The sequence below is a fragment of the Maridesulfovibrio pacificus (SeqCode) genome (assembly GCF_048612815.1).
Lineage (GTDB): Bacteria > Desulfobacterota > Desulfovibrionia > Desulfovibrionales > Desulfovibrionaceae > Maridesulfovibrio > Maridesulfovibrio pacificus.
Genome location: NZ_JBLZNE010000001.1, coordinates 283,737 through 396,408 on the forward strand (window position 1 = coordinate 283,737; position 112,672 = coordinate 396,408).

Consider the following 112,672-nt stretch of genomic DNA (forward strand, 5'->3'; position numbering starts at 1 on the left):
CTTCCCTGCAATTCTATGAGCACACCTTCCGGGCTGTTCAGCACAGTGCCGGAAAGATCATGCTTGAGGGCGGTCTTGTAAACAAAGGGCCTGAAACCAACGCCCTGCACCTGTCCGGTGACAGTGAGCAGTCTTCGGGAAATTCTGTTGTCGGTCATCGTATGAAAATCACTTTGTTAATAATTTTGCAATCTGTCAGCACAGGTTGTTAACCATAATAAAATTATCTAGGCCCTGTAAGGAGGTCGGCGGTTAAATCAACCGAATCTGCTTAAGAAGGATTTGATACGTCCTTTTACAAAGCGGACGGGTTCAAATTCCATAGGACTCAGTTGCTCAGGGACTTTAAAGTCAGTGGTGTCAAAGTCATCGGGTGGTTCGATTACATATTCAATATGGTCCGGGTCGTAACCGTATATTTTCTGGCGTGTGGTTTCCCGCCAGATCAGAATCTTTTTGGGGCTTAAGCCAAGCAGCATGTATATGGCGGTATCAAGGGCATAGGGATTTGTCGATCCTGCCAGCAAACTCATGGAGTATGGCTTGCCACTGATCGGTCCGGTTTCATGCATGGGATAAATGGCGTCCATTAAATTGAAGGCCAAAGGCATGGATTGGACCACTTCAATGATCATCTTTTCCATCAGTCCGGGGGTTTCACCAAAACGGGTATGAGCATACGCCTTGCGGAAACCTACCACAGTGCCGAAAAGGTTTTTCACTGCCCCGGTTACTACAAATTGACCGTGGGCCTTCAGCTTAGGAACGTTGATGATCATGTCCGATTCAAGGGCATCACGGGATATGCCGATGGTTTCACCGAAGGAAAGTTTGAGCGCGGTAGGGCGGCCGAGGCTTTTGGGCTTCAGCCCCATCTTTTTCAAGCCGTCAGTCATGCCGATGGCCTTGGAAACCTGAGCAGCACTACCGTATCCCGGAGAGTCCGCAACTGTGATCTGTGCTCCGCAATCCTTCAGGTAACGGCACAGGGAAAGAATCACGTTAGGATGAGTACAGGCCAGAGGGTTCTTGGAGGAAACCAGATTGGGTTTAACCAGCACCTTGGTGCCGGGGTGAACCTTAAGCCCGCATTCCTCCACGGTCATGGCGACTGCCGTATCCAGAAATGTGGATTCATATTCAAGGATACGAAAAAAGGCGACGGGGACTTTCGGATTGTTACTGCTCATCGGGTTTTATCTCTTTTTTCGCCACGCGTTTAGCTTTTTCCGGTTTTGCTGCTGACGGTTGGGCAACAGGCTTCTTCATTTGTTTCTGGCCCGGTTCCGGTTTGGGCTTGGTTGTAGCTTTTTTTCTCCCCTGCTGAGTAGTTACTTTTTTGCCTTTGTTTTGTGAAGTGGCCTCTTTTACTTTTTTGGCGGGGGCAGATTTTTTGACAGGGTTGCCGCTGGCGTCCTTTTGGATCGGACGCTTGTTTTGTTCTGCAGATTTTATTGTTTTCTTCTTCCCGGGCTCAGCCGGAGTTGCTTTTGCTGTTGGTTTTTGCCCTGCAGTTTTCTTTTTAATCACTTTCTTGGCCTGTTGCTCTCCTGATGGTACCGCTGCCTTTTTAGGGCGGGGTTTCGTTGCTTGGACCGGGGCGGATTTTTCCTTTACCACAGTTTTTTTCTCGGCTGTGGCGGTGGTCTCTTGTTTGACTTTCGGTTCAGGTTTCTTCTGCAGTGCTTCTTTGTTGGTTCGCGTGCTTTTAATTTTGTGCCCCTGATCTCCTTTTTTCTTCTTTGCGGCCTTAGCCTTTGCTGTTCTTTTTTTCTTTGCGGCAAGGTCTTTCTTCTGAGCATCCGATAATTCACGGCCAAGTTTGATCCGTATGCTTTTCATAAAATCTTCAGAAGCTAGGGTACCAAAAAACAAGAAATTGGACATATCCCAGAGAACTGCAAATAGAAGTATTCCTAATGTTCCTAATGCGAGATATGCAAAGCCTGACGTTTGGCTGACCGGTAGTGCCTCTCGCAGGTTATAGGCAGGAATGAGCAGTTTTTGACGGATTTTATTGATAAGCATTTCCGGCTTCTCTTGCTTTTGGGAAGCCATAGCACCGGACATTTTTTGCAGTATCCGGTTCAGGTAGTACATGGCCTGAATTGCAGGCATGGAATATCTACGTTCCAGGGCATCGAACCTGTTGAAGTAGAGCAGGTGGATATCGTCCATGAAAAATTTGAGGGTGTATCCGAGGTCACCCTGAATGTTGACCTTGCGGCCTTTTGGAGTAACGGTCAGCTTATTGCGCAGGAACATCATTGTCGCAATACGGGCTTCATCGTTGTCCCTGAAGACAAGTGTTGTGTTGAAATTTTTGCCGAGAAATTGTTTGTTTTCAGCTTCAATTATTTTGAAAGGAGGTTTTATGCCTTTGCGTAAAGAGTTGAAGGTGGATTCCATTGCCTCAAATCCGTCAGCACCCTTAAAGAAAGGTAGATGCATAGCTCCGACTATAAGCATGCTGGAAATGAAAAGCATGGCCGCGATAATGAGGGTTTTAATAGAATAGGTCATTTCTTTTCCCCCTCTTCCTCAACCTGTTGTAAATCTTTATATACTCCGCTCAGAAAGGCGAAGAGCATCCAGCCCCCGAAAATCCCGGCTCCGATGAGTAGGATGTATGATCCACTCGAGTTAAAGGTTGAGACCAGTCCCGCATCGATGGATGCTCCTGCTTTGCGCAACAGGGCAGGGATAGCCAGTATGCGGTTGATGATTACTGATACTACCAGCAGGGCAACCAACCCTTTGACCCGGTAGGGCAGGATGTTTTTAAGACTTTTGCTTCCTATATGCAGGCCGGTTATGGTGCCGAATACGAGCCCTGTTATGCAGTATATATTGATGAATCCATTCAGACCATAGGTTGTCATGGATAATCCTCCGGCTGAAAGGGCCAGCCTTGCCAGATCTGTCCCGGCTACAAGTGCGGCTACGCAGGCAAAGCCTTTGGTCATAACGGTAAAGGTCAGGATTACCCCGCCTGATCCGGTCATAGCCATGAAAAAACCGCCGACTACTGTTAGAAAAAAGATCGGCAGAATGGGGATGCTTTCTGCTTTGTCCTCTTCTTCTGCCTTGTCCAGATCAGGTTCTTCTCCTCCGCGGCGCATTTCGGCAGGTTCCAGTAGGTCATCTTCTTTATCTTTTATGGTCGAAGGAAATTTTATGTATGGCGGTAGTTTCATACTCCGCATGCTGCGGGCAATTTCCCAAGGTTCTTCGTCCGGGTATAATTCATCTTCGAATTGAGGTTCTGGTTCGGGGGCAGGTCCCGGCTCCGGCCTTTTTTCCTCTTGTGGTTGGGCTTGCTCGTCCTTTCCTGCTTTGGGTTGCCCTTCCTTATCCTTTCCTTTTTCTTCACTCTTGGTCTGTTCTGCCGGGGCTTCAGCTTGTGTGTTTATTGCCTGTTGTTCTTGATCCTTTTCCTGCTCCTTGCGTAGGAGTTCAAGAGCATATTTTTGTGCAGCTTCACGGAAATCCGGGATAATAATGAAAGAGTATACGATAAGCCAGAGAGCGATCATGGATGAGATGAAGACATCATTGCCGGCAGGGTCGGCAATGAATATTTTTTTGCATACTATGTAACCAGCGAGTCCCCCAAGTACTGTGCCGACAGTCATAATCAAGGCCAGTGTGTACTTGATTCGGCGGTTGATACCCATGCGCAGGCTTTGGATGGTGCTGAAGATAAAAAGTCGGAACATCTCTGATCCGACAGCATATATTCCGCTTACTCCTGCGGTCATCAGTGCCGGAACAACCAGCAGCCCGCCGCCTGCGCCGATCACCGCGCTGAGCATTCCGGTAACAAGGCCGATGGCTGTGCACTGGAAAAATCCCGGACCGTCAGCGTCCGGCAGAATGTATGGGTTGTTGGCTCGTCCAATGTAGGCTGGAATTTTGATGTCTGCTGCGTGCAACAGCAGAGGGCAGAGCAGGAGAAATGCTGCGCTGATGAGTAGGAAAATGTCTCGGCCGGAAGGTTTCTTCATGTGATTCCCTGCCTGATTGATTAATGATTTTATTTACATATAAAAAGAATTGGGAAATATATCAACCATCTGTCTTTTCTTCTCGTCTGTAATCATGAGCACAACTTGCACTTGTTATTTTTAAGTAGTAGAAGTTTAGCCCTGATCATAAATATTGGTTTATATTTTAAAAGCTTAAGTATAAGGCGAAGCGGGGTTGGCATGAGCGGTAAATTGGTTTCCATGAACGATCTTTCACTTACACTGGATCGTGGACCGGTGTTGCAGGGTATCGATTGGGATATCCGTTCCGGTGAGCATTGGGCAGTACTCGGGCCTAACGGTGCAGGTAAAACTACATTGATGATGATTTTGGCCGGTGAAGTCTGGCCGGATGATGATACCAGCCGGGAATTCTGCGTTGAGGGCGAGGTTGTCCACAGCCCGCTGGAACCCCTTGAGCGTTACCGTATGATTTCCCCGGAGCATCAGGATATTTTTGAGAAACTGGCTTGGGACGTGACCGGGGAAGAAGTCGTTTTGGCCGGTAAGGATAATACTCCGTTTTTATATCGTCTTGCAGATGATGAAGAGTACGTGCGGGTCCGTGATTATATGGAATCGCTGGGGATGCTGGACCTTGCCAAGCGCAGCATGGTTAAAATGTCCCGAGGTGAGGGGCGCAAGATTCTCATTGCCCGTGCACTGATGGCTGAACCGGAAATACTTATTCTGGACGAATTTCTTGAGGGCATTGACCAGCAGTCCCGTGAGCAGTTGATTCGGGCAATTGATATTGCCGCTGCCAACGGAACAACTATTATTTGTTCCGCTCACCGTAAGGAAGAATTGCCTTCCTGCGTCAATAAAACTTTGTATATCCGTGACGGTAAGATTGACCACTGTCGGGACGGAGAGGGACGTGAGGTTTCCTGTGCAAGCCCCCGGGAACTGAAGCGGACTCCGCCCGAAGTGAACAGCATTGAGCCGGGACGGACTTTATTCAAACTTTCCGATGCAAGTGTGGTTTTTCTCGGGAAGACAGTGCTGAATAATATTGATTGGGAAATGACCGGCGGTCAAAGCTGGGCTGTTTTGGGTCGTAACGGTGCCGGGAAGTCCACTCTTCTGCGTTTGCTTTACGGAGATGCTGCAGCCTATGCCGCTGAAGATGAAATGAAACGTCTGCCCGAAAGAGGCGATAATTTGCGTTCTGTTCGTGGACGTATGGGCATGGTTTCCGCTTCCATGCAGGCCTCATTCGGTGAAGCTGTGGGTAAGCCGATCCCGATTTTTGATGTAGTTATTTCCGGGTTCTTTGCTTCTGCGGGAATTCTGGACGAAATTTCGGATGAAATGCGTGAGAAGACATGGGAGTGGTTACGCTTCTTCGGTATTGAAGAACTAGCGAATCGGCCCATGGAACAGGTCTCTTACGGGCAACTGCGCAAGGCGTTTATTGCCCGTGCACTGATTTCCGGACCGGATGTTTTGTTGCTTGATGAGCCGCTGGCCGGAGTTGATGAAGAATCTCGCCATGAGATTTATCAATTGTTGGAATTACTGGCCAAGGCCGGTGTCGCCATGGTTTACGTTACACACCATCGTGAAGAACTGATTCCTTCAATCTCACATGTTCTTGAAATTGATGGAGGCAAGGTCGCCTTCCGGGGAACTAAAGAAGATTATTGCAAATTACGCGACTAAGAAAGAAGGGGATGTTTAACATCCCCTTCTTTATTTTTTGACCCAGCCTTTGGCATTCATACAGCGCTGGAAGGCTTTTACTTCCTTAGTGTAAAGATCCTGATCCTGCGTGTAAGTTCTTTGTGGAAGGTCGTTGTCCGGAGCGGAGTTGCTAGCTTTTTGCGATCTTTTCAGACACTCAGCTCGGTCTGCGGTAAAGCGTTCGCTTCTGTTTACGGAAAGATCAAGGGTGGGATTCTGCCACGAGGTGCAGCCTCCTAAGAGCAGTAATCCGGTCAGTACGATATATTTCATGTTTTATCCTTCATCAGGCTTTGACAATGAAGCCTGCATTTCTCAAACTTTCTTTGTTGTAAGGGAATTCCTTTCCATCCAGTCCAAGCATAGAACCGCCCGCAGCCTCAACAATGGCTTGTCCGGCACCTGTATCCCATTCCATGGTAGGATTAAAACGGGGATAGAGGTGAGCTTTGCCTTCCGCAACAAGGCAGAATTTGATGGCACTTCCTGCCGGGGTCATTTTTTTTACGTTGAGTGTTTCCAGATATTCCGCAAGTTCCGGTGCAGGGTGAGACCTGCTTCCGACCACTATGAGTCCTTCGTTTTCAGCTGGAGGACGGGTGGTGATGGTCACAGGCGGTTCTCCGTTTCTGCTGACCTGTGCCCCGGTTTCTGTGCTTCCTGTATAAAGTGCGTCTTGTGTTGGCGCATAGATAACCCCGAGAATAGGGCGGGTTTTGCGCATTAGAGCTATGCATACGCAGAACTCGCCATTATCCTTGATAAATTCTTTAGTTCCGTCCAATGGATCTACGAGAAAAAAATAATCCCATTGTTTTCTTTCTTCATAGGGGATTTTAGCTCCCTCTTCGGATAATATGGGAATTTCGGGATACAAGGCAGCCAGACGCTTGGAAATGACTTCATTGGAGGCAATATCAGCCGCAGTAACCGGGGATTTGTCATCCTTGTTTTTCACGTCAAAACCATTGCTACGGACATCCATGATGGCAGATCCGGCTTCACGTGCAATACAGGACAGATTCTTAATTATTCCTTCCATGGGTAAGCAGTATCAAAGCTTTATCAAAGTGTCATCTATTGTAAGAGCGTGTTTAGTTGATTTTGACTTGTCAGTGTGTGAAGTTTATCTTCGAATGTTACAGGGGGAATTATGAAGATAGATGTCAAAGTTTCAGAAATGCTTGACGGGCAGTTCATGGAAAAGTGTTTTGCCTGCGGAGAAAAGGTTATTATTGCACCGCATGTTCTGCTTAGGAAGATTTCGCGTGATCTCGGGCTGGATATGAATTGTGTTGAGCGGGCCGTTTTTATAAAAGGAGCTGTTCCGGAGCGATACGCTCGCAATCTTATGACTTTTTCTGCGGAAGAACAGCGGCAGCTGTTTTTTTCAAAGGTGGCTATGGTTGGTATAGGCGGTCTTGGGGGGCATTTACTTGAGTCTTTGGCTCGGGCCGGAGTAGGGCACATCACTGCGTGCGATGGTGATAGCTTTGAGCCTTCTAACCTTAACAGGCAAAGATTTGCTGTAGAAAATTCTCTTTATAGCAAGAAAAGCGAGGCTGCTTTTGAGATGATAAGGGAAGTGAACCCTGCTGTATTCCTGGATGTACGGTCAGAGTTTATTGATGAAGATTTTGAGTCTTTTATCAGAGGTGCAGACCTTGTCGCTGATTGTCTGGGAGGACTTGAGTATAGGGGAAAGCTTAAAAAAGCTGCAGCAAAGTTGGGGGTCCCATTGGTGACGGCATCTGTTGCTGGTTGGGCTGGAATTGTTTCTACAGTTTTTCCAGGAGACACTTCTCCAGCAGATTTTTTTGGCTCTAATAACGGTCTTGAGGAAGAGTTGGGGACTCCTGTTCCTGCGATTGCTACTGCTGTAGGGGTTCAATGTGGTGAAATTCTAAAGATACTTAGTGGCAAAAAAGCTTCTCTTTCAGGCAAAGCTTTAATGTTTGATTTAGCAGAATCGTATTTTGAAACGGTCTCTCTTTAAGAAATTTATGTGAACACTAGTTCTTTGGATTTAAATTCTCTCCGGATGTTTTTTTTAGGAAGCCGAGGCATAATATAATGTGCCTCGGCTTTTTTGGGTTATTGTTCCATTCTCAGAATTTCGAATATGTGTATTTGTGTCGTAATATTTTTGTGTCTGACTATATCTTGTCTGGTTATATTAGGTGTATTATGTGAAGATACTTTGGTTTGAAGAATAGATGTTTTGCTGTTATGCACTTGTTGCGTGTTTATATTGTATGATATTTTGATCTTTTTTTTATTAATTATGTCTTTTTTGCATCGTGTTTATGTTGTTTGTGTTTGTTCGTCTGTTTATAACATTACGTAGGTAAAACTTTTTAAAATATTAAAATGAATTCAGCAATGCAAATAGGCGAATCTATTGTAAAAAATACACAATTGTGTGGACAAAATAGCCTTTTGAATATATTTCTTTGCCTATTGTTTTTTTTGACATAAATAATGCAAAGGTAGGAAATGTAGATGAAGAAACATTTAGAAGATGTTGTAATAGAGATGAATAACGTTTCTGCTGCACTTGAGTTTATAAGCGAGTCTATTGAATGCCATGCTGCTGAGGGAAGGGCTATCAATGCATGCGGATTGGCTTACTTGACTAAGATGCTGGGGGTAAGTTCTTCCAATGCGGCTGATATCTGTTGGGGGATATTTTCCGAGGTATCTGCCGGAAGTAGCGAGTCTTGCGATTCGTGATTATGAGCCTGTTTATACTACATAATCGGTTTGATTTGTGCTAAACTCATTCTGAATTTAAAGTATTAAATGGCATTAATTATTTTTGATGCTGCAAAATATATTCTAGGATTGTCATGTTTGCGGAGGTTTTCAGGTGAGCAAAAGTCCCCTTGATTTAAAGGCGAGTGAAGAAATTCCTAAAATACTGGTGGTGGATGATTCTGCAACTATGAGGAATTTTTTGACCCGAGTGCTCGAAGGCGATTATGATGTTGAAACTGCCTCCGATGGGCTTGAGTGTGTTGCCCTGTATATGAAATTAAAGCCTAGTGTAATATTGCTTGATTTGCTTATGCCGGGCATGGATGGCTTTGATGTAATTGATAAAATTAGAAATGTTATCAATGATCAGGAAGTTATAATCATTGTTCTTACCGGTCAGGACGAGCAGGAAATTAAAGCCAGGGCTCTTAATAGCGGGGCTAATGATTATCTGACGAAGCCTTTCCATGTTGTTGAACTCAAGGCAAGGGTTGGAGTCGCCATCAGGCAAGTCATGCTTAACCGTCAGCTGCAGGCGGCAAACACGAGTTTACAGCGTGCTTACGATATCATCGATGATGAAGTTAAACTTGTCGCCCGTTTACAGGACAAACTTCTACCGACGGTTGTCCCCGTTATTGAAGGTCTTGATATCAAGAGTATGTATCGTCCGTCAGGCCGTGCAAGCGGTGACTATTACGATATCTTCGGTCTCAAGGAAGGCGTGGTTCGGGTTATAATGGCCGATGTCTCAGGGCATGGTCCGCAGGCGGCTTTCATTATGGCTATCGTGCGTACACTTTTCAAGGCTGATGGAGCAAACCATAATGATCTTGCAGAGAGTTTGAACCAAATCAATGAACATCTTCTCGATCTCATTGGTAAAGACAGTTATTTTGTGACCTTGTTTGCTGCTGACATCGATTTTAATAAAGGTGTGATGAAATACATGAGTGCCGGGCATTGTCCCGCGCTGGTCATGTTGGATGGCAGAATGAATGATCCTTTAGTGGCCGATGTTCCGCCCTTAGGATTCTTCCCGGTAAACTGCGTTCTTTCGGAGTGTCGATTTACATCTTCCCTGCGGTTGTTTTTGTTTACCGACGGCTGTTATGAATGGCGTATGAATGATGATTTTTTCAGTCTCGAGCCTTTTGTGGAAATAGCAGAGGAATTGATGATAAGTAACTCTCTGCATCTTGAATCCATAGAGGATATATTGGAAGAAAAGACCGGGATTCGCCCTGTCTTTGATGACGATGTGACGGCGCTGTCGATAGATTGGTCCGGATCTGTATCCGGATGATCTTGTTAAACTAATTTGGCTTTGACGAATTTGAAGGCTGTCCGTATTTCGTTACGGTGTATGTATATTATTGCTGTTAATGCTAAAAAAACAATTATTGCAGCTGTTTTGCGATGGTTTTCGCTGTCCGGTGTAAAGTCCAGCCATTTATTTACGATCGTTTTTTTTCTTTCTTGAGGTATGGCTGCCATGTGCAAGTTAATTTCTTTGATTAAATCTGAGTTATGTTTGCCCACAGTGGGGTAAAGATTTCTTGTGTATAAGTCCTTAACACATTTGAATGAATTAGCTATTCTCAGTTCACTAAGCAGATAGATCGCTACAGGGTAATCGGCAACAAAGACTTTAACCCTTCCTTCCGCAGCTGCATTGAACATTTCTGCTGCAGAATTGAAAAGCATTAATTGCGTATAAGGATAGTGTTTTTCCATGAAAATTTTTGAGTAGTCACCCTTGATTACTCCACAGCTTTGTCCATCTTCTATTTGATCATCAACAATGATGTCAGGGGTAGTAAAAAGGCTCCCTTTGATTTGGAAGAGGTAGTCGCCGTAGAGCATTTTTTCTGCGCGACTTTCTGAATAAAACATGCCTCCGTTAATATCAGCTTTACCATTGACCGTATCCTGCACAGCCTCTTTCCATGGTTGAAGCTTGAATTTAATTTCTACTTCTACTTGTTTTGCCCATTCTTTCCAGAAATCAATGAGAACTCCGTCCGGTGCCCCCTCTTTGTTGATGAAAGCCAGAGGAGGCATGCTTGAGGAGTGAGTGATGGTTAGCGGAGTAGATGATGCCGCAGAGATTGCAGGCAGTAACATCAGTATAGCGGCAATGGTGGAGAGTATTATGGATTTGTTCATTTTATGCCAAGGCGGTTTTTAAGGTAGTAGTGCTACTTCAAAAATAGATTATTAGCAGTAAATGACACTTTAATCCACGACAAAGTCAATAGGTCTGGACTGGCATAAATAAGATTTACTTAATGATGTTCTGCGGCTGGTAGAATCTTGTTAACTTGCAGCAGCAAGTTCCATTAGTTTAGCAAAGCTTTCTTCAATAGTCTGCTTGTCTTCAACAAGCTGTTGCAGGAATCCATTGATCGCCGGAACCATTTTGATGGCAGTGTCAATTTCCGGGTTTGCACCTTTTTGATAAGCACCGATATTGACCATGTCTTCCACTTTACGGAAAGTAGCCAGCTGGCCGAGAACTTTGCGTCCGGCGGCAACAATATCACCTTGTACAATATCTCCACGAACACGGCTGACGCTTTTGAGCACATCGATGCAGGGGTAGTGCCCTTGGTCGGCAAGGTCACGGGTAAGCACTATGTGTCCGTCAAGAATTGAACGTACAGCATCGGCAATGGGTTCGGTGAAATCATCGCCGTCAACGAGTACAGTGTAAACGCCGGTGATGGAGCCATTTGGGTTTTTACCGGCGCGTTCCAGAAGTTTAGGCAGCTGTGCGAAAACTGAGGGTGTGTAGCCGCCACGGGTTGGCGGTTCACCTGCTGCAAGACCAACCTCACGACCGGCCATGGCAAAGCGGGTGACTGAATCCATCATCAAGAGCACGTCTTTATTCAAGTCACGGAAATATTCGGCAATGGCGGTGGCGGTATAAGCCGCACGCATTCGGATGAGCGGGCTTTTGTCCGAAGTGGCGATAACCAGCACAGAGCGGGCAAGTCCTTCCGGTCCGAGATCGCGTTCAATGAACTCCAGAACCTCACGCCCACGTTCCCCGATCAGGGCGATGACGTTGATGTCTGCGACTGTGTATCGGGCCATCATGGAGAGCAGTGTCGATTTACCGACACCGGAGCCGGCCATGATACCCATACGCTGCCCCTTACCCAGTGTCAGCAGACCGTTGATGGCTTTAACGCCTACATCAAGCGGTTCATTAATGCGCGGGCGTTCCAGCGGGTTGGGGGGATCGCGATGAAGAGAATTGTACGATTCGGGAATGATCGGCCCTTTGCCGTCAATAGGTTCACCAAAGGCGTCCACAGCTCGTCCAAGCAGGCTCATGCCCACAGGAACTTTGGGTGGTGTCTTGGAGTTCTCAATCAGACTTCCGGGGCTGATACCATGCATTTCCCCGTACGGCATGAATAAGCAGGCTCCGTCCCGGAATCCGACTACTTCGGCAGCGATGGGAGAGTCTGCTTCTTCGGGAATGAGTTGGCAGACTGATCCTAAGGGAGCCTTGATTCCTTTACCTTCTGCAATTAAGCCGACAACCTTGCTGACCCGGCCATAGCTGCGGCAGGGGTCCAGTGCGGAAAGAAGTTGAGTGCAGCCTTTCATATCGGCCATAACTATTCTCCTGTTCCGGGTGTGAGCTGTCCGAGAATGTCCTGAACGCCTTCCCAACGGGATGTGATCGTGTTTTCGATCATAGCGTCGGTAGCTTCAACAATTACACCGCCGTTGTCGATTGCAGGATCTGCTTTAACACGCCACTTGGCGAGGTCAGGATGTTCGGTTCGGGCCTGTTCCAGCAGGGGGCCGATGATTTCACTGTCGGCCGGTGAGACCTTAATTACTAGTTGGGTCATGGAGTCGATGCGGTTCAGGGCATCATCCAGCAGGGATGCAAGAATTTCCTGTCTGCGGGTTTCCATTTCTACTGACAGTGTCTTTTCTATGACCATGAAGACCAGTGATATGGCGTCAGCAGACTGGGCCATCATGACATTGTGTGATTGCTCTTGGATGTTTTGCAGTGTCTGGGCGACATTCTGGCTGAAGCCGATTAAATGCTGTTCAGCTTCCTGCGCTGCCTGTTGCTGGCCTGCTGCATAACCTTCGGCCTGAGCATCGGCACGGATCTGCTCCGCCTCAGCCATGGCCTTGGCAATAATTTCCTTGGCCATGTTCTGGGCTTTGGCTTTGACCCGCTCATAATATTCGCGGTCAGTGTCTTCGTTCCAGGTCGGCTTCTTCTTGCCTTCCATTTCCTGTATAGTCATCTCCTGAGTCTTGTTGTTGGAATCAAGACCCATGATAACTCTACCGGTGTAGAACTTATCGTCTTCAGCTTTAGACAAAGACATCTCCTGAACCTCTGCTGATCATAATCCGGCCTTCGTCTTCGAGGCGGCGGATGTTCTTAACAATATTCTGCTGTGCAGCTTCCACATCGGAGAGCTTTACAGGTCCCATGATTTCGAGGTCTTCGCGAATCATGTTGGAAGCACGCTCGGACATGTTCTTAAAGAAGAGCTCCTGTAAATCGTCGGATGCACCCTTGAGTGCGGTAGTGAGTTCTTCGTTTGAAACTTCCTTGAGCAGTTCGCGGATCGCGCGGTCGTCCAGTCCCTTGATGTCTTCGAAAACGAACATGAGGTTCCTGATTTCTTCGGCCATCTGGGTGGATTCTTCCTCGATTTCTGAAAGAACTTCCTCTTCGGTTGAGCGGTCTACGGCGTTGAGGATTTCCGCTACTGCGGGTACGCCGCCCACTTTCTTGCCTTCCTTGCCGCCCATGGCGATCAGCTGGCTTTGCAGCACCCGATCCACTTCCATGAGCATTTCTTCTGCAACAGCTTCAAGCTTGGCAAGTCTCATAAGCACTTCGGCTCTTACGCCGCCGGGCAGGTTGGATATGAGGTCCGCTGCCTGATCCGGGTGCAGATGCCCGATAATGAGGGCCAGTGTCTGCGGGTGCTCGTTTCTGAGAATCTGAGCCAGAATCTTGGGGCTGACGTTCTGGAGTTCCTGAAACGGAGCTGGTCCGCTTTCAAGGTCAAGTTTATCCAGAATGTACTTTGCGGTTTCCTCGTCAAGGGATTTGCTGAGCAGTCTTTTGACCTGATCGGCTCCACCCATGAGGAGTTCAGCTCCATATGCCAGAGTTTCATTGAACTCTTTGAGCACTTCTAAAACCTGTTCTTTAGGGACTGAATCCATCTCCAGCATGGCTCTTGACACGTCGGCGATTTCCTGACGGTTCATGCGTTTGAAGGTTTCAGCGGTAAACTTGTCCCCAAGGGCAAGAAGTACAATCGCTGTTTTTTGATTACCGGTGAACGGCGTGGACAATTTAAGCTGCCTCCTGCTTCAGCCAGCTCTTCAGCACCTGCACAGCCTGATCCATGTTCTTTTCCGAAAGTTGCAGAGCCTGAGCCTTGGCGTTCTCCAGTCTACGTGCCGTATCAAGAGCCTCTTCGTCAAGGTCACTTTCATCAATTGCGAGTCTTTCGCCTGCTTCCGGCAGACCGGCAACTTCGTCAATTTCTTCTTCAGCCACACGGGGCTTGATCAGGGCCATGATTACCGGGCGTACAACCAGTATCAGGAAGAGGAAGATCAGCAGGCCGTTAAGGAAAGGTTTACCGAGGCGTTGAGCGTATTCGAGCATGGTGCGCATGAGGCCTTCGTCACCGAACATATCCTGTATACCGAAGGACATATTGGAAACCTCAACGATGTCGCCGCGTACTTCGTCATAACCGACAGCTGAGCTGACCAGTTCCCGGATGCGCTGCATTTCTTCTTCAGAGCGGGGTACATAGGTCATTTCACCTGTGTCAGGGTCCTTTGCATAAGTTCCGTCAACGATAACAGCTACGCTAAGGCGCTTGAGTTCGCCCACGGGGACGATGATCTGCTGTTCTTCTTTGTTGATTTCATAGTTGGTTGTACGAGTTTCACGAGCTGAATCCTGAGTGGTAGCAGTTCCGGTGAAACCGTCACCTCTGAAGTTTGCTTCGGGCACGCCGCCGTCAACGTTGGCGGTTCCGCGGGTAGTTTCTTCGCTGGTCTGTTCAGAACGTGCAACCTGACCGTCAGGGTCGTATGCTTCTGTCTTAATGGTGCGCTGTCTGAAGTCGAGATCCGCGTTGACTTTGGCAATTACTTTGTCCGGGCCTACGATGGGCATGAGCAGACGCTGGATGCGCTGTTCAATCTTGGATTCAAGGCCGGATTTGTATTCGAGCTGGCTGTTGGTGATGTTCAGTCCCAGTCCGCCGTCATCTTCAGGCTGGTAGAGGACCTGTCCGCGCATATCAGTAATGGTGACATGCGCAGGCTTCAAGCCTTCAACAGACATTACTACAAGGTTAAGAACGCCTTTGATCTGCTTGTCGGCAAGTTTTTCGCCATCTTTGAGTTTAAGTACTACGGAAGCAGAGGGCTCAACCTGTTCTTCAATAAAAAGGGATTTCGCTGGCAGTACCAGATGGACTCTGGCGCGCTCAACCTGCGGGAACTCGCTGATTGTTCTGGCCAGTTCGCCCTGCAGAGCTCGCTGGTAGTTGATCCGCTGGATGAAGTCTGTCTGCCCGATCTGGACCTCATCGAAAATTTCATAACCGATTCCCTGCCCGTGAAGGGCTCCTTCTCCGGCAATTTTCAGACGCAGGTCATATACCTTGTCTGCAGGAACCAAAATGGTAGAGCCGTTATCCTGAATTTTATATGGCTCTTTGGTGGATTGCAGGATGGAAACAACACGGGAAGCATCTTCAGCGTACAGTTTGGTGTAGAGAACACGGTATTCTGTCTGGTTGAGCCAGAAAACCATGAGGATGAAGACAATTACGACTGTGGCCGCAAGTCCACCGATCATAATTCTCTGCGAAACAGTTCGGTCGGACCAGAAGGTCTGAAATTTACCCAGGTACTCAACGATGAAATTTGGCATACTTAAACTCCTGACGATTTTTCATTTGTTCAAGCAAATAGTGGTCCACTGCTGAAAACATCATTTAAATCAGTAGTTTGAGAGGTGTTTTTTTTGGTGTTTGGCGATGTGGTGAGGGAGGATGACAAAATAATGTCAATGCGAATGATATAGGAAAGCTACCACGAGACCCCTCGTAGCAGGGGCTCGTGGTAGCAATATTTGCAAGACAGATAAAGGAGCGGCTATGTCAGAATTAGAAAGGCATTTTCATGACTTCCTGATACGCAGTCATAACTTTGGTGCGTACAGTACTGGTCATGGTCATGGCAACGCTGGCTTTCTGTAATGAAATCATCAATTCGTGAACGTTCTGGGTTTTGCCGGAAGCAAATTCTTCGATCATCTGCTTTTTCTGGCCTTGAAGATCGTTAACGCTTTTAATTGAGTCAGTCAGGGTTTCGGAAAAAGTGTTCGGCTCGGCCTTGTTAAGGTCCATGGTCTTGTCGAACTTTTTGTCGAACTTCTGCTGGTTCTGGATGGCATTGGTGTATGCCTGCATTGCTACGTTTTTGATAGACATGTCTTGCTCCTTTTTTCGAAAGTCGGAAATCCGTCGTTCTGGGGCAGCCGCTTATTACTGGCCCATTCCAATTCTCAATGCACGGTTGAACATCCGTTTGGCGGAGTCCACTGCTTGCGCATTGGCTTCGTAAGATCTGCTGATGCTGATCATGTTAACCATTTCTTCAACCACGTTGATGTCCGGATATCTGACAATTCCCTTCTTATCCGCATCAGGATGGTTGGGCTCATAAACCTCTTTAAAAGGGCGGGTGTCGGAAACGATGCCTCGGACAGTTACACCCCGGAGCTGCTGGTTGAGCTGCTGGTTCATGGCAGTTTCAAAAGGAGAGAGAACAGGGCTTGACTCCATGGAAACACTTTTGCGGCGATAGGGTCCGCCTTCGGCTGTACGTGTTGTCTTGGCGTTTGCCATGTTCATGGACACAACGTTCAGATACTCCCTTTGGGCTTTGAGCCCTGAAGCTCCGATATCAAGTGCTGTGAAGAAGTTCATTACCTAGCTCCTTCCTGAATGATTTTGGTCATGCCCTGAAAACTTTTCCCTATAACCTGGGAGAGGGCATTGTAGTAAAGAGTGTTTTTCGCCATGGCGACCATCTCTTTATCCATATCGACCCGGTTTTCACCGTGAATAACTCGGGGTTCGAATTTGGAGAGAACGTCTCCCTGAAATTTGTTTGCATCGAAAGTTGTGGGGATGTGCATCTTGCTGGTCTTGGTCATTTTGCCTTTAGCATCAAGGTTCATGGCTTTTTGAAGGTCTTCTTCAAATTCAAGACGCTTCTCCTTGTAGCCCGGGGTGTTGACGTTAGCCAGATTGGAGGAGACAAGGTTTTGACGCTGTAATCTCAGGTCGAGTACTTTACCTGTCAATTGGATGTGGCTTCCGAAAAGTCCTTTCATGTTTATATCCTCCTGCAAAAATTTCCCGGTTCCCTTCTGGGTCGGAAACTATTGATGATTTCATTTGGTTTGTTGTTAGCAAAAGGCGTTCCATTTATATAAGTGTTCGATATTTATGGTTAAAAATATGGCATATGAAAGGGTGGGCAGGTTGGTGTCGGAAATCGGGCACACAGTATTTATTCTCTTTTATAATGTAGTAATGTCGGTTTGTGTTTTGGCACGCTGTGTGCATTAAGTTTGGCAGGCCCCGAGGGGTCGAAAAAAATGCCGCTTTGGATTGTCTTGCGGTAAATAAAATTTCCGGAGGGGAATTATGAGTCATTTAGATTATGAAATTAACAAGGAACTCGGTGAGTGTTATCTGTTCATGGGCGAACTGGATAAGGCTGAAGATTACTACAAGAAGGCAGCCGGCTCCAACGGCGTGCATCCCGATCCTTACATCGGGCTTGCTACCATCGCGGTTCAACGCGGTGAATATGACGCCGCAATGTCCCTGTACGAAAAGGCACATCAGGTAGAAGCTACTGATAAGAGCTTTGCCGGTATGGGCTTGATTCAGATGGAAACCTCCCGTCAGGATGAAGCTTTTGAAAACTTTTCTCAGGCTCTCGACATCAACATCAGCAACATGGTTGCGCTTTTCGGCATCATCAGGATCGGTCACGAGGCTGAAAGAATGGCTGAAGCTATTCCTTTCCTCGAGAGGTTCCTCGAAGTTGATCCCGAGAAGCATGAAGTCCGCTACTCCCTCGCAGGTCTTTATATCTGCATGGAGCAGAAGGATAAGGCAGTCGAGCAGCTTGAAATGATCCTTGAAAAGGATCCCGCAAATGAAGCGGCTAAGGAACTGATGAGCCAGATTTAGCTCACACAGATCCTTTATATATAGCCGACTCCCCTCCCGGTTGGTCCCGTTCCTGTACGTGTGGTTCGGGAGCGGGGACCAACTACCGGCGAGAAAGGTGCGGTCCGGAACTTGCCTTTACGGCGTAAATCCGGCACAACTCCACAAAAACAATAATCTGGAGATGTGTTATGGATATGTTGCCTGTAAAGCGCGGAGTGCTCAGTGTTACTGATAAATCCGGTCTTGCTGAATTTGCGGCTGAGTTGGCTGGCTTCGGTGTGGAACTCATCAGCACCGGCGGCACAAGAAAAATGCTTCTTGATGCCGGACTTGAGGTTAAGTCTGTAAGTGAAGTTACCGGTTTTCCTGAAATCATGGGCGGCCGCGTAAAGACCCTGCACCCCAGCGTGCATGGTGGTATTCTTGCGGACAAGGATAATCCTGAACACCTGTCGACTCTTGATGAACATGGAATCGAGACTATCGATATGGTTTGCGTTAACCTTTACAATTTTGCCAAGGCTGTTAGCGAAGGGCAGGATCTGAAGAACGCTGTCGAGCAGATCGACATCGGCGGTCCTACTATGTTGCGTGCTTCAGCCAAGAATTTCCATTCTGTTCTGGTTGTCCCCAGTCCGGTACATTACCCCCGTATTCTTGAAGACATGAAAAAGAACGACGGCAAGGTTTCTCTCGCCCTGAGAAAAGACCTCGCCGCGGAAACTTTTGCGCTTGTTTCTGAATACGATTCCATGATCGCCAAATATCTGGCAGATCACGACGCTTAGTTTTCAATAGCGGGATGTCATTTATATGGCATCCCGTTTCTCTTTATTATAAGATAAGACAATTCAGCTTCAAAAGTGGCGAAGCCTAATAAAAGGTTTAAGCCGCCGGAGGCAAAATACTTGGAGAACTACCATAGCTCTTAAAGCCAAAGGTAATACTCAGGGGCTTAAGCCCAGTGAGTTGAAACGCATCAACCGTCTTGCGGACCGCCGTTACAATGAACCCAACGGGTTCACCAACGAGCAGGCCCGTGAGCTCTCTTTTCTCAGTCATGAAATCGGACGCCAGATTGGTCTGTTGATTAACAGGCAGGGCAAGCCGGAAATGATTCTGGTCGGTGATCCGGGTTCAATCTATATTCCCGAATTGCCCAGAGCCCGTCAGGCCGAAGGGCGTTTGCGCGGTTTAAGGCTCCTGCATACTCATATTTCCGGAGAAAACCTGTCCGAGGAAGACCTTATGGATATGGTTTTCCTGCGTCTGGATAGCGTCAGTGTTATTGCTTCCGATCCTCATGGCGAGCCTGATTTCGTTCAATATGCATATCTGCTTCCTCCCGGAGCTGGTTCAAAGCCCTATGAACAGTTGCCACCCGTCCGGTGGGACCGTGCGGATATGGACCTACCGGCTCAGATTAAAGCTCTTGAAGATGAATTTCGTCGTGCAGACCGGACCCGCGATACAACGGATAAACGTGAGCGGGCCATCGTGATCAGTGTCTCACAGGATCCCAAGTCCGTGCAGGAACGCTCCCTTGATGAACTGGAAGATCTTGCCGATACTGCGGGACTGAAGGTGGAAGGACGACTGGTCCAGCGTATCCGTAAGCTCAATCCCAAATTCATTATGGGGAAAGGTAAGCTGGCTGAACTTGAAGTTATTGCCTTGCAGGCGGACGCGGAAGTGATCCTTTTTGACCAGGAACTTTCTGCCGCCCAGATGCGTAACCTTGCCAAACTGACTGAGCGGAAGATTCTTGACCGTACGCAGTTGATCCTTGATATTTTTGCTCAGCACGCTACCACCCGCGCGGGTAAACTGCAGGTGGAAATGGCGCAGCTGAAATATACCATGCCCCGTCTTGTAGGTAAGAACCGGGCCATGTCCAGACTCATGGGTGGTATCGGCGGTCGGGGACCCGGTGAAACAAAATTGGAAATCGACCGTCGCCGTATTAAAGACAAGCTGACCAAGTTGGGTAATGAGCTTAAAAAAGTCAGCCGCCAGCGCGGCTTCACCCGTGAACGCCGTGCACGGGCCGGGGTTCCGGTTGTTTCTCTGGTCGGTTATACCAACGCCGGTAAATCCACCTTGCTCAACACTCTGACCAACAGCGGAGTGCTGGCTGAAGACAAGCTCTTCGCGACTCTTGATCCTACCAGCAGACGCATTCGTTTCCCGCGTGAGCAGGAACTGATTCTCACTGATACCGTTGGATTCATCCGTCAATTACCCAAGGAATTGAAGGAAGCTTTCCGGGCGACTCTCGAAGAATTGGAAGCTGCGGACGTACTGCTGCACGTTTGCGATTCTTCACATCCGGAAGTGGATGAGCAGATAGCAGCGGTAAATAATATCGTTGCCGACATGAAACTCGATGATGTGGTGACCATTCTCGTGCTCAACAAGTGGGATAAGCTTGATGATGAACAACGTGAACTGATGCGTAACACTTATCCGCAGGGCATTCCGTCCAGCGCAGTGGAACGCCGTTCGCTGAATGTTCTGGTAGAAGAAATTCTCAACGCCATCGATAGGCTCGGGCATAAATTTTAAGACCGGGCCTACTCGTTAAGTTCTTTCCTTATTGCATTAATACCTGTAAATTAGTAAAAAATGTTTAAACAACAGCAGTACTAATTTTTTTCAGAAGCAGTTGTTGGCGGAGGTTGCCATGGCTAAGGAAGAAGGTATTGAAGTAGAGGGCATAGTTCAGGAAGCATTGCCTAATGCTATGTTTAAGGTTGAGCTTGAAAACGGGCATGTAATTTTAGGACATATTTCCGGCAAAATGCGTAAGCATTATATACGAATCCTGCCGGGAGACAGAGTTAAGGTAGAGCTTTCGCCATATGACCTTACTCGAGGGCGGATTACCTTCCGCATGAAATAATTTATGCGCAGCTTTCAGTCTTGTTCCGACTGATGAGGTTTTTATGAGTGCAAAAGGGGTAGTCAGCTGGTTCAACGATATCAAAGGATTCGGCTTTATTGTGGATGAAGCCGGAAGGGATATCTATGTCCATTATTCAGAAGTGCATCGTGATGGATTCAAGACCTTGAATGTTGGTGAGAAAGTTGTCTTCGAAGTGATAGATGAAGACACGGCCCCCAAAGCAACTGCTGTTCGAATTATTAATTACTAGTAGATTCAATTCATATAAATTTTAAGCCCGTCTGTTGAGAAACAGGCGGGCTTAATTGTTTATAGCAGTTGTTTGTGAGTTCTTTGGAAAGCCAGATGAAAGTTTTTGTAATTTTTAAACACTACTTTCTTATCTCTGGCCGGCTTCGTTTTTCGTGGGTTCTAATACTGCGTCTACGTTGACAACACGCGAGGTCATCTTGTTGTTCTCGATTTCGTAGCGGGTCAGCTTCCATTCTACGTGGTCGATGAAATCTACCTTTGCCCATCCTTTGGAGGGCAAGCGTTTTACCATCTCTTCGAGAAAGTCATCGATATCGATGTAATGTCCTTCGAAATCAACGTTTAACACTTTATCCTTGTAGACAATTTTTTCAAACGGCAACTCCATTTTAATATCTTCGAAGTCTTCTTCGGATAAGCCATGGACATCTCCGTAAACTCTTACGTCTTCCATATAAATCTCCTCTGTGAAGGGGATAGTTTTTTTAGTTGAATACCATTCCGAAATAGGAAGATATTGCTACATTTGGATTCATGCAACAAAAAACGGTTCACATAATTGCGAACCGTTTATGTCTGGGTTTCAAAAAGAGGCTATCCTGCTAATGGGGCTTACGACTTTCAATGAGCTTGATTGCTTTTTCCGGCAGTAAGTGCAAATCCGGTTTTGAAATCTGCTCATCTGCACCTACGGATTCACCTTTGTGGCGCAGTTCTTTAGTGATAATAGAAGAGTAGAGAATGATAGGCAGGTCTTTAAGGTCCTGATCATCCCTGATCCATTTGGTAAGGGTGAATCCATCCATTAGCGGCATTTCAATGTCTGACACTACTATTTCAACGTAATCCTTTATTGGGCGGTTTTGCTGTTTGGCAACATCTTTGATGTTTTGCAGGGTGTTTCTGGCTTCCTCGCCATTATGAACGATAGTGTGGCGGAAGTTTGCCTTTTCAAGGCTTCTTTCAAGCATGGCCCGGATGGTGGGCGAGTCGTCGCAGACCAAAACATTGTATGCCTCGGTTGCAACTGCGGATGGAGCATCGAAATCACCACCGAGAGTAGGATCAAGGTCGGCAAGTATGGATTCGAGGTCCAGTAATTGGATGAATCGATCCTCGCGCTCAACTATTCCTACAATACAACTGTCGTCGTAACTGCTCATGAACTTGTCAGGCGAAAGAACTTGTTGCCATCCGACACGATGGATTTCAGTTACCCCGCTGACCTGAAAACCTGAAACGGTCTGGCTGAATTCAGTCACAATAACGATGTCGTATTTTTGCTTCTTGCGCTCCATTCCCAGCCATACTGCAAGGTCCAGTACAGGGAGAATATGATTACGCAGGGGAATTGTTCCCATAAAGCAAGGATGTTCAGCCGACTCGGGATGTTCGAGATCAGGGCTTTCAATTACCTGCATGACTTTGGCAACGTTGACACCAAAATGGCATCTTTCTTCCGGGCCATCTTCTGATGCGGGTAGGTCAATATAAAATTCAAGAATTTCGAGCTCATTGGTGCCGGTCTCGAGCAGGATTTCTGTCTTTGCCATGATAGTGGCTCCTGAAAAAATTATATTAAAGATGTTTAAGTTCTTATTCTAGTAAGTTACAATATTAGAAAGTTCAGGTCCATAAATTTTGGACGGAATGTATTTCTTTTTGATAATGGATAGTTCTTTACAAATATGGCTTATTTAGCTTAGTCAGTTGAGAATAGGTAAATAAAATGAAGAGGGATCCATGTATAAAATATTGATTGCTGAAGACGATAAGATCTCCCAAAAGCTTGCCGCCAGGTTTGTTGCTGATCTGGGACACGTTTCTTTTGTCAGCCCTCACGGTAAACACGCTTATGAAGCATTGAAAGCTGAGAACCATTTTGATGTGTTGGTTACAGACATAATGATGCCGGAAATGGATGGACGTCAGCTGGTTCAAACCCTGAGAGGTGATTCTCAATTTATGGACCTGCCTATTGTGATTATGTCCGCTGTGGTCGGGGTCTCGGATATTTCCAATTTATTAGCGCTTGGGGCAACATATTTCCTGCCCAAACCTATTGATAAAGAAGAATTTAACGAGGTTATTAACCGCTGTTTGAAATAACATTCAGCTTTCTGTATGTCGATTTTATTAAGGCTCCGTCATTTTTGGCGGGGCCTTTTTTGATAGCTTGAAATATCCGCCCTAACGGACTTGTTAGTAAACGTGATTGGGTATAATGAGAACAAAAGCTTTATGAATAACAAGGTTATATCTGTGCGCTAAAAGTATAACCTGTGTGTGGAAATGTTAACTTTGGGGGTGCTCCTTGTCGCTTGAGATTTTGGATAAATTTAACGACCCTGGACTGTGCAAGGAACTTCTGGCTTGTTTGCGGGACGAGCTGGATGGAGAAATACGGTTCATGGAGGTCTGCGGAACACATACTGTTTCCATTTTTCGCAGCGGGCTGCATTCGGTCCTGCCGAAAGAGGTTGTCCACCTCAGTGGGCCCGGTTGTCCTGTGTGTGTTACCCATGAGTCCGAGGTAAATGCTTTTCTGGACCTCGCAGGGAAGGACGGGGTTATCGTTGCTACCTTCGGCGATTTGATCAAGGTTCCCGGCGACAAAGGGCACTGTTTGAAAAATGCCCAGGCAGACGGGGCACGGGTGGAGATCATTTACTCTCCTTTCGATGCTTTGGAGCTTGCGCGGAACAATCCTGACAGTACGGTTGTCTTTTTAGGGGTGGGCTTTGAAACAACTGCTCCGACCATTGCAGCCACAGTGCTTATGGCGCAGCAGCAGGGACTCGAAAATTTTAAAGTGCTTTCATTTCATAAGTTGGTTCCGCCTGCGCTGGATGTTCTGATTTCCGATCCGGAAACATGTATTGACGGATTTATCCTGCCCGGCCACGTTTCTACTGTTATCGGAGTCCATCCTTATGATTTTATCGGAGAGAAATACGGTAAGCCTTCTGTCGTAACCGGTTTTGATCCTGTTGATATTCTACAGGCATTATTGATGATGGTCCGAGCATCCGGGGAAGATCATCCGGCCATTCAGAACCAGTACGTTCGCGGTGTTTCTGAAAATGGCAACCCCAAAGCAGTCGAAGTTATGTATCAGGTTTTTGAGGAGTCAGATGCTCTGTGGCGCGGTATCGGAATGATTCCCGGCAGCGGACTTGAATTTCGGACAGAGTTTGAAAAATATGATGCCAAGAAAGTTTTCGATCTCAACATTGGTGAATGTCCGCCCCTCAAAGGTTGTAAATGCGGGGAAGTTTTGAAGGGTAAGATGACTCCTGAAAAATGTCCTCTGTTCGGCAAGGCTTGTACTCCGGCCAAACCGGTAGGCCCCTGTATGGTTTCAACTGAAGGCAGCTGTGCCGCTTACTTCAAATACAAAGTAGATTAATATGTCCTCAGATAAAGTTTTACTCGATTACGGTTCCGGTGGAAGGGCTTCCCAGAGGCTGATTTCAGAACTTTTTCTCAAGCATTTTGCCAATGATGAACTGGAAAGGCTCAATGATGCTGCCACGTTGAATTTGAAAGGGCAGATTTCAATGAGTACTGACAGTTTCACTGTTGATCCGATCTTTTTTCCCGGTGGTAATATCGGATCGCTGGCCGTCCACGGGACAGTGAATGATGTGGCTATGCTAGGCGCAATTCCCCGCTACATGACCTGTGCTTATATTATTGAAGAAGGTCTGCCTATGGATGATCTGGAAAAGATCGTGAAATCCATGGGTGAAGCCTGCAGGCATGCCGGGGTTAATATTGTTACCGGCGATACCAAGGTTGTTCCTAAGGGTATGGTTGATAAAATTTTTATCAATACTACCGGGGTCGGCGAGATTATTGCTGATCCTGCTCCCAGTGGAGACCGCGCAGCTGTTGGTGATGCTGTTCTTGTCAGTGGTACCATGGGCGATCACGGGCTGACCATTCTCGGAACCCGTGAAGGCCTATCCCTTGAATCCAATGTAAAAAGTGACAGCGCTGCTCTGAATCATCTTTTAGTCAAACTGGTGCAGGAAATTCCGGATATCCATGTCCTGCGTGATCCGACCCGTGGCGGATTGGCAACCACATTGAATGAAATAACCGTTTCCTCAAATGTCTGTTGTGAACTGGAAGAATCTACCATTCCGGTCCTTCCTGAAGTAGCTGGCGGCTGTTCCTTTCTTGGACTTGATCCCCTGTATCTTGCTAACGAGGGTAAATTCTTGTGCATTTTACCGCAGGAATATGCTGAACAGGCCCTTGAAATTATGCGTGCAGATGATTTGGGTAAAGATGCCTGTCAGGTAGGTACAATCACAGATGCTAATCCGGGCAAGGTAATCCTTGTTACCCCGCTTGGTGGTAAAAGATTGCTTAATATGTTGGAAGGTGAGCAGTTGCCCCGCATCTGTTAAGAAAAAATATTTAGTCGGAACTTCAAAGGCTTCCCCGATGGGGAAGCCTTTTTTTTATAAAAAATATGGTGTTATATGTTACCCGTATCGTGCTATAGTCAGATCAAAATCATAGGAGTGTAACGTGGAAGCCGATATTAAAAGTTGTATTACAGCCATTAGTAAAGTTGTCACTGAAGATGGTCTTACTATATTATTTCAGCCGGTTGTGTCTCTTTTATCTCGCGCCGTAGTTGGCTTCGAGGCTTTTGCGCGTGGAGTTGATGAAAAGGGCGAAACAATTGCCTCACCCGGTTGCCTTTTTAATTCCTCGCTACCGATTCAAGCACAGCTTAAGGTAGAAGAGTTATGCCTTAAGAAGAGTCTTGAGTCCTACAAACCCCTGTATGAAAAATACAGCGACATGCTCTTATACCTGAATATTAATTGCGGGGTATATTCCCGTGCAGAAGATAAAGAACGTGGCCCGCATCAACTTGCCGAACTGTATAAGTATTCCCCTAGAATGATTGTTTTTGAAATGGATGCAGCTCAGCTTAAAGAAAACCCACCGCTAGAGATGATACAAGATGTCCGTGAGAAAGGATATCGGTTATGCGTTGATAATGCCGTCCCCTCTTTCGATTGTATGGATCGGTTGCATATAATCAAGCCTGACTTTGTTAAGATTGACCGCAAATTTTACGAAGGAATTGAGAAATCAATAAGAATAAAGAAGAAGCTGGCTTTAATTGCGGCGATGTTTTCCCATTGTGGTGTTGTACCGGTAGCAAAGGGTGTAGAAACTGAATTGGAAGCAGTTTCCTTGATGCAAAGTGGATTTTATATGCAACAGGGATATTTTTATTCATACAGCGGCGAAGCTGAAGGCAAAGAAGATTCGTTTAAGAGTAAGATTAACCGGATAAGTCGCTCTGTAAATGGTGATATGAAACTCAAATCCGAGAATGAGCGTGAAAAATTTAGAGATTCGCATTTGCTGCTCAAAAGCACGATGACCCGTTTGCAGCAGGAAGGCGATGGGGATATGAATAGAGTTCTTGAAGAATTGGTTAAAAAGAATGATTCTATTGTTTCTGTTTATATTTTAGATAGTTCTGGTAAGCAGCGAAGCAAACGTTTGGCAGGAAAGGCTGCTGATCCTTTTGGCCTGCGTGTTCTTCCTTCGGTGGTGGGAAGTGATCACAGTTCTCAGGATTATTTTACCCATTTGAATTCAGGATTTGAAAAATCAGCAGGGGAGCGCAGTCCTGACGCTCTTTGCTGTGAGAAATATAATTTTCTGGCAGGATTTTATTACAAGGAAGGCAGCCGACGGGGTATGATTTTGGTTCTTGAATATGTAAATGCTGCGCCGGACGACGTAAAGGATTAGATCTAGGAAGAAAGAATTCTATTCTTGTATCGTTTTTGGCGGAAAATATTCATGGTGTCTTTGGATTTAATAATTCCGGCTACGGTTTCATCTTGATTGACAAGCGGTAAGAAGGAAACCCCGGTCCTTTCGAATATAATAATGGCTTCCTTGAGGTTTGAGTTTACAGAAAGCGATACAACGGTGCGGACCATCAGGGTGTCCACTATTTCTGCTCCTCCTTTTAAATCTTGTGCATTTTTGAGAAATGCACGCATGTCACGCAGGGTCAGGATTCCGACAAGTTTGTTGTCGTCATTCAGAACCGGAAAATGCGGGAATTCAGAGTCTAATACCATTTCGACAGCCTTTTTGAGGCTGTCTGTGGTACGCAGGTAATCAAATTCTGTTTCCATTACTTCCTGTATCGGAACATTTACCATAACCGACTCGTCATGGCCGCGTATAATATTAATGCCCTGACGCAACAATTTTGCTTCATAAACAGAGTAGCCTTTTAGTACGCGGACTACCAGCGCACTGGTGATGCAACCCACCATCATGGGAAGGATTATCTTATATGAGTACGTCAGCTCAAAAATAGTGAGTACTGCAGTAATGGGCGCGAGGGTGGTTCCGGCCACAACTGTTCCCATGCCGACGAGTGCATATTGTCCATGCGTAAGGGCTAGTTCGGGGAAAATAATATTAATGGTCGAGCTGACCGATACCCCTAGGGTCGCTCCTAAAACCAGTGAGGGAGCGAAAATACCGCCACTCATTCCTGATCCGATACAAAGGGAAGTGGCAACAAGCTTGGCCCCTAGTAATAGAATGGCTAGGTCAAGGGGCAGGACTCCTGTCAAACCCATATTTACAGCTTCATAACCTACGCCGAGTACTGCAGGAATTTTAAGTGCCATTGCGCCGAGGATCAGCCCCCCAATACCGGGTTTTACCCAGCCGGGAACAGGGATATGTTCAAAAGTAAATTCGCAAAGCCTTATCATTTTTACAAAAGCAAGGGAGACCAGCCCTGCCAGGATTCCGAGCAGAAAGAAGATTATTAGTTCTTCGAAATTACTGAAAATAAATTTAGGCGCATCGAAGGTGGGGAAGTCTCCCCAGAAAAATTTTGAGAGGGCGGATGCTGTTACTGATGCGACAATTATGTGGCTGACGTAGGACATTTCAGTATCCAGCAGCAGGATTTCAATGGCAAATAAAGTCCCTGTTAAAGGGGCATTAAAAGTTGCCGCAATTCCTGCTGCCGCACCAGATGCAACACAAACCGGAAGCATTGACGGGTCAAGGCGGAATATTCTTGCCGCTGAGGATCCAAGGGAAGCTCCTATCTGAACAACAGGCCCTTCACGTCCAACAGAGGCACCGCATCCAATGAGAAGGCTGGTAACTAACGCTTTAATAAAAGTGATGCGGTGGCGTATTACCCCGCCCTGTACCGCCAGTGCTTTTATTACTTCGGGTACTCCCGGTCCTTGAGCTTCAGGGGCCCAGTTGGTGATAATCACCCCGGCGATAAGTCCGCCTATGCAGGGAAGGAAAAGAACCAGCCACCATGGAGAATTGGCTGCCATATCGAGGAAAGAGTTACCGCTGGCCCAGAATAGGTGCTGGAAATTTTCAATCAACCAGCGAAAGAGGAAAGCACCGCTTGCCGCAGCCATACCGATAGCCACAGAAAAAAACATAAGTAAAACGTACTGGACCCTCGGATTGATAGAGTTTCCAGTACGTTTTTTAGTTTTGGAATCGGAAAGGGAAACCATGTCGATTTCCGTCCGTTTTATTTTTCAATCAGAGCAATGGCGCGTTGTGCCAGTTGGGTAACCTCAGGCTTTGAGATCTGGTCGTCAGCACCGACAGATTCCCCTTTGTGGCGAAGCTTATCGGTAATGATTGAGGAGAAAAGGATTACAGGTAATTGCTTCAAGACTTCGTCGGCCTTAATGCGCACAGTAAGGTTGTGTCCGTCCATAACCGGCATTTCAATGTCAGAGATAACTACATTGACGAAGTCGGTTATGGGCCGTTCTTCCTCAATTGAACGCTGTTTGTATTCTTGCAGTTTGTCCCAGCAGGAACGCCCGGTATTTGCCATTTCAACAGAAAACTTAGCCCGGACCATCATTTCGAAGAGCATTTCCCGTATCAGGGTAGAATCATCTGCGATGATGGCTTTGTAGCCAGCGTGATTGGCCCAGTCGATAGAATCATCAAGCTTCAGCCCAAGAGCAGGGTTAAGCTCTGCTACGATTTTTTCGAGGTCGAGGATCAGAGATATTCTGTCTTCAAACTTAACAACTCCTGTAATTGAGTCTTCGGAGAGAGAAGATACATAATTAGAAGGAGCTTCAACCTTTTCCCAGCTGATCCTGTGAATTCTTGTTACTCCGGAAACGAGGAAAGCAGAAGAGACGTTGTTGAATTCTGTAACAATTACTTTGGGAGGTTCAGTTTCAACGCGCGGTTTTTTGAGCCAGTGACTCAGGTCCACAAGGGGGATGACTTTGTTTCGCAGGTTAAAAGTTCCCATGATCGCAGGGTGCGCAACCTTAGGAAGTTTTGTTATTTTGTCAGGAATTCTGATGATTTCCAGAACCTTAGCAACGTTTACGCCATAAAATCCGCGATAATTGCCTTCGCCTTCTTCGCGCGGTTCTTCTTCAAGCCAGAATTCAACGATTTCTAGTTCATTAGTACCGGCTTCAAGTAAAATATCAGTCTGAGCCATTTGTCTCTCCGATTAAATTCAGATTCTGTAATTCGATTACAATACGTATATTACGCTTTAAATAGTGTTATCGTCAACAATCGCTTAAAAAAAATAAATGATTAGCAACGGTCCCGAGTAAGAGTGGATACTTCGCGTGCAGCTTCCAGGAGTTCTTCCCAGTTCTCGCAGGCCGTCAGTTTGCTTCTGATGGCTCGTATGCCGTCCATTCCCTTAGCATAGCGGGGAAGGATAGATCTTATTTTCCTGAAAGAGCGATTGCTGCCGTCAAAATCTCTGGTCATATTGATATGCTCTTCCATGGTCTTTCCAAGATCAAAAGGGGGCAGAGTCGCGCATTGAGGATCATTGAGTAGTTTAAGATAGCGGGCAAATATCTCAGGATCAAAAAGAGCTCCGCGCGCAAACATGATGCCGTCTATGCCGGTTTGCTTGATGCATTCCATTCCATCTTCTGCAGTAAAAAGATCGCCACTGCCTATCACTGGTATGGAAACATTTTGTTTCAATACTGCGAGTTTGGACCAATCTGCCTGCCCTGAGAACATCTGTTTTGCATAGCGTGGATGCATTGTAAGCCATGCTACCCCCGCATCCTCAAGTCGCTTAGCTATTTCAAGGTAGTTATCCTCACCGTCCATAAAACCGAGTCTGATCTTAACTCCGACCTTACCTTCGCCTGCAACGCGAACCATAGCGGATGCCGTCTCAACCAAACGGTCAGGATCAAGATGAAGGGCAGAGCCGCCTCCTGTTTTGAGCACTTTCTTGACCGGGCAGCCTGAGTTTAAATCAAAAAAAGAGTAGCCCTCATCTATCAGTTGGGGCATAGTGTCTGAATAGTCTTGCGGCTCCCCGCCGAATAGCTGGACAACCAGTGGATTGTCTTCCGGGCAGGTGGCGAGCAGGGCTTGGGTCCCTTTACCGTCATATTTTAATCCCTTGACGCTTACCATCTCTGTGCAGGCAACGGCGCATCCCCGTTTGCGGCACAGCATGCGAAAGGGCAGGTCTGAATATCCGGCTAAGGGTGCCAGCCAAGGTTTATCTGGACTTATTGGAAGTGATTTCATGTTTTTGTACCTGAGAATCTTAAGTTCTTTGTTTGTCCGGCAATAAGTGCCGAGGGCAGTGAATTACGTCCAAACGTCCGCAAAGTCAAAACCTGCCTGCGTTTGTAGCATATACTACGTTGGTTATTTTCGAAAAAATTAAAAAAAGTTGAAAAAAGGTGTTGACTTCAAAGGCGATTTCCATTTAAACCCCGCTTCGTTGCTTCGGCGGATCTCGAGTTCAACGAAGTTTTCAAACCGAGAATTGATTTGAAAAAAGTTCAAAAAAGTTCTTGCAATTTGAAAACAGAGCTTGTAGAAAGATTCGCTCACGAGGGCTGGCGTAGCTCAATTGGTAGAGCAGCTGATTTGTAATCAGCAGGTTGCGGGTTCAAGTCCCATCGCCAGCTCCAGTGTAGAACAACAATATATAGTGGTGGGGTTCCCGAGTGGCCAAAGGGAACAGACTGTAAATCTGTCGGCAACGCCTTCGGAGGTTCGAATCCTCCCCCCACCACCACTTAGATAATCGCGCTGTAGGAGGCAGGTAGGCCTGCTGTTAAACTACGGACATAGGGTGCGGGAATAGCTCAACGGCTAGAGCATCAGCCTTCCAAGCTGAGGGTTGCGGGTTCGAATCCCGTTTCCCGCTCCATAATGAACTTACCCTAGTCCATTCCTGCGCGTTTAATAAAGGATGCCCACGTAGCTCAGTCGGTAGAGCACTTCCTTGGTAAGGAAGAGGTCACCGGTTCAAGTCCGGTCGTGGGCTCCATACATTTGTGTAGTATGACCTTTGACGCTTTAAATCATTAAAAACTCTATTTATTTTAGGGGGATTTATCATGGGTAAGGCTAAATTTGAACGCGGTAAGCCTCATGTTAATATCGGTACCATTGGTCACATTGACCACGGTAAAACCACTCTGACTGCTGCTATCACCAAGATCGCTGGTCTTGCTGGTAACGGCGACTACGTAGCTTTCGACGAAATCGACAAAGCTCCTGAAGAAAAAGAACGCGGTATCACCATTGCTACCGCTCACGTAGAATACGAAACCGAAGCACGTCACTACGCTCACGTAGACTGCCCCGGTCACGCTGACTACATCAAAAACATGATCACTGGTGCTGCTCAGATGGACGGCGCAATCCTCGTTGTTGCTGCTACTGACGGTCCCATGCCTCAGACTCGTGAGCACATCCTGCTCGCTCGTCAGGTTGGTGTTCCCGGAATCGTTGTATTCCTGAACAAGTGCGACATGGTTGATGATGAAGAACTCCTCGAGCTCGTAGAAATGGAAGTTCGTGAACTTCTTTCTTCCTACGACTTCCCCGGTGACGATCTTCCCGTTATCCAGGGTTCCGCTCTTAAAGCTCTCGAGTGCGAAAGCGCGGACGAAGATGCAGCTAAGCCCATCCTCGATCTCCTCGCAGCTTGTGACTCCTACATTGAAGAGCCCGAGCGTGACATCGACAAACCTTTCCTCATGCCCATTGAAGACGTTTTCTCCATCTCCGGTCGTGGTACCGTTGTTACCGGTCGTGTTGAGCGCGGTGTAGTTAAAGTTGGTGAAGAAGTAGAAATCGTTGGTATCAGAGACACCACTAAGACTACTTGTACTGGTGTTGAAATGTTCCGTAAGCTCCTCGACCAGGGTCAGGCTGGTGACAACGTTGGTGTTCTCCTTCGTGGTATCAAGCGTGAAGAAGTTGAGCGTGGCCAGGTTCTTTCTGCTCCCGGTTCCATCAACCCTCACACCAAGTTCAAGGCAGAAGTTTACGTTCTGTCCAAAGACGAAGGTGGACGTCACACTCCTTTCTTCTCTGGCTACCGTCCTCAGTTCTACTTCCGTACAACTGACATCACCGGTGTAGTTACCCTCGACGAAGGCGTTGAAATGGTTATGCCTGGCGATAACGCCACCTTCAACGTTGAAATGATCAACCCCATCGCTATGGATCCGGGTCTGCGCTTCGCTATTCGCGAAGGTGGCCGTACCGTAGGCGCAGGAGTTGTTACTGAAATTCTGGAGTAAGACATGCGTGTCAAAGTTCAGATGCAGTGCACCGAGTGTAAGCGTCGTAACTATTCGACGATGAAGAACAAGAAGAATACTACTGGTCGTATCGAGCTGAAAAAGTATTGCCCTTTTGATAAGAAGCATACTCTTCACAGAGAGTCCAAGTAGTTTCTATAAATAAGCAGGCCAGTAGTTCCAACGGCTAGAACGTCGGTCTCCAAAACCGAATGCTGGGGGTTCGAATCCCTCCTGGCCTGCCACTTCATTTATGGGAATCAATATGGCCAAGAAAAAAAATAAAGGTGCGGGAGTTCAGGCTAAGGCTGAAACTCAGGGTGCCGGTAGCAAGATTAAACAGTTTACCGAGTTCTTTGAGCAGTCCAAGGTCGAAATCAAGAAGGTCGTATGGCCTACTCAGAAAGAGACTATACAGACCTGTACCGCCGTCTTGGTCCTTGTCGTAGTCATGTCGCTTTTTCTGGGTGTTGTTGACATGGGTCTCAGCAAACTTGTTGAGGCAATCCTGTCTTAAATAACCCGTAGAAAAGGAAAGAGCTCCATGAACGCAGACGCTGAAAAACCTCAGGGAAGGAAGGCCCGTTGGTACATTGTTCATACCTATTCAGGTTTTGAACAGCGGGTTGAGCAGACTGTCCGTGAGATGATGAGAACTGGTCAGGACAATGGACTGATCGAAGAAGTTGTCGTCCCTACGGAAAAAGTTGTCGAGCTGGTTAAAGGGGAAAAAAGAACATCTACCCGGAAATTTTATCCGGGTTATGTCATGATCAAAATGATCATGGAGGATGAATCATGGCATCTCATCCAGTCTATTCCTCGTGTTACCGGATTCATCGGTGGCAAAAACCGCCCGACTCCAATGCGCGACAGCGAAGCAGCCAAAATCCTGAGCCTGATGGAAGATCGTCAGGAACAGCCGAGACCTAAGTTCAACTTTGATCGTGGCGATGAAGTCAGGGTTATTGATGGACCGTTCAGCGGTTTCAACGGCGTTGTAGAAGATGTTAACTACGACAAAGGCAAGCTTCGGGTGTCAGTCTCCATTTTCGGCCGCCAGACCCCGGTGGAACTGGACTTCGTTCAGGTAACCAAAGGGTAGTCCTGACCGCACTGCTGCATATTCATTTCCGACAGTGAGTACCCTCACTGGAATTTAATATAGGACATAAAGCGATGGCCAAGAAAGAAATAGGCAAAATCAAGCTTCAGATACCTGCTGGCTCTGCAAATCCGTCCCCACCGGTCGGTCCTGCACTCGGTCAGCACGGTGTAAATATAATGGAATTCTGCAAGGCGTTCAACGCCAAGACGCAGGATCAGAAGGGCATGATCATTCCGGTGATCATCACTGTCTACCAGGACAGGTCCTTTTCCTTCATTACCAAGACTCCGCCGGCATCCACCCTCCTGCTTAAGGCTGCAAAGCTGCAGAAAGGTTCCGGCGAGCCTAACAAGAACAAGGTCGGTAAAGTCACTAAAGCTCAGGTTAAAGAAATTGCTGAGCTTAAGGCTCCCGACCTGACCGCTGCCGATACTGAAGCTGCCATGAAATCCATCATGGGAACAGCCCGCAGTATGGGCATTGAAGTCACAGAATAGGTAAGGGGAATAGATCATGCCTAAGCACGGAAAAAAATACAGAAAAGCAACAGAAGGTACCGAACAGATCGGTCTGACCGTTGAACAGGCGGTAGCTTCTGCTGTAGAAAAGGCATATGCCAAGTTCGACGAGACTGTTGATGTTGCCATCAACCTCGGCGTAGACCCCAAATACTCCGACCAGATGATCCGCGGCGCAGTAACCCTGCCCAACGGTCTTGGTAAGGAAATTCGCGTAGCTTGCTTCGTGAGCGGGGAAAAAGAAGCGGAAGCCAAAGAAGCCGGCGCTGACTTTGTCGGTGGCGATGACTTGGTTGCCAAAGTTAAGGACGGATGGCTCGATTTCGATAAAGCTATTGCAACTCCTGACATGATGGCTAAAGTCGGTCAGATCGGCCGTGTGCTCGGACCTCGTGGTCTGATGCCTAACGCTAAGACCGGCACCGTTACTTTTGATGTGGCTTCTGCCGTTAAAGAAGTAAAAGCTGGACGCGTAGAATTCAAGGTCGATAAGGCCGGTGTTCTGCATGCGCCCATCGGTAAGGTTTCCTTTGGAGCTGAAAAGCTTCTTGAAAACCTTAAAGCTCTGCTGGAAACAGTGTACAAATTGAAACCCTCTTCTGCAAAAGGTACCTACATGAAGGCTGTTGCCGTAGCTACCACCATGGGACCCGGTTTCAAGATTGATCCGCTGGCAGCGAGAAAATACTCAGAGTCCTAAAAACATCATGGCCGCCCGCAAGGGCGGCCATGATGTAATAAATACACGGGAAGTTTAGTCGAAGACGGCAGGTGGGATGGTCCCTTAATTACCTGCTTAGACAACACTTTGACTTGCTTTCCGGGTCAAATCATTAGGAGTGTTAAGGTGAACAGGCAAGAAAAAGCCCAGATTATTGAGCAGCTTAAAGAAAAAGCTGAAAGGGCGAGTATTGCCATCGTTACCGACTTCAAAGGCCTTGGCGTGGAAGAGTTTACTCAACTCCGCGCTAACCTGCGTAACGTCGGTGTCGATTGCCAGGTCGTCAAGAACACTCTGGCCCGGTTGGCTTTCACTGGTACTGATCATGAAGTACTGGCTGACAAATTCAAGGAAAACTGCGCAATTGTAACTGGTTATGATGATCCTGTTGCAGCAGCAAAAGCAGTTGCTGATTTCGCTAAAGAAAGCAAGACTTTCGAAATGCGTTACGCATCCCTTGAGGGCAAATATCTTGACGAAGATGGCGTGAAGGCGCTTTCCAAGCTTCCGAGCAAGGAAGAGCTCCTCGGCAAAGCTCTGGGTACAATGAATGCTGTACCCACAAACTTTGTGAGCTTGCTCGCAAATGTACCCCGTGGCTTCCTCAACGTTCTGACTGCATTGAAAGATCAGAAAGAAGCTGCATAACAGCCTAGTCAAGGCAAATCAAAGTAAGTATATTCCCAGGAGGAAATTTCCATGGCAGATATCACCAAAGATCAGGTAGTTGAGTTCATTTCCAACATGACCGTTCTCGAACTCTCCGAGTTCATCACCGAACTGGAAGAAAAATTCGGCGTTTCCGCTGCAGCTCCCGTAGCTGCTGTTGCAGCTATGCCTGCAGCAGGCGGCGAAGCTGGTGGTGGCGAAGAGCAGACTGAATTTGACGTAATCCTGAAGGCCGCTGGCGGCAACAAGATTGCAGTTATCAAAGCTGTTCGCGCTCTGACCGGTCTCGGCCTCAAAGAAGCCAAGGCTAAAGTAGACGAAGCTCCCGCAGCTATCAAAGAAGGCGTTGAAAAAGCAGAAGCTGAAGAAGCTCTCAAGCAGCTTGAAGAAGCCGGTGCTGAAGCCGAAATGAAGTAATTCCAGCGAATTTATCGCTAATGCAAGAGGAGCGCAAACCCCTGTAAAACGGGGTTGCGCTCTTCTCGCTGTTAAAAAGATTGACAAAATTGCCTGATCAATTATTTTGGTAGGATTCGGAAAAGGCGCAGCCGGATTCTTTAGCGCGATCAAAATAAACCCTATAAAAATTTCTTTTCAGGCATGTTGTTCTGCCGCCTACGTTTATCTTGCACTTTTTGACTTGTAACTGACTATTTATTGGTTGATGTTCGTCAAATTGCTTCATTCCAACCCTAACCTTCTCACTTGATTGAGGATACGATGGGTCAGCTCAGAAAAATATTTGGAAAGATCAAAGTCACTCTGCCGATTCCCCACCTGCTCGAACTGCAGGTGGATTCCTTCAAAAAATTCCTTCAGGAAGGCGTAGCCCCCGCAAGCCGGGCGGACGTCGGTCTCGAAGGGGTTTTTCGTTCGGTTTTTCCGATTGAGGATTTCAACAAAACTGCTAGCCTTGAATATGTCAGCTACGACATCGGCGAGCCTAAATATGATATGGATGAGTGTATCTCCAAGGGGCTCACTTATGAAGCTCCTATCCGTATCAAGGTTCGTCTGGTAGTCTTTGACGTTGATGAAGAGACTGAAAGCAGAACTATCCGCGACATTAAAGAGCAGGATATCTACTTCGGAACCGTGCCGCTCATGAGCGAGCAGGGGACTTTCATTATAAATGGTACTGAACGCGTTATCGTTAACCAGCTTCAGCGTTCCCCCGGTATTATCTTTGAACATGATTCCGGTAAAACTCATACCAGCCGTAAGGTTCTTTACAGCTGCCGCATTATTCCTATGCGCGGCTCCTGGCTGGATTTTGACTTCGACCACAAAGATATTCTCTATGTGCGTATCGACCGTCGCCGTAAAATGCCTGCTACTGTTCTTCTCAAGGCCATGGGCCTCTCTAAGCAGGATATTCTCGACTACTATTATGACGTAGAAGAGTACCAGATCGACCGTCATATTGTGCGCCGTAAGGTCTTAGAAAATCAGTACCGTAAGGAAAATGCATGGGTTGACCTCTGCCTCGAAGATGGCAAAGTTATTGTCCCCCGTGACAAACAGATCACTAAGTTCGGTTGGAAAAAACTGGTTCGCGGTGGTATAGAGTATATTGAAGTAGATCCCAAGTCTCTTGTGGGTCAGTTTGCTTTCAATGATATCACTGACCCCGATACCGGTGAAGTTATTGCTGAGGCAGCTGACGAGATTACCGAAGAGATCTTTGAACGTATTCAGGAAGTTGGCCTCAAGGAAGTCAAGGTCCTGCATACTCAGGGCTCTGACGTTTCCTCGGCTCTGCGTGATTCCATGATGCTGGACAAAAGCACTGATGTTGAGTCCGCTCAGATTGAAATCTACCGCAGATTGCGCCCCAGTTCTCCGCCTACTGCTGAGATTGCTGCGAACTTCTTTGAAAACCTCTTCCGCAGCTCTGATTACTACGATCTGTCCAGCGTTGGTCGATACAAGCTGAATGCACGCCTCAACATTGAGACTCCGCTTGAACTTCGTACCCTGACCAACGAGGATATCCTCACTGCGGTCAAGGTTCTTTGCAAGCTCAAAGACAGCCACGGTCCTGCTGATGATATCGATAACCTCGGTAACAGACGTGTTCGTCCGGTTGGTGAACTGGTTGAAAACCAGTACCGCATCGGTCTTGTTCGTATGGAAAGAGCCATTAAGGAGCGCATGAGCCTCCAGGAAGTGGCCACTCTCATGCCGCACGACCTGATTAACCCCAAACCGGTTGCTGCAGTACTTAAGGAATTCTTTGGTACTTCTCAGCTTTCCCAGTTCATGGACCAGACCAACCCGCTCTCTGAAGTGACCCATAAGCGCAGACTTTCAGCGCTGGGACCCGGCGGTCTGACCCGTGAGCGTGCAGGCTTTGAAGTTCGAGACGTTCACGTTTCTCACTACGGACGTATTTGTCCTATTGAAACTCCTGAAGGTCCGAACATCGGTCTTATTGTTTCTCTTACAACTTACTCAAAGGTCAACGATTTCGGTTTCATTGAAAGTCCTTACCGGACAATCAAAGATTCCACCATGACCGACGAGATTTTATATTATGATGCTACTCGCGAAGTAGGACATGTAGTCGCACAGGCTAACGCTCCTATTGATGAAAAAGGGGCGTTTTCAAATCCGCTGGTAACATGTCGTCTTAATGGTGATGTATCAATGCATCCCCGCGAAGATGCAACACTCATGGACATCAGCCCCAGTCAGACCGTTTCGGTTTCTGCTGCGCTGATTCCTTTCCTGGAGCATGATGATGCGAACCGCGCACTCATGGGTTCCAACATGCAGCGTCAGGCTGTGCCTTTGCTGAAAACCTCCCAGCCTCTGGTTGGTACCGGCATGGAAGCTAACGTTGCTCAGGATTCCGGTAGCTGCGTTCTCGCTGAGAACGACGGTATTATCGATTATGTTGATGCTGAGCGTCTCGTTGTTCGCTACGATGACGGTGTCTATCCTGATACCGGCGGCGTAAAGCACTACGAACTCCAGAAGTGGCACAAATCAAACCAGAACTCCTGCTACGGCCAGCGTCCCCGCCTGCCTATCGGAACCCCTGTCAAGAAAGGCGATGTCCTTGCTGACGGTCCCGGTATCAAAGACGGTGAGCTTGCTCTCGGTAAGAACCTGCTCGTAGCGTTTATGCCCTGGTGCGGATACAACTTTGAGGACTCCATCCTCATTTCCGAGCGCGTTGTTAAGGAAGATGTTTTCACCTCTGTTCATATTGAGGAATTTGAACTCGTCGCCCGTGACACCAAGCTTGGACCCGAAGAAGTTACTCGCGATATTCCTAATGTGAGTGAAGAAATGCTTCGCAACCTCGATGAATGCGGTATTATTCGTCTTGGTGCTCGCATCGCTCCTGACGATATTCTCGTCGGTAAGATCACTCCTAAAGGTGAAACCCAGCTTACTCCTGAAGAAAAACTGCTTCGTGCAATCTTCGGTGATAAAGCCCGTGATGTGAAAAACACATCCCTCAAGGTTCCGCCGGGAATCGAAGGTACCATCGTTGACGTTAAGGTCTTCAACCGCCGTTCCGGTGAGAAAGACGACCGTACCCGTAATATCGAGGATTTCGAGCTTGCTAAACATGATATGAAAGAAAGCAAGCACGTCGAATCCCTGACCAACAAAACCCGCGTCAAAATCGCGGAAGTGGTCGCTAACAAGCAGATCGCCCAGACCCTCATGGGTCGCAAGAAGGGTGAGGTACTTGCTGAGGCAGGACACATCATTACTGATGAAATCCTTGCAGAAGTACCCCTCAAGAAGCTGGGCGGACTCTTTGCAGATAAAGAAACCAACGAAGCAGTCAAACAGCTGCTCGCTGAATACGATAAGCAGATTCGCATCATCAAAGGTATTTACGATGTGAAACGCGAAAAAGTTACCGAAGGTGATGATCTGCCTCCGGGCGTAATCAAGATGGTCAAAGTCTACATCGCTGTTAAGCGTAAGCTCAGCGTAGGTGACAAAATGGCCGGGCGCCACGGTAACAAGGGTGTTGTTTCCAACATTCTGCCAGAACAGGATATGCCGTTCTTCGCTAATGGTACTCCTATGGACATCGTACTGAACCCGCTTGGTGTTCCTTCACGTATGAACATCGGTCAGATCATGGAAACCCACCTTGGTTGGGCAGCACTTGCTCTCGGACAGAAGTTCGCGGCTATGCTCGACACTGGTGAAGCTCTCGGCGTTATCCGTCAGGAAATCAAAGATACCTTCGAGTCAGAAGATGTCTACGAGCTGATCGATTCGCTGGATGATGAAGAATTCAGACTGGCAGTCAACAAAGCCCGTGAGGGTATTGTCACTAAGACCCCTGTATTCGACGGTGCTACTGAAGAAGAAATCTGGGATCTGGTCGGCAAGACCGGAATCGGTGATGACGGTAAAGTTACCCTTTACGATGGACGTACCGGTGATCCTTTCCACAACCGCGTAACCGTCGGTGTAATGTACATCCTCAAGCTGCACCACCTTGTTGATGAAAAGATTCACGCCCGTTCCACCGGTCCTTACTCGCTGGTTACCCAGCAGCCTCTCGGCGGTAAGGCTCAGTTCGGTGGTCAGCGTCTCGGTGAGATGGAAGTTTGGGCTCTTGAAGCATACGGCGCAGCCTACCTGCTTCAGGAATTCCTGACCGTCAAGTCTGATGACGTTACCGGTCGTGTCAAGATGTACGAAAAGATCGTCAAGGGAGATAACTTCCTTGAAGCCGGCCTGCCTGAATCTTTTAACGTTCTGGTTAAGGAACTTATGTCCCTCGGCCTCGATGTTAACCTGCTTCAGGATGAAGTCGAAGAGACTGCCGACAAGAAATAATGAACGCGGGGGCCCAAGCGGCCCCCGCGATGAAATAAACCTTTTCATGTAAGGGGTATATTAATGAGTCTGGACGAACTGTTCACTATGCGTAGAACATCCGGTGCAGGCCTCGCAGGACGCGGCCTCAAAGGTATTCAGATTTCCATTGCTTCTCCCGAAAAGATCCGCGAATGGTCTTTCGGTGAAGTCAAGAAGCCCGAGACCATCAACTACAGGACTTTCAAGCCGGAAAGAGATGGTCTTTTCTGCGCTAAAATTTTCGGACCCGTAAAAGACTACGAGTGTAACTGCGGTAAGTACAAGCGCATGAAACACCGCGGCATCGTATGTGAAAAATGCGGTGTTGAAGTTATTGCTTCCAAAGTCAGACGTGAACGCATGGGCCACATTGAGCTTGCTGCTCCTGTTGCCCATATCTGGTTTTTGAAAACCCTTCCTTCCAAGATCGGTACTCTGCTTGATATTACCATGGCCGACCTTGAGAAAGTTCTGTACTTTGATTCATATATTGTACTTGATCCAGGTGAAACCCCGCTCAAGCAGTATCAGATCATCTCTGAAGATCAGTATTTTCAGGTAATCGACCACTATGGCGAAGAAGCCATTGAAGTGGGTATGGGCGCTGAGACCATCAAAGGTCTTCTGGCTCAGATCGATATGCCCACACTCAGGCATGAACTCCGTGAAGAGTCCTTGACCACCCGCAGCCAGACCAAAAAGAAAAAGCTGACCAAGCGTCTTAAGATCGTTGAAGCTTTCCTCGAGTCCGGTAACGACTGCCAGTGGATGATCATGGATGTAATTCCGGTCATTCCGCCCGAGCTGCGCCCTCTGGTTCCTCTTGATGGCGGACGTTTCGCAACTTCCGACCTCAACGACCTCTACCGCCGCGTTATCAACAGGAACAACCGTCTGAAGCGTCTGATTGAACTCGGTGCTCCGGACATCATTATCCGCAACGAAAAGCGCATGCTGCAGGAATCTGTTGACGCACTGTTCGACAACGGTCGCCGTGGTCGCGCAATTACCGGAACCAACGGTCGTCCTCTGAAATCCCTTTCCGATATGATTAAGGGTAAACAGGGTCGTTTCCGTCAGAACCTGCTCGGTAAACGTGTTGACTATTCCGGTCGTTCCGTAATTGTTGTGGGTCCCAAGCTGAAACTTCACCAGTGCGGTCTTCCCAAGAAGATGGCTCTGGAGCTGTTCAAGCCTTTTATTTACGCAGAACTTGAGCGCAGGGAAATCGCAACAACCATCAAAAGCGCTAAAAAGATGGTTGAACGTGAAGACCTCGTTGTCTGGGATATCCTTGATGACGTAGTTCGTGAATATCCGATCATGCTCAACCGTGCACCGACACTTCACCGTCTCGGTATCCAGTCCTTTGAACCGTCTTTGGTTGAAGGTAAGGCTATCCAGCTGCATCCGCTTGTATGTTCTGCATACAACGCTGACTTTGACGGTGACCAGATGGCTGTTCACGTACCTCTTTCTGTCGAAGCACAGATCGAGTGTCGTGTTCTGATGATGTCTTCTAACAACATCCTGTCCCCTGCGAACGGACAGCCTATCATCAACCCCTCTCAGGATATCGTTCTCGGTCTTTACTATCTGACCGTTGAGCGTTCTTTCTCTAAAGGGGAAGGTATGATCTTCACCGCTCCGTGGGAAGTCATCGCCGCTCTGGACGCAAAAGTGGTCAGCATGCATGCCCGTATCAAGGTTCGTATTGAAGGCGAACTGGTTGAAACCACTCCCGGACGTATTCTCGTGGGTGAACTTCTTCCCGAAGGCATGGGCTTTGAATTCGCAAACGTGGTCATGACCAAGAAGAACATCGCCAAGCTGGTTTCCAGCGCGTACCGTTCAGCGGGCAGCAAGGCTACTGTTATTCTTTGTGACCGCCTCAAAGACCTCGGTTACGAGCACGCAACTCGCGCAGCGGTTACTATCGGTGTTAAAGACCTTACCATTCCTGCTGCTAAGGCTGGATTGCTTGATACTGCATACGCAGAGGTTGAAAACATTGAAGCACAGTACCGTGAAGGTATCATCACCCGTACTGAAAAGTACAACAAGGTTGTCGACGTTTGGACCAAAGTTACCAACGACGTTTCAGCCGAAATGACCAACGAGATGTCTACTGACATCATGGTCGATCCTAAGACTGGTAAGCAGGAAACCAACTCTTCCTTCAACCCGGTCTTCATGATGGCTCACTCCGGTGCTCGTGGTAACCAGGATCAGATGCGTCAGCTTGCAGGTATGCGTGGTCTGATGGCGAAACCTTCCGGTGAAATTATCGAAACTCCGATTACTTCATCCTTCCGTGAAGGTCTTTCTGTTCTGCAGTACTTTATTTCTACTCACGGTGCTCGTAAAGGTCTCGCGGATACCGCGCTGAAAACAGCGAACTCCGGTTACCTGACCCGTCGTCTTGTTGATGTTGTTCAGGATGTGACCATTGCCGAACATGACTGCCGCACAGTTGATGGCCTTGAGTTGACCCACTACATCAAGGGTGGCGAAATCAAGGAAAGACTGTCCGAAAAAGTTCTCGGCCGTGTGACCATTTACGATGTAGTTAAAGAAGATACCGGTGAGATTCTCGTTCCTGCTGATTCTCTTATTGATGAAGCAGCTGCGAAGATTATTGATGAAAACGGTATCAACTCCATGACTGTTCGTTCTCCGTTGACCTGTCGTGCCAAGCACGGTATCTGCGCTATGTGTTATGGTCGTGACCTTGCAAGGGGCCACGTTGTAAACGTAGGTGAAACCGTAGGTATCATCGCTGCACAGTCTATCGGTGAACCGGGAACACAGCTGACAATGCGTACCTTCCATATTGGTGGTACTGCATCCCGTGAAATTCAGCAGTCTTCTTTTGAAGCACAGCATAACGGTTCTGTCGTTTTGAACCGTATGCGCTCCGTCCGTAACGCTGATGGCCATCAGATGGTCCTCGGTAAGAGTTGCCAGATCGGTATCGTGGACGAGCAGGGTAGAGAGCGTGAAAAATACGTTCTTCCTCTTGGTGCTAAACTTTTTGTTGAGGAAGGGCAGCAGATCACACAAGGAACCATGCTGGCCGAGTGGGATCCGCTTGCAGAACCTTTCATCACAGAAGTAACAGGTACAGTTAAGTTTACCGACCTTGTTGAAGGTAAAACTTTCCAGGAACGTGTTGACGAAGCCACAGGACAGGCTACTTACACAATCCAGGAATACCGTACCACAAACTTTAAACCTTCAATGTCCATCTGCGGCGAAGACGGGGAACCCCTGACCCGCCCCGGATCCACACTGAAAGCGGTTTACCCGCTGCCGGTTGGCGCGATTTTGATGGTTAAAGACGGTAATGTCGTCAATGCTGGTGAGATTATCGCTCGTAAGCTTCGCGAAACCTCAAAGACCAAAGACATCGTTGGTGGTCTTCCCCGAGTTGCGGAGCTGTTCGAAGTGCGTAAACCAAAGGAACTTGGAATCATTTCGGAGATTGATGGTGTGGTCTCCTATGGACCTGAATCCAAAGGCAAGCGCAAAATTGTTGTTACCCCTGAAGTAGGTGAAACCAAAGAATACCTCGTGCCTAAGGGTCGTCATATCACTGCACAGGAAGGCGACTTCGTAGAAGCCGGTGACCTGATGACAGAAGGTCTGCCCGAACTGCACGATATCCTCAAAGTAAAGGGCGAGAAATATCTCGCACGTTTCCTTGTTGAGGAAATTCAGGACGTTTACCGTTTCCAGGGTGTTGGAATTAACGATAAGCACATCGAAGTTATTGTCCGCCAGATGCTCAAGAAGGTCAGCATCGTTGATCCCGGTGAGACCCATTTTCTTGTGGGCGAACAGGTGGACAAGCAGCGCTTCATGGAAACCAACCAGGATGCTGTCGCTAATGGACTTAAGCCTGCTACCGCACAGACTCACGTCCTCGGTATTACTCAGGCTTCACTTTCAACCGCTTCCTTCATTTCCGCGGCTTCATTCCAGGAGACTACCAAGGTTCTTACCGAGTCTTCTCTCTGCGGCAAGAAGGACTACCTGCGCGGCCTGAAAGAAAACGTCATTGTTGGTCGACTTATTCCGGCTGGTACTGGTTTCCGTAAGTATGCACGTACGGATATTATCGTTCCCGATCAGCCCGAACGTGCAGATAAGTTCCTTGAGGAACTGGAAGAAGAACCGCTGCTCGTTAACGAAAGATAGTGCCGGCGCCAGTACGCAGTACCGGTCCGAAGAGCAGGTGGTTGCAGCCTGACTTGAGTGACAACGGAGTAAATATTTCACAATTTGTCTTGACAAATTGTGAAATATTAGTCTAACTGCGTCGGTCTTTGTAATTAAACTTAATTTGGAGGGTTCATGCCAACCATCAATCAGCTTATAAGAAAAGGGCGTGAAAAGCAGCTCAAGCGTAAGAAGACTCCTGCGCTTCAGGCCTGCCCCCAGCGCCGTGGCGTATGCACTCGCGTGTACACCACCACCCCTAAGAAGCCTAACTCCGCACTGCGTAAGGTCGCTCGTGTGCGTCTGACTAATGCCATCGAAGTTACTGCATACATCGGTGGTGAAGGTCATAACCTTCAGGAACACTCCGTGGTACTCATCCGTGGTGGTCGTGTAAAAGACTTACCTGGTGTTCGTTACCACATCGTTCGCGGCTCCCTCGACACCGCTGGTGTTGCAGATCGTCGTCAGGGTCGTTCCAAGTACGGCGCAAAGCGTCCTAAATAGCATTAAATTCCAAGGAGTATACCAATATGCCTCGTAAAGGTCCGGTACCCAAAAGACAAATTCTTCCCGATCCGGTATACGGTTCTCAGCTCGCTACCAAGTTCATGAATAGACTCATGTACGATGGTAAGAAGAGTGTGTCTGAAAATATATTCTATCAAGCTCTTGAATTCCTCGGCGACAAAACCCAGGAAGATCCTATCAAGGCTTTTGAAAAGGCAGTGGAAAACGTTAAGCCTCACGTGGAAGTTAAGTCCCGCCGTGTTGGTGGTGCTACTTACCAGGTCCCCGTTGAAGTTCGTCCCGATCGTCAGGTTTCCCTGGCTATCAGATGGCTGATCAACTTTGCTCGCTCCAGAGGCGAGAAGGGCATGGTTGCACGTCTTAGCGGTGAGTTCCTCGATGCTTACAACAAGCGTGGCGGAGCAGTGAAGAAAAAGGAAGACACCCATCGTATGGCCGAAGCCAACAAGGCTTTTGCTCACTACCGTTGGTAATCGGAGTACAAAGTGGCTAGAAAGGTTGCTAGAGATAAACAGCGTAACATTGGTATCATGGCCCACATCGATGCGGGTAAGACTACCACTACTGAGCGCATTCTTTTCTATACTGGTGTTTCTCATAAAATCGGTGAAGTTCATGATGGCGAAGCTACCATGGACTGGATGGTCCAGGAACAGGAACGTGGCATTACCATTACCAGTGCTGCCACTACCTGTATGTGGAAAGATCACCGCATTAACATTATTGATACTCCCGGTCACGTTGACTTCACTATGGAAGTTGAGCGTGCCCTGCGTGTACTCGACGGCGCAGTAGCCGTTTTTGACGCAGTAGCCGGTGTTGAGCCTCAGTCTGAAACCGTATGGCGTCAGGCTGACAGATATAAAGTTCCCCGTATGGCTTTCGTTAACAAGATGGACCGTATCGGAGCAGACTTCTTCCGCTGTGTAGAAATGCTCAAGGACCGTCTCGGCGCTAAAGCTGTACCTCTTCAGATTCCTATCGGAGCTGAAGACGAATATCAGGGTGCAGTTGACCTTATCACTGGTAAGGCTTTCATCTACTCTGACGACATGGGCAAGGATTACTCTGTAGAAGAAATCCCTGCTGATCTGATGGACCAGTACGAAGCCATGCGCCTCGAACTGATCGAAGCTATTGCAGAAGAAGACGAAGAACTCCTCGATAAGTACCTCGGTGGTGAAGAACTCTCTCCCGAAGAAATTATCAAGGGTATCCGCGCAGCTACCATCAACCTGACCATCTGCCCCGTTCTTTGCGGTACCGCATTCAAGAACAAAGGTGTTCAGCCCCTGCTTGACGCTGTTGTTGATTATCTGCCTTCTCCCATGGATATCGCTGCTATTGTTGGTGTCGAGCCCGGCACTGAAAAGCAGATTGAGTGTCCTTGTGATGACAACCTTCCTCTCGCAGCTCTGTCCTTCAAGCTCATGACCGACCCCTTTGTTGGTCACCTTACCTTCCTGCGCCTGTACTCCGGTAAAATTGAATCCGGTGCTACTTTCATTAACGGTGCTACCGGTAAAAAAGAGCGAATCGGTCGTCTGCTGAAAATGCATGCTAACAAGCGTGAAGAAATCAAGGAAGCATACGCTGGTGACATCGTTGCAGCTGTTGGCCTTAAGAACATGGCTACCGGTGACACTCTCTGCGAACAGAAGAACGCAGTTGTCCTTGAATCTCTCGATATTCCCGAACCTGTTATCGAAGTCGCTATTGAGCCTAAAACCAAGGCTGACCGCGATCTGCTCAGTCAGGGTCTTGCTAAGCTCGCTAAAGAAGACCCCTCTTTCCGCGTTAAAGGTGACGAGGAAACTGGTCAGACTCTGATCTCCGGTATGGGGGAACTTCATCTTGAGGTTATCGTTGACCGCCTCCTGCGCGAATTCAACGTTAACGCAAACGTTGGTGCTCCCCGCGTTGCTTACCGTGAAACCATCACCAAAGCGGTTGAGTCTGATCTCAAATACGCTAAGCAGTCTGGTGGTCGCGGTCAGTATGGTCACGTTGTCGTTACCATCGAGCCCAACAAAGAAAGCGAATACGAATTCAAAGATGAAATTAAGGGCGGCGTAATTCCTAAAGAATACATCCCCGCAGTTGACCGTGGTATCCACGATGCAATGAAGAACGGTGTTATCGCCGGCTTCCCGCTCGTAGACATCAAGGCAACCCTGACCTTCGGTTCTTACCATGATGTTGACTCCTCTGAGCAGGCATTCTACATCGCCGGTTCTATGGCACTGAAGGATGCGGTAAAAAAAGCTGCTCCGCAGCTGCTCGAGCCCATCATGGCTGTTGAAGTTGTTACTCCTGAAGAGTACCTCGGCGACGTCATGGGTGACCTCAATGGTCGCCGTGGCCGTATCGGCAGCATGGATTCCCGTGCTAACGCACAGGTTATCAAGTGTGACGTTCCCTTGAGCGAAATGTTCGGTTACGCAACCGACCTCCGTTCCAAGACTCAGGGACGTGCTACTTTCACTATGCAGTTCGACCACTATGAGCCTGTTCCCGCTTCTATCGCTGAAGAGCTGATCAATAAAAATTAAATTAAATTTGATTTTTATCTGAAATAAGCTTGACAGCAACGCTGAAAAAGCACTATACCTCCCGAACCCATAGAGTTCGGGAGGTTCTTTTTTTACGGGAACCACCCCGTGAAACCACAGAGATAGGGTATAAGGTCCGGCATGCTGACTGGACGACCATACCAGGCCAGGAAGGGCTCACCTCACGATCCTTCTTACCGTTGCACGTAAAAGGCCGTCTCTGAATTCATTTAGGAGAAATTAACATGGTTTCTATGACTAGTGATCGTATTAGGATCAAGCTCAAGGCATACGACTATCGTATCCTTGATAAAGCAGTTACCGAGATTGTGGATACTGCCCGCAATACCGGCGCTGCTATCGCAGGACCCATCCCGCTGCCCACACAGATCAGCCGTACTACCATTCAGCGTTCTGTGCACGTAGACAAAAAGTCTCGTGAGCAGTTTGAGATGAGAATCCACAAGCGTCTGCTTGACATTCTTGAACCCACCCAGCAGACCGTTGACGCACTCGGCAAGCTCAGCCTGCCAGCTGGTGTTGACGTTGAAATCAAGCTGTAAGGGAGGGCTTCAACATGGCAAAAACTATCGGTTTACTCGGTAAAAAACTGGGCATGACCCGCGTCTTCGCTGACGATGGTTCTGTTGTGCCCGTCACTGTTCTCGAAGTAGGTCCTTGTCCTGTTATGCAGGTTAAGACTGAAGAGAAGGAAGGCTACAACGCCATCCAGATCGGCTACGACGCTCTTCCCGAGCGCAAGGTTAACAAGCCCGCGAAAGGTCATCAGGAAAAAGCCGGTAAAGGCTACTTCCGTCACCTTCGTGAGTTTCCCCTTGAGTCTGTAGCTGACTACGAACTGGGCCAGGAAATCTCCGTGGACATCTTTGCCGCAGGTGAAAAGGTAAAAGTTACCGGCACCTCCAAGGGTAAAGGTTTTCAGGGTGTAATGAAGCGCTGGAACTTTGCTGGTTCCCGTGCCTCTCACGGTGCTGAAAAGGTACACCGTTCTCCTGGTTCCATCGGCCACGCTACTTTCCCTGGCAAAGTATTCAAAGGCAAAAAAATGCCCGGTCAGATGGGTAACGAGCGCGTTACTGTTTCCAACATTGAAATCGTAGACGTTCGTGCAGACGAAAACGTTCTCGTGGTTAAGGGACAGGTTCCCGGTCCTAAGAACGGTCTCGTTATGATCCGCAAGACCAGCTAGAGGAATTAAAAAATGGCTACCATTACTATATATGATCAAACTAAAAAGGAAGTCGGGAGCATGGATCTTGCTCCGGAAGTTTTCGAAGTTCCGGTCAAGCCTGAAATCCTGCATCTCGTAGTACGTTCCCAGCTTGCAGCCAAACGCCAGGGTACTCATGCCACTAAAACTCGTGGTATGAAACGCGGCGGTGGTGCAAAGCCCTGGCGCCAGAAAGGCACCGGTCGTGCTCGTGCAGGTTCCACACGTTCACCCCTGTGGCGTGGTGGTGGAACCGTTTTCGGTCCCCAGCCCCGCGACTACTCCTTCAAGGTTAATAAAAAGGTCCGCCGTCTTGCTCTCAAGATGGCTCTCACTTCCAGATTCAGCGAAGAAAAGATGATGGTTGTGAAGAACATCGACCTTCCCGAAATCAAGACTAAGCTCTTCGTAGAAGTAGCTGAAGCTCTCGGTCTCGAAAAAGCCTTGGTCGTTGTTAAGGACGCAGATAACAAACTCCTCCTTTCTGCGAGGAATATCCCCGGCATTAAGCTTATCACTGCCGATCAGCTGAATGTTTACGACATTCTTAAAGCTCGTCAGCTGGTAATGCTTGAGAACGCAGCACAGGATCTGCAGGAGAGGTTAAAATAGTCATGGACTATACTCAGATTCTTATCAAACCGGTAATATCGGAAAAGGCTACTGACATTAAGGAAGCAGCCAATCAGGTTGCCTTCTACGTGCTGCCTTCTGCCAACAAGACTGAAGTCAAAAAAGCAGTTGAATCCGCTTTTGACGTTAAGGTTGATTCCGTACGTATCGTACGTAAAAGACCCGGTCTTCGCAGAAAGTTCGGCCGTGTTGTCGGAAAATTGTCCGGCTACAAGAAAGCTTACGTAAAGCTTTCTGAAGGCGAAAAAATCGAATTCTTCGAAGGAGTTTAAGAGATGGCTACTCGTAAACTGAAGCCGACCTCCCCTGGTCGCCGGTTCCAGACTATCTCCACCTTTGAGGAGATTACTAAGTCTACTCCGGAAAAGTCCCTTACTAAGGGTCTGACCAAGAAGGCCGGTAGAAACAATAACGGCCGGGTTACTTCCCGTCGTCGTGGCGGTGGCGTTAAACGTCTTTACCGTATCATCGACTTCAAACGTAACAAAGTAGAAGTACCCGCAACTGTTGCTTCAATCGAATATGATCCCAACAGATCCGCACGCATCGCTCTGCTGCACTACGCAGACGGTGAAAAGCGCTACATCCTTTGTCCTGTTGGACTGAACAAGGGTGACAAGATTCTCGCTGGTGAGAAAGCCGACATCAAACCCGGTAACGCTCTCCTTCTGAAGAACATTCCTGTTGGTACTATCGTTCACAATATCGAATTGTATCCCGGCAAAGGTGGCCAGTTCTGCCGCGCTGCCGGTACCTACGCACAGCTCATCGCGAAAGAAGGCAAATATGCTCTTCTGCGCATGCCTTCCGGTGAAGTCCGCAAGGTGCTCGCTACCTGCTGCGCAACCGTAGGTCAGGTTGGTAACATCCACCACGAAAACATTACCCTCGGTAAAGCCGGCCGTAACCGTTGGCTGGGTCGCAGACCTAAAGTTCGTGGTGTTGCCATGAACCCGATCGATCACCCCCTCGGTGGTGGTGAAGGTCGCAGTTCCGGTGGTAGACACCCCGTTTCTCCTTGGGGTATGCCTGCTAAGGGATACAAGACCCGCAGTAAGAAGAAACCTTCTTCCAAGCTCATCGTTAAACGCCGCGGGCAGAGGTAGGAGACTGTAATGCCAAGATCACTGAAAAAAGGCCCGTTTATTGACGATCATCTGCTTAAAAAGGTCGTAAAAGCTCAGGAATCAGGTGACCGCAAGGTTATTCAGACCTGGTCCCGTCGCTCCACTATCATTCCTGAAATGGTAGGTTTGACCTTCGCAGTACATAATGGCCGTAAGTTTATTCCTGTATTCGTGACCGAAAACATGGTAGGACACAAGTTGGGCGAATTCTCTCCCACCCGTACCTACTACGGTCATGCTGCAGATAAGAAAAGCAAGGCCAAACGCTAGAAGGTGTTGAGCAATGGAAGCAAGAGCTATTGCAAAATATATGCGCATTTCCGCTAGGAAAGTGCGCTTGGTAGCGGAAAACATCAAGGGAAAGCCTGTTGAGGAAGCCCTCAACATTCTGAAGTTCACTCCCAAAAAGGGTGCTGAAATGCTCAGTAAAGTGCTTTACTCTGCAGTGGCTAACGCCGAGCAGATTCCCGGAGTGGATGTTGACTCTCTCTGTGTAGACATCGTTAAAGTTGACGAAGGTCCTACCTGGAAGAGAATTCAGCCCAGGGCTATGGGTCGTGCGTATCGCATTCGCAAGCGCACCAGCCATATAACCGTCGTAGTTAAAGAAATGTAGGGTAGTGTCATGGGTCAGAAAGTACATCCATACGGCTTCAGACTTGGATACACCAAGAACTGGCTTTCCAGATGGTTCTCCAGTAAGGACTATCCCGCTTTCGTCTACGAAGACGACAGCATTCGTAAATATGTAAAAGAGAAGATCTTCCACGCAGGCGTCTCCAAAATTGAGATCGAGCGTGCTGGCGGCAAAATCCGTCTGATTATCCACACTGCACGTCCCGGTATCATCATCGGTCGTAAAGGTGTTGAGATCGAAAAACTTCGTGAAGACCTTCGTAGAAAATTCAATAAAGAATTCGCTCTTGAAGTTAGCGAAATCCGCCGTCCTGAAACCGACGCGCAGCTCGTTGCTGAGAACATTGCTCAGCAGCTTGAGCGCCGTGTGGCTTTCCGCCGCGCTATGAAGCGCATTGTGGGCCTTGCTCGCAAGTTCGGCGCAGAGGGTATCAAAGTGGCTTGTGCCGGTCGTCTTGCCGGTGCTGAAATCGCACGTACCGAATGGTACCGCGATGGCCGTGTGCCCCTTCAGACTCTCAGAGCTGACATCGACTACGGTGTGGCACGTGCTAACACTACCTACGGTGTCATCGGCATCAAGGTCTGGATCTTCAAAGGTGAAATTCTCGACCACGAGGTGGAACAGTAATGCTATCACCTAAGAAAGTTAAATTCCGTAAGCGTCAGAAAGGTCGCCTGAAAGGTAAAGCTCAGCGCGGTTCTACTATCGCTTTCGGCGATATCGCGATTAAGACTCTGGAACACGGAAAACTTACCAACAACCAGATCGAAGCAGCTCGTGTCGCTATCATGCGTCACATCAAGCGTGGCGGTCAGGTGTGGATCAGGGTTTTCCCTGATATGCCTATCACTGCCAAGCCTGCTGAAGTCAGACAGGGTAAAGGTAAAGGTTCCCCGGTTGGTTGGGTGGCCCCGGTTAAACCCGGTCGCATCCTCTACGAAGTGAAGGGCGTTGATATTGAACTGGCCAGAGAAGCTCTGGTCCGTGCATCTCACAAGCTTCCTGTTAAAACTACCATCGTAGTCAAGGAGGGATTGTAAAATGAAAGCCAAAGAACTTCGTGAACTCGACAACGCTGCTCTGAATGAGAAGCTTGCAGAAGCTCGTCAGGAGCTTTTCAACCTTCGTTTCCAGCATGCTACTGCACAGCTGGAAAACACCCAGAGACTGTCCGATGTCAAAAGAGACATCGCAAAGATCCTCACCGTGCAGCGTGAAAAGGAACTGGGAGCATAAGCCATGGCAGAGCTTAATCTGAAAGGAAACAGGCGCGTGCTGACCGGCGTGGTTGTCTCTGACAAAGCCGACAAGACTATTGTTGTGCGTTGCGAGACCCTCGTTAAGCATTCCCTGTATAAAAAATACATTCGTCGCCACACCAAATTCATGGCACATGATCCGTCCAACGAGTGCGGTATCGGCGATAAGGTACAGATTGTTGAATTCCGCCCCCTTAGCCGGCGCAAAAGGTGGCATCTCGATAAAATTCTGGAAAAAGCAGTTTAGGGGTATTAGCTATGATTCAGGTAGAATCTAAACTTGACGTAGCAGATAACTCTGGTGCCAAAAAAGTATCTTGCATCAAGGTACTTGGTGGCTCCAAGAGACGCTACGCCAGTGTCGGAGACATTATTGTGGTTTCCGTTAAGGAAGCGATGCCCCATTCCAAAGTGAAGAAGGGCGCTGTGATGAAAGCTGTCGTTGTTCGTACCAAGAAAGAAATTGGTCGTCCTGACGGTTCTTACATCAAGTTCGACAATAACTCTGCCGTTCTTCTGAACAACTCCATGGACCCGGTAGGGACCCGTATTTTCGGTCCCGTAGCTAGAGAACTCAGAGGCGCAGGCTTCATGAAGATCGTTTCTCTGGCACCTGAGGTTCTGTAATCCTTATCACAAGAAGGTAAACGGCATGAACAAGATACATGTTGATGACAAAGTAATGGTCATCGCCGGCAAGGATAAGGGGAAGATCGGTAAGGTCCTCAAGATCAACCGCAAGAAGGACACTGTCCTTGTAGAGCAGGTTAATATGGTTTCCAGGCACACCAAGCCGAACCCTTATGCTAACCAGCCCGGCGGTATCGTTGAGAAAGAAGCCCCTGTTCACATCTCCAACATTCAGGTTGTGTGCCCCGCTTGCACAAAAGCAACCCGCGTTGGCGTACGTGAGACCGAAGACGGAAAAAACATCCGTTTTTGTAAAAAATGTAACGAAATCATCGACTAGGGTTTTGCGATGACACGTCTCGAAAAAATATATACGGACAAGGTCGCCCCGGCTCTTAATAAAGAGTTCGGGTACAAGAGCTCGATGGAGATTCCCGGTATTAAGGCAATCTCTCTAAACATCGGACTCGGTGAAGCAAGCCAGAACGCTAAGCTCATCGACGGTGCTGTTGAAGAACTGACCGCTATTGCTGGTCAGCGCGCAGTAGTCACCAGAGCGAAAAAGTCAATTGCAGCTTTTAAGCTGCGCGAAGGAATGCCTGTAGGTTCCCGTGTAACTCTTCGCAGAGATCTCATGTGGGACTTTCTGGATAAGCTGATTAGCTTTGCACTTCCTCGTGTTCGCGACTTTCGCGGTATTCCTGACAAAGGCTTCGATGGACGCGGTAACTTCACCCTCGGAATCAAGGAACTGACTATCTTTCCTGAGATTCAGCTCGATAAAATCGAGATCACCAAAGGGATGAACGTGACTATCGTCACCTCCGCTAAAACTGATAAAGAAGGCAAGATGCTCCTCGAGCTTCTTGGTATGCCCTTCAAGAAATAGGAGGATATCGTTTTGGCCAGGACAGCTTTAAAAGTTAAGGCGAAACGTAAGCCTAAGTTCAAAGTGCGCGAATATAACAGATGCCCCATCTGCGGTCGTCCTCGTGCATTCCTGCGCAAATATGGCATCTGCCGTATCTGCTTCAGGGAAAAGGCCCTTGCGGGTGAACTTCCCGGCGTGCGTAAAGCCAGCTGGTAATATAAGGAGTTTAAAATGCCTGTTGTCGATCCTATCGCCGATATGCTGACCCGCATTCGTAATGCTCACGGTGCTTATCACAAGACCGTGTCCATTCCCGGGTCCAAGATCAAAACAGCTATCGCCGGGATTCTTATGGATGAAGGTTACATCACTGACTTCACTGCTGAAGACAATGAAATTAACGTCACCCTTAAGTATGTTGATGGAAAAGCCCTCATTAGTGGCATGAAGAAAATCAGCACACCCGGTCGTCGCGTGTTTGTAGGCGTTGAAGATATTCCCTCTGTCCTTAATGGACTCGGGATTTGCATACTTTCCACTTCAAAGGGCGTAGTTGACGGCGTTAAAGCTAAAGAGCTTAACGTTGGCGGCGAACTCTTGTGCGAAATCTGGTAGAGAGGTTTTATTATGTCCAGAATTGGAAAAAAACCTATTGATATACCTTCCGGAGTGGAAGTAACTGTTGGTGCAGATTTGGTTTCCGTTAAGGGCCCCAAAGGCACCATCACCACCCCGGTACACCCCATGGTCAGCTTCACTGTTGCTGATAATGCGGTCGAGGTGAAGAGGTCTGGCGATTCCCGTCAGGAACGTGCTCAGCACGGCCTGCACCGTTCTCTGCTTGCCAACTGCATTGAAGGAGTCTCCAAAGGCTTCTCCAAAACATTGGAAGTAGTCGGTGTTGGTTACAAGGTTAACGTGCAGGGTAAGAACATCGTTCTGAACGTTGGTTTCTCCCACCCCGTTAACTATGAACTGCCTGCTGGAATCGAAGCAAGCGCAGAAGGCAACACCAAACTCACCATCAGCGGCGTAGATAAGCAGTTGGTTGGTGAAGTTGCAGCGCAGCTTCGTCGTGTACGTCCGCCTGAGCCTTACAAAGGCAAAGGCATCAAGTACATTGATGAACAGATCAGACGTAAAGCCGGTAAGTCCGGTAAATAGTAGGGTAAAGCCATGAAAATGACTAAAGAACAGGCAAGACAGCGTAAAAAGATCCGCATCCGCAAGAAAATCAGCGGTACTGCAGCTCGCCCGCGTCTTGTTGTATTCCGTTCAAATAAGCACATCTACGCTCAGCTCGTAGATGATCTGATTGGCAAAACCGTGACCGCATCATCTTCCAAAGCGCTCGCTAAAGATGGTGAAGCTCTCAAGCTCACCTGCGAGACTGCAGCTAAAGTCGGTAAAGACATTGCTGCTAAGGCTAAGGAACTGAAGATCGAAACAGTTGTTTTCGACCGCAGCGGTTATATCTATCACGGCAGGGTTAAGGCCCTGGCAGACGGCGCTCGTGAGGGTGGCCTGAAATTCTAAACTTATGGGAATATCCATGGAACAGAATGATCTGGGTCTGATTGAAAAAATCGTTTACCTCAACAGAGTCGCAAAAGTCGTGAAGGGCGGTAGAAGGTTTTCCTTCAGTGCCCTGGTTGTGGTAGGTGACGGTAAAGGTCAGGTCGGTTTCGGACTTGGTAAGGCTAACGAAGTACCTGAAGCTATTCGTAAAGCTTCAGAGAAAGCCCGTAAGGAAATGATCTCCGTACCTCTTCTGGACGGTACTCTTCCTTATGAAGTTCTCGGCCGTTACGGTGCAGGACGCGTAATGCTCAAGCCCGCATCCAAGGGTACCGGTATCATCGCCGGTGGTCCTGTGCGTGCGGTACTTGAAGTTGTAGGCGTACACGATATCCTTACCAAGGCTATCGGCACCAACAACCCGCATAACGTCCTTCGCGCGACTATCGCCGGACTTGCTTCCCTGCGCAGCGCTGATGAAGTTGGTCAGCTCCGCGGGAAGAAAGTTGTGACTCCCAGAAAGTAGGAGGACATAGTTATGCTTAAGGTAAAACTCGTTCGCAGCATGATCGGCTGCAATCCCAAACAGCGTGCTACTATTAAGGCGCTGGGACTGCGTAAGATCAGGCAGGAAAAGAGCTTTGAAGATACTCCCATCGTAAGAGGGATGATCAAAAAAGTTGAGCACCTTGTGGAGGTATCTGAATCATGAGGCTGCACGAAATATATCCGTTCCAAGAGGAACGTAAAAATCGCAAGCGCGTAGGTCGCGGTGGCGGATCCGGCTGGGGGGGAACCTCCGGCAAGGGTCACAAGGGTCAGAACGCCCGCTCCGGCGGCGGTGTCCCCGCCTGGTTTGAAGGTGGTCAGATGCCTCTGGCTCGTCGTCTGCCTAAGCGCGGTTTCAAGAATCCTTTCCGCGAAGAGTACGTAGCTCTCAACGTTGGTTTGATTCTTGGTGCTTTCGAAGGCAAAACTGAAATCTCTCTCGAAGACATTTACGAAAGAGGCCTTTGCAAAAAAGGCGCTCTCGTAAAAGTACTCGGCATGGGTGAAGTAAGTGCTGCTGTTACCATCGAAGCTCACCGCTTCAGCGCATCTGCGACTGAAAAGATCACAAAGGCAGGTGGTACTGCCAAAGCCCTGGAAGGATAAAACGTGGCATTGTCTGGAGTTGATAATCTTTCCCGACTGCCGGAACTGAAGAAAAAGCTCTTCTGGACTTTTCTTCTTCTGGCTGTCTACCGGATCGGGATTCACATCCCGGTCCCGGGCGTAGACAGCTCAGCATTGGCCGATTTCTTTGAGAGTGTTTCCAACACTCTCTTCGGCCTTTTTGACATGTTCTCAGGCGGCGGGTTGCGTAACTTGTCCATATTCGCGTTAGGGATCATGCCCTATATCTCCGCGTCTATTATCGTTCAACTTCTAGGTGTGGTTAGTCCCACCATTAAACGGCTTCAGGAAGAAGGGGCTCAGGGACGCAAGAAGATTACCCAGTACACCAGATACGGCACTGTGCTGATTACATTAGTTCAGGGTTTCGGCATCGCTGTCGGGCTGGAAAGCATGACCAGCCCTACCGGTGCTCCTGTTGTACTGCATGCAGGATGGGCCTTTAGAGGCATCACCATTCTGACTCTGACAGCAGGTACTGTTTTCCTGATGTGGCTCGGTGAGCAAATGACCGAGAAAGGCATCGGTAACGGTATCTCTATGATCATTTTTGCTGGTATTGTTGCAGGCCTTCCGTCTGCTATCTTCAATACTGTCAGACTGATGCAGGCTGGAGAAATTACTCTCTTCCTGCTCTTGTTTGTTATGGCATTTATGGTCGCCATTCTCGCTTTTATCGTATATATGGAGCGTGGACAGCGCAGGATTCCAATACATTATGCCAAGCGCATGATGGGACGTAAAATGATGGGCGGACAGACCACTCATCTGCCCCTGCGAATCAACACTGCCGGTGTTATTCCCCCTATTTTTGCTTCCTCTATCCTGATGTTCCCCGCAACCTTGGCAAGTTTCTCTAATAACGAGATTCTGTCCAAGTTCTCTGCGTACTTTGCTCCATCTTCCATAGTATATAACGTAGTATACATCGCCCTGATCATTTTCTTCTGCTATTTCTACACTGCGATCATGTTTGATCCTAAAGGAATTGCTGAGAATATTCAGAAGCAGGGTGGTTTTATCCCCGGAATTCGTCCCGGTAACAGAACCCGTGAATACATTGACCGCGTTCTGACCAGGATCACTCTCTGGGGTTCTCTGTACGTTGCTGCTATCTGCGTACTGCCTATGATTCTTATCGCTCAGTTCAACGTGCCTTTCTACTTCGGTGGAACCGCACTGCTCATCGTTGTCGGTGTTGCAATGGACTTTATGGGTAAAATTGAATCCTACATGATCTCCCGTCAGTATGAAGGGCTCATGGGTAAGGGCAGCAAAGTTAAGGGCAGGTAATTGCTTTGAAAAAGTACAGAGGTATCTACCTCAAGAATGACAAGGAGATTGGCCTCATGCGTGAGGCCAATCGTCTTGTTTCTTCCATTTTAGATATGCTGGGTGAAGCTATCAAGCCGGGTATCTCTACCATGAGTCTTGAAGATATCGCCTGCAAGGCCTGTGAAGGTTACGGTGTTAAGCCTGCTTTCAAAGGTTACCACGGTTTTCCTTTTGCCCTTTGCTGCTCCGTGAACGAAGAAATTGTTCACGGATTTCCTTCTGAGGATAGAATTCTTGAAGAAGGTGATGTCGTCAGCATTGATATGGGTGTTGTTTATCAGGGCTTTTACGGCGATTCTGCCCGTACTTACCCGGTCGGCGAGATAGCCGATTCTACCCGCAATCTTCTTGATGTAACTCGTGAGTCTCTCATGCGCGGTATCAAACAGGCATTGCCGGGTAACAGTCTTTATGATATTTCCCGGGCAGTTCAGGAATATGCAGAAGGAGCAGGGTTCGGAGTTGTGCGCCGTTTTGTAGGCCACGGCATCGGACGTAACCTTCACGAAAAACCTGAAGTACCCAACTTTGTACCCTCGGGGCTTCCCGGAGTACAACTCAGAACGGGAATGGTAATCGCCATCGAACCGATGGTGACTGAAGGTTCGCATGACATCGAAATTCTCGATGATAAATGGACCGCAGTGACCAAGGACAGGAAGCTGTCCGCCCATTTTGAACACACCGTTGCCATTACAGCGGACGGGCCTCAGATTTTGAGCCTTTCCTAATTTTTTTAAAGTACTCCACAGGGGTTGATTTTTCTGGAATCGTTCTGTAGAGTACACGTCTTGAATTTCGCGGCAACGAAAGACTGGCATGGTATAGTTACCCTTTAGCCGGGTAGCTAAGGCATTAGGCCCACAGTCGGCTAGCTCCCGATTGTTGAAACTGTTTAACTGCATTATTTGGAGACGGTCATGAAAGTAAGACCATCTGTTAAGAAGATTTGTCCCAAATGCAAAGTAATCAGACGCAAGGGTGTTCTGAGGGTTATTTGTGACAACCCCAGACACAAACAGCGTCAAGGATAGAGAGGTATAACTGTGGCTCGTATCGCTGGAGTAGACCTTCCGAAAAATAAGCGTTTGGATATTGCACTGACTTACATCTATGGCGTAGGTCGGACTACCGCTCTCAAGATTCTTGATACTGTTGGTATCGACTGGACACTCAAAACTGATGACCTCAGTGGCGAGCAGGTGAACACCATCCGTAAGGAACTTGAAGACAATTACAAAGTTGAAGGTGACCTTCGCCGCGATCAGATTGCTGACATTAAGCGTCTGATGGATATCGGCAGTTACCGTGGACTGCGTCACCGTCGCGGCCTGCCCGTGCGTGGACAGAGCTCTAAGACCAACGCAAGAACTCGCAAAGGTCCCCGTCGCTCTGTAATGAGCAGGAAGAAGAAATAATATAATCCGCAGTTGTCAGACCATGTAACGGTCCCACGTGCTGCTGATATAAATTCATTCTGGAGAGAATGGTATGGCTAGACCTCGCCGTTCCGGCAAGAAAAAAGAGAAAAAGAATGTTCCCGTGGGCATCGCTCACGTTAAAGCAACATTCAACAATACCATCATCACCTTCACTGACCTGAAGGGTAACGTGATCAGCTGGGCTACTTCCGGTGCCTCCGGTTTCAAGGGATCTAGAAAATCTACTCCCTTTGCTGCACAGGTTGCTGCTGAAACCGCTGCAAGGAAAGCTCAGGATCAGGGTATGCGTACCGTTGGTATTTTCGTCAAAGGCCCCGGCTCCGGTCGTGAAGCAGCAATGCGCGCAATCGGTAACGTCGGGATGAAGGTTAACTTCATTCGCGATATAACACCCATCCCGCACAACGGCTGTCGTCCGCCGAAACGTCGCAGGGTCTAATTTCGAAGGAGTAATAACCTTGGCCAGATATACTAAAGCAAAGTGCAGACTGTGTCGTCGTGAAGGCGAGAAGCTTTTCATTAAAGGCGACCGCTGCTTTACTGATAAGTGCTCTTATGAACGTCGTCCTTATGCTCCCGGTATTGCCGGTCGCATGAGAAAGAAAATGAGCGACTACGCAATTCAGCTTCGTGAGAAGCAGAAAGTGCGTCGCATGTACGGTGTCCTCGAAGGCCAGTTCCGCAGCTACTTCAAGCGCGCGGACGGCATGAAAGGTGTAACCGGTGCGAACCTGCTCATGCTTCTTGAGACCCGCCTTGACAACACTGTTTACCGTCTTGGTTTCGCCAACTCCCGCGCGCAGGCTCGCCAGCTCGTAAAACATGGCATCTTCACCAAAAACGGCAGACGTGTTAATGTTCCTTCCATGCATGTAAAACCCGGTGATGTAATCGAGGTTCGTGAAGAATCCCGTAAAATCCCCGTGATTGCAGAAGCACAGGAAGTTATTGCCCGTCGTGGCTGCCCCGAGTGGCTTGAAGCTGACGGTGCTAATTTCAAAGGTGAAGTTAAAGCGATGCCGACTAGGGAAGATATCCAGTTCCCTATCAACGAACAGCTGATTGTCGAGCTGTACTCCAAATAAGAAGGATTAGTGCATGCTTATTCAAGACGGTGACAAACTCATCAACACCCGCAACTGGGCCGAGCTGGTTAAGCCGGAACAGCTTGTGCGTGACCCCAAGTCTAACGAGCTTTATGGTAAGTTCATTTGTGAACCCCTTGAGCGCGGATTTGGAACAACCATCGGTAACTCTCTCCGCAGAGTACTGCTCTCTTCAATGCAGGGAGCTGCCGCGGTTGCTGTAAAGATCGAAGGAGTTCAGCACGAATTCACCACTATTGAAGGTGTGATGGAAGATGTGACTGAGATTGTTCTGAACATCAAGCAGATCAGATTCGCAATGACTACAGATGAACCCCAGTTTCTTACCCTCAGGGTTAATAAGCAGGGCGTCGTCACCGCAGCTGATATTCAGGAAAACCAGAACGTCAAAGTCCTCAATCCTGAGCAGATTATTGCGACTCTGTCCGAGAAGATGGACATGGAGATGACTTTCGAGATCCGCATGGGTAAAGGTTACGTACCTGCAGACATGCACGAAGGTCTTGTCAATGAAATCGGTCACATCATTCTTGACTCCAGCTTTTCTCCCATCCGTAAGGTTGCTTACAGTGTGGAGCAGGCTCGTGTCGGACAGATGACCAACTACGACAAGCTTATTATCGAAGTTTTCACCGATGGTTCCGTTACCCCTGAGGATGCAATTGCCTACAGTGCAAAGATCCTCAAGGACCAGCTCTCCGTTTTCATCAACTTTGATGAAATGGGATCCGAGCAGGAAGAGTCCAAAGAAAGCGACCTCGATCTCAACCCGAATCTGTTCAAGAGCATCGACGAACTCGAACTCTCCGTTCGTGCTACCAACTGCCTCAAGGCTGCCAACATTCGCATTGTTGGTGAACTTGTGCAGCGCACTGAGCAGACCATGCTTAAAACCAAGAATTTCGGACGTAAGTCTCTCGACGAAATCCGTCGCGTTCTTGACAGCATGGAACTTAAGTTCGGTATGGTCCTCGAGGATTTCGATAAAAAGCATCAGGAATGGCTGAAGAGGAAAGAGAAAAATGAGGCATAAAAAGTCCGGAAGAAAGTTCAACAGAAGTGCTTCCCACAGGAAGGCCATGCTGAGAAACATGGTTCGCTCTCTGCTGACTTATGAACATATCCGTACCACCGAGCCTAAAGCAAAGGAACTGAGAAGCTCTTGCGAAAAGCTGATCACCCTTGCTCTCCGCAACGACCTTCATTCTCGTCGTCTTGCTTACAAGACCCTTGAGAACCACGGTCTTGTTAAAAGGCTTTTCGATGAAATCGGCCCCCGCTACGAAGGCGGCGGCGGTGGTTACACCCGCATCATCAAGCTCGCTGAACCCCGTAAGGGTGACTGCGCTCCCATGTGCATCATCGAGCTGACCAAACGTGCTGAAGCTCCTGCTGAAGAAGCTGCGGCAACCACTGAAGCTCCCGCTGAGGAAGCTCAGGAAGCATAAATCAATGCTTATCCAAAGGGGCGGAAACTTTTCCGCCCCTTTTTTTTATAAATACTTATAGATATTTTCGATACGAGAGATTACATGGACTTACGTCGACTCGAAGCCTTCTGCAAGGTGTATGAATTAAAGAGTTTTTCCAAGGCCGGTAAAGAACTGTTTCTTTCTCAGCCTACTATCAGTGCTCATATTTCCACTTTGGAAGAAGAGCTTGGAGTGCCGCTCTTCGACCGTCTGGGCAGGTCTATTATGGCTACTCAGGCTGGAGAGGTGCTTTATCGCAATGCAAAAGATATTTACAGCCTGATCGGAAAGGCGCAGTCAGAAATCAACATCCTGCGTGATAAAGTTGTCGGTGATTTGGAAATCGGCGGTAGTACCATTCCTTCTCACTATCTTTTGCCTGAAATTCTGTATAATTATTGCAAAAAATATCCTGACGTGAGTGTGCATCTCTCTGTAGGTGACACAGCTGAAATACTTGAAAAGGTCCGTTCCGGTGAGTTGATCATCGGTGTTGTCGGGGCCACTGCAGATGTTCCAAATATCGAGTTTGTTCCCATTATGCGCGATGAGCTTGTTATAGTCGCTCCTCCGGTATTGGTCCGCAACTATGATGTCATTGACGACATTCAGCATCTCGCTGAACTTCCTTGGGTCATGCGTGAGGGTGGGTCTGGAACACGTAAAGCGCTAGAGGCCGGTTTATCTGAAATGGGCACCAGTGTCCGTGAACTCAATGTTACTGTCTGGGTTGAATCTACTCAAGCTGTTGTGCAGTGCGTAAGGGCCGGACTCGGTGTCAGTGTTACCTCTCGCCTTGCAGCACAACCGCTTATTGATTCCGGTGAACTTGTCCATATCAGCGATCTGCCGCTTAATCTTGACAGAAGTTTTTACCTTGCTCACCTCCAGGGAAGGGAGTTTTTCCCTGCGGTTCGCTACTTCATTGAGCATGTTAAGGAATTATCCAAATAGTATTGGAAAATCAAAAAGGCCGGATATGCATGAAGCATATCCGGCCTTTTTTGTGATCTTAGGTCTTAAATATCGAGAAATTCGAGGTCTGGAATATGGTCGATCTGTCCGGTCTTTAGCAAATATTTTGAAAAAACTTTCAGTCCTTCAATTTCTGTTTTGCCTAGATCGTAGACTAGACCGTCATAATAGGAGCGGCTTTCTTCGAGATTGAGCATGGTCTTATCAGCGGTCATTTCGCAGATCTTTTCAATATTAGCTTGACCCCATTCTTTAGCACGAATCAAATCGCGCACAGCCTGCTTTACGTCTTCTCGGTGAGCTGCATCGCGACGTACAGTCCAGATGCCGAAGATAAAAGGGAGTCCGGTCCATCTTATCCACTCTTCACCCAGATCAAATATGTACGGATACTCTGCATGCTTGCGCAGGTTCAGGGCTTCATCACCAATACACAGGATTGCCTCAGGCTTTTCCCCTGATTCAAGTCTTTCTGTTGCGTTACCTGTTTCGTAAGTAGCATTAAGAGGAATGTACTCTGAAAGCAGGATTTTCAGCAGGGCAGCCGAAGTGTGGGTCTGAGCACTGACCAGCACATTGCAGCCCTTGAGTTGCTCAAGAGGCTTGCGGCTGATCATGATTACAGATTGAACCGGCCCACGGCTGCCGATAGCCAGGTCGGGAAGCAACAAGTATTGTTCAGCATGGCGCAGGTATTCGATACTAGAGTTGGATGCGATATGCATCAATCCCTCAGACATCATTTTGTTCAGCTGTGCCGGAGGACCGTATACAAATTCAAAGTCGTTAGCGATCAAACCTGATTCTAGAGGATAATAGATCGGCAGAACGTTTAAATAAGAAATACGTCCGACTTTAACCTTATCCATTAGCATTCTCCGCGAGGGTGTAATCCATAAGCCGTTGTTTTGGCTTGAATCCGGCTTTTTTGATCAGGTTATGGATTTCTGCTTCGGAGAGCCTGAAGCTTACGCCTGCGGCTTTTACAACGTTTTCTTCAATCATGGTAGATCCGAAGTCATTTCCGCCGTAGAAAAGAGCTAACTGCGAAATTTTCGGACCCATGGTAACCCACGAGACCTGCACGTTGTCGAAGTTGTCGAGCACAATGCGTGAAACTGCGAGCATGCGCAGATATTCAACGCTGGTCATTTTTCGTGCATTGGGAATATTGGTGTTGTCCGGCTGGAAAGTCCAAGGAATGAAAGCAGTGAATCCACCGGTGCGATCCTGAACTTCTCGCAGGGCAAAAAGATGCTTGATACGATCCACAGGCTGTTCTTCATGGCCGAACATCATGGTAGCGGTGGTGCGCAGGCCCAGATTGTGGGCTGTTTCCATCACTTCGAGCCATTTGGAAGCATTGCATTTATTGGGCGCAATCCTGCTGCGGACTTCATCCACCAGAATTTCAGCCCCGCCACCGGGGATTGAAGCCAGTCCGGCCTTAATAAGTCTTTGCAGAACTTCTTTGATGGAAATACCGTTCAGTTCACTCCAGTAGACAACTTCCGGCGGAGAGAAAGCATGGATATGAACCGGATAATTCTCTTTAATAAAGGTGAGCATCTCTTCATAAAAAGAGAGCGGCAGATCCGGGTGGTGTCCGCCCTGCATGAGAATCTGGGTTCCACCAAGGTCGATAGTCTCCTGAATCTTCTGTCCAAGTTCTTCCCTGCTGATTACGAAGCCACCGTCTTTACCCGGTGCAACATAAAAAGCGCAGAAACGGCAGCCGCAATCACAAATATTGGAGTAGTTGATATTGCGGTCGATCACATAAGTAACGTTCGGCTCAGGGTGTTTTTTCATCCTGATGGAATGGGCAAGACTACCTAAGTCAAAAAGATCAGCCTTCTCCATCAAGATAACGGCTTCATCAAAATCTATACGTTCCCCGGCTTCTACTTTTTTGCCGATTTCCAGAACTTCAGCGGGGCTTTGAGTTAAATTTGTCATATTCTTAAACCTCATTAAAAGCCGCATCGCGTTCAACAGGTGTGAACCCGCAACCGACAATCATTTCTTCGAGTTCTGTACGGCTTAAGCCCTGTTCAGACTCGGCTCCGGCCATGTGCCCGATCTTTTCCTCGACGACAGTACCATCGAAATCATCCGCGCCGAAATGGAGTGCTGCCTGAGCCTGCTTAACTCCGAGCATCACCCAATAGGCTTTGATATGCGGGATGTTGTCGAGCATGAGACGGCTGACTGCAATATTACGCAGTTCATCAACGCCGGTTAGCGGATTATCGATTTTGAGCTTGCTGTTCTCGGTCAGGAAGGGGAGAGGGATCAGGCAATTGAACCCGCCGGAGATATCCTGCTGACGGCGTAACTGGTCCAGATGGTCGACGCGGTCAGCATAGGACTCCACATGACCATAGAGCATGGTGCAGTTTGTAGTATAGCCGAGTTCATGGGCTTCACCGTGGATACGCAGCCATTCCTTGCCGGGAAGTTTTTCAGGGCAGATCTTGGCGCGAACCTCGGGATTGAAAATTTCAGCACCGCCGCCGGTAAGCATCTCGGAGCCGGCAGCTTTAAGCCGTTTAAGAACGTCAACGGTGGAGATTCCTTCTGCACTGGCAAGATGGTCGATTTCTACAGCTGTGAATGCTTTGATCACTGCCTGCGGAAGAAGTTTCTTGATTTCGACGAATGTTTCTTCGAAGAACGAAAGCGGAATATCGTGATGGCATCCGCCGACTACGTGAACTTCACGGGGCGGTATTGGTGCCTTTTCAAGCTTTTCGAGAATATCTTCCCGGCTGAGTTTGAAAGAACCGTCCTCTTCCGGTTTACGGGCATAAGCGCAGAACAGGCAGCCATTCACACAGATGTTTGTGTAATTGATGTGGCGGTTAATTACGTAAAAAGTTTTATTGCCGTGCAGCTGGCGTCTGCGGATGGAGGCCAGTGCTCCCAGCGCATTGAGATCAGGACAGTTGAAAAGAGTCAGTCCGTCATCGGTGGAAATCCTTTCTCCGGCAAGCACTTTGTCGAGGATCGAGCCGAGTCCGGCGTTTTGGAAGTAATTTTTTGAGATCATTTATATTCACCTTTGTTCAGCCGTAAATAAAAGTCGCTTCCAGCCATGTCAACACTGGATTTCCGGCTCTTAAAAATATAAAACCTTGTTCATGAGCAAAATATTGAAATTGGGCTATTCGCCCTGTCCGAACGATACATTTATTTTTCATGCCCTCGCCAGCGGGGCAGTCAGCATAGACCCTTTCAAATTGGACGTCACCCTCGCTGATGTAGAGGAACTCAATTCCATGGCCCGGTCAGGAAAAATGGATATCTGTAAGGTTTCCGTCCATGCCGCCGCACACATTATGGATGATTATGTCCTGCTGCGTGCCGGAGGAGCTATGGGCCGCGGTGTCGGGCCGTTGCTGCTCACCGGAGCACCTTGCACCATAGCGGACCTTGATGGCAAGCGTATTGCCATACCGGGGCGCAATACCACTGCAAATCTGCTTTTCAGCCTCATGCGCCGCGAAGCAGGAATCAAGGTGGACTTGGTGGAGATGGTTTTCGATCAGGTCATGCCTGCCATCAAAAACGGTGAAGTTGATGCAGGGGTGGTCATTCACGAAGGCCGTTTCACCTACGAAGCTCTGGGGTTATCCAAACTTGCTGACCTCGGCCAGTGGTGGGAGGATTTTTCAGGTCTGCCAATCCCGCTCGGCTCCATTGCGATCAAGCGTTCACTGGGTGCTGAAACAGCATCTCTTATTAATGCTGCTATCCGTAAATCTTTGACCCTTTCCTATGTGGATGAAGACGCAGCGTGGCCCTATATTAAAGAGCATGCACAGGAAATGGATGATGAGGTCATTCATCAGCACATCAAGACTTTCGTGACTGATTATTCCGATGATGTAGGTCAGGAAGGCGAGCAGGCTGTAGCGAGACTGCTGCAGGAAGCTGCGAGAATGGATGGTATTGAATTGCCGGATCAGCCTATTTTTATTGAAGTGTAAGATTCTACAAAATACCAAACTTAACTCGCAATATCTTCCGAGATATTGCGAGTTTTGTTTTTGAAAGAAGTCTTAGTAGGTTATTTGTTAAGCCTATGAAATTCTTTTCTTCCCCAGTCGTCGAAGGCAAATTATTTGTCGGGGGCCATGGCTTTGGTCAACCGTATGAGCACTGCCAGTCCTCTTTTGGCGTCTTCGTCCCCCAATGAACGTAGCAGATCTGTGAAACCGAGTGCCTGCACATCACAATCTCCGACTTTGCAAGGTATAGAAGCCATGTGTTCGATGAAGCGCGTGGCCTCGGGACTGCCCAATTTCTGCACCGCGCCGAGCATGTTGATCATGGTCTCTGTCATATCTTCCAATTCTTCCTTGGAATATGTTTCAGCTATTTTTTCAAGCGAACCGATCCCGATCCGTAAAAGGTCGAACACTCCTTTGCGCTCGAGTTCATCAAGGCGGGCGATGTAGTAGGGCACGGTTATTTTCATGAGTGGTTCTGCCGTGTCTACAAGATCGATGGCGTTCTTGAGCTGGTTGAGAGCATAGTTCAGGTTCTTGACGTTACGCAGCATGTTCTTACCCAGACCGGTTAAGTCTGAAAGTTGGAAATCGCTGTCTATTTCAGCCAGCTCGAGGATCACGTGACGGACCATCTCATTTATGCGCGGCGTCAATTCCTCTTTTAATTCATTCATGGATTGTGCAGATTTTGCCATAGGGGTCATAAGGGCCTCAAGGCGGTCCAACCGTTCAAGGATTTCGTCTTCCTTTTTCATAAACTAACCCTCCGCTTCCTGCTCAATATAGCGGCGCACCTTGCCTGCCAGATTCATTTCAGGTTCAAGAGGAAGCTCATGGCCTTTCATCATCAGATTCCAATAGACCCAGCGGAACATCATCTTGCCCCAATAGTTGCCCAGTGATTCCTTTAGCAGGTCAAATGGCCCCATGCCGGGGAAGGGGAACATGCCGGGGAGCGGTTCTACCTTGTAGTTGAAATCGAGCAATACGGCTTTATCAAACCCTGAGGCCAGAAAGCAGGTGGCGTGTCCGTCAAAAGTAGGTTTGGGGTCGTAGCCGTCGATTTCGCGGATGATATTGTTGACTACGGTAGTGGATTGGTAGTGGGCGGTAGAGCCTGCTTTGGAGGCAGGAACATTAGTGGCGTCGCCGATGACAAATATCCGGTCCATGCCTTCCGCTTTCAGGGTATAGTTGTCGGTCTGCATGAATCCCATTGGATCGCCCATCTTAGAGTCTGTGATACATTTGTCTCCCAGGTTAGGTGGAATGGAAACCAGCAGGTCATAATCGACTTTTTTGCCATCAGCAGACTCTATAAGCCGTTCCTTGGCATTTACATTATCCAATGCAAACTGGGTGGTGACTTTAATGTTTTTCTTTTCAGCCAGAGCAGAGAGAGCCTTAGTGGCAACCGGTTTGGTGAAAACGCCGTCCAGAGGTGTAACCAGTTCGATTTCTACTTTATCTCGTACTCCATTTACAGTGAAAAACCAGTCTGCGAGAAATACAAATTCAAGAGGAGCAACGGGACATTTGTATGGCACATCTGCAATGTTGAGCACTATCTTGCCGGATGAAAAATATTTGAGTTCCTTGTGCAGGGCCTGAGCTCCGCCCAGCGAATAAAAATCAAATATGGATTTGCGCCAGCCTTCCATCATGCCGTCTACTTCTGCGGGATCAATGCGCGCCCCGGAAGCGACTACAAGCCAATCATAGTAGTAGCTGCCTTTAAGTGTTTCAACTTTACGGTTATCCGTGTCGATTCTTATGACTGTGTCGAGAATGAATTCAACGCCATCAGGGATGAATTCCCGTTTGGGTTTAAGAACGTCTTTTTTGGTGTATATTCCAAAAGGGATGAATAGATATCCGGGCTGGTAATGATGTTTCTCGTCCCGGTCAATGATGGTAATTTCGAACTCTTCTTCGTCAAGTTCTTTGCGTAACAGGTTGGCAACCATGGTTCCGCCGGCCCCGGCACCGATAATTACGATCTTTCGCATAGCATATCCCTCAATGTTATAATGTCATGGATAGGGTAATCTGACACTTAGCTGAAATATAACATGCCGGGGTTTTAATGTCATACTTTTTAAGTCAGGAATGGCAGCGCTGTTTAAAAGAAAAGGGCTTACATAGATATCTATGTAAGCCCTTAAATTTGGACATGGACATGAAGGGGAGAGATTAACCGCTTTTCTTATCCTGACTCAAAATAACCCCGCCCATCACAAGCGCAGCTGCGGCAAACTGCATGGTGGTGAATGTCTCATCCAGTATCAGCCAGCCAAAGAAAAGGGTGCATACCGGAATCAGGTTTACGTAAGCGGTTGTCTGGTTGGCCGGAAGCTTGCTCATGCCGAAGTTGTATAGACCATAGCCGCCGATTGTTACGCCGATTCCCAGATAGGCTATGCTGCCTGCTGCCAGGGGATCAAAAACAGAGGGGATATCTGTAGATGGTAAAGCCAGTAGCGGCAGGTAAAATATCGCACCCATAAAGGCTTGAAAAGCAGTCAGGAAAAGTGAGGAATAATGGGCGGTCATCTTTTTCAGCACGGTCATATACCCAACCGCACAACACATGGCTAGAAATTCAAGGAAATTTCCGAGAATTGGATTTGGCGCATGTTCCGTCGACTCAGATGCCAGAGAAAGCCATATTCCACCGCAAACAGCCAAAGCGAATCCGGCCAAGGTCCTACGGCTTAGGTCTTCGTTGAGAATAAATCGGGCAGAGACAGCCATAAGTAGAGGCAGGGTAGAGCAGATCATCCCGGCTTGAGATGCTGATGTGTATGTAATAGCCTGACTTTCAAATACAAAGTACATACATGGCTCGCAAAAGGCCATGAAGATGAGCCATCTGAAATCACCTTTCCGGATGGGTTGCTTTTTGAAGCTTGGAATGAAAAAAATGAAGCATATGGTGGCCAGCATCATTCTTCCGAATATTACGAAAGTAGGGTCATATACAGCCATAGCCAGTTTTAAGGCTACAAATGAGCTCGACCAGAGCAGTACAGCGGTAAGCAGCGCTACTACCGCAACATACGGGGATTGGAGAAAGGACATTATGACCCTCACGGGTAAGATTTTATCGATAGGGGAAACATGAAATAGAAGTTGTTATTTGCTTTGTCAATACGGTGTTTTGCCCGGAAAGATTTAAATGATGCCGTAAAATGCAAAAATCCCCGCAGGCCGAAGCTTGCGGGGATTTTGATTATTGTGGTTACAGCTTATATTATCTGGTCCACGCAAGGAGGTTGAACGGGGTGTATTTGTTGTCCGGGTTCTCCGCATAGCGGCAACCGAGATTTGAATCATCGCGTTTATTAACGATATCGCAGTCGGAGCCTACATAATGTGGGCATTTGTTGTTGTTACAAACCACGATTACTCCCCAACCGGATTCCGGCGGTGCGATCCAAGGGCTGAGCTCTTCTCCGCAATGGGGACATGTCCTTTCTTCCAGTTCAACACCACTATAGGTATAAGTCACGGTCTTTCTCCTTGATTGTTTGCTTAGAAAAGTGAGTGTGAATTAATTCACAACATAAGTAAAGTAAGAATGAATTTTCAGGAGTCAAGTCCGCTTATTCAGATAATTCGCGCAGTGCTTTAAAAAGAGCGCGTGCTGCCTTGGGAGGCTTGTTTTTTTCTTTTTCCTTTTTGGCATTGCGCGCCAACTGTGAAATTCGCTGACGGTCAGCTTGAGGATGCAATTCCAAGATTTCGTCAAATACGGAAAGATCGCCATCAATTAATTTGCTGCGCCAAACTTCAAGAGTGTGGAACTTCATGTTGTCGGTTTTGTTTCCGGTTTCGATGTCTTCAATAAAGTCGATAAGTGGCTGTGCATCAATATCGCGCATGAGCTTGCCTATGTATTGTACTTTGCGGCGTTTGGCTTCATGAGCTTTAATGGACATGGCGTCTAAAACTTCTTCAATAAAGTAATCCGGCAAACCGCATTTCTTGACCAGTTCAGGGCTAAGAGTCATCAGCTTTTCGGCATATTTCTGCAGTGCAATCATCTCACGTTTTTTCTGAGATCTGCTCGGACCGGAATATTCCTCTTCGTCATTATATAAATCATCTGCGTCGTACATATATTAATGCCTCCGGCGGCTCTCCGAGGGCCAGAGAAACTTTTTGAAAAAGTTTCTCTGCACTCTTCAAAAACTTTTAACAGGCTTCGCCGCTCTTTCTAAAATTTGACTGTTGTTGACAACATACTATTTTTAGTAGCTGGTATAAATTTAAAACTACTAACGGTTTTTATTACTCCGGCAGGCCCCACTTCCTTTAGATTAGAAGCTTTGCTTCGAGTCTCATGAATACGTGCGAGCTTGATGCAGCCGGAGGCGAAATCTTTCTAAAAGAGCGCGTAGCCCATCATAATATAAAAGTCTAGTTGCGGTTAGTCAGCCAGACCCCGAAGATGGTCAGTGCGCCTCCTGTTACGAGAAAAAGGTCAACAGGTTCATTTAGCATGATGGCTCCGAGGATGACTGCTACAACCGGGACGAGGTTAATGAAAATTCCGGTCTTGGATGGACCTATCTCCTGCATTGCTTCGAAGTACCAGCTGAACCCCAGTCCTGTGCCGAACAGGGCCAGATAAAGAATACAACTATAGTCTACAAGAGATGCGCTGATGATCTCAGGAACCAGACCGTGGTAAAGAGCGGGCCCAAGAAGCATTATTGAGCCGAACAGGCAGCACCAATAGACCATTTCAATGGGGTGAATTTTTTTCATCACGGGTTTTCCGGCTAAAGAATATGCCGCCCAGCTGATTACGCAGCCGATGATGCATAAATCTCCATAACTCGTCCCTTCTGTAATTATGGATATGGGGTTGCCGTGTCCAATAATGGTGCTGACTCCGGTCAGGGCCAGAATAAAACCGGCAATCTTCCATAGTGTAAATTTTTCCTTGAAGATTATGGCTGATCCAAGAGCGATAAAAGTAGGCGTGGCGGCAATTATCAGTGCAGCCCTGCCGGCATTAACGGTCTGTAATCCGCTGAAAAATAGAATATTATACAGGAAAACACCGGTCAGTCCGAGGAATGATAGCGGCAGAATATCTTCCTTGGTGCAGCTGGGCTTTTTGCCCGTGGCTCTGCATGTGAGAAAAAACATGAAGATGGTTGCAAAGAAAAAGCGCAGGAATGCAGCAGAGTAAGGGGTCAGGTCTCCGGCCAGAATTCTTCCGGCAATCCATGTTCCGCCCCAGAAAATTACAGAGCCGATGAGCTTGAAGTAGAGTAGTGCAGGTGATGACATGTTATGCTTTGTTGTGAAGTAGGTTAATAGTGAAGTCTGTTATTTCTTCAACGATGGGTAAACATTTGTTCAGCTTAACTTTATTTTCCTGAAAATATTTCTGACCTTGGGAGGTGGATAAGTCGCAGGTAGTTATGTCGAAGCAATTGATAGATTCATTACGTTCATTGAAGTGATCCGTCAATTTTTGAACTAAGCTGTAGCAATCGTCAACATTCTGGTCCGGCGACTTGCGGCCATGGGTAAGACTTATAGCCAGAATGGCTCCTTGCAATGCTCCGCATACCCCTTTTGTTCTTGAGGCGCCTGAACAAAAGGCCGTTGCAACTGCCGGTATGCATGGATTATTCATGCCTGTAGATTCGGCTATGGCCAGTAGTACACTTTCAGCACACAGATATCCGTTGTTGAAGTAGTGGCATGCTTTTTTTCCGTTCACGATTTTTCTCCAATTTAGATGTTCTATGCTAATTTTAATAAAACATTAGTTTGCCATTATTGCGGATTGTACTGGTAAATAATGTTCTGATTGTTTTATGCAGTGAAAAAGAAGATCAATATTCAGGAATCCGAAGAATGTTCGGGAGGCTTGCTTTGTTCTGCTTTATTACATAATATGCGAACTTAATTCGTCAAGATCCATTTGGCCTTAAAATACCTCAGATTCTTGTGTAGTCGCTTTCTGTACTTCCGAAATCAGACTTTTGTATTAATTGTTTTTAAGTATTGCAGCATTTATGTGTGTTGCTCAGTATTTATTGTCATGCCGATTTCCTACAAAATTGTATGTTACTTGATGAATGTCTGTGTTTTTTGATTGATCAATTAATCAATTGGCGGCTTGTATGTTATGCATGTTTTGGTGTGCAGTAGTCGAAAATTCAGGTATAAGGGGCAGTAAGTAGTAAATGATTCGGTTACATTATTGTTTTGCTTAACTTTTGATGGTTAGATGCGTGTCTTCAGGTGATTTCTTCTTGACAAAACTTTAAAAATTGAATTTTATTCTAAAAGACAAATGACTAAGAGAAAGATTGACGAAACTGATCGTAGAATTCTGACAATACTTCAGAATAGTGGCCGAGTCTCCAATGCTGATATCGCAAGAAAAGTCGGCATGGCTCCTTCAGCGGTACTTGAGCGTGTCCGTAAGTTGGAACGCAAAGGTGTGCTTACCGGATATGAAGCTATCGTTAACCCAAAGGCCGTCGGACGTTCCCTTACCGCCTTTATCTTTGTGAATGTAAATGAAGGCGTAGGCGCCACCTCCACAGGTGAGGAACTTTCCCGTGTCCCCGGGGTTCTGGAAGTGCATTACTGTGCAGGACGTGACAGCTATCTTATAAAAGTTCGCTGTGAAGATACCGATGGGTTGGCCATTATGCTGGGGCAGATCGGAAGAATCGAAACCGTTAGGGATACCAATTCAACAATCGTACTAAACACCATCAAGGAGTCTCGGGCAATTCCTCTAGAAGAGGATGATTACGAATCATAGCAGACTGTGAAATATCCCGTGTTCAGGCTCGGCAGTATGGGCCTGTAACTTCCTGAAGATTCAGGGTCGGAGTGATTTTTGATCGGTCTGCAAAATTTATGATTTTGAAGAACCATTAAAAATCTCAAGGAGAGCAGGTATGAACGCAGAAGTCTCCACTCTGGACAATAAAGTAATTGAACGCGGGAAACAGTTTTTTGATTCCATATCCGGTGAAGCGCCTTCAGTCTTTAATAAAGGCTGGTGGACTGGTAAGGTTATGGACTGGTCCATGAAAAATGAAGATTTCAAGGTCCAGATGTTCCGTTTTGTTGACGTTTTGCCATACCTGAATACTTCCGAGTCCCTATCAAGACACATTGAAGAGTATTTTGCCGGAGAAGACAGCAATATTCCCGACGTCCTCAAATGGGGCGCCACCAAGACAGGTTTTGGCGGCGGTCTTGTAGCCAAGGTGCTGAACAAGACCATTCGCTCCAACATTGAAGGCATGGCCCGCCAGTTTATTATCGGCCAGAAATCCAAGGAAGCGGTAAAAGGTATTCGCAAACTGCGTAAAGACGGTTTTGCTTTTGTCCTCGACCTGCTTGGTGAAGCTACTGTTTCCCATGAGGAAGCCGCAGCTTACCGCGATGGTTATCTGGAAGTCCTCGATGCAATTGAAAAAGAATACAAGAAATGGGATGCCCTTGATGCATCCGGCGACCTTGACTGGGGCCATGCTCCCAAGATCAATGTCGCAGTTAAACCTTCCGCTTTTTACTCCCAGTCAAAGCCGGTAGATCTAGAAGGTACTGTGCAGGGTATGATGGATGCCATCGAGCCAGTGTACAAGAAGATCATGGACATGGGCGGTTTCATGTGTATCGACATGGAAGCCCTCAAGTACAAAGAGCCTACTGTTGAAATGTACAAGCGGTTCAGGAAGAAATACCCTGACTATCCGCATCTAGGAATTGTCTTTCAGGCTTACCTGCGCAGCGTAGATGATGATGTTTCCGGTTTACTTGATTGGGCGCGTGCAGAAAATCTGCCTATATCCATCCGTCTGGTAAAGGGTGCTTACTGGGATTACGAGACCGTACTCGCCAAGCAGAATGACTGGCCTGTTCCGGTCTGGACTCATAAACCTGAATCGGACATGGCATTTGAGCGTGTTTCCAGAATGATTCTTGAAAACAACGATATCTGTCATTTCGCATGCGCGTCCCATAATATCCGTTCAATTTCTTCGGTCATGGAAGTTGCGAATGAACTGGGTGTTCCTGAAGAGAAGTATGAATTTCAGGTCCTCTACGGAATGGCCGAGCCTGTACGTAAAGGGCTTCGCAACGTTGCCAAGCGTGTCCGTCTCTACTGCCCCTATGGCGATCTGATCCCCGGCATGGCTTACCTTGTGCGTCGTCTGCTGGAAAACACAGCTAACGAATCCTTCCTCAAGCAGACCTTTGCTGATGAAGCTGACGTAAGCCGTTTGCTTGAAAATCCTGAACTTACCCTTGAGCGGGAACTTGCCGCTAAGCCTAAGAATAATCCGGGTAACAAGCCTCCGGAAGGTGAGTTGCCGCGGTTCAACAACTATCCGCCTGCGGATTTCACTATTAAAGAAGAGCGTGCCGGTTTCCCCGCAGCCATGTCTAAGATCAGAAAGGATTTCGGCAAGCGCTATCCTCTCTATATCGGTGGACAGGAAATCGTAACTGACGACACTCTCGATTCTTACAATCCGGCAGATACTTCCGAAATCATAGGTTCCGTTTGTCAGGCAGGAACAGCGGAAGTCGATAAGGCCGTGGCAACAGCCAAACAGGCTTATCTTGACTGGCGTGATGTAGATCCCAAAGAACGCGCTCAATATCTGCTCAAGGCTTCACAGTATCTCAAGGACAATATGTACGACCTTTGCGCCTTGCAGGTTCTCGAAGTTGGAAAGCAGTGGGATCAGGCTCAAGCTGATGTTGCCGAGGCCATCGATTTCCTCGAATACTATGCCCGTGAGATGATCAGACTCGGTGTTCCCAGACGTATGGGTAATGCTCCTGGTGAATATTCCCAGTATTTTTATCAGGGCAAGGGCGTTGCCGCAGTTATTGCTCCGTGGAACTTCCCGCTGGCTATCAGTGTAGGTATGGTTTCAGCAGCTATCGTTTCCGGTTGCCCGGTTGTTTATAAACCTGCCGGAATATCTTCCGCAGTTGGTTACGGCATCGTGGAAATGTTTAAGGCTGCAGGTCTGCCGGACGGCGTATTCAACTACTGCCCCGGTCGTGGCTCAGTAATGGGTGACCATCTGGTTGACCATCCTGATGTTTCTGTCATCGCTTTCACCGGATCAATGGAAGTAGGCCTGCGCATTCAGGAACGTGCAGCCAAGGTGCAGCCCGGTCAGGAGCAGTGCAAGAAGGTTATCGCTGAAATGGGCGGTAAGAACGGTATCATCATTGATGACGATGCTGACCTTGATGAAGCTGTACTCGGTGTGCTTTACGCGGCGTTTGGTTTTCAGGGTCAGAAATGCTCGGCTTGTTCCCGTGTTATTGTCCTTGATTCCATTTATGACCGCTTCATTCATCGCCTCAAGGAAGCAGCAGCATCCATCAAGCTTGGACCGGCTGAAGATCCTACTAATTACATGGGGCCGGTTGTCGATAAGGCAGCTCAAAAGAATGTGCTGGAGTACTGCAAAATTGCCGAACAAGAGGGTAATGTTGTTATCAAGCACGAAGCTCCGGCTGAATATCGCGACAAGGGTTGCTACGCACCGCTGCTGGTAGTGGATGGCATTACCAAGGAGCACCGCATTGCGCAGGAAGAAGTCTTCGGACCGGTTCTGTCCATCATGCGGGCCAAGGATTTTGACGAAGCTCTCGATATCGCCAATTCCACCAGATTTGCGTTGACCGGTGCTGTCTATTCCAGAAGCCCGAAACATCTTGAAAAGGCTTCCCGTGAATTCCGTGTAGGTAACCTCTATTTGAACAAGCCCAGCGTTGGCGCTCTGGTTGAACGTCACGCATTCGGCGGATTCAAGATGTCCGGCGTCGGTTCTAAGTCCGGTGGACCCGACTACCTGCTCCAGTTCATGGACCCGCGTCTCGTTTGCGAAAATACTATGCGTCGCGGTTTTGCCCCCATCTCCGAGGATGATGACTGGGTTGCATAGCTTTAACTAAGAATAGAACATAAAAGGGCCGCCATATCTTTTGCGATATGGCGGCCCTTTTGCTTTAGGTATTGCAGGTAAAGCTTAACTTCTGTCCTTTGCTTCATGCATCTTTTCGATAAGTGCCTGAAGCTCGGCTGCAAGCTGGCTGACGTTATCAGCTGCCTCTGCGGATTGGGCTACATTATCCGATATGTCAGCAGAAATGGTATTGATCTCCATAGTGGATGAATTGATCTGTTCGGCTGCTGCGGATTGTTCTTCAGTTGCAGTGGCAATCAGTGCCACCTGATTCGCTGATTCGGTAACAATTTCAACAATGGTTTTTAGTGAATTACCAGCATTTTCAGCCAGCTCGGAACACTTGGCAACCGCCTGTTCTGTTGTTTGCATGATTCCCAGACTGGTGGAGGTGCCGCTTTGAATCGCTGAAATGGCGTTGCCAACTTCCTGTGTGGCGGTCATGGTCTTTTCAGCCAGTTTACGGACTTCATCTGCTACAACTGCGAATCCGCGACCGGCTTCTCCTGCCCGCGCAGCTTCAATAGCGGCGTTCAGGGCTAGAAGGTTGGTCTGGTCGGCAATATCGGAAATGACATTCATGATCTCGCCAATTGATTCGGCCTGTTGATCCTGCTTTGCAAGAGCTGTTTGAAGTTCTCCTGTGCTTGTCTGAACCTGACTGGTTGCTTCGACCACCTGTTCAACAATGGAGAATCCTTCGTTTGCTTTTTCGGCAGCGTCCCGGGTGCCTTCGGAAGCGTTGGAAGAGTTGCTGGCTACCTCAAGAATGGTTGCACTCATTTGGTCAACGGCGGTGGCGGTTTCCTGTACCCGGTGTTTTTGATTGTCGGCTCCTTGCATGATCCCTGAGGACTGTCGTGCAAGTTCTTCTGCAGCCGAGTTGAGGCTTAAGGTGATTTCTCCTGCCTCGTCAGCAATAGCGGAAAGAGTCGCAAGTAGTGCGGTCGCATATTCTTTTTCAGAGTGAGCTTCTTCCATTGCTTGATTAGCTTTTTGGGCCTGATTGTCTGCTTCAATGGATTTTTGTTCAGCTTCGTCCATGCTTTTCTTTAACTGGATGACCATTTCAGCAATTGTTACGCGTAATTCTTCCAGTTCTCCGTGAAAGCTGATTCTGCTGCAGGATTCAAAATCCCCGCTGCTTACTTCTCTGGCACATTCTTGCAGTGCTGAAAGTGGTCCGAGAATGGATCGGATAATGAGGATTATTGAGGTAATGAGTAATGCAGCTGCAATAAGTTCAGCGACAATAGTAGCGTTGCTGATCAATTGCTGTTGTTCGTGGAGTTGCTTTTCTGATTTGTGGGAAAGCTCTTCAAGGAGAGGTTCCATTTGATGGATCAGTGCTCTGAATTTATCTTGTTCAGATTTTAGCGAGAGGGTCAGCTGGGCATACCTATCCATGCCATCGTTATATGTTTTAAGCTTTTCAATGATGTACTGCTTTTGTTCTGGGGTGAAGTAGGATTCTTCAATATTGGCAACCAGTGTTTTCATGTTGTTGTTGAATTTATCCAGATACTTTGGATCGATTCTCATCATGAAATCTTTTTCATTTCTACGCAACCTAAGGATCCCAGCCTCGTAAAGCTTGTTATTGCCTAAGACAGCCTCTTCGGCATCATGAACTGCTTTGCGTAATTGTCCAAGTAGGCCGCTGTCCTTGGTAAGACCAAGCTTTATGAAATCATCGGCAACGACCATGAATTGTTTTTCATACCCCGAAGTCAGCGCTTCGCCTTGGATGGCCAACTCTTTGAGGGGGCCTTTCTTCAATTCATCAAGGTGGGTATGCATTATACTGGTTTTTTCTTTCACTTTTTCAATATATTTTGCATCTTTTCGCAGAATAAAGTCTTTCTCTGCCCGTCTGGCCTGCAACATTTCGATTTCAAGCTCAAGTGCGTGTTCTTCTGTGGTCAGGCTTTTTTGAATCAGTTGTGTGCCGTAGAAATTGATGGCAAAAACAGCCAGCAGACCTGCTAGGGCTATGGCTCCAATGGCCCAAAGCTTCATTTTAATAGTCATTGATTTGCCTCCAGATAGCTTATGAATTCCATTTGCTGACGGTATGTTTAGCTATTAACAATTAATAATATACCACTGCATAGCTGTAATGGATACAGATAGAAAAAGAAAATGTGGCAGTCCTTACATCGTGTATACTTCCCACTTCCCTTTCGGGTTACCACCTGCTAGAAAGCATGATATATAATTGAAAAAGAGTGTATTATTATGATCTCAGATCCTATTGAATTTCAACTATCAGGCTCAACTATGAGTATCTCCGGTCGCCTTGATGCCGAAGGAGCCGGTGAAGTCTGGGATAAGGCCCGTGCCGCTGTTGCGGCAGGGTGCTCCGTGGTGGAATGCACCGGGATTGAATATCTTGACGGTGGCGGTGCTTCCTTATTTATGATGATGAAGGCCGGGTGTCGTGACCGGGGCAGTTCTCTGGTTATTAATGGGCTGCGGCCTGAGTTCACATCTTTTCTTGAATTATTTGACCTTGATAAAGCTGCGCCGCCAAGCGAGCAGGACAAACGCAAAGGTGGCATACGTGGTTGGATTACATCTGTCGGATTATCCGGTCAGGCTGTAGCCGCAGATATGCGTGAGCAGATTGAATTTACCGGAAATTGCGTACTTGCTTCTTTTTCTACTGCCACTTTAAAAAACAGGTTGCGATGGCCCGATTTCTGGCTCACTTGTGAAAAGGTCGGAGCAGACGGGTTACCCATTATTTTGTTAATCGGGTTTCTGATGGGTTTGATCATGTCTTTCCAGTCCGCAGTATCTCTTATGCGTTTCGGGGCTGAAATTTTCGTACCCAATATGCTCGGACTGGTCATGTTTCGCGAGCTTGGCCCTATGGTAACGGCTATTTTGCTTGCTGGACGGACCGGATCAGCTTTTGCGGCCGAAATCGGTACTATGAAAGTCAATGAGGAGCTGGATGCCCTGAGTACAATGGGCCTTAACCCGGTTAGTTTTCTCGTCCTGCCGCGGGTTCTGGCAACAGTCTGTATGACTCCGTTGCTGACTCTCTTTTTCAACTTCATGAGTCTCGTTGGCGGGGCGCTGGTTATGCTGTCCATGGGCTATCCCTTGAGCACTTATTGCGGGCGCGTTTTTGAAAACGTGCAGTGGATCGATTTTTCAGGAGGCATGATCAAGGCTGTGGTATTCAGCTTTCTTGTTGCCGGAATCGGTTGTCAACGGGGGTTGGTTACCAAGTCCGGGGCCAGTGCCGTTGGTGACTCCACTACCAGTGCTGTGGTTAGCGGTATTATCCTCATTGCCGTGTTTGACGGTATCTTTGCAGTAATCTTCTTCCTTACGGGGATATAAATTGGTTCGCACAAATGAAAGTATAATTAATGTGCAGAACTTGACCTGCGCTTACGGTGATACAGTTATCATCGATGATATTTCTTTTGGTGTCCGGCAGGGGGAAATTTTCGTTATCCTCGGCGGTTCCGGTTGCGGTAAAAGTACTGTGCTGAAGCATATGATCGGACTTTATCCTCCGGCTGCCGGCGAAATTTTTATTGCTGGTGATGATATCGGTTCCGCATACGGACAGCAGAGACTGGAAATATTGCAGCGTATCGGGGTTATGTATCAGATGGGAGCCTTGTTCGGTTCCATGACCCTGCTGGAAAATGTGCGCCTGCCTCTGGAAGAGTTTACATCCATGCCGCGTGAAGCCATGGATTACACCGCTCGTATGAAGCTTTCTCTGGTCGGCCTTGAAGCTTCAGCCGATAAGATGCCGTCCGAGCTTTCCGGTGGAATGCTTAAGCGCGGAGCTATTGCCAGAGCTATGGCTCTTGATCCAAAGATTCTATTTCTGGATGAGCCCTCTGCAGGTCTTGATCCTATAACTTCAGCTGAGCTTGATGAGTTGATTCGCAGTTTATCTCGCTCGCTGGGAGTAACATTTGTAATTGTAACCCACGAATTGCAATCAATTTTTTCTATTGCGGACCGAGTGATTATGCTCGACAAGAGCACCCGTGGAATCATTGCCGAAGGTGATCCCCGTGTCCTGAGTGAGGAGTCGGAACACCCTCAGGTTCGTAGATTTTTTCATCGAGAAGTTGAAGGTAAGGCCATGGAACAGACCGTGGCTACGGAGAATATATGAGTCGTAAAACCAATCCTTTCAGGCTGGGACTTTTTATAATTATCGGCACCATAATTTTTGTCTCGGTGCTGGCAATACTCGGTGCTGGCAAGATATTTGAGCAAAGTGTCAAAATGGAAACCTACCTTAATGAATCCGTGAATGGTCTTGAGGTTGGCTCACCAATTAAATTCCGCGGGGTAAAAATCGGCACAGTCAGCCAGATCGGTTTTGTCACTGATCAATATGTGGATTTAAACCAGAGTGCTTTGCGTTACGTTTATCTTCTCGGCGATCTTAATCATAAAATGTTTAAAACCAAAGAAGGGGAGGAGCTTGTGAGCACCTTGAAAAGAGAAGTGGACCGTGGCTTGCGTGCCCGTCCTGTCTCTCTCGGGCTGACAGGACAGCTTTTTCTTGAAATTGATTATGTTGATCCGGTTAAGAATCCTCCTTTGAAGATTTCCTGGAAGCCCAAAAATATATATGTACCGTCAGCTCCGTCCATGATGAGTAAGGTTGAGAGTGCGGTTGCTTCAATCAGTGATACACTTGAAGACATCAACAAGGCTAATATTTCCGAGGCTATCGAGGATGTGCGTTCGGTGGCTCAGAGTATGAGTACCTTTCTAAAGAATTCAGATACCGGAGAGATCAGCAAGCGTTTGACCGGAACCCTTACCGAGGCTGAAAAATTTATTGCCCGCGTAAACCAGCTTCTGGCTGATCCTGAAGTTGATAATCTCATGCCCGACGTGGCGGCTGCGGCCCGTAATTTACGGACAGTAATGGAAAGTTCTTCCGGTGATATTGTGGCTGCCATGAAGGATATTCGCAAAGCTTCCGAAAGCGCGAAAAACGTGACCGGAGGTATGGAGGAATATCTTTCAGGTCCCAAAGGTAAGCAGACGTTGGCTGATCTTTCCACTACCCTCAATAATATAAGTGAGGCCTCTAACAGGATTAAGGGGGCGGCCGCACGTTTTGAATCTACACTTTCAAGGGTGAATATGACCGTGGCCGGACAGCAGGGTAATATCGAAGCTATTCTGGATAATGTCCGCAGGCTGATGGAAAATTTACGGGAACTTAGTAATGAAGCCAGACAATATCCTTCCGGTGTCCTCTTTGGTGATCCGCCGAAAAAGGCTCCGCTTAAGCAGGGGAGTGAGTAATGAAAGAATATAAATATAATAGAACATGGTTATGTAAAATTGCAGTTATGCTGGTGCTTGTTGCCCTTTGCGCAGCCGCAGGGTGTGTAAAGCTGGAGCGGCCCAGTCTTGATCGTAAATACTATACTCTCGATGTTGTCCGGGGTGATAAGCAGAAGAATGATATCAAGGCGGTAAAGAATCTGATCGTCCGCCGGATCAAGATTTCCCCTCGTTATGAGGACCGTGACCTTGTTTATAAAGTGGGCGAGAACACCTTTGAGGCTGATTACTATAATTCTTTTTTTATTCCGCCAGCAGCATTGATAACTCAAGACTTGCGGCTTTGGATGGGGGAATCCGGAGTGTTTGCCAATGTGCTGGGGACGGAAAGTCTTGGTACTGGAGAATTACTTCTCGAAGGTGTGGTAAATTCCATTTACGGAGATTATTCCGGTCCGGAACCGAAAGCAGTTATCAAGATGCAATTTATCCTGCTTAACAACAGCAATCCCGATTTGCCTATTGTGTATTCCCGCGACTTCAGCCGAAACGTGGTAATAGGATCCCGCGGTCCTGCCGCTCTGGTAAAAGCCATGAACAAAGGGCTTACTTATATTTTTGGTGAACTTGAAAAAGATCTGGCTGCAACGGTTCGTGCAAATCATTTTGATAGCGCAAAGGGTTATTCACAGGAAAAATAAACTCTGTTTTTTCCCTTTATCTTGCAGCGATACATATTGTCATCTGCTCGTTTGATGACTTTTTCCAGAGATTCGTCATTGGTAAACTCAGCAACGCCAATGCTTATTGTCTTGTGGATGGGGGATCCGTCTTTAGGCCGGTATTCATATTCAGCAAGGGCGATGCGAATGTTTTCTGCTACTTTGATAGCTTCCAGACCATTTGTCTCGGGCAGGATGACCATAAATTCCTCGCCGCCATAGCGGAAGGCTTTGTCTTTGTCGCGAATGTTGTCTTTTATGATTCTACCTATGGCTTCAAGGATATCATCGCCTGCCGCATGGCCGTAAGTGTCGTTAAACCTCTTAAAATCATCAACATCCATGAGCATTATGCTTAAGGGATGTCCGGTGTTTCGGCTTTTGAAAATTTCTTTTTCAGCAACATCAAGCATGTGGCGGCGGTTGAAAAGTCCGGTCAACTGGTCGGTTATGCTCAAATTTTTGAATCTTTCTTCGCTTTCTTTGAGTTTTTGCTCTGCTTTTTTTCTCTCGGCAATTTCCAGTTCCAATGCATAATTTTTTTCGTCAAGCTCATGGAGCAGAGTAGCCAACTGCGCTGCATTGTCCTCTTGGAGTTCCTTTACTTCCATCAGTTCTTCAATCAACTCTTCGCGACGGTGTTCGGCTTCTTTTTCAGAGGTCACATCCTGCATAATGCAGATACAATTTTCGGGGGTATCACAGGTCGCTGCAATGTTGGACACTGACATGTCTATGTAGTGAGGATCATTGTTTTTATCGGTAATGGCTATGCTGAGATTTGCCTTGCCTGAAGGACCACAAAAAAGATTGTGTAGATACTCTCTGCCTTCGGTGTCATCCTCGGATACGAGAATTTCGTTTAATAGCTTACCGATAACTTCGTCTTGATTATATGCTGTGATTGTTGCGAAGGCAGAGTTGGCGAATAGGATCTCGCCTTTTTTGTCCAAGATTACAATAGCTGAGGCGGCATTAGAAAATAGATCACGGAACCGGAACTGTCCACAGTCCGGGCATTTGGAAAGAAGGGAATTTCTCAAGCTTATATTCTTGTTCCTGAGTTCCGCGAGTTCAGAATAAATTGATCTTGAACAGCTTAAATTCTTCATAACATAATACCCCTCTACTTTACTCCACCCTATTAGGGTGAACACTTTACGTTGATTTCAAAACTAATCAAGTGATTTTTTGTTTAAGGAGGGCGTTTGCTTTAATTTACTTGCACTTTGTTTGAATTTAGACAAATATATCCGCGCACTTCATTAATGAGTAACTAGAAAAAATAATTCAGGAAAAAATATAATGATTACTATGAAGCTTCTACTTTCACCCGTCATTTGCGCTTTGATCGGTTGGTTTACTAACTTTCTTGCGGTAAAAATGCTTTTTCATCCGCACAAACCAATTAAAATCGGTCCGTTTACAATTCAGGGTATCTTTCCTAAGCGTCAAAAAGAGTTGGCTCTGCGTTTGGGGGAGATGATCGAGCGGGAGTTGATTTCTCATACAGACATTAAAAATGTTATTCATGATCCAGCGTTTATCGATAAGCATAAAGATGTTGTTCTTGAGTATCTGGATGTATTTTTCCGTGAAAAACTCACTACTCTGCATCCCATGGTCGGTATGTTTCTTAATGATGAAACAATGAAGACTGTAAAGGGCATGCTTTCGCAGGAATTAGATTCCATGCTGCCTAAATTAATCGAAACCACATCTTCGCAGCTTGAGTGTTCTCTTGATTTCAAATGTATCGTTCAGGATAAAGTTGAATGTTTTTCCATGGAACAGCTTGAGTCGATCCTTTTCTCCATAATGAAGAAAGAGTTTAAATTCATTGAAGTTATCGGTGGGGTACTTGGTTTCATTATCGGTTTAATTCAGGTCGTAATCTTTATGTTATAAAATTAATCTATATAAAGAATTATTAATCCCGTCTGCAGGTCTTATATTATTACTGTAGACGGGATTTTGTTTTTGTGAGGGGTCGTGAACACAAACTCCAGCGCGCGGAGGATATTGTGAAACGATTTATTATTCTGTCGGCCTTTTTGTCTTTGTTTGCAACAGGATGTACTACATTTTCGGGTCCTTATTATCTGAACAACCAGAAATATAAGGAAGGAATTAAAGCGTTCAATGAAAAGTTGCAGGAAAATCCGGGTGATGCCGAATCTGCATACTATGTTGGGCGTTACTATATGGCATTGAAAAATCCGAAAGAAGCTCAGCCATATATATCGAAAGCTCTCAGTATTGCTCCTGACAATGTCGACTATATCTTTTGGTCCGGTGTTAACTATTGGGCCTTGAAGCAATACAGCAAGGAGAGGGCTGCCTATCGCCGGGTCCTAGAGCTTGATCCTAATCATATCTCAGCCAATCTGTATCTCGCCCATAGTTATCTTGAAGAAGGAAAGCTCGTTGAAGCTGCTGTTCTTTATGATAAAGTCATAAAATTAGACGAATATAATCCTGAAGCCCTTTATAATCGAGCCGATATCCTTGGAAGACAGGGCAAGAAAGAGGAAGCCGTTAAAGCGTGGAAGAAATACCTCGAGTCTTATCCTGACGGTTCCCTTGCTATGAGCGGAACTGAAAAACTGAACCTGCTCGGTGATTTTACCTACCGCAATTTCATCTTCGGAACTCGAAATCTAACTTTACGAAGTATTACTTTCAAGCCCGGTCAAAGTGATTCAGATTTTGATAGCAAGAGCTCCCTGCACGTGATTGCCGCAATGATGGAAGAGAACACGGATCTCCGTTTCCATATTGTTGCTTATGTGGCTGGGAACGCTGAGTTGGCGAAAGCCCGTGCAAAAGGAGTGCGGGATTACATATTGAGCGGGCATCCTGATTTTGCTCCCTCAAGAATGCTTTTAAGCTGGTTCGGTTCAGCTGAAGAGGTAGAAAGAAGTGGTAAGACTTTCAAGCTGGACGAATCCATACAGTTCATAACTGTAATTAATTAGGGGAGGGAGGAGTCTATGAAAAACATGTTTAGAAAAACCTTATGGCTGATTGCGATGCTTATCCTGAGTGTAATGTTAGCGGTTCAGCCCTTACTTGCTCAGGATACCCAGACCGGTGAAACTACCGGGGTGACTGAGACCACAGATCCTGCTGACACCGGTGAACCTACTGATACCACTGATCCTACTGATCCCGGTACGACTGAAGAAGAGGCTGAAGCTCCGGCATTTGCCAATCCTGCTCAGGCTGCGAAAGCTGAGAGTTTTGCAGCTGCTGATGCTGAAGCCAAGGCTGAAGAATTCGGCGAAGCCATTGCTGAGGCAGAAGCCGAAGTTGCTTCCGCACAGGAAACCGTGGACACCGCAACTACCTCAGTTGAAACAGCCCAGGCTTCTGTAGACGGCTACAATTCAGATCTTGAAGCTGCTTAGGCTGAACTTGCTGCAGCGGAAAGTACTCTTGAGAGTGCTAAGGCTGCCGCTGACGAAACACTTTCATCTGCCGCAGCAGTTGATACTGCAGCCATTGCCTCCATGCGCGAACAGGGTATGGGATGGGGTGAAATTGCTCATGAACTGGGTGTGCATCCCGGCACTCTTGGACTGGGACATCAGAAGCAGGCTCAGAAGCAGGCTCAGGAACGTACCAGTGCAGTTGGAACCGCATCTACTGCCAAAAATTACGGTCAAAGTAAGAAGTCTGCCGCAGCAACTTCAAGGAATACTAAGACCGGTGTTTCCTCAACTCCCGGTGTTTCCGGCGGTAAGGGTGACAAGTCCGTTGGTTTGAGCCGAGCTTCCAGTAAGGCCCAGAGCGGAGCCAAGGGTTCTGAATCTGCCTCAAGCGCTAAGTCTTCCGGTGGACGCGGTAACTCCGGCGGAAGTGTTGATGGTGGAGCTGGCGCGAGCACCTCTAATGCCAATGCAGCATCAGGTGGTGCTAAGGGCAAGGGTGGCAGCAAGGGCAACAAGGGCGGAAATGGTAAGGGTAACAACAAATAAAATTAGTATAATTTAAAAATATAGCTCCGGTAACTGAGAAGTTGCCGGAGTTTTTTTGTGGAAATGTTTTAGCGAAAATTATGCTGATGATGTTTAGTGTTGACTCTTTGGTGTCTTTTGCCGTTCAAGTGCATTGGTTACAATTTTAAGTATGCGATCGCTATGCTCTGATTTTCTGATCGCCAGCACCAGCGGCGTCTCGAAAAGTTGCTTTAGGACAACAATATTTCCTATCCCATTTTTTTTAGCATAGTAATCCATTACAGAAGGATCGGTGATTGCTACCTCGCATCTTCCCCGTATAAGTTTTTGGACAAGAGAATTCTCGTCCGGTGCTTGATCTACGTTGTCTTCATATCGCTTGGCTGGTTCGGTTATTTCTTCCGGGTATTTGTAAGTTTTAACAAGTCCGACAATATGCTTTGCAAATAAATAATCGATACTATCAGGTATGCAAATGTGCCGAGGAGCCATTATGGCTATCTTTGACTTATCAACAGCTGGCGACGCAATGAATCCTTCATTTACCTCTTCAGGCCATGCAGGAAAATAACCAATATATTCCGGTTGAACTGCCATGGCTTTTGCTCTGGCCCAAGGCAAAAATTCCACTTCCAGTATAATTCCAATTGATTGCAAAGCCTGTCTGAGTTTTGCAATTGATTTTCCTTGATCAGGTAATTCCTTTCCCGAGTATGGTTCCCAATCTAATGAGGTTATCTTCCATTTTTCGGCAGCAAATGCGGGCATGACTATGGATATAGCCACGATAAGTGTGAAGACTGTTTTCATGAAAAGCATGCTGTCGTTGCTCCCTCATAAATTGTGGTTCAAAAAGATTATTCAATAGCACTATAGCATCAGAACTGACAGGATAGAAGATGAATCTAAAGAAGGAGAAGGCTGATGTTTGAAAGCATTATGATGCTCGTAGTTTTGATTAAACTCAGTTAAATTGCATGTGGTTGTGTTATAATCTTTATGGTATTGATGGTGTTAGATCGCATAAACTCGGAAGTGCAGTTTCAACAAAGGAGTACATATGGATATTCAAAAATTGGAAGCTGGTGATGTTCTGCTTTTTTCAGCTGAGAAAGGCAGTTTTATTTCGTGGGCAATTACATTTCTAACTGATGCTCCTGTTAGTCATGCTGCAATGTTTTACGATGTTTCAAAGCAGCTGATTATTGAGGAAAGCCCACCACAGGTTGCGACTAATAAAGCTCTTGAGCGTTTTAAGGGCAGAGAGATTACTGTGCGACGTTTGAAAGACGATTTGCCAATGGTTCCGGTTATTGATGTCGCCAAAGCTTATCTTAATGATGAGGAACCTTATGATCAAAGCGGTTTATATCTTGTAGGTTTACTTCTTCTATACAGAAAGTTCACCCCAAGTTCGGCGAAGCAGCGGGTCATGATTAGAATTTTCAAAAAAATAACCGCCTCTATTATTGACTACATCCATAAGCACCAAAGTCCCGGAAAGGAGCCGATGGTTTGTTCACAGTTTGTGGCCCAATGCTATGCCAATGCCGGACCGGAATATAAACTCCAATTTAAAGGGGGCCGTCTGCAAAAGTATGCAACGGCACAGTTGGAGGAGAAAAATTTAATTGAACAGGTTTTGGAAAAACTGGATCAGGAAGAGCTCCCGCAGACACAAAGACTGTTGATGTCAGTTATGGAGCCGGAAAAGGAAACGTTCCTTTCGGGAGAGGATTTGTGCCAGGAATTGCAAGAGGCCTTTTTAGATGAATCCGATACCGTTTCAGTTTCTATTTCTGATGAATTTACTGAAGCTGTAGCGCAGTTTGCCTATGCACATAATCTCGCAAGTACCGGTCAGGCGTTAGATCTGTCAGAGCAGAACGTCCCGCAATTGCTGCGTGACTTAAATGACTATGAGAATATGTTCACCGCGCCGGGAGATCTGCTTAAGGCATGTGAAAGTCTTAAGGATGTATGTGTGATAAAATAGTGTGAAGGATTAGATTCTTAGGAATTTTTTAAAACCGGGTAAGGGGAAACTCGTTAAAGTTACCCTTACCCGGCGTCGAAGACCTAGCCTGCGCAGGTCTCCAGAAAGAGTTTGTGTCTTTCTGCGTAGGGCGGATATTTGAAGAATGCGGAACCGGAAACAAGCACGTCTGCGCCGGCCTCGACCAGTTCTCGACAATTTTCCATTGTCACGCCGCCATCAAGCTGGATGAGGGTGTCAGCACCCATTTCATCGATCATGGCCCGCAGGTCACGCACTTTCTGAGTGCAGAAAGGAATGTATTTCTGACCGCCGAAACCGGGGTTAACGGACATGATCAGCACCATGTGCAGCTGCGGAATCAGGTATTTGATGGATTCCAGCGGAGTTGCCGGGTTCAAAGCAATAGCAGGCTTTACACCTTTTTCTGCAATAGCGGCAACTGCACGTTCGAGATGCACTGTGGACTCAGCATGGATGCAGAGCAGATCAGCTCCGGCATCGCAGAATTCATCAATGTAACGTTCGGGCTGCTCGATCATGAGATGGCAGTCGAAGAACAGGTTGCACTCTTTACGCATGGACTTGATTACCGGAGGTCCGAAAGTAATGTTGGGTACGAATTTGCCATCCATTACATCAAGGTGCGCCCACTTGAGGCCTGCTTCTTCCAGTGCTTTCAGTTCATCGGCTAGACGGCTGAAGTCACAGGAAAGCAGGGAAGGGGAAATGATGGTTTCCTTAGCTGCCATTTATTTTTTCTCCTTGTCTTCCTTCATGTCAAAATCAACCTTGATCTTGAACAGTTTGGTCGCGGGCAGGTAAAGTACGCGGATGCCGGTTTTCTCGGAAATTGCATCGAGAGTGGCAATCACGGTTTCTTTGTCCGGCCCGATGAAGGTAAACCAGATGTTGAAGTCGTTTTCACGCAGGTAGTTGTGGGTAACGCCGCTGTGACGGTTAACCTCGGCTACAAAATCATCAATTTTTCCTTCAGGCACACTGGCTGCGCACAGAGTGGAATGCCAACCCAGTTCACGGGAACCGAAGTTTGCGCCTACGCGGCGGATCACTCCATCTTCGCGCAGGGCGTTGACCCTTGAAAGCGCTTCGTCTTCGGATACTCCGACCATCTTCCCGATTTCCTCGTAAGGGCGTGAAACAATGGGGAAGTGGGACTGGATGATGCCGAGAATATCTTTATCTACTGCGTCCATTTATATTTCCTTTCTATTTTTTAGGCTTCTTTTTGGGCTCGTAGGAACAAAGCGGTTCCGGTCCAAGATAGTTGCCTTCCATGGTCTGGGCGCGCGCACGGCAACCGCCGCACACTTTTTCGTATTCACAGTGACCGCACTTTCCGTCGTAGGTGTCGGGGTTGCGCAGGTTAAGAAACTGCGGTGATTTGGCCCAGATTTCCGGGAAGGGAATCTCGCGCACATTACCACAGTCGAGATCAAGGTATCCGCAGGGCTGAACCTGTCCACGGTGGGAAATAAAACAGAATCCTACACCGCCAAGGCAACCGCGGCTCACAGCATCAAGGCCGAAGTTTTCAAAGTTGACCGGAATACCTTCTTCCTTCGCACGCTGACGCAGGATGCGGTGGTAGTGCGGTGCGCAGGTCGCTTTGAGCTGCATGTCGGTGGTCTTCTGGAAATCGTAGAACCAGTTGAGAACTTCTTCGTACTCTTCCGCGGAAATAACTTCCGCACCCAGCTCTGCTGCACGGCCGGTGGGTACCAGCAGGAAGATATGCCACGCGGATGCTCCGAGATCTTTGGCGAGCGTGAAGATATCCTTGAACATGTGCAGGTTGTTGCGGGTCACGGTGGTGTTGATCTGGAATTCGATTCCGGCATCTTTCAGGTACTGAATACCTTTCATGGCCTGATCGAATGCCCCCACTTCGCCGCGAAAATCATCATGGTATTTAGCTTCAGCAGCATCAATGGAGATGGAGCAACGCTGGATACCAACTTCTTTGAGTTTAACGGAATTCTCTGCGGTAAGCAGGGTTCCGTTTGGAGCCATTACGCAACGCAGACCTTTGTCGTTGGCGTAGGATACCAGCTCGAAAACATCGTGGCGCAGCAGCGGTTCGCCGCCGGTGAAGATGATGATCGGGTCTCCTGTTTCGGGAAAGGTATCGATAAGCGCTTTTGCTTCCTCGGTGGAAAGTTCTCCCGGATAAGGCTCGGGGTGCGCTTCAGCCCTACAGTGCTTGCAGGCAAGGTTGCAGGAACGGGTAATTTCCCATGCAATCAAACGCAGCGGAGGAGAACCGTCAGCGTTTTTCTGGGGAATGGGATGTACGCCCGGATGACCACCGGGATGTCCGCCACCGGGGTGACCCGGTTTACCGCCGGGATGACCGCCCGGATGTCCACCACCCGGATGACCTCCGGGGTGTCCGCCTGTCATTTTTTTATCGCTCATATTATTTCTCTTTCAGTCTTTTGAGTACGTCTTCAGTGAAGTAAGTCAGGATCAGGTCCGCTCCGGCGCGTTTGAGCCCGATGAGGGATTCCCAAACTACGGATTCTTCATCAACCCAACCGTTCAAAGCTGCAGCCTTGATCAGGGAATATTCGCCGCTGACCTGATAAGCGGCAACTGGCAGATCGAAGTTGTCGCGGGTCTGACGGATGATGTCCATGTAAGGTCCGGCAGGTTTGACCATAAGAATGTCTGCACCTTCGATAACGTCCGCTGCTGCTTCGCGCAGACCTTCGCGGGCGTTGGCCGGGTCCATCTGGTAGGTTTTGCGGTCACCGAACTGGGGTGCGCCTTCAGCTGCTTCGCGGAAAGGACCGTAGTAAGCGGATGCGTATTTTACCGCATAAGACATGAGCGGTAGTTCTGCAAAACCGTTTTCGTCCAGAATCTCGCGGATAGCGGCAACGCGCCCGTCCATCATATCTGATGGGGCAACCATGTCTGCGCCTGCTTTGGCGTGAGAGAGGGCAGTTTTAGCCAGCAGTTCGAGGGTCGCATCGTTGAGGATGATCTCATCCTTAACCAGTCCGCAGTGTCCGTGGGATGTGAATTCACACAAACACACGTCAGTGCAGACCAGCAGTTCGGGCCAGCGTTTTTTCAGCAGGCGCACGGCCTGCTGCACAATGCCGTCATCGGCGTAGGCTTGAGTGCCTGCGGGGTCCTTCTCGGCGGGAATGCCGAAGAGGATCAGGCTTTTGAGGCCGTTTGCAACTGCTTCCTCTACTTTGATTTCCAGCTGTTTCAGGCTGAGCTGAAACTGACCGGGCATGGAGGAAACTTCTTTCTTGAAATTTTCATCGTCTGTTTCATAGACGAAGTAGGGCATCATAAGATCATTGGCGGAAAGTGTGGTTTCCCTGATCAGATCACGAATAACGGGAGTTCGTCTGAGTCTGCGTCCCCGATGGAAGTCGAATACCATAAATGCCTCCGGCGGCCCTCCGGGGGCTTAAACCCATTTTGAAAAAAGGTTTAAGAATCCCAAAAACTTTTACTAGGGCTTCGCCTTATTAGCGATAAAATGTTTGTTATAAATAAAATCCCGGCAGACCTGTAGGCCCGCCGGGATTCAATAATATCTATCGTCGACAGGACGACCGTCTTGAAACGTTTTTCAAAACAGCGGGCCTAGTCCTTCTTGATTTCCTCGTCGGTGAGGTAACAAGCGGGGTCCTGAGCCCAGATGTCGTCGTAGTATGCTTCGGCGCGGGCACGGAAGTTACCGGCACAGATGTTCAGGTAACGACAGGTTGCGCAGCGTCCACCGACGTGCTGTTTCTTGTCTTTGAGCTTGTGAAGCAGTTCGATGTTCTCGTCCATCCAGATTTCGGAGAAAGGACGTTCCAGAACGTTACCGAAGGTATGGTTACGCCAGAACTGGTCAGCGTGAACCTGACCGTCCCAGGAGATACAACCGATACCGCGGCCGGAGTTGTTGCCTTCGTTGAACTGCAGCAGTTCAAGGACTTCCTTGGCGCGCTCGGGATCTTCTTTCAGCAGGCGCTGGTATACGTATACACCGTCAGCATGGTTATCAACGGTGAGGATTTCTTTAGGCATGCCTGCGTCATAGAGAGCTTTGGTCTCGTCCATGATCAGGTCAAGCAACTGGCGGGTTTCAGCGTGGCTCAGATCCTCTTTGATGAGTTCAGAACCACGGCCGGAGTATACCAGATGGTAGAAACATGCTCTGGGAACTTCGAGTTCACGGAGAACTTTGAAGATGGAAGGAACTTCAGTCCAGTTACGCTTGTTGATGGTGAAGCGCAGACCGACTTTCAGGCCTTCAGCCTTACAGTTTTCAACACCTTCGATAGCTTTCTTGTAAGAACCGGGAACGCCGCGGAATTTGTCGTGGGTTTCTTCGGTACCGTCAAGGGAGATACCAACGTAGGAGAGACCAACGTCTTTGAGTTCACGGGCTTTTTCTTTGGTGATCAGGGTTCCGTTAGTGGAAATAACTGCACGCATGCCTTTGCCGGTTGCGTAGCTTGCCAGCTCAACGAGGTCTTTACGTACCAGAGGTTCTCCGCCGGAGAAGAGCATTACCGGGGCGCCGAATGCTGCGAGATCATCGATGATCTCTTTTGCTTTTGAAGTGGAAATTTCGTCTTTTCCGTCAGGATCAACAGCCTGTGCGTAGCAGTGAACACACTTAAGGTTGCAGCGTCTGGTCATGTTCCAGACTACAACGGGTTTTTTATCTTTGGAAAACTGCAGAAGGTGAGAAGGCAGTTTGCCAGACTCACGACCGTAGCGCAGGGCATCGGAAGATTCTACTGCACCACAGTAAAGTTTAGAAATACCAATCATTTATAAATTCCTCCCTAGCTGCTGAGATGGCGCCAGGCTATCAGTTTTAACGATGTCTCCCCGTGTTCTGGAAGTAATAATAATTACTGTTTGCGATCCGTCAACCGGGAAAATCAATCGGTTATGCGTAATGAGAGAGCGAGTTTTGGAGTAACACAAATGTAAGCGGGGGAAAAGGGCAAAATAGGAGCTTAAGTTGCGTAATTTAAGATACTGAAAAATATGAATAAATAATTGAAATCAATTATCAACTAAATATTATAAACAATGAAAAACCTCCTCGTTCGGTGTGCAATCGAAGCGAGGAGGTTTAATTTGCTGATTTGATTTATCTGAACTTTGTTATGGTGCGATAGATACCTGTACCCGTCTGTTCAGAAGCTTGTTGTATTTAGTTGTATTGGGAACCAGCGGATTGGATTCCCCAAAACCGGTTGTACCGATGCGCTGCGGCGCAATGGGAAAATTATCGGTCAGGTATTTTTTGACTGATTCAGCACGTTCCTTACTCAACTTAATGTTGTATTCTGGGGAAGCATCAGAATCCGTGTGCCCGCCAATTACAACTCGCTTATTTTTGAGGCGGTCGCTGATAAGGGCTTTACCAAGTTCATTCAGCAGTGAATATGATTCAGGCTTTATCTTGGATGAATCCACATCAAATTGCACAGCAAGGTTGATTGAGCGCGGTTTGGGTTGCTCTTTAGGTGCTTGAGTTTCGGACTGCACAGGTGCAGGTGTTGCTTTGGGATTTACAGGTTTTGCAACAGGCTGATTCTGCTGAGTTGATGTGCCTTGAGGTCTGGAGTTTTTGCTCTGTGGCGGAGCTTGCATCTGCACCATATTGGGCATAAGTCCTGCGACCATGCCTTGGTTGGTGTTTTCGTATCGGGCCCATGAGGTCAGTGGCACAGCCATGTCTGAGGCAATAGCTTGTATGATTTTATAGAAAGCAGAGTCCGGCATGCGGTGTTCCCGCTTTACGAATATAAAATCGTCATCCATTTTTTTCTCAATGCGTCCGCTTTGTTCAAAGGAACAGACCAGTTGTCCGCGTTTTGTTTCGTAAATTTTAATCTGAACTGATACAGCGGAGTCGTCCACAGTATGGCCCAGATAGAGATAGGGAACGAATCCTACTACCAGCAGGTCGTAGCCGCGCGAACGGGCGGTGAACATGGCTTCATCCAAGCCCCGGTAGGTCAGATTATCGTCGTAGACCATGGATGGAAAAACCTGCAGACCTGTCCAGTTCTGCCAGATACCTTTTGCAACCCGTTGTCCCCAGTCGCTTCCTTTGTACATGGTCTGGGTTACGTGGAAAGGATAGAAAAGAGCGGAAAGCGGCCCGTAGTGCGGCTTTTCCGGCCTTGAGTAGACCATCAACTGCGAGAGCGATACCTCGGCATCCTGATAGTAAACGGACTGAGTGGCGATTTGCGGTTCAAAATGGGTGCAGGCGGATAAAGCCAGCAAAAGGATCAGCAAATATTTTTTCATATCGGCAACCGGGATTGGGTTTAATAGTGTCTGAAATTTGACCATAAAATAGTTGCTAGAATAAAAGCAATATTTGTGCCGTATGATTCTGAGTAATAAAAAAGGTTCTTCTTTCGAAGAACCTTTTTAAATTTATTGCATCAATTTGGTCGGAGAGGGTGCTGCTTGCATGGAATCAAGGATTTGTTCCTTGGATTGGATCATGCTTTCGCGTAGTTCCATTCGGCGCTGCACGGAGAGTTTTTTGAACTCCGGTTGGCGGGTAAGTTCGGTAAGTTGTTCCATTTCGCCTTTAATTCTCTCAACTTTTTGCAGCATTTCGCTCTGGGGCGAACAGACTTGAGAACATGCATCTGCTAGTTCGGAAATCTCTCTGGCCATATTTCTAAAGCTTTTAGGATTAATTTCCTTGGCAATGCGGACGCGCTCCTTGGCGTTGGCAACTTTTCCTTTGATCCATCCAAACATAAATTATCCTCGGATACTGCTAGATTGTGGGCTGGTTGAACTGCATGTAGAAGCCCAGAATGACCAACAGTAACACAATAGGCATCACCATTGAAAGAACAACTCGCATGTATGTCGTATTATGGATGTTTTTGTAGGCAATAATAGAGATAGCCACACTTATCAGCGCGCCGATCATATCACCCACAATGGGGACAATACAGAGGATGATCGGGGCATATGAGTATGTGGTAGCTCTGAAAGTGGCTTGATAACCGCGATCTCCCGCTCCGAATATCATGAGCAGGATGTGGGTCATGCCGATAAGCGGAAAGCTGATCCCAGCCAGCATGAGCGGGTAAAGCAGCAGGGAAAAGAGAGCCGGGCCTGTTCCATCCTGCAGAGAATCTGCGATCATGGAGTCGTTCATAATTCTGCCGACATCGGCACCCATTGAAGTGTCCACCCCGGTCATAGCCCAGACAAAATTACAGATCTCCTGAAATTCAGCCAGAATGACAAAAAAGAACAGGGGCATCAGGAAACCCTTCAGCGGCATATCCTTAAAGAAAGCAGCCGGGGAAAGGATTATCTTTTTGATGGTCAGAAAAAGACCGGGAAAAAAACCGTATTTTTCCAGATTTTCAAACGGAACTTCGTTCTCTTCAGCATAACTTTCAGTTTCGTAGCCGTGCTCTTCCTCATGAAGGTCTACTTCCGGTTTCATTGAGTCAAGACGCTGCCAGATATCTGATTTATCTTCCTGAATCTGTTCCTCGCGGGTTGCTTCAGGCTGCTGGTTGAATTGCTCATCATAAGGCTGAGGCTGTTCTTCGCCATAGCCTTCGGGTTGCTGTTCCTGTGCATGTTGTTGAGCATAGGCAGCAGCATCCTGATAACCGTCTTCTTCAGGGGCTGGAAGGTTTGTATCTTCTGGAGCTAATCCCGGAACCGGGTCGCTTTCCTCTTCAAAATCTCTGAATTTGAACTTGGCCTGACATTTTGGACAGGTGGCAAGCTGGGCAGTTGCCGGAATCTTATCTTCCGGAATTTCACTGCTGAAATCGCACTCGGGACAAGTAACTTTCATATTAAATCCTTGAAGCTGTTTGTCGGAATATTTCGGTCAGACCTAATAAATTTTATACTGTTAGGCAATGCCAATTGTGCATGAACATTATGACATACGAATGTCCGGAAGAAGCAATGGACCGACTTTCCTGTCTTTTCGGGGGCTAAGCAATTCCTTTGCAATATTAGGGAATTCTTTGCCCAGTCGATGGCTGAAATGACCTTCGCTCAAATTGTTGAATTTTTCCAGTTTGGATTCAATTTTTTTTCTGCTTTTTAAAAGATGAGTCAAATGTTGAATCGGGGTGTCCGGTAGGATTCCAGATGCACCCTCTAATCCGGTTAATTGCTCGTGAATCTTATTAACAAATCTAAGATTACAATTGTTTTTAAAAAGCCTTAGCTGTAGGTCCGGCCAGAGTCCGTAGCCGATACGGCAATGATTCTGGTCGGGATAAAATGTCATCCGCGGGAGATACCATCCGTTACACTTCTCACATGAAGTCATCAATCTTATGTCATCCCAATTTTCTGGGCGCAACCTTTCATCAGCGTCAAGGTAAATGATCCATTCGCCGGAACAATTTGCAATCATTCGGTTACGTTGTGTTGAAAAGTCAGCATCAAGAGGGTGACATATATTGATAATTTCTGCCCGGTGAAATTTTTGAAGGTCCGGGGCAGTGGCTGACTCAGCACAATCCCAGACCAAAACAATTTCAGCAATCCAGTCAGGAAAACTTTTGATGAAATCTTCGAGTTCAGGTTCATCCGGGCTGAGGATTGCTGCTGCAGAAATTCTGCTAGTTGAATACTGCGTCGGGCAATTAATATTTCTGCAGCTGGAAAAAATTTTTTGCAAGTTTTGATGTTTGTTTTTGCTTTTGCCTTCCAGCGCGGGATTGAGGATCAGGTGTGAACTTGCAGCGGAATAGCCATTTTGGATCAGCAACAAAAGCATGGCCCAGATTGATGAATCTGTCAGCACAGTACAGTCTTCGTGAGATTGATTAAGCTCGTTTTGTCTCAGATTTCGAATATGCTCAGGATACAGATCGCAGATCAATAGTTCTTGTTCAGCCTTTTTGTTTTCCGCCAGAGCTTTTCCCAACAAACCATCTCCAGCGCCAAAAAGAATGATGGTCCCGGCATTGCGTCGCGATGCGAAATGCAGGTGCTTTTGGGCTGTTTCCTCAGGAGATGCCGAAATGTCTTTCAGTTCTTCCGGTGTCTGACCTGAAAGCTTGTAGGTTAAAATTTGTTCCGAGTATAAATCGAAGATGTGAGTCATGGCTTAAATGGCTTTTTTTAGTTTGAGCAGGTCCAGATAAATATTGCCCAGTTTAAAGGCGATGTCTTGTGCCCGGAAGAGTTTTGAAGCTTTTGCACGTCCGTTTTCACCCATTATACGTGCTTCCTGTGGATTGGTTAACAAAAAGCGGATGCTTTGCGCAAACTCCTGTGCATTATGGGCAACGAAACCGGTTTTTCCATGATCCACAAGTTCCAATTGCGCGTTATCCCGCATCTCTTTACTGGGATGGGTTATTACAGGAAGTCCGGCAGCCATTGCTTCGGCAATTACCAATCCGAAAGACTCGCCAGTGTCGTTGGCATGGACCAGAAAGCTGATGGAATTAAGGAATTCGGCAATCTCGTTGTCAGTCAGTACCGGCGGAAGGAAATTAACAAAATTTTCCAGATTGTGATCTGCGACATACTTTTCTGCTTCCGGTATTCCACCGATGATCCGGTATTGGAATGGAGGCAGCAGCTGATTTTTTACCTGTTCTTTTAGGATAGGAAGAAAATCCAGCGCAAGTGTCGACCATTTACCTTTGTCTGCACGGGAAATTCTTCCGAATGAATCTGCAGGTATTTCCCGTTCGCGCGGGCACCTTTCCAGAAAAAAATCTGTATCAACGGGATTATATAGGACGGAGTACTTCGGTTCCACCGTAGGAATGGAATTAACTGCCGCATATCGTTTTGCGCAGAATTGGGAAACGAAGAGGTGTCGGTCAATTAGTTGCCCTTCGGGGCTCGGGTCATGATGTCCGAATACATTTGTTTCAACCAAAACAGGTGTTTTGGCTAATTTGAATGGGCGCAGTGTGCCCGGTTCGGCCCATCCTGCACGATGGATATGGACTACTTGTGGCTGGAATTTATCTAAGACGGAGAGCAGATCTGTTCCCACAAAGGTTTCTATTCCCTGCTCTCGGATAAGTTTTGCCCGTGGCCCGTTTGCTGGAGAGTAGATCGCAGTGTGAAAAATTTTCCTGTCCAGATTGATTGCAAATGATTGCATGACCTTTTCAGTGCCTCCCAAGCCCAGAGAGGGGGAGACCTGAAGTACCCTGATTCTGTTTTCTTCCATGATAGAAATAGATGACAGATACACGGTGCTAAGTAAAGAGTGTGCTTTCCTATCTTGCTTTAATTCATAAAAAAGCCCCTGCCTAGGCAGGGGCTTGTCTTATCAAATTAGCCGGAGCAAATGACAGTTAATTTGTTATGCTCCGCTTCCGTACGCGTTTGCTGCTTTTTTCAAGCGCAGGGCGTTGGGGGCGGGGATGTTCTGTGTTTTGGGCATTCCGTAGCCTGCATCGTTTACAAAACTGCGGTTCACATTGGTAGAGCCACTGTTTGCAGTTGCAGTTGTCTGCAGGGGAACTGCAGCCTGAGCTTCTTCTGTGGGGATAATTTCCCGGTACGCGGAAGCAATGCCGTCAATAATCCTGATGACTTCATCAAGTTTTTCCGTATCCATTTTCAGGTTGGCCTGCAGCAGTCTGGTATTGCAATAAATATAGAGCTTGCTGAGGTTTTCTGCGAGTTCTCCGCCTTTTTCCTTATTCAGGCTGGCGGTGAGCTCAGAAATAACTTCAATGGCTTTGGAAATAAGAATTCCTTTCGCAGCATAGTCTTTCTCGTTGATCTTCACTTTGGCCTGCTTCATGAATTTGATTGCAGCATCATAAAGCATGATGAGAAGTTCACCCTTGGAAGTGGTATGGACCTGAGTTGAAAGGTATGCTTGAGCGGCTTTGTGCATATATTTGCTCCTCCTGACTTACTGATCGGCAAGCTTTCCAGAAAACCTTAGGCTGTTTTTAAATTTATTTTGGATTTAAGCTAGCTCTTCATCAGCTGGGTCACACTGGCAGTCAGCTGAGCCGATTTACCCTGATAGTTACCAAGCAAGGCATCGAGTCTTGCGTATTTTTCTGTAAGCATACGCTTTTTAAGTGCAATTCGGTCTTCTTCAGATTCGATTTTCTTATCAATATTCCGCATGATGGTATCGTAGTTGTCCTGAAGAATTTCAAGAGGACCGCTATCACCGGTCATATCTTCAAGGGCTTCAACCATCTCGCCTGTCTTGCCAAGTTTGAGGTGGACATTAATAGCGTCGGAAGCGTCACTATTGGAGTTACCGTAAACTCCGTCAGCTCGGTTTTCTACGCGGATAGCCATACCTGCAGCATCAGTACCGCCGGCACCGGTAATCTGCCAGTTGGCGGCATCGATTGCAGCTGTTTGGCCGTTAATTGTTGCGGAAATTATCTGACCGCCGGAGACTTCGTATTGCACGTTATAGTCACCGGCTTTAGTTGTACCGTTAATGTGCGAAACATACTGAACATTGGGGGAGTCACTGACACCTTCATAGTTGGCGGCAAAGAGCATTGCCACAGCCATAGGATCAGCATCCAGAGCTTCATTAAGCTTTTCAGTATCAAGTTCCAGTAATCCCATGTTGGCACCGCCGCTATCAGCGTTGGTCATGATCCCGAGCTGAGACAGTGCGGAATAGCGGTCGCCGGTAAAATCGCCATTGGAGAGTTCTTCATACCAGCTGAAGCCGATACCCTTGCTGGCTATAATGTCTTTCATCCGCTGTCCGACTAGTAGTTCAACCCCGTAGTTACCTGTTAGGATCGAACCCTTTGCCGAATCCGAGGATGTTGTTACCGAGGTCAGGTCTTTAATCATTTGTCGGATTTCATTGTTTTGATCGACAAATTTCTGGACATTTTCCTTCATGCCCTCATTATCGGTAACAATGCCGATAGCGGTGGTCTGCCCTGCTGCGTTGGTATTTTTCAGGTTAAGGGTTACCCCGTCGATAACGTCACTGACGGTGTTGGTATCGCGTTCTATCCAGTCGCCTGGTGCAGGGGGATAGCCGTCAACTTTGATCTGCGAATTTACAGCATTTTGTGTTTCGTCAAAATCGTTTTTACTGAAAACCATCCCCACAGTGTTGTCGATGCTCACCTGATTGTCTGCCCCGAGATCAAGGCCGTAAATTTGCAGGTGGTAGCTGGTTCCGTCGTTAATTGTCGTCGCCCTGATTTTCTCTCTGGAGTCAACATGGGAGTTGATCAGGTTTACGAAGCCCTGAAGAGATGTTCCCGCGCTGATGTTGCTCAGGGTGATGGTTTCGGAACCATAAGTAAATGTGAACTCACCTGTGGAGCTGAAAATTGATTCTGTCAGGCTTGAAACACCTGAATCTGTAACGTGAATATCGTTTGCGGCAAGCTGGTCGATTTCAATCGCATGGGAAGAAACCAGAGCTTCAGCAGAAGCTGTGGCGGTGAGGGTCCCGGAATCTGAAGTGGTTACGGTCTTGCTCATGAACTCATCAAGAGTATCCATGGACTTGAGCGTAGTTTGCAGGCCGAGGAGAGCGGTGTTCAGTTCCTGAAATTTTTCAACTTTATCGCTCCATGAGCTTTTCCAGCTTTCAAGTCTATTAATATGAACTCGTTCAAGCTTGATCAGCCCGTCAATAAGAGACTGGAAGTCGGTTCCGGACCCGAGTCCGGTAAAGTTGATATTTCCTGAGGTGTAATCTGACATAATAATCTCCGGGAATTTTTTTCCCTGGTTCTATTCTCACCTCATCCGATGCAATCAGGATGCCAAATATTAACGATTGTTTAAGTTATGTTAATGGTTCTGAAGTGTTTAGTCCCTGCTAAGCTGAAAGCCGGGCCGGTTGGACCGGGCCCGGCTTTCCTCTTAAGTCTGACTTGGTCAGAATGTTTTATGCTGCGCCGGTTTATTAACCGATAAGCTGCATTGCCATTCTGGGCATGCTGTTAGCCTGCGAGAGCATAGCCACTGCGGACTGGGTCAGGATCTGGTTACGGGTGAACTCAGTCATTTCAGTTGCAACGTCAACGTCGGAGATGCGGGATTCCGCAGCCTGAACGTTTTCTGCCTGGATAGACAGGTTGGTAATGGTGTTTTCCAGTCTATTCTGGAGAGCACCGAGGTTAGCGCGGATCTTATCCTTGGAGATAATAGCATTATTCAGCTTATCCAAAGACTGCTGCGCCAGAGCCTGGGTAGAAATTGAGTTGTTAGCCGCAAGCCCAACACCAAGTGCTGATGCTGTGGAGGTGCCGATGGCAACATAATAGTAGTCTTCGGCGGAGTCGTTGGCGGTACCAAAGTGAACCTTGATCTTACCAGTAGACTTTAAGCCAGCTCCGCTGTGAGTACCGGATACGTTACCATTAAGCAGGTGAATGCCGTTGAAGTCAGTTGCATTCGCAATACGGGTAATTTCTGAAGCCATGGCCTGATATTCGGAGTCGATGATCAGACGCTGGTCAGAGTTGTAGGTACCGGTTGCGGCCTGAGTTGCAAGCTCCTTCATACGAATGAGCTTTTCATCAATAACACCGAGAGCGCCGTCAGCGGTCTGGATCATTGAAATTGCATCGTTGGCGTTACGGATACCCTGGTTGAGTGACTTAATGTCAGCACGCATGAGTTCGCGAATTGCGAGGCCTGCAGCATCGTCAGCCGCGGTTCCAACGCGAAGACCTGAAGACAGGCGACGGGTTGATACACCGAGGTTACCATATGATTCCTGCAAGTTGCGCGAGGCATTCATTGCCATCAAGTTGTGGTTAATTACTAAAGACATGTTTTCCTCCTTGAAAAGTGATCTTTGGCTTCCTTGCCAAAAACATTGCCTTGGAACGAAAGGTTCACAAAGCCATACTGGTCCTTCGTGCCTACCTGATCGTCTGAAACATAGATTACTTTAGGGTTTGGATGATTTTTTTGTTTTTTGAATAAAAAAAGGGACCTCCGTTTATGGAGATCCCTTTGCTGAATATTAAATTTTATAAAAATTAATTAACGGGGCGTTATGTTCTTGAGCCGTTCCTTTGCCATTTCAAGGGAGATTCCCCGTTTGCTGGTTATGGCTTCAAGATTCTCTTCTGCATCTGAACCGCGTAAATACATGGGCATCGGCATTGTGTCTGAATATTCGGCTTGTGCCGCTGCTTCAATTATATCCAGATCCGAAGGAACGTTGAACCTTTTCGGCAAGGCTGAATACTGGGAATGCTGAACCAGAAACTCTTCAAAGAAAGCTTTGTTTTTAGTCAGCCCGCTGCCGAGAAGAACAGCCTGTTCCTGTTTATATGAAAGGATTACCTCTACTGCTTCCTGAACTGCAACCGGCAGTGGAGGGGTTATGGCAGTCAACTGACCATTGTCAGTAATTGCTTCAAAGCCCTGCAGGTAAACCTGCATTCTCCGTGAATGAGTGACCGCCCATACTGGCATTCCGCTTACAAAAGCTCCTCCTTTTGCAAGGATCGGCAGGTAGTCCAGCCCAGCTACGGGACAACCGTTTCCGGCGGAAAGACCTGCAGCTGCAGCAAAGGTAAGGCGGAGTCCGGTGAAGCTTCCCGGTCCTGCGGTAATGGCAATTCTGGTGATGTCTCGGGCTTCGTATTCAAAGAGTTCCAGGGAATCCCGGACAGACGGGATCATGAAGTTGACCGAACGTCCCGGCACAATCAGTTTTTTGGCTTCCAGTAAGGAGAATGCTTCCTCCTCTTCTTCCCGGCGGGCCAGTATTATCTGTAAGGTTTCCTCCGCGCCGTTAATAGCCAGCAGGAGTTCTTTTTTTTCTGTTGGTAAAGTCATTTATTTTAATGCTTCTCTGGTCAGGTCATTGATAATGGCAAAAGCCATGAGGCAGAGCAGGAAAATTAAGCCTATTTTGGTTGCTACAGCCTGAAGTTTTTCATTCAAGGGACGGCGCATTACGGTTTCAAGGCTGAAAAAGAGTAAGTGTCCGCCATCCAGTACCGGTATGGGCAACAGGTTGAGCAGACCGAGGTTGATGCTGATGAATGCTGTGAACTGAAGAAGTTCCAGCAGGCCGCGTTCGGACTGTTGTTTGATGGCTTGCGCAATCATGATCGGTCCGCCGATGGAATCCATGGGCACGACCCGTTCAACCATTTTGACGATACTTGTGCAGATCAGTTTGGTGACGTTCCATGTTTGCTCTGCTGCAGCTACAGCACCGTCGATTCCGTTCATTTCTATTGTTTTGGAATCACCGGAAGCTACAATGCCGACCACAGGCCTGCGGATGGTTTCACCAAAAATATTCTTAAGTTCTTGAACCTGCGGTTTAATTGCAATCTCTTTGGTGCTGCCGTCTCTTTCAATAACAAAGTCAAGGGTGTCGGATTGGCTGTTCTGGATTGTTTCAGCGAGATCGGACCAAAATATAATCTTATGTCCTTGAATAGAAAGGACGTTATCGCCGACTTCTATCCCAGCATGCAGGGCCGGACTGTCCGGCTGTAATTTGCCTACTGTGGGAGCAAGGCCCATCTGCCCGTTGCTGATGATGATTCCCCAGAAAATAACCCATGCAAGGACAAAGTTGAATAAAGGACCGGCGGCAACCACGATCATGCGGTGCCACGGGGGACGGTTCATGAAAAGTTCTTTATCATTAAATCCGTTGTCCTCGGTCATGTCCCGTTCTTCACCGGCAAGGCTTACATATCCGCCAAGAGGGATCAGGGAAAGACGGTAGTTGGTGGCGCCCCATGTGAAGCCGGCCAGCCTTGGGCCGAACCCCAGTGAAAATGTCTTCACACCGATGCCGAGCATTCGGGCTGCAAGGAAATGACCAAGTTCATGAAAAAAAATCAGCCCGCCGAGGACCAGAATAAAATCAACTATCCAAGACATAAATTTTCCTTAGACGATGGATTCCATCACATCTCGTCTCGTTTTGATATCCAGTTCAAGGACTGCTCCAGCTTCGCTTACATCACATCCGGCATGGCTTTCCAGTGCCTTGCCGATAATGGCCGGAATGTCCAGAAAGCGGATCTTTTCTTTCAGGAAAAGGTCGACCGCTACTTCATTTGCTGCGTTGAGGACAATGGGGTGGCTCTGTCCGGCTGAAAAAGAATCCGCTGCATGTTTCAGGCAGGGAAATACTTCAAGGTCCGGTTTTTCAAAGGTCAGAGTGCCTATTTCTGCGAGGTTCAGCGGTTTGAGCTTCAAGGGGACGCGCTGGGGGAAGCACATACAGAAAGCAATGGGGATCTGCATGTCCGGTACACCAAGGTGTCCAAGCTGTGAACCGTCCACATACTCGACCAAAGAGTGGATTATGGACTGGGGGTGAACCACAACATCCACCTGTTCCGGCGGCAGGCCGTAGAGGTGGCAGGCTTCAATGAATTCCAGACCTTTATTCATGAGGGTTGCGGAATCAATGCTGATTTTTGCTCCCATATCCCAGTTTGGGTGGGCCAGAGCCTGTTCGCGTGTTACTGTTTCGAGAAATTTTTTAGATTTGCCACGGAACGGTCCGCCGGAAGCTGTCAGGATCAGTCTGCTTACTTCTTCCCCGTCGTGTCCGGCCAGTCCCTGAAACAGAGCGTTATGCTCAGAGTCCACAGGAAGAATGGTAGCACCGGTGCGGTGGCATTCATCACGGATGATATGACCGCCGAGTACAAGGGATTCCTTGTTGGCAAGAGCTATCATTTTTCCTTTTTTGGCAGCAGCAAGAGTGGGCTCAAAGCCCGCAGCCCCTACGATAGAGGAGAGTACAACAGAAACTTCTTCAAGCTCAGAAAGGGTGATATATGCGGAAGGTCCGGTAAGGATTTCCGGTTTATAATCAGCAGGAAGCAGGCTCTTAAGTTCAGCAGCAGCTTCATCGTTAAGTACAGCTAAGTACTGGGGGCGATGTTTAATTGCCTGTTCTGCCAGCAGTTTTGCATTTCTTGCCCCGGCTAGGGCGGTTACCTTGAACAGATCCGGGTGTTGCTCAATTACTTTAAGGGTGCTGGTTCCGATGGAGCCGGTGCTGCCCAGAATGGAAATTGATCTGGGGAAATCCGGTAATGTTGCTTTTGCCGGCCATGGAGAAATATATGTTTGCAAGTCTGTATATCCGTCTGTTTTGTGGGCTTTGGGTCAAGGCCCGGTTTAGAAGAAAGAGTGAATTTGTCTTGCCAGAATATATACGGGAAGAGCGAGCACAAGGCTGTCGATCCGGTCCAGCACTCCACCGTGACCCGGAAGAATCTTTCCAGAGTCTTTGATTTGGAGTTTTCTTTTAAGAGCAGATTCGAAAAAGTCTCCCATTTGGGACGCTATGTTGAGCATTATCGCAAGAGCAACCCAGTACAGAATCGGTGCATGTCCGAAAAAGTGGCCGAACACGGTACAGCAGATGATACAACCGCTCATTCCGCCCAGAGATCCGGCCCAGGATTTTTTGGGGCTGATCTGGGGCCAGATTTTCTTTTTACCGAAGAAAGTTCCGGCATAAAAGGCGGCTGTGTCCGAAGAAGAAGCTGCAAGGAGAACGAAAAGAATTTCCCAGCTGCTCATGGAAGTCATGAACTGCATGGTAACTGGAACGTATACCAATCCGGCAAAGAGTATCAGGCTGTCCAGATAGGTGGCCTGATCCGGTTTCGCGCTATATGAAAACAGGAATCGGAAATTGAACAGCCAGAAAGCTCCCAGCATAATCAAAAGCATCCAGACCGGAGAAACAGTAGCGGAAGTAAGGATAATACCAGCTCCGGCGGCCATTCCGACAATTCGTGATGCGAGGTGTGATTTGTCCTGCCAGAACATGGCATAGAATTCATAGAGGGCGATGGTGCAGAATATAGCCAACCCGCCGGTTAAGACCGGTCCCCCCATGATCAGGGCTGTTGCAAGGGCTGCGATTAGGAGCAGGGAAGTGATAATTCGTTTCTGAAGGCTGCTTAGGGACATGAAATCCTCGGTTAAAAAATTTCCACAAAAATTCAATTAAAATATATAAGTACTGCTTTTGAAAGATGGTTCTCCGCGCGTATGTGAAGCTTCATGTCTCGAAAGAAGTAAAAAGTCAGTGCCAGTATAGAGCAGATTATGCTTAATCGTGTAAAAAACTCCATTTTTATAATTCATTAATAACTGGCGGGCAAGTCGTTGACAGTTATTTTTCCATATTAATTCTCCAATAGTCATTTAGGGCATACATATGGTTTAATCATCGGTATAAATGTTCGAGAGTGGTTCCAGAGCTTTATTCTTTGTGATATTGGTATATAAATATTGTTGCAATTTTTATTTTTGTTGCGAATATAATATTCTTGTATAAAAATTACCAATGTAGTTCTAGGGTTGTATTGTTGATTTGTGATTTGTCCGGTGGGTTTTTCTCAGGATGTGTATTCTTGCAGGGAGGGGATAGTGTCACGCAATGGAAAGTTGTCTTCGGGCCTAGAAGAACTAAATGGTATTTTGGAAAATGCATTAGTTGATTTGCAGGGTACTGATTGCCATGAAGTAGTAAGTAGGCTTAGTCGGGATATTGAAGCTGCTTTTACTAAAAATTCTGATGCAAAAGAGGACCTTGTTGAGCGGTTGACTGAAATAGGGTTGGCTCTTTCCGGTGAGACACGTCTCGAGCGGCTGCTGGAGATGATCGTTGATGAAGCACGTGTTTTGACCCGGGCCGATGCCGGAACTCTTTACATTGTAGACAGAGAGGGTCGCAAGCTTGAATTTTCTATTCTCCAAAACGATAAGATGCAGGTCCGCATGGGCGGAACCAGCGGCAATGAGATAACCCTGCCTCCGGTTCCACTGTATACTTCTGGCAATGCTCCTAACAAAGCCAACGTTTCCTCATATTGCGCCTTGACCGGTGAAACAATCAATATTGCAGATGTTTATGAAGCTGAAGGTTTTGATTTTACCGGACCTCGTAAATATGACGCTGCTACCGGATACCGTTCCAAATCCATGCTTGTGCTTGCTTTGAAAAATCACGAGCAGGACATTATCGGAGTGTTGCAATTACTCAATGCTCTGGACGAGGAAGGCGAGATTATTGAGTTCTCGGCTGATGTGGTAGACATTGTAGGTTCATTAGCTTCGCAGGCAGCTATCGCCTTGACCAACGCCCAGCTTATTCAGGGACTGAAAGATCTTCTCTATTCGGTAATCCAAAGTATTGCCGCAGCCATTGATGCTAAATCTCCCTACACTAATGGTCATATTGAGAGAGTTGTGACCATCACCATGATGATTGCAGATAAGGTCAATTCCATCCATGAAGGTAAATATGCTGATGTGCATTTTACTGAAGATGAATTGGAGGAGTTGAAACTCGCCGCGTGGATGCACGATGTGGGCAAGATATCCATCCCGGAACATGTGGTAGACAAATCTACCAAATTGCAAACTATTTTTGACCGTTCACAAATGGTTGATGCTCGGTTCAGGCTTATTTCCGAGACCATTAAAAACAGGCAGCTTGAGGAAACTATTGCTGCCCTTAGGAATGGTGTTGATGAGGCAGAACTTGATAAAATTGAAATGCGTTATGCCGTTGAGCTGGAGCAGGCTGAGGAAGACCGACAATTTGTCAATTCCTGCAATATCCCTAAAGAATTTATGTCTGACGAGCGTATTGCAAGGATTATGGGGATTGCTTCCCGTACCTTTGAAAGCAATGGTGAAACTTTCAACTGGCTGACCGAGGATGAGGTAAAAAATCTATGCATCCGGAAAGGAACCCTGACAGACAAGGAACGTGAGATTATCGAGAGTCATGCAGCGATAACGCATGAAATGCTTTCACGACTTCCATTTCCCAAGAGGCTTTCCCGAGTCCCTGAATATGCAGCCGGGCATCACGAGAAATTGGATGGTTCGGGGTATCCTAATGGAGTGGGCGGAGACGATCTTCCCTTGCAGGCAAGGATTATGGCTGTTGCTGATATTTTTGAAGCTCTGACAGCTAAGGACAGGCCATATAAGAAGCCCATGAAACTTGCGCAGGCGATTAAGATTTTAGGATTTATGGTCAAGGATAAGCATATTGATGAAGATGTCTGTCAACTCTTCATCGATTCCGGTCTATACTTGGATTATGCCAAGGATGAACTTGATCCTTCGCAGTTGGAAGAAGATAATTAAAAAGGGGAGCGACCATGTTGCTCCCCCCTTTTTTTATCTCTTTTTATTATTTTCCTTCCAGTGAGTCAGCACAGTATCAATGGTGCGCAGGCGGGCTATCTTGCGGGCAATATCGATAACTGCCAATTTGATTAGCCGGTCCTTCTTAGGGTGCATATACTCTCCGGTCAGGTTCAGTGCGTATGAGGTTGGCGGATCGAATTCCACTCCGAGGAAATCTCCGTTTATATCAACCAATGCGGAGTATTGTTCGTAATCTTCGTCATATTCAATATCCACCTCAGATGCTCCGATGACTACATAGTCCACAGCATTATCACGGGCAATGGAAATGATCTCATCTTCGGTAACGGTTTGTTGCGATGTGGCGTATGATCGTTTGCATGAGTCGAGCAGGAATCCGGTGATCATGCGGTCACGGTGGGTTTCAAACCCGGCTTCATTAAATTCCTGTTGCAGTGATTTGTTCAGGTTGCGGATCAGGTTTTCGCATTCCTGCGGGGAGAGGTTTTCTCCTTTGATGCGCGGCACAAGTGAAAATACAATGGTCGGCTTTCCGGTTTTTTTGTAAATTTTGTATCCGTCTTTGCTTCCGCATATTCCGGTGGTTGCAAAGGACAGTACCAGTATGGCTGAAATGATGACTGAAATTAATGACGTCTGTTTCATTAAAAACTCCTTGGCTGCATTTCGGTTACCTTTTGCAGGAATCCAGGTCGGAAAGGGTATTTATCAGGCTGTTGTATAAGTTCACATCAGACACGGACGTATGGCCTTTGGCGATTGTGGAATCAACAGCCTTGATACATTTTATGACATCACCGTTGCCCTGAAGATAGGCTGCGGTAGTGTAGTTGCGTTCAATAAAGGCGCCGAGATCATTGTCCTTGGTTCCGGTTTTGATGGTCAGGCTGAATCTGGTTTCTGCTTCAGGCATGCGCATGCTGGTTTGGTAAACGTTATCTTTCTCTGAGAATCCGGACTTCTCCGAACCTTGTTGGAAGGATACCCCGAACATGGAAACCGAAGCATGGAGTCCTTTGCGAATGGCGTTAAACCTTGTTTTCGGAGGCAAGACCATCATTTCCTGCGAAAGAGCCTGCGAGGCCAGCATCTGGGCAAGCGATTTATATTTGGCCGGATTCTGAATGCGTTTAAGTGTTCCTTTGGAGAGGTTTATTTCGTCCACGAAACAGGTCTTGGTCGAAAACAGGTAATCCATATTGGCAAGACATTTGCCCAACTCATCTTGTGCATCAGCTTTAAGTCTTTTGCGGTCCGTAAAGAACTCCACAATGGAAGATCTTATTTGACCGGCAAGAGGTTCTAGGCTGAAGTTTTTGGTCTTATCCAGATATGGAACAGAGATCAGCATGGGAGCTGAATAAACCAGTGATTCAGATTTTGCCTGAAAGAGCAGGAAGTTCAACCCTATGTAAACCCGTCCTTTGTATAGCCGTTGTTCTGCTGAACCATACTCATCCACAAAGGAAATGACGTTATCCACAAAGAGAAGGGGGACGAGGATGGAATCCGGGTCGAATTTATCTCCGAATCCGGCCCGTTTGATATTTATGCCTTCGTTTTTAGCCGCAGCACGTTTAAGAAAACCTAGAATTCCTTTACGGAGTGCCTTCTTGAACTGCTTATCCTTGAGTATAATGCCCAGTTCTGTTTTGTGGCGGTCTTTTTCCTTATTACGTACCTTACCGATAGCTGGCGGCATAATATAAAGCTCGGCAGCTTCAACCCATGATCCGCAGAGAAATGTGACCAGCAGGATAAAAACGAGACTGAATTTATGGGCCATAATCTTTTACCATTTATAGCCTTCAGTTGAATCCTGGCTTTCTTCCTGTTTGATTTCCTCAGTACGAGCCTTGGCAGACTGGGTTTCGTCCTTGAGATCTCCTGCGGACTGGTGCACTCCTTCCATAGACTGTTTTGCAGAGTCTGCCTGCTTGAATCCGCAGGAGGAAAGGGCCAGAAATGCAGCAATACAAAGTAGTAGTTTAAGTCTTTTCATCAATAAATCTCCTTGTTTCAGTTAATCTAACATGTCTTCGGCCAAAGCAACAGAAGCGGCCTTCTTTTCAACTGTTTTAAATCCTTGGGCGGTCTGGCTGGCCATTTGATTCTTGAGTCGATTACTCAGGGCAAGTTTGTTCTGGTAGTATGATTCCAGTAATGTAGTAATCTGAGTGTTTTTTCTGCGTGCTGTCATGATGATCTTACTGATCTCTTGACCTTGCCCGCTTATAACAGCGGAGTTTTCTTCAATATATTCATAGTCTGCTTGAAAGTCGGAAAATAGGGTTCCGAGAGTTGTCAGGTCTTCCTGAATTTCTATCAAGCGAGGCAAGGCAGTAAGTGCCCGAACGGGGTCATTTTGGGCGTTGCCGATAATTGAGACAAGTTCGGCAGTAGCAAGGGCGATAACCCCGGCTTGTTTTGTTGCTTCTGCTGCCATAGGCCCTGCTTTTTCATCATAGGCATTAATAGCTCTATCAATCCGCAGGATTACATTGTTGGCTTTGTCTATACTGAAATCATAAAGTGCATTAGATGCATGCAGGTTGTTTGAAAATGAGTTGATGACCGAATCAAGGTTCTGGATCTGCTGGGCATTGAGATTTGAAAATTCATCAGCCTCAGATTTAATTTTGGTTTCCAGAGCCCTGAGCATCTTGCCGTTTTGAGCTATTTTTACTGCCGCTCCTTCAATTGAGTCTGTCGGTTCATATGAAAGGTCCTTGATAAAGGCTTTGATGGATATCTTTTTCATTCCGGTAGTGCTTACACCTCTGGCAGTGTCCGCAGCTACTTTATAGTTGTCATTCATTGCTACAACAGTTGCTCCCACCAGTGATTGCAGAGCTCGTGTTTCATTTAAGGCTTGCAGCATTTGTTCGCGTATTTCAACTGTTTTGGCAGCAAGTTCTTTGCCGACGCTAACGCTTTTGAGAATTTCTTTGAGCTGGTCATTGGAGGATTGCACAGGAACACCGCTTTTGCTTGGTGCTGTATTTCCACCGCCTCCAGTGAGAAGTGCCTGAGCAAAAGCTCCAAACAAGGCAGCTCCGGCGCTTTGACCGCTGCTGCTTGTTTTGACAGTGGTTTTCTTTTTGGTCCGACTGCTTATACGGGGCTGAATTTGTTTTGTTTTGGGCCTTGCGGCAATTGTAGTTTTACTTTTTGGAGGTGTAGGACAGGGGGTGCCGGCATCTTCCGGAATAATTTTTCCTGTCATGGTTCTGGTTTCGATTTTAGCAATAGGGCTGAGTGGATTGGCTACACAGACTTTTGTAGGAGCATAACCTTCGAAGCCTTCACCTTTGATCAGGTAAAAATCATTTTCAATGCCGATGATATCGAAGGTGGTCTGAGGAGAGATGACCCGCACAGTGGGAGATTTCCTGTCCGGAGCTTGGTAGACTACTGTTTTTTCTTTGTTTCTGCCT

The 112,672-nt window shown here is 47.4% G+C and carries 123 protein-coding genes and 5 tRNA genes (2 of these 128 only partly in view); 75 read left to right on the top strand and 53 right to left on the bottom strand.

Annotation, left to right across the window (positions count from 1 at the left end; genetic code table 11):
- The 3 genes from hypF to ACNI23_RS01410 all read right to left on the bottom strand — a co-directional run.
- A protein-coding gene (hypF, locus tag ACNI23_RS01400; RefSeq protein WP_420246299.1) for a carbamoyltransferase HypF crosses the window boundary here: on the bottom strand, positions 1-158 show its 5' portion. It extends 2,185 nt beyond the left edge of the window; only the first 158 of its 2,343 coding nucleotides appear in the window; it begins with the start codon at positions 156-158; its stop codon lies off the left edge, out of view.
- A 99-nt stretch (positions 159-257) separates the two neighbouring features.
- Positions 258-1,190 (bottom strand): DUF362 domain-containing protein, encoded by a 933-nt coding sequence (locus ACNI23_RS01405; protein WP_420246300.1) that lies wholly within the window; start codon positions 1,188-1,190, stop codon positions 258-260.
- Positions 1,180-2,070, bottom strand: coding sequence for a hypothetical protein (locus ACNI23_RS01410; protein WP_420246302.1), 891 nt, complete (start codon positions 2,068-2,070; stop codon positions 1,180-1,182). The genes ACNI23_RS01405 and ACNI23_RS01410 overlap by 11 nt, the downstream gene beginning before the upstream one ends.
- A 3-nt stretch (positions 2,071-2,073) precedes the next feature.
- Here ACNI23_RS01410 and ACNI23_RS01415 point away from each other — a divergent pair, with 3 nt between their 5' ends.
- Positions 2,074-2,388 carry a hypothetical protein gene (locus ACNI23_RS01415; protein ID WP_420246304.1) on the top strand — a complete coding sequence of 105 codons (315 nt, stop codon included), beginning with the start codon at positions 2,074-2,076 and terminating at the stop codon, positions 2,386-2,388.
- A 131-nt stretch (positions 2,389-2,519) separates the two neighbouring features.
- Here ACNI23_RS01415 and ACNI23_RS01420 read toward each other — a convergent pair whose 3' ends face one another.
- Positions 2,520-4,007: a sulfite exporter TauE/SafE family protein gene (locus ACNI23_RS01420; protein WP_420246305.1), complete on the bottom strand. Its 1,488-nt coding sequence runs from the start codon at positions 4,005-4,007 to the stop codon at positions 2,520-2,522.
- A 201-nt stretch (positions 4,008-4,208) separates the two neighbouring features.
- Between ACNI23_RS01420 and ACNI23_RS01425 the strand changes: the two genes are divergently transcribed.
- Positions 4,209-5,693, top strand: coding sequence for an ATP-binding cassette domain-containing protein (locus ACNI23_RS01425; protein WP_420246307.1), 1,485 nt, complete (start codon positions 4,209-4,211; stop codon positions 5,691-5,693).
- 30 nt (positions 5,694-5,723) lie between these two features.
- On the opposite strand, the gene ACNI23_RS01430 is transcribed toward ACNI23_RS01425, so the two are convergent.
- Complete coding sequence (locus tag ACNI23_RS01430; protein WP_420246309.1) at positions 5,724-5,987, bottom strand: hypothetical protein; 264 nt, start codon at positions 5,985-5,987, stop codon at positions 5,724-5,726.
- Between the two features lie 13 nt (positions 5,988-6,000).
- Positions 6,001-6,756 (bottom strand): 3'(2'),5'-bisphosphate nucleotidase CysQ, encoded by a 756-nt coding sequence (gene cysQ / locus ACNI23_RS01435; protein WP_420246310.1) that lies wholly within the window; start codon positions 6,754-6,756, stop codon positions 6,001-6,003.
- 111 nt (positions 6,757-6,867) lie between these two features.
- Between cysQ and ACNI23_RS01440 the strand changes: the two genes are divergently transcribed.
- The 3 genes from ACNI23_RS01440 (at position 6,868) to ACNI23_RS01450 (ending at position 9,777) form a co-directional block, all read left to right on the top strand.
- Entirely contained in the window at positions 6,868-7,710 is an 843-nt protein-coding gene (locus ACNI23_RS01440) for a ThiF family adenylyltransferase (RefSeq protein WP_420246311.1), read from the top strand.
- 506 nt (positions 7,711-8,216) lie between these two features.
- Positions 8,217-8,447 (top strand): hypothetical protein, encoded by a 231-nt coding sequence (locus tag ACNI23_RS01445; RefSeq protein ID WP_420246313.1) that lies wholly within the window; start codon positions 8,217-8,219, stop codon positions 8,445-8,447.
- Positions 8,448-8,583: 136 nt separating this feature from the next.
- A complete protein-coding gene (locus ACNI23_RS01450) occupies positions 8,584-9,777 on the top strand; it encodes a PP2C family protein-serine/threonine phosphatase (protein WP_420246314.1) in 1,194 nt (397 codons plus the stop codon).
- A gap of 5 nt (positions 9,778-9,782) precedes the next feature.
- Here the strand turns inward: ACNI23_RS01450 and ACNI23_RS01455 are convergent, their stop codons facing one another.
- The 8 genes from ACNI23_RS01455 to flgB form a co-directional block, all read right to left on the bottom strand.
- Entirely contained in the window at positions 9,783-10,640 is an 858-nt protein-coding gene (locus tag ACNI23_RS01455; RefSeq protein WP_420246315.1) for a transporter substrate-binding domain-containing protein, read from the bottom strand.
- Positions 10,641-10,790: 150 nt separating this feature from the next.
- Entirely contained in the window at positions 10,791-12,104 is a 1,314-nt protein-coding gene (locus ACNI23_RS01460) for a FliI/YscN family ATPase (protein WP_420246317.1), read from the bottom strand.
- 2 nt (positions 12,105-12,106) lie between these two features.
- Positions 12,107-12,844, bottom strand: a complete 738-nt coding sequence (locus ACNI23_RS01465) for a FliH/SctL family protein (protein ID WP_420246319.1) — start codon at positions 12,842-12,844, stop codon at positions 12,107-12,109.
- The gene (gene fliG / locus ACNI23_RS01470; RefSeq protein WP_015851034.1) at positions 12,831-13,832 is read right to left on the bottom strand and encodes a flagellar motor switch protein FliG; all 1,002 of its coding nucleotides are present in this window, start codon (positions 13,830-13,832) and stop codon (positions 12,831-12,833) included. The genes ACNI23_RS01465 and fliG overlap by 14 nt, the downstream gene beginning before the upstream one ends.
- Before the next feature lies 1 nt (position 13,833).
- A complete protein-coding gene (gene fliF / locus ACNI23_RS01475) occupies positions 13,834-15,438 on the bottom strand; it encodes a flagellar basal-body MS-ring/collar protein FliF (protein WP_420246320.1) in 1,605 nt (534 codons plus the stop codon).
- A 235-nt stretch (positions 15,439-15,673) separates the two neighbouring features.
- Positions 15,674-16,000: a flagellar hook-basal body complex protein FliE gene (gene fliE / locus ACNI23_RS01480; RefSeq protein WP_420246322.1), complete on the bottom strand. Its 327-nt coding sequence runs from the start codon at positions 15,998-16,000 to the stop codon at positions 15,674-15,676.
- 54 nt (positions 16,001-16,054) lie between these two features.
- Positions 16,055-16,498 (bottom strand): flagellar basal body rod protein FlgC, encoded by a 444-nt coding sequence (gene flgC / locus ACNI23_RS01485; protein ID WP_420246323.1) that lies wholly within the window; start codon positions 16,496-16,498, stop codon positions 16,055-16,057.
- Positions 16,498-16,908, bottom strand: a complete 411-nt coding sequence (gene flgB, locus ACNI23_RS01490; RefSeq protein ID WP_420246325.1) for a flagellar basal body rod protein FlgB — start codon at positions 16,906-16,908, stop codon at positions 16,498-16,500. The genes flgC and flgB overlap by 1 nt, the downstream gene beginning before the upstream one ends.
- Before the next feature lie 316 nt (positions 16,909-17,224).
- Between flgB and ACNI23_RS01495 the strand changes: the two genes are divergently transcribed.
- The 5 genes from ACNI23_RS01495 to ACNI23_RS01515 all read left to right on the top strand — a co-directional run bounded on the left by ACNI23_RS01495 (position 17,225) and on the right by ACNI23_RS01515 (position 20,916).
- On the top strand, positions 17,225-17,779 hold the full coding sequence (locus ACNI23_RS01495; protein ID WP_420246326.1) for a tetratricopeptide repeat protein: 555 nt from the start codon (positions 17,225-17,227) through the stop codon (positions 17,777-17,779).
- A 170-nt stretch (positions 17,780-17,949) separates the two neighbouring features.
- Positions 17,950-18,549 (top strand): IMP cyclohydrolase, encoded by a 600-nt coding sequence (locus ACNI23_RS01500; protein WP_420246327.1) that lies wholly within the window; start codon positions 17,950-17,952, stop codon positions 18,547-18,549.
- 181 nt (positions 18,550-18,730) lie between these two features.
- Positions 18,731-20,326 carry a GTPase HflX gene (gene hflX / locus ACNI23_RS01505; RefSeq protein ID WP_420246328.1) on the top strand — a complete coding sequence of 532 codons (1,596 nt, stop codon included), beginning with the start codon at positions 18,731-18,733 and terminating at the stop codon, positions 20,324-20,326.
- Positions 20,327-20,444: 118 nt separating this feature from the next.
- The gene (gene infA / locus ACNI23_RS01510; RefSeq protein ID WP_015851042.1) at positions 20,445-20,663 is read left to right on the top strand and encodes a translation initiation factor IF-1; all 219 of its coding nucleotides are present in this window, start codon (positions 20,445-20,447) and stop codon (positions 20,661-20,663) included.
- A gap of 43 nt (positions 20,664-20,706) precedes the next feature.
- Positions 20,707-20,916, top strand: a complete 210-nt coding sequence (locus ACNI23_RS01515) for a cold-shock protein (RefSeq protein WP_420246330.1) — start codon at positions 20,707-20,709, stop codon at positions 20,914-20,916.
- A 129-nt stretch (positions 20,917-21,045) separates the two neighbouring features.
- Here ACNI23_RS01515 and ACNI23_RS01520 read toward each other — a convergent pair whose 3' ends face one another.
- Together ACNI23_RS01520 and ACNI23_RS01525 are read right to left on the bottom strand one after the other, a co-directional pair.
- Positions 21,046-21,372: a hypothetical protein gene (locus ACNI23_RS01520; protein ID WP_420246332.1), complete on the bottom strand. Its 327-nt coding sequence runs from the start codon at positions 21,370-21,372 to the stop codon at positions 21,046-21,048.
- A gap of 148 nt (positions 21,373-21,520) precedes the next feature.
- Entirely contained in the window at positions 21,521-22,471 is a 951-nt protein-coding gene (locus ACNI23_RS01525; protein WP_420246333.1) for a chemotaxis protein, read from the bottom strand.
- 190 nt (positions 22,472-22,661) lie between these two features.
- Here ACNI23_RS01525 and ACNI23_RS01530 point away from each other — a divergent pair, with 190 nt between their 5' ends.
- From ACNI23_RS01530 to ACNI23_RS01545, 4 genes are all read left to right on the top strand, one after another.
- Entirely contained in the window at positions 22,662-23,027 is a 366-nt protein-coding gene (locus tag ACNI23_RS01530) for a response regulator (RefSeq protein WP_420246335.1), read from the top strand.
- A gap of 205 nt (positions 23,028-23,232) precedes the next feature.
- On the top strand, positions 23,233-24,327 hold the full coding sequence (gene hypD / locus ACNI23_RS01535) for a hydrogenase formation protein HypD (RefSeq protein ID WP_420246336.1): 1,095 nt from the start codon (positions 23,233-23,235) through the stop codon (positions 24,325-24,327).
- A gap of 1 nt (position 24,328) precedes the next feature.
- Positions 24,329-25,336 (top strand): hydrogenase expression/formation protein HypE, encoded by a 1,008-nt coding sequence (hypE, locus tag ACNI23_RS01540; RefSeq protein WP_420246337.1) that lies wholly within the window; start codon positions 24,329-24,331, stop codon positions 25,334-25,336.
- Positions 25,337-25,460: 124 nt separating this feature from the next.
- Positions 25,461-26,711, top strand: a complete 1,251-nt coding sequence (locus tag ACNI23_RS01545; RefSeq protein ID WP_420246339.1) for an EAL domain-containing protein — start codon at positions 25,461-25,463, stop codon at positions 26,709-26,711.
- A gap of 2 nt (positions 26,712-26,713) precedes the next feature.
- On the opposite strand, the gene ACNI23_RS01550 is transcribed toward ACNI23_RS01545, so the two are convergent.
- The 3 genes from ACNI23_RS01550 to ACNI23_RS01560 all read right to left on the bottom strand — a co-directional run bounded on the left by ACNI23_RS01550 (position 26,714) and on the right by ACNI23_RS01560 (position 30,518).
- Positions 26,714-28,480: a chloride channel protein gene (locus ACNI23_RS01550; RefSeq protein ID WP_420246340.1), complete on the bottom strand. Its 1,767-nt coding sequence runs from the start codon at positions 28,478-28,480 to the stop codon at positions 26,714-26,716.
- A gap of 17 nt (positions 28,481-28,497) precedes the next feature.
- Entirely contained in the window at positions 28,498-29,445 is a 948-nt protein-coding gene (locus ACNI23_RS01555; protein WP_420246342.1) for a chemotaxis protein, read from the bottom strand.
- Positions 29,446-29,546: 101 nt separating this feature from the next.
- Positions 29,547-30,518: a tRNA dihydrouridine synthase gene (locus ACNI23_RS01560; RefSeq protein ID WP_420246343.1), complete on the bottom strand. Its 972-nt coding sequence runs from the start codon at positions 30,516-30,518 to the stop codon at positions 29,547-29,549.
- Positions 30,519-30,834: 316 nt separating this feature from the next.
- Here ACNI23_RS01560 and ACNI23_RS01565 point away from each other — a divergent pair.
- From ACNI23_RS01565 to ACNI23_RS01800, 48 genes are all read left to right on the top strand, one after another.
- Positions 30,835-30,910, top strand: a tRNA-Thr gene (locus ACNI23_RS01565).
- 22 nt (positions 30,911-30,932) lie between these two features.
- Positions 30,933-31,017 (top strand) — tRNA-Tyr (locus tag ACNI23_RS01570).
- A 59-nt stretch (positions 31,018-31,076) separates the two neighbouring features.
- A tRNA-Gly gene (locus ACNI23_RS01575) sits at positions 31,077-31,152 on the top strand.
- A gap of 44 nt (positions 31,153-31,196) precedes the next feature.
- Positions 31,197-31,272: transfer RNA gene (locus ACNI23_RS01580), tRNA-Thr, on the top strand.
- A gap of 70 nt (positions 31,273-31,342) precedes the next feature.
- Entirely contained in the window at positions 31,343-32,536 is a 1,194-nt protein-coding gene (gene tuf / locus ACNI23_RS01585) for an elongation factor Tu (RefSeq protein WP_420246345.1), read from the top strand.
- Between the two features lie 3 nt (positions 32,537-32,539).
- Positions 32,540-32,689, top strand: coding sequence for a 50S ribosomal protein L33 (gene rpmG, locus ACNI23_RS01590; protein ID WP_015851054.1), 150 nt, complete (start codon positions 32,540-32,542; stop codon positions 32,687-32,689).
- Positions 32,690-32,704: 15 nt separating this feature from the next.
- Positions 32,705-32,781: transfer RNA gene (locus ACNI23_RS01595), tRNA-Trp, on the top strand.
- Between the two features lie 20 nt (positions 32,782-32,801).
- Positions 32,802-33,053 carry a preprotein translocase subunit SecE gene (secE, locus tag ACNI23_RS01600; RefSeq protein WP_320176313.1) on the top strand — a complete coding sequence of 84 codons (252 nt, stop codon included), beginning with the start codon at positions 32,802-32,804 and terminating at the stop codon, positions 33,051-33,053.
- A gap of 27 nt (positions 33,054-33,080) precedes the next feature.
- Positions 33,081-33,641: a transcription termination/antitermination protein NusG gene (gene nusG, locus ACNI23_RS01605; protein WP_015851056.1), complete on the top strand. Its 561-nt coding sequence runs from the start codon at positions 33,081-33,083 to the stop codon at positions 33,639-33,641.
- Between the two features lie 74 nt (positions 33,642-33,715).
- Complete coding sequence (gene rplK, locus ACNI23_RS01610) at positions 33,716-34,141, top strand: 50S ribosomal protein L11 (RefSeq protein WP_015851057.1); 426 nt, start codon at positions 33,716-33,718, stop codon at positions 34,139-34,141.
- 16 nt (positions 34,142-34,157) lie between these two features.
- Positions 34,158-34,862 carry a 50S ribosomal protein L1 gene (rplA, locus tag ACNI23_RS01615; protein WP_420246346.1) on the top strand — a complete coding sequence of 235 codons (705 nt, stop codon included), beginning with the start codon at positions 34,158-34,160 and terminating at the stop codon, positions 34,860-34,862.
- Positions 34,863-35,009: 147 nt separating this feature from the next.
- Positions 35,010-35,531 (top strand): 50S ribosomal protein L10, encoded by a 522-nt coding sequence (gene rplJ, locus ACNI23_RS01620; RefSeq protein ID WP_420246348.1) that lies wholly within the window; start codon positions 35,010-35,012, stop codon positions 35,529-35,531.
- A 51-nt stretch (positions 35,532-35,582) separates the two neighbouring features.
- A complete protein-coding gene (gene rplL / locus ACNI23_RS01625) occupies positions 35,583-35,969 on the top strand; it encodes a 50S ribosomal protein L7/L12 (RefSeq protein ID WP_420246350.1) in 387 nt (128 codons plus the stop codon).
- Between the two features lie 303 nt (positions 35,970-36,272).
- Complete coding sequence (gene rpoB / locus ACNI23_RS01630; RefSeq protein ID WP_420246352.1) at positions 36,273-40,373, top strand: DNA-directed RNA polymerase subunit beta; 4,101 nt, start codon at positions 36,273-36,275, stop codon at positions 40,371-40,373.
- Positions 40,374-40,436: 63 nt separating this feature from the next.
- Positions 40,437-44,594: a DNA-directed RNA polymerase subunit beta' gene (gene rpoC / locus ACNI23_RS01635; RefSeq protein WP_420246353.1), complete on the top strand. Its 4,158-nt coding sequence runs from the start codon at positions 40,437-40,439 to the stop codon at positions 44,592-44,594.
- 156 nt (positions 44,595-44,750) lie between these two features.
- A complete protein-coding gene (gene rpsL / locus ACNI23_RS01640; protein ID WP_015851063.1) occupies positions 44,751-45,122 on the top strand; it encodes a 30S ribosomal protein S12 in 372 nt (123 codons plus the stop codon).
- 26 nt (positions 45,123-45,148) lie between these two features.
- Complete coding sequence (rpsG, locus tag ACNI23_RS01645) at positions 45,149-45,619, top strand: 30S ribosomal protein S7 (RefSeq protein WP_015851064.1); 471 nt, start codon at positions 45,149-45,151, stop codon at positions 45,617-45,619.
- A gap of 12 nt (positions 45,620-45,631) precedes the next feature.
- Positions 45,632-47,698 carry an elongation factor G gene (gene fusA / locus ACNI23_RS01650; RefSeq protein WP_420246355.1) on the top strand — a complete coding sequence of 689 codons (2,067 nt, stop codon included), beginning with the start codon at positions 45,632-45,634 and terminating at the stop codon, positions 47,696-47,698.
- A gap of 245 nt (positions 47,699-47,943) precedes the next feature.
- Positions 47,944-48,261 carry a 30S ribosomal protein S10 gene (rpsJ, locus tag ACNI23_RS01655; RefSeq protein WP_015851066.1) on the top strand — a complete coding sequence of 106 codons (318 nt, stop codon included), beginning with the start codon at positions 47,944-47,946 and terminating at the stop codon, positions 48,259-48,261.
- 14 nt (positions 48,262-48,275) lie between these two features.
- Positions 48,276-48,908: a 50S ribosomal protein L3 gene (rplC, locus tag ACNI23_RS01660; protein ID WP_015851067.1), complete on the top strand. Its 633-nt coding sequence runs from the start codon at positions 48,276-48,278 to the stop codon at positions 48,906-48,908.
- A 12-nt stretch (positions 48,909-48,920) separates the two neighbouring features.
- The gene (gene rplD, locus ACNI23_RS01665) at positions 48,921-49,541 is read left to right on the top strand and encodes a 50S ribosomal protein L4 (RefSeq protein ID WP_420246357.1); all 621 of its coding nucleotides are present in this window, start codon (positions 48,921-48,923) and stop codon (positions 49,539-49,541) included.
- Positions 49,542-49,543: 2 nt separating this feature from the next.
- Positions 49,544-49,834, top strand: a complete 291-nt coding sequence (gene rplW, locus ACNI23_RS01670; protein WP_015851069.1) for a 50S ribosomal protein L23 — start codon at positions 49,544-49,546, stop codon at positions 49,832-49,834.
- Positions 49,835-49,837: 3 nt separating this feature from the next.
- The gene (gene rplB / locus ACNI23_RS01675; protein ID WP_015851070.1) at positions 49,838-50,668 is read left to right on the top strand and encodes a 50S ribosomal protein L2; all 831 of its coding nucleotides are present in this window, start codon (positions 49,838-49,840) and stop codon (positions 50,666-50,668) included.
- Between the two features lie 9 nt (positions 50,669-50,677).
- A complete protein-coding gene (rpsS, locus tag ACNI23_RS01680) occupies positions 50,678-50,959 on the top strand; it encodes a 30S ribosomal protein S19 (protein WP_015851071.1) in 282 nt (93 codons plus the stop codon).
- Between the two features lie 13 nt (positions 50,960-50,972).
- Positions 50,973-51,305, top strand: a complete 333-nt coding sequence (gene rplV, locus ACNI23_RS01685) for a 50S ribosomal protein L22 (RefSeq protein ID WP_319761386.1) — start codon at positions 50,973-50,975, stop codon at positions 51,303-51,305.
- 9 nt (positions 51,306-51,314) lie between these two features.
- Complete coding sequence (gene rpsC, locus ACNI23_RS01690; protein WP_015851073.1) at positions 51,315-51,956, top strand: 30S ribosomal protein S3; 642 nt, start codon at positions 51,315-51,317, stop codon at positions 51,954-51,956.
- Positions 51,956-52,369: a 50S ribosomal protein L16 gene (gene rplP, locus ACNI23_RS01695; RefSeq protein WP_420246358.1), complete on the top strand. Its 414-nt coding sequence runs from the start codon at positions 51,956-51,958 to the stop codon at positions 52,367-52,369. Before rpsC ends, rplP begins: the two co-directional genes overlap by 1 nt.
- A gap of 1 nt (position 52,370) precedes the next feature.
- Positions 52,371-52,565, top strand: a complete 195-nt coding sequence (rpmC, locus tag ACNI23_RS01700; protein WP_420246359.1) for a 50S ribosomal protein L29 — start codon at positions 52,371-52,373, stop codon at positions 52,563-52,565.
- A gap of 3 nt (positions 52,566-52,568) precedes the next feature.
- On the top strand, positions 52,569-52,835 hold the full coding sequence (gene rpsQ / locus ACNI23_RS01705) for a 30S ribosomal protein S17 (protein WP_015851076.1): 267 nt from the start codon (positions 52,569-52,571) through the stop codon (positions 52,833-52,835).
- Positions 52,836-52,846: 11 nt separating this feature from the next.
- On the top strand, positions 52,847-53,215 hold the full coding sequence (gene rplN / locus ACNI23_RS01710) for a 50S ribosomal protein L14 (RefSeq protein WP_015851077.1): 369 nt from the start codon (positions 52,847-52,849) through the stop codon (positions 53,213-53,215).
- Positions 53,216-53,240: 25 nt separating this feature from the next.
- Complete coding sequence (gene rplX / locus ACNI23_RS01715; protein WP_015851078.1) at positions 53,241-53,558, top strand: 50S ribosomal protein L24; 318 nt, start codon at positions 53,241-53,243, stop codon at positions 53,556-53,558.
- 9 nt (positions 53,559-53,567) lie between these two features.
- Entirely contained in the window at positions 53,568-54,107 is a 540-nt protein-coding gene (rplE, locus tag ACNI23_RS01720) for a 50S ribosomal protein L5 (protein ID WP_015851079.1), read from the top strand.
- A 12-nt stretch (positions 54,108-54,119) separates the two neighbouring features.
- Positions 54,120-54,305, top strand: a complete 186-nt coding sequence (locus tag ACNI23_RS01725) for a type Z 30S ribosomal protein S14 (RefSeq protein WP_015337847.1) — start codon at positions 54,120-54,122, stop codon at positions 54,303-54,305.
- 15 nt (positions 54,306-54,320) lie between these two features.
- A complete protein-coding gene (rpsH, locus tag ACNI23_RS01730) occupies positions 54,321-54,704 on the top strand; it encodes a 30S ribosomal protein S8 (protein ID WP_420246360.1) in 384 nt (127 codons plus the stop codon).
- A gap of 12 nt (positions 54,705-54,716) precedes the next feature.
- Positions 54,717-55,253, top strand: coding sequence for a 50S ribosomal protein L6 (gene rplF, locus ACNI23_RS01735; protein ID WP_420246361.1), 537 nt, complete (start codon positions 54,717-54,719; stop codon positions 55,251-55,253).
- A 12-nt stretch (positions 55,254-55,265) separates the two neighbouring features.
- Positions 55,266-55,625 (top strand): 50S ribosomal protein L18, encoded by a 360-nt coding sequence (gene rplR / locus ACNI23_RS01740; protein ID WP_015851082.1) that lies wholly within the window; start codon positions 55,266-55,268, stop codon positions 55,623-55,625.
- 16 nt (positions 55,626-55,641) lie between these two features.
- Positions 55,642-56,133 carry a 30S ribosomal protein S5 gene (gene rpsE, locus ACNI23_RS01745; protein WP_015851083.1) on the top strand — a complete coding sequence of 164 codons (492 nt, stop codon included), beginning with the start codon at positions 55,642-55,644 and terminating at the stop codon, positions 56,131-56,133.
- Positions 56,134-56,145: 12 nt separating this feature from the next.
- The gene (rpmD, locus tag ACNI23_RS01750; RefSeq protein WP_015851084.1) at positions 56,146-56,319 is read left to right on the top strand and encodes a 50S ribosomal protein L30; all 174 of its coding nucleotides are present in this window, start codon (positions 56,146-56,148) and stop codon (positions 56,317-56,319) included.
- Positions 56,316-56,762: a 50S ribosomal protein L15 gene (rplO, locus tag ACNI23_RS01755; RefSeq protein ID WP_420246362.1), complete on the top strand. Its 447-nt coding sequence runs from the start codon at positions 56,316-56,318 to the stop codon at positions 56,760-56,762. The genes rpmD and rplO overlap by 4 nt, the downstream gene beginning before the upstream one ends.
- A gap of 3 nt (positions 56,763-56,765) precedes the next feature.
- Positions 56,766-58,076, top strand: a complete 1,311-nt coding sequence (gene secY / locus ACNI23_RS01760) for a preprotein translocase subunit SecY (RefSeq protein ID WP_015851086.1) — start codon at positions 56,766-56,768, stop codon at positions 58,074-58,076.
- Between the two features lie 5 nt (positions 58,077-58,081).
- Positions 58,082-58,849 (top strand): type I methionyl aminopeptidase, encoded by a 768-nt coding sequence (gene map, locus ACNI23_RS01765; RefSeq protein ID WP_420246363.1) that lies wholly within the window; start codon positions 58,082-58,084, stop codon positions 58,847-58,849.
- A gap of 189 nt (positions 58,850-59,038) precedes the next feature.
- Positions 59,039-59,152 (top strand): 50S ribosomal protein L36, encoded by a 114-nt coding sequence (gene rpmJ, locus ACNI23_RS01770; protein WP_015851088.1) that lies wholly within the window; start codon positions 59,039-59,041, stop codon positions 59,150-59,152.
- Positions 59,153-59,164: 12 nt separating this feature from the next.
- On the top strand, positions 59,165-59,536 hold the full coding sequence (gene rpsM, locus ACNI23_RS01775; RefSeq protein WP_420246364.1) for a 30S ribosomal protein S13: 372 nt from the start codon (positions 59,165-59,167) through the stop codon (positions 59,534-59,536).
- 73 nt (positions 59,537-59,609) lie between these two features.
- Positions 59,610-59,999 (top strand): 30S ribosomal protein S11, encoded by a 390-nt coding sequence (rpsK, locus tag ACNI23_RS01780; RefSeq protein WP_015851090.1) that lies wholly within the window; start codon positions 59,610-59,612, stop codon positions 59,997-59,999.
- Between the two features lie 19 nt (positions 60,000-60,018).
- Positions 60,019-60,645, top strand: a complete 627-nt coding sequence (gene rpsD, locus ACNI23_RS01785) for a 30S ribosomal protein S4 (protein WP_015851091.1) — start codon at positions 60,019-60,021, stop codon at positions 60,643-60,645.
- Positions 60,646-60,658: 13 nt separating this feature from the next.
- A complete protein-coding gene (locus ACNI23_RS01790) occupies positions 60,659-61,699 on the top strand; it encodes a DNA-directed RNA polymerase subunit alpha (RefSeq protein WP_015851092.1) in 1,041 nt (346 codons plus the stop codon).
- A complete protein-coding gene (gene rplQ, locus ACNI23_RS01795; RefSeq protein ID WP_015851093.1) occupies positions 61,689-62,114 on the top strand; it encodes a 50S ribosomal protein L17 in 426 nt (141 codons plus the stop codon). The genes ACNI23_RS01790 and rplQ overlap by 11 nt, the downstream gene beginning before the upstream one ends.
- A gap of 84 nt (positions 62,115-62,198) precedes the next feature.
- Positions 62,199-63,092: a selenium metabolism-associated LysR family transcriptional regulator gene (locus ACNI23_RS01800; RefSeq protein ID WP_420246365.1), complete on the top strand. Its 894-nt coding sequence runs from the start codon at positions 62,199-62,201 to the stop codon at positions 63,090-63,092.
- A gap of 65 nt (positions 63,093-63,157) precedes the next feature.
- On the opposite strand, the gene ACNI23_RS01805 is transcribed toward ACNI23_RS01800, so the two are convergent.
- The 3 genes from ACNI23_RS01805 to mqnE are packed head-to-tail and all read right to left on the bottom strand — an operon-like array spanning position 63,158 to position 66,165.
- Complete coding sequence (locus ACNI23_RS01805) at positions 63,158-63,982, bottom strand: menaquinone biosynthesis protein (protein ID WP_420246366.1); 825 nt, start codon at positions 63,980-63,982, stop codon at positions 63,158-63,160.
- Positions 63,975-65,072 carry a cyclic dehypoxanthinyl futalosine synthase gene (gene mqnC, locus ACNI23_RS01810; RefSeq protein WP_420246367.1) on the bottom strand — a complete coding sequence of 366 codons (1,098 nt, stop codon included), beginning with the start codon at positions 65,070-65,072 and terminating at the stop codon, positions 63,975-63,977. Before mqnC ends, ACNI23_RS01805 begins: the two co-directional genes overlap by 8 nt.
- 4 nt (positions 65,073-65,076) lie before the next feature.
- Positions 65,077-66,165, bottom strand: a complete 1,089-nt coding sequence (mqnE, locus tag ACNI23_RS01815) for an aminofutalosine synthase MqnE (protein WP_420246368.1) — start codon at positions 66,163-66,165, stop codon at positions 65,077-65,079.
- Positions 66,166-66,256: 91 nt separating this feature from the next.
- Between mqnE and ACNI23_RS01820 the strand changes: the two genes are divergently transcribed.
- A complete protein-coding gene (locus ACNI23_RS01820; RefSeq protein WP_420246369.1) occupies positions 66,257-67,105 on the top strand; it encodes a 1,4-dihydroxy-6-naphtoate synthase in 849 nt (282 codons plus the stop codon).
- 131 nt (positions 67,106-67,236) lie between these two features.
- Here the strand turns inward: ACNI23_RS01820 and ACNI23_RS01825 are convergent, their stop codons facing one another.
- The 7 genes from ACNI23_RS01825 to ACNI23_RS01855 form a co-directional block, all read right to left on the bottom strand.
- Positions 67,237-67,884, bottom strand: coding sequence for a DUF1641 domain-containing protein (locus ACNI23_RS01825; RefSeq protein WP_420246370.1), 648 nt, complete (start codon positions 67,882-67,884; stop codon positions 67,237-67,239).
- A 3-nt stretch (positions 67,885-67,887) separates the two neighbouring features.
- Positions 67,888-69,138 carry a type III sulfide quinone reductase, selenoprotein subtype gene (gene sqr / locus ACNI23_RS01830; RefSeq protein ID WP_420246371.1) on the bottom strand — a complete coding sequence of 417 codons (1,251 nt, stop codon included), beginning with the start codon at positions 69,136-69,138 and terminating at the stop codon, positions 67,888-67,890.
- A 184-nt stretch (positions 69,139-69,322) separates the two neighbouring features.
- Positions 69,323-70,210, bottom strand: a complete 888-nt coding sequence (locus ACNI23_RS01835; RefSeq protein WP_420246372.1) for a DMT family transporter — start codon at positions 70,208-70,210, stop codon at positions 69,323-69,325.
- A 172-nt stretch (positions 70,211-70,382) separates the two neighbouring features.
- Entirely contained in the window at positions 70,383-70,640 is a 258-nt protein-coding gene (locus ACNI23_RS01840; RefSeq protein ID WP_015851100.1) for an eL24 family ribosomal protein, read from the bottom strand.
- A 94-nt stretch (positions 70,641-70,734) separates the two neighbouring features.
- Complete coding sequence (gene yjgA, locus ACNI23_RS01845) at positions 70,735-71,250, bottom strand: ribosome biogenesis factor YjgA (protein ID WP_420246373.1); 516 nt, start codon at positions 71,248-71,250, stop codon at positions 70,735-70,737.
- Positions 71,251-71,551: 301 nt separating this feature from the next.
- Positions 71,552-72,433: a DMT family transporter gene (locus tag ACNI23_RS01850; protein WP_420246374.1), complete on the bottom strand. Its 882-nt coding sequence runs from the start codon at positions 72,431-72,433 to the stop codon at positions 71,552-71,554.
- Between the two features lies 1 nt (position 72,434).
- Entirely contained in the window at positions 72,435-72,872 is a 438-nt protein-coding gene (locus ACNI23_RS01855; RefSeq protein ID WP_420246375.1) for a C-GCAxxG-C-C family protein, read from the bottom strand.
- A gap of 579 nt (positions 72,873-73,451) precedes the next feature.
- Here ACNI23_RS01855 and ACNI23_RS01860 point away from each other — a divergent pair.
- Together ACNI23_RS01860 and ACNI23_RS01865 are read left to right on the top strand one after the other, a co-directional pair.
- Positions 73,452-73,931, top strand: a complete 480-nt coding sequence (locus ACNI23_RS01860) for an Lrp/AsnC family transcriptional regulator (RefSeq protein ID WP_420246376.1) — start codon at positions 73,452-73,454, stop codon at positions 73,929-73,931.
- Between the two features lie 139 nt (positions 73,932-74,070).
- Positions 74,071-77,094 (top strand): proline dehydrogenase family protein, encoded by a 3,024-nt coding sequence (locus ACNI23_RS01865; RefSeq protein ID WP_420246377.1) that lies wholly within the window; start codon positions 74,071-74,073, stop codon positions 77,092-77,094.
- Positions 77,095-77,178: 84 nt separating this feature from the next.
- Here ACNI23_RS01865 and ACNI23_RS01870 read toward each other — a convergent pair whose 3' ends face one another.
- On the bottom strand, positions 77,179-79,146 hold the full coding sequence (locus tag ACNI23_RS01870; protein WP_420246378.1) for a methyl-accepting chemotaxis protein: 1,968 nt from the start codon (positions 79,144-79,146) through the stop codon (positions 77,179-77,181).
- Between the two features lie 207 nt (positions 79,147-79,353).
- Between ACNI23_RS01870 and ACNI23_RS01875 the strand changes: the two genes are divergently transcribed.
- Genes ACNI23_RS01875 through ACNI23_RS01890 form a run of 4 tightly spaced genes read left to right on the top strand, consistent with a single transcriptional unit; the run spans position 79,354 to position 83,105 of the window.
- The gene (locus tag ACNI23_RS01875; protein WP_420246379.1) at positions 79,354-80,469 is read left to right on the top strand and encodes an ABC transporter permease; all 1,116 of its coding nucleotides are present in this window, start codon (positions 79,354-79,356) and stop codon (positions 80,467-80,469) included.
- A 1-nt stretch (position 80,470) separates the two neighbouring features.
- A complete protein-coding gene (locus ACNI23_RS01880; protein WP_420246380.1) occupies positions 80,471-81,268 on the top strand; it encodes an ABC transporter ATP-binding protein in 798 nt (265 codons plus the stop codon).
- Positions 81,265-82,422 (top strand): MlaD family protein, encoded by a 1,158-nt coding sequence (locus ACNI23_RS01885; protein ID WP_420246381.1) that lies wholly within the window; start codon positions 81,265-81,267, stop codon positions 82,420-82,422. Before ACNI23_RS01880 ends, ACNI23_RS01885 begins: the two co-directional genes overlap by 4 nt.
- Positions 82,422-83,105 (top strand): ABC-type transport auxiliary lipoprotein family protein, encoded by a 684-nt coding sequence (locus ACNI23_RS01890; protein ID WP_420246382.1) that lies wholly within the window; start codon positions 82,422-82,424, stop codon positions 83,103-83,105. The genes ACNI23_RS01885 and ACNI23_RS01890 overlap by 1 nt, the downstream gene beginning before the upstream one ends.
- On the opposite strand, the gene ACNI23_RS01895 is transcribed toward ACNI23_RS01890, so the two are convergent.
- Positions 83,087-84,238: a sensor domain-containing diguanylate cyclase gene (locus ACNI23_RS01895; RefSeq protein WP_420246383.1), complete on the bottom strand. Its 1,152-nt coding sequence runs from the start codon at positions 84,236-84,238 to the stop codon at positions 83,087-83,089. The genes ACNI23_RS01890 and ACNI23_RS01895 overlap by 19 nt on opposite strands.
- A gap of 193 nt (positions 84,239-84,431) precedes the next feature.
- Between ACNI23_RS01895 and ACNI23_RS01900 the strand changes: the two genes are divergently transcribed.
- The 4 genes from ACNI23_RS01900 (at position 84,432) to ACNI23_RS01915 (ending at position 87,106) form a co-directional block, all read left to right on the top strand.
- The gene (locus ACNI23_RS01900) at positions 84,432-85,034 is read left to right on the top strand and encodes a DUF445 domain-containing protein (protein WP_420246384.1); all 603 of its coding nucleotides are present in this window, start codon (positions 84,432-84,434) and stop codon (positions 85,032-85,034) included.
- A gap of 116 nt (positions 85,035-85,150) precedes the next feature.
- A complete protein-coding gene (locus ACNI23_RS01905; RefSeq protein ID WP_420246385.1) occupies positions 85,151-86,104 on the top strand; it encodes a tetratricopeptide repeat protein in 954 nt (317 codons plus the stop codon).
- Positions 86,105-86,119: 15 nt separating this feature from the next.
- Positions 86,120-86,536, top strand: coding sequence for a hypothetical protein (locus ACNI23_RS01910; protein WP_420246386.1), 417 nt, complete (start codon positions 86,120-86,122; stop codon positions 86,534-86,536).
- A 102-nt stretch (positions 86,537-86,638) separates the two neighbouring features.
- Positions 86,639-87,106, top strand: a complete 468-nt coding sequence (locus ACNI23_RS01915; RefSeq protein WP_420246387.1) for a hypothetical protein — start codon at positions 86,639-86,641, stop codon at positions 87,104-87,106.
- Between the two features lie 93 nt (positions 87,107-87,199).
- On the opposite strand, the gene ACNI23_RS01920 is transcribed toward ACNI23_RS01915, so the two are convergent.
- On the bottom strand, positions 87,200-87,907 hold the full coding sequence (locus ACNI23_RS01920) for a substrate-binding periplasmic protein (RefSeq protein ID WP_420246388.1): 708 nt from the start codon (positions 87,905-87,907) through the stop codon (positions 87,200-87,202).
- Positions 87,908-88,148: 241 nt separating this feature from the next.
- Between ACNI23_RS01920 and ACNI23_RS01925 the strand changes: the two genes are divergently transcribed.
- Positions 88,149-89,084, top strand: a complete 936-nt coding sequence (locus ACNI23_RS01925; RefSeq protein ID WP_420246389.1) for a hypothetical protein — start codon at positions 88,149-88,151, stop codon at positions 89,082-89,084.
- Between the two features lie 83 nt (positions 89,085-89,167).
- Here ACNI23_RS01925 and rpe read toward each other — a convergent pair whose 3' ends face one another.
- The 17 genes from rpe to ACNI23_RS02010 form a co-directional block, all read right to left on the bottom strand.
- The gene (rpe, locus tag ACNI23_RS01930) at positions 89,168-89,836 is read right to left on the bottom strand and encodes a ribulose-phosphate 3-epimerase (RefSeq protein ID WP_015851119.1); all 669 of its coding nucleotides are present in this window, start codon (positions 89,834-89,836) and stop codon (positions 89,168-89,170) included.
- Positions 89,837-90,301: a siroheme decarboxylase subunit alpha gene (gene ahbA / locus ACNI23_RS01935; protein WP_420246390.1), complete on the bottom strand. Its 465-nt coding sequence runs from the start codon at positions 90,299-90,301 to the stop codon at positions 89,837-89,839. It lies immediately after the preceding gene.
- Between the two features lie 13 nt (positions 90,302-90,314).
- Positions 90,315-91,523, bottom strand: a complete 1,209-nt coding sequence (gene ahbD, locus ACNI23_RS01940) for a heme b synthase (RefSeq protein ID WP_420246391.1) — start codon at positions 91,521-91,523, stop codon at positions 90,315-90,317.
- A 1-nt stretch (position 91,524) separates the two neighbouring features.
- A complete protein-coding gene (gene hemB, locus ACNI23_RS01945; protein WP_420246392.1) occupies positions 91,525-92,508 on the bottom strand; it encodes a porphobilinogen synthase in 984 nt (327 codons plus the stop codon).
- Positions 92,509-92,714: 206 nt separating this feature from the next.
- Positions 92,715-93,899 (bottom strand): 12,18-didecarboxysiroheme deacetylase, encoded by a 1,185-nt coding sequence (gene ahbC / locus ACNI23_RS01950; RefSeq protein WP_420246393.1) that lies wholly within the window; start codon positions 93,897-93,899, stop codon positions 92,715-92,717.
- 342 nt (positions 93,900-94,241) lie between these two features.
- Positions 94,242-95,399 carry an OmpA family protein gene (locus tag ACNI23_RS01955; RefSeq protein WP_420246394.1) on the bottom strand — a complete coding sequence of 386 codons (1,158 nt, stop codon included), beginning with the start codon at positions 95,397-95,399 and terminating at the stop codon, positions 94,242-94,244.
- Positions 95,400-95,531: 132 nt separating this feature from the next.
- Positions 95,532-95,867, bottom strand: a complete 336-nt coding sequence (locus tag ACNI23_RS01960) for a hypothetical protein (protein ID WP_420246395.1) — start codon at positions 95,865-95,867, stop codon at positions 95,532-95,534.
- Positions 95,868-95,886: 19 nt separating this feature from the next.
- The gene (locus ACNI23_RS01965) at positions 95,887-96,936 is read right to left on the bottom strand and encodes a zinc-ribbon domain-containing protein (protein ID WP_420246396.1); all 1,050 of its coding nucleotides are present in this window, start codon (positions 96,934-96,936) and stop codon (positions 95,887-95,889) included.
- A gap of 87 nt (positions 96,937-97,023) precedes the next feature.
- Positions 97,024-98,208, bottom strand: a complete 1,185-nt coding sequence (locus ACNI23_RS01970) for a glycosyltransferase (RefSeq protein ID WP_420246397.1) — start codon at positions 98,206-98,208, stop codon at positions 97,024-97,026.
- A gap of 3 nt (positions 98,209-98,211) precedes the next feature.
- Positions 98,212-99,297: a glycosyltransferase family 4 protein gene (locus ACNI23_RS01975; protein WP_420246398.1), complete on the bottom strand. Its 1,086-nt coding sequence runs from the start codon at positions 99,295-99,297 to the stop codon at positions 98,212-98,214.
- A gap of 135 nt (positions 99,298-99,432) precedes the next feature.
- Positions 99,433-99,975, bottom strand: coding sequence for a flagellar export chaperone FliS (fliS, locus tag ACNI23_RS01980; protein ID WP_420246399.1), 543 nt, complete (start codon positions 99,973-99,975; stop codon positions 99,433-99,435).
- An 80-nt stretch (positions 99,976-100,055) separates the two neighbouring features.
- Entirely contained in the window at positions 100,056-101,789 is a 1,734-nt protein-coding gene (gene fliD / locus ACNI23_RS01985; protein WP_420246400.1) for a flagellar filament capping protein FliD, read from the bottom strand.
- 205 nt (positions 101,790-101,994) lie between these two features.
- A complete protein-coding gene (locus ACNI23_RS01990; RefSeq protein ID WP_420246401.1) occupies positions 101,995-102,867 on the bottom strand; it encodes a flagellin N-terminal helical domain-containing protein in 873 nt (290 codons plus the stop codon).
- 215 nt (positions 102,868-103,082) lie between these two features.
- Positions 103,083-103,886 carry a tRNA (adenosine(37)-N6)-threonylcarbamoyltransferase complex dimerization subunit type 1 TsaB gene (gene tsaB / locus ACNI23_RS01995; protein WP_420246403.1) on the bottom strand — a complete coding sequence of 268 codons (804 nt, stop codon included), beginning with the start codon at positions 103,884-103,886 and terminating at the stop codon, positions 103,083-103,085.
- The gene (rseP, locus tag ACNI23_RS02000; protein WP_420246404.1) at positions 103,887-104,954 is read right to left on the bottom strand and encodes an RIP metalloprotease RseP; all 1,068 of its coding nucleotides are present in this window, start codon (positions 104,952-104,954) and stop codon (positions 103,887-103,889) included.
- 9 nt (positions 104,955-104,963) lie between these two features.
- Positions 104,964-106,166, bottom strand: coding sequence for a 1-deoxy-D-xylulose-5-phosphate reductoisomerase (locus tag ACNI23_RS02005; protein ID WP_420246405.1), 1,203 nt, complete (start codon positions 106,164-106,166; stop codon positions 104,964-104,966).
- 45 nt (positions 106,167-106,211) lie between these two features.
- On the bottom strand, positions 106,212-107,015 hold the full coding sequence (locus ACNI23_RS02010; protein ID WP_420246406.1) for a phosphatidate cytidylyltransferase: 804 nt from the start codon (positions 107,013-107,015) through the stop codon (positions 106,212-106,214).
- Positions 107,016-107,477: 462 nt separating this feature from the next.
- On the opposite strand from ACNI23_RS02010, the gene ACNI23_RS02015 reads away from it, so the two are divergent.
- Positions 107,478-109,211: an HD domain-containing phosphohydrolase gene (locus tag ACNI23_RS02015; RefSeq protein ID WP_420246407.1), complete on the top strand. Its 1,734-nt coding sequence runs from the start codon at positions 107,478-107,480 to the stop codon at positions 109,209-109,211.
- A gap of 33 nt (positions 109,212-109,244) precedes the next feature.
- On the opposite strand, the gene ACNI23_RS02020 is transcribed toward ACNI23_RS02015, so the two are convergent.
- The 4 genes in view from ACNI23_RS02020 to ACNI23_RS02035 are tightly spaced (at most 25 nt apart) and all read right to left on the bottom strand, a layout consistent with a single transcriptional unit that may run on beyond the window.
- Positions 109,245-109,880, bottom strand: coding sequence for a hypothetical protein (locus tag ACNI23_RS02020; RefSeq protein ID WP_420246408.1), 636 nt, complete (start codon positions 109,878-109,880; stop codon positions 109,245-109,247).
- Positions 109,881-109,905: 25 nt separating this feature from the next.
- Positions 109,906-111,021 (bottom strand): hypothetical protein, encoded by a 1,116-nt coding sequence (locus ACNI23_RS02025; protein WP_420246409.1) that lies wholly within the window; start codon positions 111,019-111,021, stop codon positions 109,906-109,908.
- A gap of 6 nt (positions 111,022-111,027) precedes the next feature.
- Positions 111,028-111,237: a hypothetical protein gene (locus ACNI23_RS02030; protein WP_420246410.1), complete on the bottom strand. Its 210-nt coding sequence runs from the start codon at positions 111,235-111,237 to the stop codon at positions 111,028-111,030.
- A gap of 21 nt (positions 111,238-111,258) precedes the next feature.
- On the bottom strand, positions 111,259-112,672 hold the 3' portion of the coding sequence (locus ACNI23_RS02035) for an SH3 domain-containing protein (RefSeq protein WP_420246412.1). It continues 353 nt past the right edge of the window; only the last 1,414 of its 1,767 coding nucleotides appear in the window; its start codon lies off the right edge, out of view — the gene reads right to left on this strand; its stop codon occupies positions 111,259-111,261.

Excerpts from the sequence above, each read along its gene's own strand:
- rplV (WP_319761386.1), top strand. The coding sequence starts at position 50,973 with ATGGAAGCAAGAGCTATTGCAAAATATATGCGCATTTCCGCTAGGAAA.
- ACNI23_RS01915 (WP_420246387.1), top strand. The coding sequence starts at position 86,639 with ATGCGCGAACAGGGTATGGGATGGGGTGAAATTGCTCATGAACTGGGT.
- ACNI23_RS01420 (WP_420246305.1), bottom strand. The coding sequence starts at position 4,007 with ATGAAGAAACCTTCCGGCCGAGACATTTTCCTACTCATCAGCGCAGCA.
- fliE (WP_420246322.1), bottom strand. The coding sequence starts at position 16,000 with ATGTCTATCAAAAACGTAGCAATGCAGGCATACACCAATGCCATCCAG.
- ACNI23_RS01460 (WP_420246317.1), bottom strand. The coding sequence starts at position 12,104 with ATGGCCGATATGAAAGGCTGCACTCAACTTCTTTCCGCACTGGACCCC.
- ACNI23_RS01975 (WP_420246398.1), bottom strand. The coding sequence starts at position 99,297 with ATGGAAGAAAACAGAATCAGGGTACTTCAGGTCTCCCCCTCTCTGGGC.
- ACNI23_RS01550 (WP_420246340.1), bottom strand. The coding sequence starts at position 28,480 with ATGGTTTCCCTTTCCGATTCCAAAACTAAAAAACGTACTGGAAACTCT.
- fliD (WP_420246400.1), bottom strand. The coding sequence starts at position 101,789 with ATGTCAGATTACACCTCAGGAAATATCAACTTTACCGGACTCGGGTCC.
- ACNI23_RS01440 (WP_420246311.1), top strand. The coding sequence starts at position 6,868 with ATGAAGATAGATGTCAAAGTTTCAGAAATGCTTGACGGGCAGTTCATG.
- ACNI23_RS01900 (WP_420246384.1), top strand. The coding sequence starts at position 84,432 with ATGATTACTATGAAGCTTCTACTTTCACCCGTCATTTGCGCTTTGATC.
- rseP (WP_420246404.1), bottom strand. The coding sequence starts at position 104,954 with ATGTCTTGGATAGTTGATTTTATTCTGGTCCTCGGCGGGCTGATTTTT.
- ACNI23_RS01455 (WP_420246315.1), bottom strand. The coding sequence starts at position 10,640 with ATGAACAAATCCATAATACTCTCCACCATTGCCGCTATACTGATGTTA.
- rpsE (WP_015851083.1), top strand. The coding sequence starts at position 55,642 with ATGGAACAGAATGATCTGGGTCTGATTGAAAAAATCGTTTACCTCAAC.
- ACNI23_RS01925 (WP_420246389.1), top strand. The coding sequence starts at position 88,149 with ATGGATATTCAAAAATTGGAAGCTGGTGATGTTCTGCTTTTTTCAGCT.
- hypE (WP_420246337.1), top strand. The coding sequence starts at position 24,329 with ATGTCCTCAGATAAAGTTTTACTCGATTACGGTTCCGGTGGAAGGGCT.
- rplD (WP_420246357.1), top strand. The coding sequence starts at position 48,921 with ATGGCTACCATTACTATATATGATCAAACTAAAAAGGAAGTCGGGAGC.
- ACNI23_RS01990 (WP_420246401.1), bottom strand. The coding sequence starts at position 102,867 with ATGTCTTTAGTAATTAACCACAACTTGATGGCAATGAATGCCTCGCGC.
- rplB (WP_015851070.1), top strand. The coding sequence starts at position 49,838 with ATGGCTACTCGTAAACTGAAGCCGACCTCCCCTGGTCGCCGGTTCCAG.
- nusG (WP_015851056.1), top strand. The coding sequence starts at position 33,081 with ATGAACGCAGACGCTGAAAAACCTCAGGGAAGGAAGGCCCGTTGGTAC.
- fliF (WP_420246320.1), bottom strand. The coding sequence starts at position 15,438 with ATGCCAAATTTCATCGTTGAGTACCTGGGTAAATTTCAGACCTTCTGG.
- ACNI23_RS01805 (WP_420246366.1), bottom strand. The coding sequence starts at position 63,982 with ATGGATAAGGTTAAAGTCGGACGTATTTCTTATTTAAACGTTCTGCCG.
- ACNI23_RS01820 (WP_420246369.1), top strand. The coding sequence starts at position 66,257 with ATGAGCAAAATATTGAAATTGGGCTATTCGCCCTGTCCGAACGATACA.
- rplX (WP_015851078.1), top strand. The coding sequence starts at position 53,241 with ATGAACAAGATACATGTTGATGACAAAGTAATGGTCATCGCCGGCAAG.
- ACNI23_RS01895 (WP_420246383.1), bottom strand. The coding sequence starts at position 84,238 with ATGAAGAATTTAAGCTGTTCAAGATCAATTTATTCTGAACTCGCGGAA.
- rpsG (WP_015851064.1), top strand. The coding sequence starts at position 45,149 with ATGCCTCGTAAAGGTCCGGTACCCAAAAGACAAATTCTTCCCGATCCG.
- ACNI23_RS01955 (WP_420246394.1), bottom strand. The coding sequence starts at position 95,399 with ATGAAAAAATATTTGCTGATCCTTTTGCTGGCTTTATCCGCCTGCACC.
- ACNI23_RS01800 (WP_420246365.1), top strand. The coding sequence starts at position 62,199 with ATGGACTTACGTCGACTCGAAGCCTTCTGCAAGGTGTATGAATTAAAG.
- hemB (WP_420246392.1), bottom strand. The coding sequence starts at position 92,508 with ATGGTATTCGACTTCCATCGGGGACGCAGACTCAGACGAACTCCCGTT.
- ACNI23_RS01555 (WP_420246342.1), bottom strand. The coding sequence starts at position 29,445 with ATGGCTCAGACTGATATTTTACTTGAAGCCGGTACTAATGAACTAGAA.
- rplC (WP_015851067.1), top strand. The coding sequence starts at position 48,276 with ATGGCAAAAACTATCGGTTTACTCGGTAAAAAACTGGGCATGACCCGC.
- rpsK (WP_015851090.1), top strand. The coding sequence starts at position 59,610 with ATGGCTAGACCTCGCCGTTCCGGCAAGAAAAAAGAGAAAAAGAATGTT.
- ACNI23_RS02025 (WP_420246409.1), bottom strand. The coding sequence starts at position 111,021 with ATGGCCCATAAATTCAGTCTCGTTTTTATCCTGCTGGTCACATTTCTC.
- ACNI23_RS01425 (WP_420246307.1), top strand. The coding sequence starts at position 4,209 with ATGAGCGGTAAATTGGTTTCCATGAACGATCTTTCACTTACACTGGAT.
- rpmD (WP_015851084.1), top strand. The coding sequence starts at position 56,146 with ATGCTTAAGGTAAAACTCGTTCGCAGCATGATCGGCTGCAATCCCAAA.
- ACNI23_RS01465 (WP_420246319.1), bottom strand. The coding sequence starts at position 12,844 with ATGTCTTTGTCTAAAGCTGAAGACGATAAGTTCTACACCGGTAGAGTT.
- ACNI23_RS01445 (WP_420246313.1), top strand. The coding sequence starts at position 8,217 with ATGAAGAAACATTTAGAAGATGTTGTAATAGAGATGAATAACGTTTCT.
- rpsL (WP_015851063.1), top strand. The coding sequence starts at position 44,751 with ATGCCAACCATCAATCAGCTTATAAGAAAAGGGCGTGAAAAGCAGCTC.
- rplN (WP_015851077.1), top strand. The coding sequence starts at position 52,847 with ATGATTCAGGTAGAATCTAAACTTGACGTAGCAGATAACTCTGGTGCC.
- tsaB (WP_420246403.1), bottom strand. The coding sequence starts at position 103,886 with ATGACTTTACCAACAGAAAAAAAAGAACTCCTGCTGGCTATTAACGGC.
- ACNI23_RS01885 (WP_420246381.1), top strand. The coding sequence starts at position 81,265 with ATGAGTCGTAAAACCAATCCTTTCAGGCTGGGACTTTTTATAATTATC.
- ACNI23_RS01495 (WP_420246326.1), top strand. The coding sequence starts at position 17,225 with ATGAGTCATTTAGATTATGAAATTAACAAGGAACTCGGTGAGTGTTAT.
- infA (WP_015851042.1), top strand. The coding sequence starts at position 20,445 with ATGGCTAAGGAAGAAGGTATTGAAGTAGAGGGCATAGTTCAGGAAGCA.
- ACNI23_RS01530 (WP_420246335.1), top strand. The coding sequence starts at position 22,662 with ATGTATAAAATATTGATTGCTGAAGACGATAAGATCTCCCAAAAGCTT.
- ACNI23_RS01970 (WP_420246397.1), bottom strand. The coding sequence starts at position 98,208 with ATGACTCACATCTTCGATTTATACTCGGAACAAATTTTAACCTACAAG.
- ACNI23_RS01430 (WP_420246309.1), bottom strand. The coding sequence starts at position 5,987 with ATGAAATATATCGTACTGACCGGATTACTGCTCTTAGGAGGCTGCACC.
- rplW (WP_015851069.1), top strand. The coding sequence starts at position 49,544 with ATGGACTATACTCAGATTCTTATCAAACCGGTAATATCGGAAAAGGCT.
- yjgA (WP_420246373.1), bottom strand. The coding sequence starts at position 71,250 with ATGTACGACGCAGATGATTTATATAATGACGAAGAGGAATATTCCGGT.
- ACNI23_RS01520 (WP_420246332.1), bottom strand. The coding sequence starts at position 21,372 with ATGGAAGACGTAAGAGTTTACGGAGATGTCCATGGCTTATCCGAAGAA.
- ACNI23_RS01835 (WP_420246372.1), bottom strand. The coding sequence starts at position 70,210 with ATGTCCTTTCTCCAATCCCCGTATGTTGCGGTAGTAGCGCTGCTTACC.
- rplO (WP_420246362.1), top strand. The coding sequence starts at position 56,316 with ATGAGGCTGCACGAAATATATCCGTTCCAAGAGGAACGTAAAAATCGC.
- ACNI23_RS01405 (WP_420246300.1), bottom strand. The coding sequence starts at position 1,190 with ATGAGCAGTAACAATCCGAAAGTCCCCGTCGCCTTTTTTCGTATCCTT.
- sqr (WP_420246371.1), bottom strand. The coding sequence starts at position 69,138 with ATGCGAAAGATCGTAATTATCGGTGCCGGGGCCGGCGGAACCATGGTT.
- fliS (WP_420246399.1), bottom strand. The coding sequence starts at position 99,975 with ATGCACAAAGCCGCTCAAGCATACCTTTCAACTCAGGTCCATACCACT.
- ACNI23_RS01500 (WP_420246327.1), top strand. The coding sequence starts at position 17,950 with ATGGATATGTTGCCTGTAAAGCGCGGAGTGCTCAGTGTTACTGATAAA.
- rpmG (WP_015851054.1), top strand. The coding sequence starts at position 32,540 with ATGCGTGTCAAAGTTCAGATGCAGTGCACCGAGTGTAAGCGTCGTAAC.
- rpsH (WP_420246360.1), top strand. The coding sequence starts at position 54,321 with ATGCCTGTTGTCGATCCTATCGCCGATATGCTGACCCGCATTCGTAAT.
- ACNI23_RS01515 (WP_420246330.1), top strand. The coding sequence starts at position 20,707 with ATGAGTGCAAAAGGGGTAGTCAGCTGGTTCAACGATATCAAAGGATTC.
- ACNI23_RS01920 (WP_420246388.1), bottom strand. The coding sequence starts at position 87,907 with ATGCTTTTCATGAAAACAGTCTTCACACTTATCGTGGCTATATCCATA.
- rplR (WP_015851082.1), top strand. The coding sequence starts at position 55,266 with ATGAAAATGACTAAAGAACAGGCAAGACAGCGTAAAAAGATCCGCATC.
- rpsC (WP_015851073.1), top strand. The coding sequence starts at position 51,315 with ATGGGTCAGAAAGTACATCCATACGGCTTCAGACTTGGATACACCAAG.
- ACNI23_RS01890 (WP_420246382.1), top strand. The coding sequence starts at position 82,422 with ATGAAAGAATATAAATATAATAGAACATGGTTATGTAAAATTGCAGTT.
- rplE (WP_015851079.1), top strand. The coding sequence starts at position 53,568 with ATGACACGTCTCGAAAAAATATATACGGACAAGGTCGCCCCGGCTCTT.
- rpmJ (WP_015851088.1), top strand. The coding sequence starts at position 59,039 with ATGAAAGTAAGACCATCTGTTAAGAAGATTTGTCCCAAATGCAAAGTA.
- ACNI23_RS01410 (WP_420246302.1), bottom strand. The coding sequence starts at position 2,070 with ATGTCCGGTGCTATGGCTTCCCAAAAGCAAGAGAAGCCGGAAATGCTT.
- cysQ (WP_420246310.1), bottom strand. The coding sequence starts at position 6,756 with ATGGAAGGAATAATTAAGAATCTGTCCTGTATTGCACGTGAAGCCGGA.
- mqnE (WP_420246368.1), bottom strand. The coding sequence starts at position 66,165 with ATGATCTCAAAAAATTACTTCCAAAACGCCGGACTCGGCTCGATCCTC.
- rplQ (WP_015851093.1), top strand. The coding sequence starts at position 61,689 with ATGAGGCATAAAAAGTCCGGAAGAAAGTTCAACAGAAGTGCTTCCCAC.
- rplP (WP_420246358.1), top strand. The coding sequence starts at position 51,956 with ATGCTATCACCTAAGAAAGTTAAATTCCGTAAGCGTCAGAAAGGTCGC.
- ACNI23_RS01525 (WP_420246333.1), bottom strand. The coding sequence starts at position 22,471 with ATGGCAAAGACAGAAATCCTGCTCGAGACCGGCACCAATGAGCTCGAA.
- ACNI23_RS01960 (WP_420246395.1), bottom strand. The coding sequence starts at position 95,867 with ATGTTTGGATGGATCAAAGGAAAAGTTGCCAACGCCAAGGAGCGCGTC.
- ACNI23_RS01560 (WP_420246343.1), bottom strand. The coding sequence starts at position 30,518 with ATGAAATCACTTCCAATAAGTCCAGATAAACCTTGGCTGGCACCCTTA.
- ACNI23_RS01790 (WP_015851092.1), top strand. The coding sequence starts at position 60,659 with ATGCTTATTCAAGACGGTGACAAACTCATCAACACCCGCAACTGGGCC.
- rpoB (WP_420246352.1), top strand. The coding sequence starts at position 36,273 with ATGGGTCAGCTCAGAAAAATATTTGGAAAGATCAAAGTCACTCTGCCG.
- ACNI23_RS01910 (WP_420246386.1), top strand. The coding sequence starts at position 86,120 with ATGAAAAACATGTTTAGAAAAACCTTATGGCTGATTGCGATGCTTATC.
- ACNI23_RS01870 (WP_420246378.1), bottom strand. The coding sequence starts at position 79,146 with ATGACTATTAAAATGAAGCTTTGGGCCATTGGAGCCATAGCCCTAGCA.
- rpmC (WP_420246359.1), top strand. The coding sequence starts at position 52,371 with ATGAAAGCCAAAGAACTTCGTGAACTCGACAACGCTGCTCTGAATGAG.
- rpe (WP_015851119.1), bottom strand. The coding sequence starts at position 89,836 with ATGGCAGCTAAGGAAACCATCATTTCCCCTTCCCTGCTTTCCTGTGAC.
- rpsS (WP_015851071.1), top strand. The coding sequence starts at position 50,678 with ATGCCAAGATCACTGAAAAAAGGCCCGTTTATTGACGATCATCTGCTT.
- rpsQ (WP_015851076.1), top strand. The coding sequence starts at position 52,569 with ATGGCAGAGCTTAATCTGAAAGGAAACAGGCGCGTGCTGACCGGCGTG.
- ahbD (WP_420246391.1), bottom strand. The coding sequence starts at position 91,523 with ATGAGCGATAAAAAAATGACAGGCGGACACCCCGGAGGTCATCCGGGT.
- ACNI23_RS01860 (WP_420246376.1), top strand. The coding sequence starts at position 73,452 with ATGACTAAGAGAAAGATTGACGAAACTGATCGTAGAATTCTGACAATA.
- ACNI23_RS01875 (WP_420246379.1), top strand. The coding sequence starts at position 79,354 with ATGATCTCAGATCCTATTGAATTTCAACTATCAGGCTCAACTATGAGT.
- ACNI23_RS02010 (WP_420246406.1), bottom strand. The coding sequence starts at position 107,015 with ATGTCCCTAAGCAGCCTTCAGAAACGAATTATCACTTCCCTGCTCCTA.
- rplA (WP_420246346.1), top strand. The coding sequence starts at position 34,158 with ATGCCTAAGCACGGAAAAAAATACAGAAAAGCAACAGAAGGTACCGAA.
- ACNI23_RS01965 (WP_420246396.1), bottom strand. The coding sequence starts at position 96,936 with ATGAAAGTTACTTGTCCCGAGTGCGATTTCAGCAGTGAAATTCCGGAA.
- tuf (WP_420246345.1), top strand. The coding sequence starts at position 31,343 with ATGGGTAAGGCTAAATTTGAACGCGGTAAGCCTCATGTTAATATCGGT.
- rplL (WP_420246350.1), top strand. The coding sequence starts at position 35,583 with ATGGCAGATATCACCAAAGATCAGGTAGTTGAGTTCATTTCCAACATG.
- secE (WP_320176313.1), top strand. The coding sequence starts at position 32,802 with ATGGCCAAGAAAAAAAATAAAGGTGCGGGAGTTCAGGCTAAGGCTGAA.
- rplK (WP_015851057.1), top strand. The coding sequence starts at position 33,716 with ATGGCCAAGAAAGAAATAGGCAAAATCAAGCTTCAGATACCTGCTGGC.
- rplF (WP_420246361.1), top strand. The coding sequence starts at position 54,717 with ATGTCCAGAATTGGAAAAAAACCTATTGATATACCTTCCGGAGTGGAA.
- ACNI23_RS01825 (WP_420246370.1), bottom strand. The coding sequence starts at position 67,884 with ATGAAAAAGGAAGACGAAATCCTTGAACGGTTGGACCGCCTTGAGGCC.
- rpoC (WP_420246353.1), top strand. The coding sequence starts at position 40,437 with ATGAGTCTGGACGAACTGTTCACTATGCGTAGAACATCCGGTGCAGGC.
- rpsJ (WP_015851066.1), top strand. The coding sequence starts at position 47,944 with ATGGTTTCTATGACTAGTGATCGTATTAGGATCAAGCTCAAGGCATAC.
- mqnC (WP_420246367.1), bottom strand. The coding sequence starts at position 65,072 with ATGACAAATTTAACTCAAAGCCCCGCTGAAGTTCTGGAAATCGGCAAA.
- ahbC (WP_420246393.1), bottom strand. The coding sequence starts at position 93,899 with ATGATTGGTATTTCTAAACTTTACTGTGGTGCAGTAGAATCTTCCGAT.
- ACNI23_RS01865 (WP_420246377.1), top strand. The coding sequence starts at position 74,071 with ATGAACGCAGAAGTCTCCACTCTGGACAATAAAGTAATTGAACGCGGG.
- ACNI23_RS02030 (WP_420246410.1), bottom strand. The coding sequence starts at position 111,237 with ATGAAAAGACTTAAACTACTACTTTGTATTGCTGCATTTCTGGCCCTT.
- ACNI23_RS01850 (WP_420246374.1), bottom strand. The coding sequence starts at position 72,433 with ATGTCATCACCTGCACTACTCTACTTCAAGCTCATCGGCTCTGTAATT.
- flgC (WP_420246323.1), bottom strand. The coding sequence starts at position 16,498 with ATGAACTTCTTCACAGCACTTGATATCGGAGCTTCAGGGCTCAAAGCC.
- ahbA (WP_420246390.1), bottom strand. The coding sequence starts at position 90,301 with ATGGACGCAGTAGATAAAGATATTCTCGGCATCATCCAGTCCCACTTC.
- flgB (WP_420246325.1), bottom strand. The coding sequence starts at position 16,908 with ATGAAAGGACTTTTCGGAAGCCACATCCAATTGACAGGTAAAGTACTC.
- ACNI23_RS02020 (WP_420246408.1), bottom strand. The coding sequence starts at position 109,880 with ATGAAACAGACGTCATTAATTTCAGTCATCATTTCAGCCATACTGGTA.